Consider the following 115,343-nt stretch of genomic DNA (forward strand, 5'->3'; position numbering starts at 1 on the left):
GATATGCTTTTGCGTGAAATTCGACCCCATCTAATGAGGAGAGGAAGCCAAGACCTTCAGAGTCATTTGGATGTACAAATGCACTAAGCTGAGCAAGTGCTTCTACAATTAGCATATGAGGCATATGTTTTTGACTATCATTTATAAACCATTCATTATTTGTAATGTGTTTATATCCCGTAACGGATTCACCATGTTTTACATTTGTTACTTTATCAATCATTAAAAATGGATAACGATGAGGAAGAGTGTCTTTTATGTGCATATGAAAGTACCTCCAATAAATAATACCCCTGCTACGGTTAAGCAGGGGAGTTATCATTAATTTTTAACTAATTCATTTACTTTTTCAAGAGAAAAAATACCACTATTTCTAATGTTTTCAACAACTTGTTGTAACACATCTTTATCTTGAACGAGTGCAATACGTACAAAGCCTTCTCCGTGAGGTCCAAATGCATGACCTGGTGTAACAACGACATTCGCACGATCCATTAACGCATAAGCAAAATCTATAGAAGTCCAGCCTTTCGGAATTTCGGCCCAGACGAACATACTACCAGCTGGTTTATCAACATTCCAACCAAATGTTCGGAATCCATCAACTAAAGTATCTCTAAGTTCTTGATAAATACCGCGATTTTTCTCGCAAAACGAAGCGCCATTTCTTAGTGCAGCTGATGCTGCTTTTTGAATTGGTAAAAACACACCGTAATCTGTATTTGATTTAAATTGCGTAAGTGCACGAACAATTTCTTCATTACCAATCATATAACCAATACGGCTACCTGCTAAACTATAACTTTTTGACAAAGAGTTGATTTCTACGCCAACTTCTTTAGCCCCAGGTACAGAGAGGAAGCTAATTGGCTTATTACCATCAAAATAAAATTCAGCATAAGCAAAATCATGGACAACAATAATGTTATGCTTTTTCGCGAATGCGATTACTTCTTTAAAGAAATCTTCATGAGCCATTGCTGGAACTGGATTCCCTGGGAAGTTTAAAATCATCATCTTTGCTTTATCGGCAATTTCTTCAGGAATTAGTTCTAAGTTAGGTAAAAATTCATTCTCTTTCTTTAATGGCATGTAATAAGATGTTGCACCAGCCATTTGAATACCTGTTTCATAAGCTGTATATCCTGGATCAGGAACTAATATAATATCTTCCGGATTTGCATAAACCATAGGTAAATGAACGAGTCCGTCTTGTGAACCCATTAATAATAAAACTTCTTTATCGGCATTTAAAATAACGTTATGAGTGTTGTTATAATATTCAGTTACGGATTCGTGAAATTCTTGAATACCACTTAATGTGTATCCGTAGCTTTCTTTTTTACTTGCTGTATGTACCAGTTCTTCTCTTACGAAGTCAGCTGGTGGCATATCAGGATTCCCAATACTTAAATCAATCATTTTGTGACCTGCTGCAATTTTTTCTTTTTTATAAGCCCCTAATTCACTAAATATAGAAGATTGGAATGCTTTCATTCTAGTTGCTAACGTGTAAGTCATCAAAACCCCTCCTAAAAACAGTGTTTTCTTTCTGCGTTTTTAATTATTCTGAAAACACATGGTTACATTTTATCATTTTTTTATGAAAATTAAAACGATTGACAAATTTGGAGGGAGGATTAGTCTATTTTGAAAGGGCACTGTAAATAAGGTAGATCGGTTAGCTGAACTGTTTATTATATCTTTCTATGCGGTTTAGGATGTTTTATAGTTTTTATTAAGTATATCCCGCATATTTTGGATAAAAAAGAACACGAAAACGAGGCCTAATATACCACTAAGCCAATAGTATGAATTTCCTGTCGTGAATCTTTCATAAAATGTAAGTGCACTCCATAGGATTAGGATAATGGAACAGATTGTTGATACAATTAATGAACTTAAACTTCTCAAAAAAAGCACCTCACATTATAAATATTGTTATTATATAATATTACATTTAAATTTAAAGATTTAAAAGAGGGAAATGTTTTTAAGTAAGTTTTGTAAAACAGAAAAAACGCAGAAAATATTTTCTACGTTTTAAATGAAGTGTAATCATTTCTTCTTATATGTACATAATTTTTCAACTGCATAAAAGTATACGTTTAATTTTCCATCGACAATTTGTAAAGTTTGATCTGATGTAAATGAGTTACCATAATCAATGCGATACACATTAGAATCCTTTACAAAGGAACCTTTGTATAAATCTTCTTTTTTCTTCGTTGTTTGCATTTCCACTAAGTTTTGCACAATTTTTTCTTTCTTTTCTTCTTTTACAACTGTTTCAAATTTATAAGATGTAGGACAGAGACCGTTTTTGTTATCAATGACTTCCCAAGAACCGTATATGTCATTATTGCTACATCCGCTAAGTAGAACGATGAATATAGGAATAATCAATAAAATCTTTTTCATTTTGTGCTCCTTTCATTTCGTTTTCAATAAACGTGCGAATACGATAGGGATATTGTAATAAATAAAGTTTAAATTTTTATAAAGAATTATTTAATTTCACATAAAAATTGGGGAAAGGGGAGGTTTTTAAAATAAAAAGGCATGAATCTAACGTAATCCAGATTCATGCATAGTGTGCTATCTTATATTTTGTTTTTTGAGGATAAATGATGCGGAAAAAAGGATGACAATACCGTTTAAAATATACACGTTTATAATAGAAGAGGATAGGTTAATTGCTCCAAAACCAGCGTTATCGAATGTAGAAGTGAGTGCAGTTGTTGTCGAAAAAATAATAGGTGTTAGCAGTAAAAATATGAAGCCTGCCACAACTCTCCTTTTAAAGCTATGTTGAGATAGGGAAATTGCTAAAAAGTTTATGATGCTAAACATAACGAATATAACCAAAAGGATAATCAATAACTGGATGCCATTAGACATTCTGCGCCTCCTATATACCTCATTTATATATTATATTAGAAAGCAAAATGGTGTACTCCTTTAAATCATTTCAGTAAACGTAATAAATAAGATTATATATAACAAAGAAGCATGGATTAATCTAAATGATCCATGCTTCTTTTCTTAAGTTATAAATTTGCAGATTGCGAAGGTTGTTTTTCATATTGTTTCTGTTTAGAGAGCGATATGAAAATAATTAATAATGAAATAACACCGAAAATGAGTACCATATATTGCAGTCCAATCGTATCTAAGAAGAAACCCGTACCGAGTAAAACGATTTGGAACATAACTCTCTCAAACATATTACGGAATGAGAAGAGGCGGCCATGATAGCTTTTTTCCACTTTCGTTTGGAAAATTGTCGACATAATAGGGAAGAAGCAACCGACACTAAAACCAAACAAACCAAATGATGTAAGTGACATCCATTTTATATCGCTAAAGAACAAGGAAAGGTGTGCAAAAGCGGTACAAACTGCGAAGAAATATAATAATTTTTCAGGTTTGAAATGGTCAGATAAACGTTTAATAACGAAGGCACCTAACATAAATGCGACACCTTCAATTGTATATATAAATCCTTTAATCGTTGGATCATGTTGCATTTCACTAATGTTAATTACCATTAAATTAAATCCGGCTATAAATAATAGAGGGATAATACTTAATATAAGTGCTGTAAAAGCAATAGGAATTCCTTTTAAAATGCGAAAGACTTCCATAAAGCTATTATCTTTTGCAGCTTGTTTATTTGGTGTTGTTGATTTCTTATCCTCGAATTGTAGGAAGAAAGTTGAGAGGAATAATAAAGCGTACGCTGCCATTGAGAAGGCATACATATACTGTAAACTCATCACAACTAAAAGAATTCCACCTAGTGAAGTACCTGCAATACGAGCGATTGTACCTACATTCATATGTACACCGTTCATCTGTAACAACTCATGCTCACGTACGATAAGTGGGATTACAGATTGTAATGCAGGGAAATAAAATGCTGCCGAAATTTGAAGAGCAACCATAAATGCAATCATAAAGGCGATACTTTCAAATTGGATTGCGAAAAACATAAAGATAACACTAATAACACGACCGAATCCAGCATAAAGAAGAACTTTTTTCTTTTCATACTGATCAATGACACGACCTGCCATAGGGCCCACTAGAACACCTGCTAATAATCCGATAAATAATATAACTGATTTCATGAAATCAGAAGGGACATATTTTTGCATAAATTCAAGGTTGCCAAGAATACCAAGCCATAACCCTAGACCAGCAATAAACTCCCCAATTAACACAATCCAAACATTTTTATTACGCCACATAATGTAAAACCTCTCCGTCTTTTAAAATGAAAAACTCGTATATAAAACCTCCTTATTTTATGTGTAATTTATAACGAACTTTTTTAGAGTCAGAGTCTATATTACGTGTTTCATGAGTGGATTTCAATTTTTTTGATTTGTCGAAAAGATGATTTATTAGTTGATGAAATAAGCAATGAAAATGTAAAAGAAATGTGATGAAGTGTCTATTGAAAGTAAGGATAAATTTGAACAAAATAAAAAAGCAAGAACGTACATACTACGTCTCGCTTTTCTCAAGTACAAAATTAAATTTTAGATTGTTTAGCAGCATTTACGTTCTTGTCCAATAGCTAATGCGCTAAAAGATAGAGGACCAATAACTTCTGCACTTGCGCCACTAGTTAGGTTTTCTACAGTTAATGAATATTGGTGTGTTCCACTTCCAACGTTTTGATCTATAGCTTGAAATGTTTGAGCATAGAATTGTTCAGAATCTGTAGATTCAATACCTACTTATGTATTAAAAATTTCAATGTTATCACGGAAAATTCGGAATAAAATTTGTGAAATCTCAGTTATCCCTTCTACACCAACTGTAGCGATTAATTCTACTCGGTTATTATGAGAATCTCTACTTGAAATTCTCAATTTCAAATTTGCTAGAATTGCTTTATTTGGAGAAGCTGGGATTGCAAAAGTAGTTTCACCAGTTTTACTTATAGGTTGAGTAGCCTGGTAATCAATGATATGAGTCATACTCGTCACCTCCTTATATACTAAAATATGAAATTTACGATGAAATAGATTGGACAAATAATAGTATGTATTAAGAGAATGAGCACAATTGTTGAAAAGAGGGAGAACAAATGAAAGCATCAAGAAAATATCACAATTATGTGATATTTTTCTTGATGCTTTTTGTAGTTAAGCAGAATATTCTTCTTTACGCACTTCGAAAAACTCATTGCGACGTAAGTAATTATAAACTTTCTCGGAAACCTCTTCTTCTTCAGACATAAAGAAACGATGATCAAAAGCATAGAAAGATTGACCTTTAATTAATTTTACGTAATATATTTTACACGCCCCCTTTAGCATATTTGAATTTATATACTATTATGATGACCTATATGCTTGTTACTCATACTTCGAGTTTCAAAGGATAGAAGCTAAACAAATTGAAAAAGCTTACAAAACTGTAATGTTGTTGTCATGTTTTCCGATAGTTAAAAATAATCACTCTCTTTTATACTACAAATAAGTTACATAAAATAAGGGGGTAAAAAGATGGATGAAGTAATTGGAGAAGTAGTGGCAGGTATTTGTGAATTTGTAGTTGAAGTAACGGCAGATGCTATTGGGAATTTAGTTTCCGGAAATGATGAGGAAAAAGAGACATTATAATCGTTTGTAAAAGTATAAAGATGATCAAAATATAAAGGCTGATTTCTAAAAGGGAGTCAGCTTTTTTATTTTTTACATTATATTAATTTTATTTGAATATTCATTTGTTATTATGTTTGTGAAACTCATAAAGGAGGTGAATAAATAATGATGTCGAATTTAGGGTCTGATTTATCTGATTCTCGTTTGATTGTGGCGAATGTGGAGGAAAAGGAATATCACTTTATTGTTCGTGAACATCCAATTGTAGGGAAAATTATATCGCTATTGGAAAATGGAAAAGAATACGGTTTGATAGATAAACAAATCGCTAATAAAGATAAATTTATTAAATCGGAGCTTACTAAATTAGATTATTTTAATGTAGATGTTTTATTTCATACACCTGGATGGATATGGATTGGCATGGATCAATTTGGTTTACATGCTCGTGAGGCTACTTATAACGAAGTAGACGTTATTATAAAGTTGAAAGAGAATTTATATTATATAGATGTATATAAAAAAGTAAAAATGTAATAGATAGTAAGTGAGGTTAGGGGACAAGTTCCCGTAGCCTTTTTTGGTTTAATAATAAAAACGTAAAATCTATATTATGTTGATGATAGGGCAGCATGATAAGAAGTGAGCTGAAAAGAGGATTTGAAAATACATAAAGAGAATTTTAATTATTACATGAACTCTATATGTAAATAACAATAGAAAGAAGATGATAAAATGAGTAAAGAAGAGCTTGTGAAACAGCAGTTTGGTAATAATGCGGAAAAGTATGTGAAAAGTAAAATTCATGCTAAAGGACCGGATTTACAATATGTAGTTCAACAAGTTGAGTCTCGTCATAATAATCGTCTTCTTGACATTGCTACAGGCGGTGGGCATGTTGCGAATGTATTAGCTCCATTGTTTCAAGAAGTAGTCGCTTTAGACTTAACAGAAAAAATGTTAGAGAGTGCGAAAAATTTTATTATAAGTAATGGACATGAAAATGTATCTTTTGTCGCTGGAAACGCTGAAAGTTTACCATTTACAGATAGTTCTTTTGATACGATTACGTGCCGAATTGCAGCACATCATTTTATGAATCCATCTCAGTTTATATATGAAGTAAATCGTACGTTAGAAGATAATGGATTGTTTATTTTAATAGATAATGTTTCACCGGAAAATAATGAATTTGATACATTTTATAATTTTATAGAAAAAAAGAGGGATCCGAGTCATGAACGGGCGCTGAAAAAAACAGAATGGATTACCTTGTTAGAAAAAAACGGTTTGCAAATGCAGTCATGTCTTACTTTTGACAAGAAATTTGAATTTGACTGGTGGTGCGATATGATGAATGTACCTTTGCAGAAACGCGTGAAGTTAACAGAATGTATGGTGAAAACATCAGATGAAATGCAAGAATTCTTTAACATTGAATATGAAAATAATAAAATTATATCGTTTTATACTGAAATGGCACGGTTTGTATGTAAAAAAAGTGCGACATTAAAAAGATAAATTTCTTGCAGTCTTTTCAAAGTACGTTATACTTAGTACAGAGAAAATGAGAATTGAGGAAATGTAATAATGATTCGCGTACGTATTGAAGGAACTGAAGAAGAAATGCTTGAATTTATGGAGAACATGCCGGATATTCCTGGATTTGAAAAAACACATATGAGAGAACCGAGAAAAGGAAATAATCCAAAATACGATTCAAGTAAAAGTGTACTAGCATATTTATCTTATAAAAAGATTGAAGTCGCCAATAAATAGGCGGCTTTTTTAGTTTGCACCGTTTCACAGCCTTGTCTTTTTCACATAATAATAATAGTAGATTATGCTGAAGAGGGGTGAGGATAGTTAATAAGAAAATCATCTTTTTTGGAGACTTTGGTATTGACGATGCGGTGGCCTTAATTTATGCAAATAAAACATGTAAATTAGATATTATAGGTATTGTTGCTGAATATGGGAATGTATCGCGAGAAATTGTAACGGAAAATGTGTATTTTCTAGAAAGATACTATGCTACAGAAGTAAAAATCATTGAAGGTGCAGCAAGACCGATGACGGCTGAAGAGCCTTTGTTCTTTCCAGAAATTCATGGGGATCACGGTTTAGGACCAATTATTCCACCTGATATGAGGATTTGTAAACGGGAAAATTTTTGTGAATTAATTAAATTAATTGAACCTTGTCCAGAAGATATTATTATCGTAGCGACAGGACGATTAACAACATTGGCAACGTTATTTTTATTATATCCAAATGTAATGGATAAGGTATGTTCGTATTATGTTATGGGCGGTGCTTTTTTATTTCCTGGTAACGTTACTCCTGTATCAGAAGCTAATTTTTATGGAGATCCAATCGCCGCAAATATTGTGATGAAGTACGCAAAGAATGCGACTATTTATCCGTTAAATGTAACGCAAGGAGCCCTCATTACGCCTGAAATGGTGGATATTATTAATAAAGAAGGAACAGGGCAGGCGAAGCTAATTAAACCGATGATTGATTTTTATTATGAAAACTTTTATAAAAAAGAATACCCGGGTATTGCTGGAAGTCCGATTCACGATTTACTTCCGTTCATTTCTTTTATTAATGATGATATTTTTGAATATAAAAAATCTGCAGTTTGGATTAGTACGACAAATGACGTAACAAGAGGACAAAGTGTGGCAGACTTTAGAAAAATAGCTGAACCGACAACGTTTGATAATAGACCTATTCAAAAAATTGCAGTTGGTTTTAACTATTCAGCTTTTAAAGAAGAGTTTATGCGGACCATATTGAAGCCTGATTGTCCCTAATATATGAAATATGAAATGTATCAATCGCAAGTCAAAAACTGGTCGTTCATTATTTTGAAATAATCTAATAGTTGATCTGTATGAATAACTAATGAAAAATGTAACATAACTAATGGTAAGCAATTGTTTCTAATTATATTTGATTGGTAAAATATAAAGGAGGTTATCATATGATTTGGTCTTTAATCGTTGGTGGTTTATTAGGATGGTTCGCAAGCTTAATTACTGGAAAGGACGTACCAGGTGGCGTAATTGGTAATATTATTGCTGGTATTATCGGTTCTTGGATTGGTTCGAAATTACTTGGTAGTTTTGGTCCAGTCATTGGCGGATATGCAATTATTCCAGCTTTAATCGGTGCGATCGTTTTGATTTTCATCGTAAGCTTCTTATTACGAGCAATGCGAAAATGAATGTAAGGACTGTTTACATTTGTAAGCAGTCCTTTTTATATGTTATGCTAGTATTATACAATCAGGAGGTGTCAGCATTGAAAACATTTACAGTAAATTTCCATCAAGAAGATAATGCTAAAGCGACAACAGTACATAAATTAAGTGAAGAGGACTTCAACAAAGCAACAGAAAAAGGCACTCGTCATCTATTTGATTTAGATACAAACGTTGGATTCTTCGTATTCTTTGACGCAGAAGATGCAGAAGGAAATGATCAATACTTAATGTTACAATACGAAGGCGATCATGAAGAGCCAACTGCGTGCTACGGATTTGATTTAAAACTATACTATCAATTTTTAGCACTGTACTTAAATGATCTTGAGTTCCAAGGTGAAACAGATGAAGAAGAGGAAGAATATGGTCCAATTCATCATTTAGCTCACTTACTTTACCATATTGTAGAAGATGGTAAGTCAATCGAAGTGTAAAAATACATATGTAAAGCTGTCCTTTTTGGACAGCTTTTTTATATGACATAGATTTTGTGTACTATGAGCTAAATAAATCAATAATAGAAATTTACTTATTAAATAGCATTATTTATTACTTTCATGTTTCATTTGTAAAACATCTGTTATAATGACTTTAATTAAATTTATGGAGGCTAATTCTATGCTTGTAGATGTAAAAGCTTTTATTAAAGCTGTAGGTTTAACATGCATTTCATCATTAAGTGGAGATAATACATTTGCTAATAATTTTGAAACTGTAAAAAGCATTATTGTTACATCCTTTAAAAAGTTAAGATTCACCATTTAATTTCAGTTAAACCAGTAGGAGAAGAATAATCACTTCCTGCTGGTTTTTTTCTGTTTCAAGGAGCTGTTGTGGCAATATATTTTAAGTTAAAGATAGAGGATATAATTACCGAGAAGAGAAGGTGTATATAAGGAGATGAATACGATGATTAACAATATAATCCCAAGCTTTTTGAAACTTTTGGAGAGCGGTGATATAGGATTACATAACTTGAATAAATATTATGAAAGGCACACAGAAGTATTTAAAGAATACTTTACATTTCACTGTCCTAAGACGGAAGAACGTCTTTGTAGTGCGATTGAAAAGTATCCAGAAAAAATAGAAGATATACATATTGTTTCGGAAAATTTACCACGAATTATTCAAGAGATTAATGTGAACTATTACATTCAATTTGGCTTCGACGTAGAATTAACATTTTATATATTTGTTGGAGCTTTTGGCTCTAATGCATTTGTAGAAAGGGAAATCATTGGAGACATATTTTTTGCGGCAGAAAAATTATCTCCAGATTTAAATCACCTTCGTGTAATTGTCGCTCACGAAATAGGACATATATATCATCATGTTATGTTACAAAATGATGGAATGGACTGGGGGGAAGCCGAGTGGACCGATGCGACGGTTAATTTGTATCGTGAAGGTGTCGCGACATATTTATCAAAGCAAATTTTGAAAGGCTTAAATGAATCAGTGTATTACTCATATGACAATGAGGGTGAACGTTGGTTACAATATTGTATAGAAAATGAAGAACATATAAAGAAACGTTTTTTGGAAGATTATATAGAAGGATGGACGCTTGATAAAGAGAAAGAGTGGTTCCGATTATCTGACGGACAATATTTTGGATATAACCGACTTGGTTATTTTTTAGGAACAGCTTTTGTAGAATATGTTGTGCAAGCATTGGGTGAGAGTGAAGCATTTACTTTTTGGAACAAACACAATTTGAAAAGTAGTGTAATGGATTGGTTATCGAAATGAATAAGATTATTATAAGGGGCTGAAATGTATGAAATTGTATGTAAAGATAGCTATGTTATTTCTTACTTTTACATGCATATTTGCATTAGCAGCATGTAAAAGGACAGATGAAAAAAAGGAAACAAACCCAACAGCGGAAAATAGTAAAAGCGAACAGAATAATTCTGCAGAAGAGAAGAAAGAACCTAATGTAAAATCAAATAATGAAGAATCAACAAAACCAAAGACAGATTCAAGCACGAAAGACACAGTAATGAATCAAAAATCAATTAACCACGTTAAAGAATTATTTGAACTAGCGAAAGAAGGGAAAGTACCTAACGTTCCGTTCGCAGCACATACAGGAGATATTGAAGAAATAGAAAAAGCTTGGGGGAAAGCAGATAAAACGGAACAAGCAGGTAACGGGATGTACGCAACTTTTACAAATAAAAATGTTTCTTTCGGTTTTAATAAAGGATCACAAGTTTTTGATGTACGCTCCTATCATGCAGAGCTAAAATCAATTACATTACAAGAAATAGAGAAAGTATTAGGAAAACCAGCTTCAGTTAAAGTAAATGGGGAAGACAAAATATATGTATATAAAGTAAACAATCAGTTTGAGTTGAAATTCATTATTCCAAAATCGACAGGTAAGGTAAATCATATTTCGGTATTTTCGCCAGAAGATAGTATTAATAAAATGGCAGGGTAATAAAAAAGGATGTCACAAAAGTCTCGAGACTTTTGTGACATTCTTCTTTTTTGTAAAGAAAGCATCTTATAAAATATGATGAGTATGCTCTGAAACGTCTTTATTTATTTTATTACGTTCTATACTATGAATAAACAGTACTTGTATAATGCCTCCGGCTATTAAGAAACAAGCGCAAATATAAAATAGCATGCTACCGTTTAGTTTACTTAATAAAACCGCACCAAGTACAGGGCCGCACGTCCGAGCAATATCCCAATGTAACCCGTAAATTGAAAAATACAATCCACGTTTATCTGTAGGAGCGATTTCTGAAACGAATCGAAGTAAATGGTTTAAAGCAATACTTTCCCCAATGACTAAAAAGAGTAATGTGAAAAATAGTGACGAGATTGTTGCTGAAAACCCGTAGCCAATTGCAGCTATTGTAAAGCAGGTGTAAGAAATGAGTATAATTTTCGTCATGGAAAATCGTTCAGACCATTTTACAAGGAAAATTTGCAGAATGATTTCCATAATAGCTTTGCATGTTGAAATAAAGGCGAGCATGAATACGAAATCTGGAAATATTTCTTTGGCGAAAATGCGATAATTTGTCTCAGTTTGCGCATAAAAAAAGCTAATAGGAAGCGTAGTGATCATAAGTCCTAAAACGGCGTAATGTTTGCGTACAAATTGTTTTGGAGATGATAATTCAAGTTTTTGCTTTGGCGTTGTAAGTACTGGAGCAGTTTCTGGAAGCTGCGTCCAAACAACGACTGCATATATCATAAGTGTAATGCTTTGCATTATAAATAAATATTCAGGGTGCGTACGATAAAAGATAGCACCAATTATTGGACCAATTACGGAACCAATTGCAGCCATCGTATGCAAAAGAGCAAAAATTTCTGCTTGCTGTTTTTGTTTTGTTAAATCAGCAATTTGTGCACGTTGAGCGGGAATATATAAGGAACGGCCCACCCCATTTATGACGTATAACAATGCAAATATAAAAACAGATTGAGCAAAAATGAAGCTTCCGATTGCAACGCCTTGCAGTAGTAAACCGAGTAACATAATTTTCTTTCGCCCATATTTATCAGTTACTCCTCCAGCAATAAGTGTAAATACAATGTCTGAGAGCGGTTGTAGTCCAAAAATGAGCATAGTTAGTATTATATTACCGTTTAACATTTTATTTACGTAAATAATCATAATGAGAGCTAACATAGATTCAGTCGTTCGGGTTAATAATTCGCCGCACAGTCTAATAATAATGTGTTTATTATAACGTAGTATGAGATTGTTCAATATTAATTCCTCCTTTCTATATTGAAATGATAAGATGAAAGGAGAGGTGGAAAAAGGGTAGAAACAAAAGGGGTTATTTTTCACCTTTTAGGGGGAGTATGATGTTTATTTTAAATCAATATATTGAACTATGGTGTGCCTATGGTAAAGGTAGAAGAGAAGGAGAGCAATTAGAAGTAACAGTACAAATGATAGCAGAAACATTATTTTGTACGGAGCGTAATAGTAAATTAATTATAAAAAAATTAGAAGAGTTACATTGGATTACTTGGTTTCCAGGTCGCGGGAGAGGGAATCGTTCTAAATTAATCTTTCAAAAGCAACCAATTCCACTAATTTTAGAAAGAGGAAAAGAACTAACGAAAAAAGGAGATGTGAAAAGTGGAATCTCATTTGTAGAACGCTACAGCTCACAATTTCCATCAGTAAAGAAAGAGTATAAAGCTTGGGTAGATTCCATATTTGGTCATCAAATAGAAAGGACACCTGAAGGAAGAAAAGACGTACTTCGTTTGCAAGTACAGATGAACCTGGACATCGCCTTAGATCCAGTTTACGCAACAATGCGCTCAGAATGTCATATGGTTAAACATATTTTTGATACACTTGTATTTGTAAATGAGGAAACAAATTGTATAGAGCAAAGACTTGCTTTTCACTGGAAATATAATGATGCTGAAAAGATTTGGACATTTTATTTAAGAAAAAGCGTTTATCTTCATAATGGAAAACGACTTACTGCACATCATGTTATACAATCATTGAATCGATTTATGAAAGCAGAAAACAACCCACACGCATGGATGTTACAACATGTTGAAAGTGTCCGTGCAGTGGATGAATTTGTTGTTGAAATTCAATTACATACGGAAAATAGGATGTTTTTACATGTGCTAAGCGCAGAACAGTGTTCTATCGTACATGAAGATGAAACAGGAAGCTTCATTGGTACAGGTCCTTTTATATTACGTGAGAAGAATGCACAGTTATTTGTATTAGAAGTGCATGATTTATATTATCGTGAAAGACCTTTTCTTGACCGAATTGAATTAATGAATGTAGAGCAAAATGTAAATACGTATGATGTATTAGTAAAGGCGCAGTATAAAGATAAAGAAAATCCTAATAGAGAGTTGTCTCGGCTTGAATCGAACGTAACATATGTAACATGCAATCTTATAAAAGAAGGACCAATGCAAGATGAGTTGTTTCGAAGGGCGCTATATAAAATTATTCATGGCGATAAAATTGTTCAAGAGCTCGGCGGTGAACGTGGAGAAGTGGCAAAGAAATTAATATTAGCAAATGAAAGCATAGTAGAGATTGAAGAAGATATAGCTTGTTTAATGAAAAGGAGTACGTATCATAATGAAGTGTTACAACTCTACACATTTACAGGACGAGATCACGTTGAAGATGCACAATGGATACAAAAAGAGTGTGCGAAGTACGGGATTCGTGTAGAAACTAATTTTCTTGAAATAGAAGAGTTATTGGAAATAAGTACAATACAAAAGGCTGATATGATGCATGATAGTGCAACTATTAGTGAACGTATTGAAGATAGTCTGCTATATATGTTTCTTACAAAAAATAGCTTTATTCATGGGCAAAGCTGCATGAACTTTCATAAAACGTTGTCCCCGTATTTTAAACAAGAACGAGTAGAAAAAAGAGTTACATTATTACGCGATATTGAGAACACTTTGTTACGTCAAATTCATATTATTCCTTTATACCGCAACAAACAACAAGTAACTTCTCACGAAAAAGTACAAAATATAATGATTAATTCACAAGGGTGGATTGATTTTTATGAAATATGGTTTACATGTGATATATAAGGGTTTTTACGCATTTTATAGGATGCGTGAGAACTCTTTTTTTTTGTGAAATAGGGTTGTTTTACACATTGTTACGTTACTTGTGATAAAATTCTATTTACAGCGTAACAGTGTTATGTTACATTGTTATCAGGAAGGAGTGTTATACAGTTGAGTACAGATTTAATTTCAAAAAAAGATTTATTAGAACTAACCGGTATTTCATACGGACAGTTATATAGGTGGAAAAGAAAAAATTTAATACCGGAAGATTGGTTTGTACGGAAGTCAACATTCACGGGTCAAGAGACATTTTTTCCGAAAGAAAAGATATTAGAGCGTATTGATAAAATCCAAACGATGAAAGAAGATTTATCTCTTGATGAACTAGCGAATATGTTTTCACCGAGTGTAAGAGAAATCCTTTTAACAAAGGAAGACGTTTTACGTAAAGGGATTGCATCAGAGCCAGTATTACAATTCTTCATAGAACAAACGAATAAAACAACAGAGTTTCAATTTGTAGATATTCTTTATGTGCATATGTTAGAAGAATTACTACAATCGGGAGAGATTAGTTTAGAAGAAGGAAAAATGGTCCTGCAAGTTTTACGTGAAAATTATGAAGCGATTAAGCATAAAACTTGTGATTTAATCATCGTTCGAAAGTTAGGGATTTCTACATGTTTCTTAGTTTCAAACGTGGAGGATTTAATTTTTGAAAAAGGAACCAAAATTGTTTTACGCGAAGCAATTATGAAATATACCGAAGCATTAAAAACGAAACTGTTGTAGTGGAGGAGAAAGTATGCGTACAGATAATTTGATTATAAATGGTTACGGTTCATCGAATGGCGGCGAGTTTCATAAAGTGCAATTAAATGGAAAAGGGACTGTTACTGGAAATATTGAATGTGACCAGTTTGAATGTAACGGTTACGGTGCTGTTACTGGAAATTTGAAAAGTAGCAATGCAAGAATTAGTGGATCGGGTAAAGTCGATGGCACAGTTCATGCAGAAACGATGCGAATTGATGGGAAAGCAACAATTACGCAAGATGTGAAGGCAAACAGTTTAAAAATTGCAGGAAAAGGTACGATTGGTGGAAATGTCACTGGTGAAGAATTTAAAGTCAATGGTCAAGCAACGATTGATGGTAATTGCGAAGTGGATACTTTTTCTTCAGAAGGACAATTTACAATTGGCGGATTATTAAGCGCCGATGAAATAAATATTAATATTCACGGTACATGTCGAGCGAAAGAAATTGGTGGTCAAACGATTAAAGTGAAACATAGACTAAGTACTTTTAGTAGACTGTTTAAATCAGTATTTGGTATGCAGTTAGAGGCTGAATTATTAGAAGGTGACAATATTGATATTGATTATGCTCACATAAGAACGGTAAGAGGAAACAATGTGACAGTAGGAGCGAACTGTGAGATTGAACTCATTGAATATACGGGTGTTCTTACTGTCGATAAAAGCGCAAATGTAAAAGAAATTAAGCAGGTCTAATGGGAGGGGAAAAGTAATATGGAGCATCAACATAGTCTTACTGTCAATGGTTCTGGTAGTTCAGCAGGCGGGGATTATAACAAAGTGAAGATACGCGGCGAAGGAACAATTTCTAATGATATGAGTTGTAATGAATTTAAAACGTACGGAACGAGTGATGTACAAGGTAATATGAAAGTGAAAAATTATGTTGTGTACGGAGATAGTGAAGTACAAGGAAATGTAACTGCGGAATATGTAAAAATTTACGGAAATACACAAATGAATAGTGATGCTCATATTGAAAAAACGAAAGTAAGAGGTATGATAGAAATTAAAGGAAAGTTTACTGGTGATTTCGTAGATGTAAAAGGCGCTTTAAATGTGAAAGGAGATATCGAAGTGGAAGAACTATCACTAACTGGTGGTCTTGAAAGTGATGGATTACTTAATGCTGAAAATATTGAAATTTCACTTCGTTATGAAGGAAGCAAAGTGAGAGAAATCGGTGGTAAGAAGATTACCGTTCGTAAAAAAGCGAGATTCATTCCATTTACAAGTCACGCAGGAAGCCTCCAAACGACTATCATTGAAGGAGATGAAATTTATTTAGAGCATACGATTGCTGAAGTAGTAAGAGGAAACAACGTTACTATTGGTCCAGGATGTGAAATTAGTGTTGTAGAATATCATACTAGTTTTAACCAAAAAGGTAATGCAGTCGTAAAAGAACATAAACAAATATAAGTAGTACGAGGGAGAGCAAGATTATGGTTGAGAAGAATAATAAGCTCGGCTTTGTTGTGGCGGGCTTATTGCTAGGTATTTTAATGGCATCAATGGATAATACCATTGTCGTAACAGCAATGGGAACGATCGTTGGTGACTTGGGAGGCCTTGAAAACTTTGTATGGGTCGTTTCTGCCTATATGGTCGCAGAAATGGCAGGTATGCCGATATTTGGAAAACTATCAGATATGTATGGTAGAAAAAGATTCTTTATTTTCGGTTTAATTGTCTTTATGATTGGTTCGGCACTTTGTGGTACTGCTGAAAATATTACACAGTTAGGTATTTATCGTGCCATTCAAGGTATTGGCGGCGGGGCATTAGTACCGATCGCGTTTACTATTGTTTTTGATATTTTCCCTCCTGAAAAACGCGGGAAAATGGGTGGATTATTCGGAGCAGTATTTGGTTTATCAAGTATTTTTGGTCCGTTACTTGGTGCGTATATTACAGATTACATTAGCTGGCACTGGGTATTTTACATTAACTTACCGCTTGGCGTTTTAGCACTTATTTTTATTACATTCTTTTATAAAGAATCACGAGTTCATAGAAAACAAAAAATTGATTGGTTTGGCGCAATTACTTTAGTTGGTGCAGTAGTTTGTTTAATGTTTGCTTTAGAGCTTGGTGGACAAAAGTATGATTGGGATTCTAGCTTTATTTTAAGTTTATTTGGCGGATTCGCTATTTTAATTATTGCATTCATTTTTATTGAACGTAAAGTAGAAGAACCAATCATTTCATTTGAAATGTTTAAACAACGATTATTCGGAATGAGTACTATTATTGCATTATGTTACGGTGCTGCATTTATGTCAGCAACTGTTTACATACCGTTGTTCATTCAAGGTGTATACGGTGGTAGCGCAACAAACTCGGGATTATTACTTTTACCAATGATGTTAGGATCAGTCGTAACAGCGCAATTAGGTGGATTTTTAACGACGAAGCTTAGTTACCGAAACATTATGATTATTTCCGCGGTTATTATGCTGATTGGACTATTCTTATTAAGCACATTAACGCCAGAAACAAGTCGTATATTATTAACGGTTTATATGATTATCATTGGATTTGGAGTAGGTTTCTCATTCTCTGTACTAAGTATGGCAGCTATTCACAACTTCGGTATGGAACAGCGAGGATCTGCAACTTCAACGAGTAATTTCATTCGTTCATTAGGAATGACACTTGGTATTACAATCTTCGGAATGATCCAAAGAACAGGTTTCCAAGATCAATTAGAAGAAGCATTTAAAGGGATGAGCGGAGGAATGAATACAAATGCTTTAGGAGATTCAAGAGCTATTCTATCAGAATCGGCAAGATCTCAAATCCCGCCGCAAATATTAGATAAAATTATTGAAGCTCTTTCTAGTTCAATTGTTCAAACATTTATGTGGGCATTAGTACCAGCTGGTTTAGCATTCGTATTTATTTTCTTTATGGGAAATGAGCGCATGGTAATTAAGAAACAACAAACGAATAAAAAGAGCGAAACATCAAAAGCGTAATGAAAAAGCTCCTTTCCAATTGGAAGGGAGCTTTTTCGTATGTACGGATTTAGATTAGCCTTCGATAATTTCGTATTCTTCGTCTGCTAATAATAAAACTTGTGTTTTCTTACCTTTGTTTTGAACTTCGATTACATCGTATGCACCTAAGTCTCTTAGCTTGCTTTGAGAAGCGTTAACCATAACTTCCATAGAATCAATTAAGATATCTTCTTCAATGTATGATTCAGGCAATGCCATATCTTCTGTTTCTAATACACATGCATATAGATTTTGTAAGTTTTCAGCAGTTGGGTTTTGTTCCTCAACATCAATGATGTTTTTTACTGCTTCCATATTTTCTTCTTTTGCTTGGTATACTTTAATTTTAGCCATTGTTTTATTCTCCTTTATAACGTAATCGTAGAGGCTACACCTTATTATAACGTTTTTTTCATGAAAGATGAAATTGTTATATGTATTTATAGGAGAATTTATGTGCTATTCCTCATTATTAGCGTAATTTCATTATTAACGTGATGAATAAGTAACTATATTCTGGCGTTAAAGTTATATTGTCCAAGCTTTTCTCAGATTCCGCTCATATTATATGTATTAGATAAAACATATAGAGAAGGGATGGAGTGTAAGTGGGTTGTGAGCCGAAACGAAATCATCGATGTTGTCAAAAAAGCATATGTGAATTTTTACAAAGTCTAGAACCGTTTACGAAAGTGGAGAGTATCGTAATAGGTGGAAACAAAATTGTTGTATCTTATTTTCTTTCATTTAATGAGAGGGAAGGTATTGTATCATTCGTACAAGAGGACGATGAGGTTATCTTTGTAGATTGCTCTAGGATTGATGCAATTCAAATAGGAAAGGTTTGTAGTTGTAAAACGAAAGTTAAATTTATTGAAGTGGATTTTAGTCTTCTTGGAAATGTGTGTCCGCAATGTTTAACGGAGGGAAGTACACTCTTTTTCGACTTTCACAATCCAGAATTGAATGTATCACTACAAGCAAAAACAATTGATGCACCTAGTTGTACTGAGTTTATAGATGAGATGGGGAATGTCGTAAAACAAATTACTATAATAGGTGAAGCGATTGTTTCGAAAGATTTTGTTCAAGTGCCTGAACTATTAAACTTTCGATTAGTTTTATCTGATACGGCTGCGAATCCTGTAAAGTTTGGAATACTGTTCATTAATTTCCCAAATCTTACGTTTATTTTTCTTTTCGCATCGAGTGGATATCTCAACATCTCGAACTGTTTGAAAATCGAGAGTGGAGCTGGTAATACTGAGATAGAAGAGATGAAAAAGATGATATCGAATGACGATCATACGTACACATCAGTTGTTAAAGTGACTAAAGTATATAAAAACGGAGGAACAGAATCATTTGTTTATAAGAATGAGTTATAACATATATATTTAAATAAACCCTTAAACTAATGTTGAGGGTTTTACATAATAAAAGATTATAGATTGCGAATTATTATTAAGTATATTAACTGTAAACCTTTTTACAGGACAGTCATTTATTTATTATTAGATGTTATAATAATTTTATATTTATGAATAATTTATAATTATATGGATTTTAGTAGACGATTGCTTATATGTAGAATAAAAGGACTTATGAAAAAAGTAGAAGTACATTGATTCTAACGAAAGAAGGAATGTGAATGATATATGAAGCGAATATACATACGAGAGAAAAATTAGTTACTATGTTCGAAGATTTCAATAACGTTGTATTACTTTCTTATTTACAAGGACATATGGGTACTGCCTGGGTAAATGATCTTGAAAATCCAACAGTAGCGCAAGTTACCGTAGGGATCTTTACATTTTACGCTGGGGATTCGAATGTGAAAGAAACTGAAGAATTAGTACGTAACATTCCTGATAGAATGTTAGTAATCGTAAATAGTGAAGATTGGAAAAAACGCCTAGAAACATGTTATGAAAGAAAAATAGATAAGTTTTTACGCTATAAATTCAAACGTAATGCGGAAGTTTTTAATCGTTCAAAATTACAATCTTTTATATCAGCGCTTCCAAAAGGATATGAGTTACGAAGAATAGATGAACATATCGTAAATATCCCTACATTACATAAGGTTTCTGAAGATTTTACAAGTCAATTTCAATCAGTAGAAGATTATGTAAATCGAGGTATAGGGTATAGTATTTTGTATAAAGGGGAAGTTGTATGCGGTGCATCATCATACAGCATTTATGATGATGGCATAGAAATTGAAGTTGCGACTGATCTCAATCATAGAAGGAAAGGGTTGGCGACTATAGTTAGTGCAGCGTTAATCTTGGATTGTTTAGAAAAAGAGATATATCCAAACTGGGATGCAGCAAATACTACATCTGCTAAACTAGCTGAGAAGCTAGGGTATGTTTTTGATAAGGCGTATGATACATATTTTGTGGATAATAGATGAATTCGTCTTAAATAAAAAAGCAGCTAGCAAAAGCTAACTGCTCCCCTCCAAGGGAGAATGGAGAAATACAATCATGTTATTTACATTATTGACGGAACAGTCATTTTTAATCAAGCGACTATAAAAGTTTGGATAAAATATCTTTGATTAATCCTGAGGATCCAATCAGAAGCACTAATAGAAAAACGATCGAGAATATACTTTTTTTAGGTTTTTTAAATTCTAGGTAAATATTAATAATGGCACCAATTGCAACTACAATAAAGATAACGAGTCTTACTACATCTATCATGAATAACGCTCCTTTTTATCACTTAATTGTATTATATAGGAATTCACTTTATGGTTAGTTTGTTGGAATACGATTTAAGGTAATTTTAAACAAACTAATCTTTTATACGAAAGTGATATTGTGGTAAAAAGGAAACGTATGTAGTGATTGTATAACATGTAGAAGCTGATGGTGACCAAATAAAGTACGGTTATTGGCTGGTAGAAGTAATTTATATTTTTATATACGCCCTCTATAGGCGCACTTACAGCTTACATAATAAAACATGCTTATCATAATGATCTAAACACCAATTATATTTTTTTAGAATAATTGGATGAACCGCTTCTTTCGTAGTATCGACCTCCGTATAGCCATATTTTTTATAAAAGTCTTTTAATTCTTCAAAAGGAAGACAATATACATGCTGTACTTGTAATTTCTTCGCAGTTTCTACTAAAAATGAAACAAGTTCACCAGCTAATTGTAGTCCCCTAAATTGAGGGAGAATAAAAATCCCGCCCATTTCTAAAGTATCTTCATCTATTTTGACTAAACGACCAACACCTGCATACGAATTGTCGTATGTAATGATTGCCACGATATCGCGTTTTAAATCACTGGGTACAAATCCTATCGATTTATATTGATTATTAATCCATTCTAAATCATTAGATGTGGCTAGTTGAATACTCATTTGTATCACTCCTTTGAAAAATTCGATATATTTGTATTATACAGAATGTAAAGCGGTTAAATTTAGATGATTTTTATTTGCAGTTCAAGTTTTCAAGAATAGTGCATACAATATAAAGTCTTTTCCTTTCTTCATTTAAGTTTTACGTATATAATTTAAAAGTACTATTTATATTTTATATTTTTTATATTTATAACAGAATAGAGGTTTAAAAATGGGTGTTAAAATCATTACGGATAGTGCGGCGGATTTACCGGTAGAATTGCTGCAAGCATATGATATTGATTTAATTCCACTCCGTGTTTATGATGAAGCAGAAACAGAGTATTTAGATGGAGTTACATTAGAGTCAGTTACATTATTGCAAAACATGAGAGAAGGCGCTGTTTATAGAACGTCATTGCCTTCACTTGAAACTTTCCAAGAAAAATTTGTTTCTTATGCAAAAGAAGGTAATCCTTGTATATATTTAGCTTTTTCATCTGAACTATCTGGTACATATCAATCATCAGTTGTTATTAAAGAAGAAGTGAAAGAAACATATGCTGATTTAGATTTAGAAATTATTGATACGAAATGTGCCTCGCTTGGTCAAGGGCTTGTCGTATTAGAAGCTGCTAAAATGGCGAAAGACGGTGCATCAAAAGAAGATATTTTAAAACGTGTTGATTTTCTAATGAACCATATAGAACATATCTTCACAGTAGCTGACTTACAGTACTTAGTGAGAGGTGGGCGTTTAAGTAAAGTAGCTGGTTTTATCGGTGGTTTACTAAATATTAAACCAATCTTAAACGTAGAAGAAGGAAAGCTTGTACCACTTGAAAAGGTAAGAGGAAAAAAGAAAGTACTAAGCCGAATTGTAGATATTATGGAAGAGCGCGGAAAAGACCTTAAAGGTCAAACAATCGCTATGACACACGGCGACGACTTAGAAACAGCCGAAGCATTAAAAGCATTAATTACTGAAAGATTTGGCTGTGAAGTATTTATCGTAAATACAATTGGAGCAGCAATTGGAGCACATACAGGACCTGGTGCGTTAACATTGTTCTTCTTAAATGAGGTAGAGTAAAGGATTGATCTTTTGATCAATCCTTTTTTAATCTAATTTAATTGTTTTATGTGAATAAAATATATAATTATTTATTAACTTTCTCTTTAATAGGTAAGAAAGTAGATAGGAAAGTAATGATAACTAGTCCAAAGCTGATTCTTTCAGTTTGATCAATTACTAAGTCATTTTTCCACTGATAAAGGAAAGAAGCGATTATTAAAAGTAAAGCAGCGCCTCCAACATATCTTACTATTTTTCGTGCGGATTCTTCTTTAAATCTTACAATCATGTTTATCATCCTTTCGTTTTTATTGAATAATTCGACAAGCTAATTTCTAGGATTTGATATTAATAATTCATCTATTAAATTTATTTGGTATATAATAGATATTTTTTATGTATTAGGTAAATGTAATGAACTATAACTATCTAAATGAAGAATGATAGCTTACATGTAGTTAAATCCTTTTCATTAAGTTTATCGTAATTCAAGTATATGATTCTGTGTTTGTTAATAACAAGTAGTAAAATTACATGAAAAAAATGGACGAAAAATCTAAATTTTAACCATTAAATTTAACAAAGTATCTAGAAATAATCATAGTATGAATGTAAAATTAAAATGCATGATACATTTTTTTACATTTGTAAAGTTATGCATTTTCTTAGTATGAAAGATTAAGCAATACATAATGGCTTATTTAGTAAAAAGTATGAAATGGTTAAGCAGGGAGAGTAGAAAGATGGAAATAGGGGAACGTATTCGGCAAGTTCGTATGCATAAAGGATTGACACAGGGGGAGCTCGTATCAGAAATATGCTCAGTAACCTATTTAAGTAGAATTGAGAGTGGGAAAATCAAACCATCATCTTCTTTTATAACGAAGGTTTCTAAAAAGTTAGAAGTTAAGAGCGATTATCTTATAAATGGAAATTAAGAGGAGATAAAGTTTACTATTTTTAAAATATGTAATAAATATAAAAAAGATAAAAGTATTACAGAAGCTGACTTATCTTTGTTAGAATTATACGTTCGTGAAGTGGATTCAATGCATTTATTACTAAAGGTATATGGTGTACTTATATATTATTATGCCCGACAAAAAAACGTTTTACATGTAAAGTCGCTTATAGATCAAGCTTCGCAAATGATACCAAGTCAGGTCGAACTACAAGATCCAGAAGATTATATTTATTACTTAAAAGCCCGAGGTTTATATTTTTATAATAAACAAGACTACATTGCTGCGCATGATATTTATGTACAGGCAGAGAGTTTACTTGGTGTAGAAGAAACTGAACAACATGGTCATATATACTATAATTTATGTCATGTATATAAGGAGCTTTATAAAGATAAAAGTATTAGTCGTTTGTATGCCTTAAAAGCTTACAACGTATACAGAAAAAATGGTATGCAGAAAAACGTAATAAATACACTTTTAATGCTTGCAATATTGTATATTATGGATGAGTTATATGAAAAGGCACTTGAAATTTTACAGCAAGTAGAAAAAAGTTTGGCTATTAATGGTGATTCAAAGTATTTACCTATAATTTCATATGATTACGGGAAAATTTATCAAGGCTTGAAAGACTATACGAATGCCATTAAATACTACGAAAAAACTTTGGAATTAAGTGAATTTTTATCACAGAAAGATCAAAAAGTATATGCGTTACGAAACATGTTGGAGATTTACATAGAACTTAAAGATTGGAAAAATGTTAATAAAGTTATGAATGAAGCATTTCGTTTTTTATCGATTTATGATGTGCCAATTGCATTTGTCCAACTATATGGTTTGAAAGCTAAAGTATTCAAAATACGTGGGGATTATTATGAATATGAAAAAAATATGCAAAAAGCAATTGAAGTAGGAGTAGAAAAAAGCCAACAGCGTTTAGTTGCTGAATTCTCCTATGAATTAGGTAACTTTTATAATGAAAATCGCTCTTATAAATTATCTGCAAAGTATTTTAAAATATCAGCTGAAAATAAAATGGATTTATAATGCAGTTTAGCCAAAATTCTTATGAATTGTAAAGAGTTATCCAAAAGAGTAGTATATTCTATACTTTTTGGATAACCTTTTTTATTACTATTCTATAATTACTGTTTGATATGGCGGATTTTTCTTTTATTAGAAATTAATATTTTTTCCAGCAGCAATACCATTCATCTGTTTATGTTATATGTGTTTCAGTAGCATAGGAAAAGAATATAAATAAGAATGTGTTTATAGAAATCTAAATATTTAAAGATATTAATTTTTTTACATTTCATTTATAATTGTGAGGGGAGAAACATCTGTAACTATTTGTAAAAATAGGAGGCGGCTATAAAAATGCAAGAAATTGCTAGGTGGGATTTAGATCAATTGTATCCAATTGAGGATATTCTAACTCCAATATTGGAGTTGAAAGAACAATATTATGTGACAAAAGATGTAGAGATTCTTTCAAAACTTATACAAGCTATTGAAAAAGCAGAATACTATATGTATTGCCGATCGGCTGAAGAAAGTGTTACATCTGAACTTGCTATAGCGTTTACGACAGTAAAAGATTTGAAAAGAGAAGTGCAGCAAGTAATACAGCAAAGTGAAATGGAAACTTCCAATAATCTTAATACTAATTTAATAAAAGATGAACTTGATGCATGGGAAAATATGTACATACAATTAAGAAATAAGATAGAAATAGAGCACAATAATAAACAATTATCATTTGGTCACGCAAATAACATTGCACTGAATAGTGATAATGAAAAGGAAAGATTAGAAGTATTCGAGTTATTAACAAGTGCCTTACATAAGGAAAAAGAAATCTTCGCTACTGTCTTAAATCAAATAGGGAGATTACGCAATACAAAGAGTAATGAATTAGAAGAAAGAGAGATTTTAACGCAATCTCTACATGCGAATGGTATTTCTGAAACTGTATTATTACAAATGTGGAATGCGACAGAAGAAAATCTTGATACATTAGTAAGTGCTTTAAACGTGTGTAAGAAGGGGGAAGCTTTGATTACATGGCATGAACTTATGACCGTAAAGGAAAATAATGAGGTTCATATCCCTTTTTCAGTAGCAGTTCAAAACATATACGATGCGTTCGAAAATATAGATAAAGAATTAGCAGAATTTGCACGGAATGCAATAGAGAGTGGATGGGTGGATGCGGAACCGAGAGATAATAAACCACCTGGTGGATTTTGTGCTCCATTTTTCAGTGAAAAAGAATCACGAATCTCTATGCGTTATGACGGAAGTATCGATAGTGTAAGAGTACTTGCGCACGAACTAGGACATGCTTGGCATTTTTATAATATGAGTTTTGAGCAATCTACTTCTTTTTTAGATGATTATTTGCCAATGAGTACGGCTGAATCGGCGTCTATTTTCTTTGAAACGATACTGCTAAACTATCTAATTCAAACAACAGATAGTATAGATATGAAAAAATCATTGCTTAGTTGGAAAATAAGAAACTGTTTTAATTATGTAATGGCAATTCGGGCATCATTTGAATTTGAAAAGAATTTTTATGAAAAATGTAAAGAAGGTCCTTTAAGTGCTGATGAAATCGAGAGGTTATCTATAATAGCACAAGAAAAAGCATACGGGAATGCATTATTAGAATATCAGCCGTTTGTTTGGATGAAATATGTTCAGTTTTATATAGCAGATGTACCTTTTTATAATTATCCATATATATTTGGGTATTTAGCTAGTTTTAGTTTATTAGAAATAGCTAAAGAAAGTAAAAGTACTTTTCATTTAAAATACAAAGAGTTTTTACGAGAAACAGGAAAAGCTCCAGTGGAAGAGCTTATGAAAAAACATTTTGAAATAGATATAACAAGTTATGCATTTTGGGATAAAGCTTATAAACAAATTTCTAAAGATATTGCTGAATATTTGAGGCTTATTTAGAGTGAAAAAGGGGGCAACATACATGAACAGAATAGGAATTATCGGAGCAATGCAAATTGAAATAGACTTACTTTTAGAAAAACTAGCTATACAAGAGGAACAGACGATTGCGGGAATGCCCTTTTACATTGGCGAATTCATGGGAACAGAAGTAATTATTACACGTTCTGGTGTAGGGAAAGTAAATGCAGCCGCATGTACGCAAATATTAATTCATAAATTTCATGTAGATGCTATCATCAATACGGGTGTTGCTGGAGGGTTACACCCAGATGTAAAAGTTGGTGATATCGTTATTTCAACGAATGTTACCCATCATGATGTAAGTAAAACTCAAATGAAAAACTTATTCCCGTTCCAAGAAGAATTTGTCGCAAGTAAGGAATTAGTAGAGTTAGCACGTATTGCATGCGATAGTAGTAGTTTACATATGGAAGTTCATGAAGGAAGAATCGTCAGTGGTGAATGTTTTGTTGAAGATTCAAAACTAAAAGCGAAATTAATAGACGATTATGCACCACATTGTACAGAAATGGAAGGCGCAGCAATTGGACATGTTGCGCACATAAATGATATACCGTTTCTCGTTATACGATGTATTTCTGACAGTGCAGACGATGAAGCTCAAGTTTCCTATGATGATTTCGCAAGAACTGCCGCAAATTATTGTTCAGAAATTATCGTTGAGATGCTGAAAAAGATATCGAGTAATACTTATAGTTCAAAAGGAGAGAATGAAATGTTACAAGCATTAATTTTTGATATGGACGGAACGTTATTTCAAACAGATAAAATTTTAGAATTATCGCTAGATGATACTTTTGATTATTTGCGTTCATTACAATTATGGGATACGGTAACACCTATTGATAAATACCGTGAAATCATGGGTGTTCCGTTACCGAAGGTTTGGGAAGCTTTATTACCAGATCATTCTCTTGAAGTAAGAGAACAAACAGATGCATATTTTTTAGAAAGATTAATTGAAAATATTAAGAGTGGAAAGGGTGCATTATACCCATATGTAAAAGAAATCTTTACATATATAAAAGAAAATAATTGTTCAATATATATTGCTAGTAATGGTTTAACTGAATATTTACGAGAAATCGTATCTTATTATGATTTAGACCAATGGGTTACTGAAACATTTAGTATTGAACAAATAAACTCACTTAATAAAAGTGACTTAGTAAAAAATATTTTGAACAAATATGATATAAAAGAAGCAGCTGTAGTTGGAGACCGTTTATCTGATATACGTGCAGCGAAAGATAATGGCTTGATTGCGATTGGATGTAATTTTGATTTTGCACAAGAAGATGAACTTGCTCAGGCGGATATAGTAATAGATGATTTATTGGAGTTGAAGGGGATATTGCCTGAAGTAAAGAATAAGCATGTTACGAATTGAATAAAGTAACAATCATAAAAATGCTCAGAATAAATGATTCTTGAGCATTTTTATGTATTTTCAAATTAAGGGGGAAATCAATTGAAAGATATACATATTCAACAAATAGAAGATTTAATGATATATGAACACGATTATCTTGTCCAAGAAAGCAAAGAAGAAGGATTTCATTTCCTAATAAGACTTATAAGTGAATATGAAAATAAAATAAACACGTTTAATAAAACTGGTGAATGTTTATATGGTATTTTTCAAGGGGAAAAGTTAATTGGAATAGGAGGGTTAAATGAAGATCCATATACAGAAAACAATAAGATTGGTAGGGTAAGGAGATTTTATATTGCAAAAGAATACCGAAGGAAAGGAGTAGGGAGGTTACTGTTATTGCGAATTTTAAGCGATGCGAAAAAATATTTTAATATTGTTGTCTCACATACAGATACAAAACCGGGAGACAAATTTTATACTTCAAGTGGATTTGTGAAAGGGACAAAATATGTAGGAGCGAGTCATTATATGAACATATATAAAAGGATGTAGTGAATTTTTATTTATCTCTTATATCGGAACTTTTGTTCTGTTTTTAGGCGGATGGGTGGTATAATTTATATGAATCTACTATTAGAATGGGGAATTGGATAATGGGAGAAAATAAAATTATTAATGATTTCAATGAATATTCAATTTGGATAAATACATTGAAAGGTATGAAAGAGGAATTGTGGGTGGCACCAATATCAGAGGGGAAATGGACAGTTGGTGAGATCGTATCTCATATTATGAACTGGGATGACTATCTATTACGTGAGACATTATCATCAGTGCGAGAAGGACAGGGAATGGAGTTTCCTGATTTTGATACATATAATAAACTAGCATCTAATTATGCTAAATCAGGAATATCTAAGATGAGACTTCTTTAAGAAGCAAAAGCTAAAAGAGAGTTACTCGTAAAAGAACTTAGATTACTGCATGATGAAAAACTAAAGAAACCTTTAACAGCCAATGGAGTATCACACTGTCCTCATACTGGAACGCCGTATTCTCTTATTTATATTATTAAAGAATTTATAGAGCATGATAACCATCATAAAAGACAGATTATTCATTTTTTAAATGAAAATGCAGTTGCTAACTGATAAAGAAAGATCCCACAAATGATATTTATGGGATCTTTCTTACATTATAATTTAACATTCATTTCTTTCAATAACCCCTTCGGATCACCTTTCACATAATAAAAGTGCGGATTATTTTCATCATCGTAAAGCATAATATAAGGTTTTTGATTAAGTGGTAGAAGAATAAGTACTTCATCAATTGTTGTATGTAACCATTGATTTGTAATAGAAACTGGTTTAGATAATGGGATTTTTATCATGTGACCATCTTTTGGAACGACGTTTAAATTTTTGAACGGGCCAGTAATGGATTTAGCATATTGAACAGCTTCTTTTTGAATAGCTGGATCTAAAGATTGTTTTTGAACGACCATTTCTTTTTGACAATCAAATACTTCAATTTGTTGATTTGTATTTGCGAACACATTTGTTGATAATAAGAAACAAAGAAGAGTAATGACCCCGATTTTTTTAATCATAATACAACACCTCGTTTTTACTATACCCTGAAAAGGTTTAAATATTTTTCTGTCACATTGATGTAACAAAGAAGTTGTATAATACAATTGGTTTTTGTTTAAAAGTAATGGAGGATAATGCATGAGAGTATTAATCGCAGATGATGAACAAGATATGTTAAGGATTTTAAAAGCTTATTTTGAGAAAGAAGGCTTCGAAGTTTTATTAGCGAAAGATGGAGAGGAAGCACTTCAAATATTTTTTGATAAAAAAATTGATTTAGCTATTTTAGATTGGATGATGCCGAAACATAGTGGTATTACTGTCTGTCAAGAAATAAAAAAGAATTCAAGCGTAAAGGTATTAATGCTTACGGCGAAAAGTGAAAGTGAAGATGAATTAGCAGCGCTTCAAAGTGGAGCAGATGAATACGTAAAAAAACCATTTCATCCAGGCGTACTTATTACGCGAGCGAAAAAGCTAATACAGCATGATGATGTTATTCAAGTTCAAGATTTGAAAATAGATTTCACTAAAAATAAAGTTTATAAAAATGACAAAGAGTTAGATATTACAAAAACAGAGCTAGAATTAATAAAGTGTTTTTTAAATCACAAAGGCATGATTTTAACTCGTAAAAAATTGTTAGATATCGTATGGGGATTTGACTATTTTGGAGAAGAGCGAACTGTTGATACACATGTAAGAAGATTACGTAAAAAAGTTGGAGAAAATATTATAAAGACGCATCGTGGTTTAGGATATAGTTTGGAGGAACAGAGTGAATAAACTTGGAAAAAAGCTATTTCTCAGTATTTCTTTAACTGTTATTCTTATTTTTACAATCTCTTTATTATTAATTAACTATCTTTTACCGAAATATAATATTTACAAAACGCGAGAAAGCTTAGAAGGTATTACAGCACAAATTCAGTCTATACCGAGCGAACAACTGGATGAAGTCATTACTAGCATTGAAAATAAAAGAAATGTTACGATTGCGTATACAGCAATTAACAATTCGGAAGATCATATTAATGATGAGTTACGTATGCAACTTACAAGGAAAAGGGTTGCACTTAATAAACTTTGGATTACAAAAGAAGAAATAATGAAAGTAAAGAACGTCGGACAATCGAATAATATATATGATCAAGAGAAGATGAAATCTAGCTTTTTTGTGAAATACATTGCGAAAGACGATATGTTGATTTTGGTAGGGGTTTCGATCGCAAATTCTAATGAAGTCATAAAAACATTAAATACATTTTATTTGTACATTTTAGGCATTACGATTTTTCTCATTATCGTACTTGTATGGATACTTTCAACAACAATAACTAGACCATTAAAAGAATTAAGTGATGTGGCAGAAGATATTTCAAATTTGAAATTTGAACGAGCGAAAGTGAAAACAAATGATGAAATAGGAGAATTAGCAAATAGTATTAATGTCATGAGTGATAAACTACATGAGGCACATGAAGATTTAACAGATCGAAATGAACATTTAAAACGATTTATGGGTGATGTGACGCATGAATTAAAAACTCCAATCTCGTTAGTTAAAGCATATTCTATGGGAATAAAAGATGGTTTAGATGATGGCACATACATAGATACTATTATTAAACAAACGGATCACATTTCGAACTTAATTGAAGAGTTATTACGATTTTCTAAACTAGAGAGAGATGTTTTACAAAAAGAACAATTTTCTATCGTATCACTAGTCCAAAGTATATTAGATAAGCATAAGATTGAACTGGAATCGAAAGAAATTGATTTACATGTGAACTATAATGTGGGCGATGCAATTGTTTATGCAGATATAAATAAAATGAGAATGGTGTTTCAAAATTTAATATCTAATGCGATAAAATATACAGCAAATCAACATATAAAAATTACTTTAGAAGAACGAAATGACAGTGTATATTTTCAAATTCAAAATGGGATGAATGTAGAACATATAAAAGATATCGATAAAATTTGGGAACCTTTTTATGTATTAGAATCTTCTCGTAGTAAAGAACATTCCGGCACAGGACTAGGCCTAGCGATTGTGAAAAGTATTTTAGAAAGACATGGTTTTGATTATGGAGTCTCTACAATAGAGGGAGATATAAGATTTTATATGAATATGAAGAATGACTAATTCGAAACTATAAAAAGCATCGTCTATTATTAGGCGATGTTTTTTTTATGATAATATGAGAGCAGTAAATCAGAATATATAACCTCGAAATCTCGTTTGAAGGGTGTTCTACCAATTTTTCAAGTTATTGCATAAAATATAAACTGAATTTTCAGTAATTTTGTTGTATAGTAAAAAGGAGACATATATGGGGAGGAAAGATTATGGGGAAAAAGAAAATAGCAATTACATTATCAACAATCTTATCTTTATCAGTCACAACAGGAGTTTCTAGTATGACTGCGTATGCAGACAAGAAAGAAACAAACTACATAAATGAGAATGACGTGAAGTTAAATGGGAAAGTTGCAGAAGAGCTACAATCGAATACGAAGATCGAATTAGAAAATGGGATGACAAAGCCGGTTTACTCGCTTGATGAAGCAATTATCGAAAATCTATTTGTAGAGACGGAAGTTGATAGTGATCGAGATGGTAAAAAAGATCGAGTCTCAGTAAAAGTTATGCGGCCAAAAACAGATCCTAACGTGAAAGTGCCCGTTATATATGAAATGAGTCCATATCGATCTGGTTTAAAGGATGTTCCTGTATATAATGTAGATGAAGAATTGTATGCGTATGAAGGCAAACCGTATGGGGCTGTTAATCTTGGTTCATACGGCAATTATTATGTGCCAAGAGGCTATGCAGTGATTTTAGGTGAGAGTATTGGAACTGGAAAATCAGACGGATGTCCAACAACTGGAGATGAGCAAGAAATATTAGGGACAAAATCTGTTATTGATTGGGTGAATGGACGTGCGAAAGCATATACAGAAAATGGTGAGGAAGTTAAGGCTGATTGGTCAACAGGAAATGTAGGTATGACAGGAGTATCTTATAATGGTACGTTACCAAATGCTGTTGCGACGACTGGTGTTGAAGGGTTAAAAACAATTATTCCAATCGCAGCGATTAGTAGTTGGTATGATTATTATCGTGCAAACGGTGCAGTCATTGCGCCAGGTGGATACCAAGGAGAAGATACAGATAATATGGCAGAAGCAGTACTAACAAGAGAAAATCCTGAAGTTTGCGGACAAGTAATAAAAGAGCTAACAGCTGGACAGGACCGGAAAACTGGTAATTATAATGATTTTTGGGATAAGCGTAATTATGTAAAAGATGCTAAAAATGTAAAAGCAAGCGTATTTGTTGTTCATGGTTTAAATGATTGGAATGTTAAGACGAAGCAGTTCGCGCAATGGTGGGATGCACTTGGAGAGAATAATGTTCCTCGTAAAATGTGGTTACATCAAGGTGGACACGGTGGGACATCTACTAATGACTGGCAAAGAACACAAAATAAATGGCTCGATTATTGGTTGTATGGAATTGAAAATGGAATTATGAATGAACCAATGGTTGATGTACAACGTGAAAATAAAACGTGGGAAAAATTAAAAAACTGGCCGGATCCATCAGCTGTGCCGTCAAAAGTTCGGATGTATTTAAGTAACAAAGCAGTTAATTTACCATTAAGTATGGGCTCTGCAAATAAAGTTTTCTCATTCGTAGATGATGCAAAATTGAAATCAAATCAATTAATAACAAACCCAGAACTAGAAGTAGCAAATCGATTAGTGTATACAATGCCGGTATTACAAAAAGATATGAAAATAAGCGGGACACCAAAAATTTCAATTACAGGAAATATTGATCGTCCTGTATCAAATTTAACAGCATTACTTGTTGATTATGGCGGAGCAAAGCCTGAAATAGTGACGAGAGGTTGGATGGACCCACAAAACTTAAATAGTATAAAAGATTCAACAGCACTTAAACCAGGTAAAGATTATACATTCACATGGGACATGCAGCCAGATGATTATGTATTTAAAGCGGGGCATCAAGTAGGGGTTGTTTTACTCGCTAGTGACTATGATTATACAATTAGACCGAAAGCGGGAACGAAGCTTACAGTGAAATTAAGTGAAGTGACATTGCCAATTGTGAAATAAATAGTTACAGATAAAGAGCTTACTGCATAGTAAGCTCTTTACATTTTGAAATGGGGAGTTTAATGTGAATTTTTATTGGTAGATATAAAAATGCTTACAATAAATAAAAAAATTGCATTTATAATCAATAGACCACTAAAGATAAGCCCAGCAAAACCTCCAGCAAATCCATCTCCTACTTTTTCACCAATTACGTGCAAAGTGGCGAAGAAAACAATGGGGGAAGAAAGAATGAAAAGACCACTGGCTATTTTCCATATTTGTGGATATTTCTTTGCTATAAAGAAAATCAGAGTATTAAAAGAAATAAGAAGAAAAACAAATCCAATTAATGAATTCATCATATCCTCCTTTCACAGTATAAGTCTGAATTTTCATATGTTCATTTTGAATGGAATATTATACAATATAATTATATTTTATGGAAAGTGAGTGATATATTATGACAGTCAGCTCTTTCGAATTTTTATTAAAAATAAAGGTACAGGAAGATTAATTGACAGAAAATCTTCCGTACGTAAAAAACGGAGGAGAAAATAAATGTTTAGTTTTTATAGTACACTTTGCACGGAACTTTATGATTTCACTAAGCCTGTCGGTTATTCTTTAAATGGTGATATTGAGTATTATCAAGAACGTTTAAAAAATTGTAGTGGAAGAATTCTCGAAGCGGCAGTAGGATCAGGGCGTGTCATCATCCCACTTCTTGAAGCTGGTTTTACAGTAGATGGGATAGATTATTCACCTGAAATGCTAGAATCGTGCCGCATACGATGTAAAGAGAGAAGCTTACATCCTAATTTATATGAGGGAAGCTTACAACAATTTTCACTGCCACATAAATACGAGGCAATTATCATTCCTACTGGATCTTTTTGTTTAATTGAAAATCGTACGGATTCGATAAACGCATTGAAATGTTTTTATGAACATCTTAATTCAGGCGGGCGACTAATCGTAGATATTATGCTTCCGCATGACTGGAAGACTGGGGAAATTCATACATCGACTTTTTCTTTGCCGAACGGAGACGGTATTACATTAGAAAATAAATCAATTGAAATAGATTGGCTGAACCAAGTTACTCTATCCTATTTAAAATATGAAAAATGGAGTAAAGGACAGTTAGTACAAACAGAACTACAACGCTTCGCGCTGCGCTGGTATGGAATAGAAGAGTTTAAACTTCTGTTAGAAAGTATAGGTTTCTCTATTATTACTTGCTCCGCTGACTATGTTTATGAAAAAGAACCGTCAAATGCAAATCAAATGTTTACGTTTGAAGCTGTGCGAAACGAAAAATAAAGAACTATGTATGTAAACAAGGGAGTCGATATTATATCGACTCCCTTGTTTTAGTTGTGAGGTTATCATATATGCATTGTCCAAGCATTCTTCTACTAATTACATATACTATTTATGTTAAAGTCAGTCATTATTTTGAATAGGGCTGTTATTTTATTATAAATGATATTTTAGAGCAGTAGGGGGGATGAATTTGGAAAACGTAGAGCAAGGAAGAATTGAAAATCAAGTGTATTCAAATCGTGTAGTAAGATCTGAATTTGATGCAAATTGGGAAACATGTATATCAAAAAGTGGTTATGTAATTTATGTAGCAACAAGTAATAATGCTGAAGTAATAGTACTTCTTGCAGATGGTTCAAGTAAATTATTAATTTTTGAAAAAGGCGGTAAAGTAGTAGTAGGCGGCGGTGGAACAAGTCACTACAGTAAGCCACATATTGCAAGAAATATTTAAGGTAGTACATGCATTTGAGAAGTAGCTGGAAAACGGTTAGTCATTCATGTTTATAGCATGTATGACTAGCCGTTTTTATTTAAATCATTTTGGAAGGACTTGATTTGTTATAAATACTTTTAGGTGCCCAGAGAAATTAGGAGGGAATTGTACGGATAAGAGTTTGAGATATATTATAGGTTTTGAAAAAACCTATAAGCAATTTAAAAAAGCATTTCCTATTTCGGGAAATGCTTTTTCTATGTTATAGTATAATAGTGTTTTGAAATGATGTTATTTTAATATAACTCAAGTTTTGTTGTGTATTATTTTTATATTAAATTAGTCGTGTAAGTATTTTTTTATATAAGGAGTAATAATTAGAGAAATGAAAAATATAGACTTTATACTAGAAAGTGACGAAGCATTAAAACCGTCTGAACGATTAGTACTATTATTATTAGAGAAGCATAGAATGTTATATACGAACGATCTATTAGCATTATCTAATTTATCATATAAAACATTAACAGATTCATTAACGGCGCTCGTTTTAAAATCATATGTGTTAAAGGAAACAGGTAAGGGAAGAAGACAGAATTGTTATAGATTGGTATGATAAGACTGCTGATTTTAGAGAGTTTATAATAAGTTTTTTTCAAATGTAATGAGAAATATCGTTTTTGTTTTCAAATGAAAAACACTCTACAATGTGCGGTTTAATATTTAAATTTCATTTTTATTAATGATAATTTTATTGTTGTTAAAAATTGAAAAATAAAATAAATTTCATAAAAAAGAAATAAAAAAACAATCCGTTTTAAAAATGGATTGTTTTTTATTGGAATAATATTATTTGATATGTTGAGAGCCTGAATAATTATTCTACTTCGCTTGTATACTTTTCAGGTAATAATTCCATTACGTTACATTTTACAAGTTCACCATTATAAGAAAGTATAACATTCGTATTTTTTCCATAATCACTTATTAATTCTCGACACATACCACACGGAGCAACAACCCAACATTTTTCTGTATCTTCATGAGGGTGTGGGTGAGCAACTGCTACAATGGTGTCAAATTCATGATCGCCTTCTGAAATAGATTTTCCAATCGCCATAGCTTCACCACAGACTGTTATTCTTCCAACGTTCGCTTCAACATGCATTGCTGCATAAATGTTACCTGTTGTAGTTCTTACAGCTGAACCGATATGATGACGGCCATATTTATAGTTTTTTTCAATTACTTTTTCAGCAGCTGTTATTAAATCATAGTCTTCACTATTTAAAGGCATTACTTGTAACCTAATTTTTCCTCCGCATAAAACATGATAATTTTATTTTAACAGATAATTTTAATATTTAAAATAAAAGATGGGGATTGGTTAGATAATATTATTATGTAAACTTCTGTATTTACAGGAAAATAGCATAATCAATATAACATATAGAAGAGTATGCTTAAATATTTGAAAGATAGGAGATTATTATGGGAATTTTACAATCAATAGTACAAGCTGTTATAACTGGTAATAAGGAAGAAGTGGTGGAGTTTATAAAAACGAATCCAAGTGCTGTTAACGAATTTAGTGACGATGGCTGGACTCTCCTTCATTTAGCGGGTTATTTTGGACAAAAAGAAATAGCAAGTTTTCTTTTAGAAAGTGGCGCAGATATACATAATAGAGCAAAAAACGAAAATGAAAATACACCTTTGCAAGCTGCCATCGCGAATAAGCAAAGTGAACTTGTTACTTTCTTAATTGAAAAAGGATCGAATGTAAATGTTATACAAAGTGGTGGTTGGGCAGGGTTACATGAAGCGACATTATTAGGAAGTGAAGAAATAGTTATGCTACTTCTTGAAAATGGAGCTAATAAAGCGATTAAGAAAAATGATGGAAAAACAGCATATGATATTGCGTTAGAAAAAGGATATGATCACCTTTTACATCATTTAAAACCGGAAGTGAACGTATGATAAATAAATGGAGCGTAGGCATATTTTTATTTAATGATGTAGAAGTGTTAGATTTTGCAGGACCATTTGAAGTTTTTTCTGTAACCGAAGCGGATGAAGAAAAACCATTTACTGTTTATACAGTTAGCCAAAATGGAGAAATGATTACAGCACGAAACGGATTAAAGGTACAGCCGGATTATAGTATTGAAGATTTACCACCAGTTGATATTTTAATCATTCCAGGTGGTAAAGGCGTTAGGGAAAATGAAGTGAAAAATGAAACTATAATAAATTGGGTTCGACAGCAAATGAAAGAAGTAAAGCTAATGACTTCAGTTTGTACTGGAGCGCTATTACTCGCGAAAGCTGGTTTACTGGAAGGGTTACAAGCAACAACGCATTGGGCTAGTATTCAAACTTTCAAAAAAGACTTCCCGAATGTAGAAGTAATGGAGAATGTAAAATTTGTAGATAAAGGACACATTATAACATCGGCAGGTATTTCAGCTGGTATTAACATGTCATTTCATATTGTGAAAAATTTGTTAGGTGTGGAGGTTGCTGAGGAAACAGCCAAAAGTATGGAATATGATATAGATTTGTAAAATAAAAAGGCCCAATTTGGGCTTTTTTATTTAGCTAAGTTTCTTTACAGATGATATATGCTCAAAACCTTAGTTCTGAAACAGTAATTCCAGTTTTATTGAATATATGACAATTTAACTTTTTTCTCCTTGTAAGCATGTTATTACGAGGGGAAATTTCGTATGTAAAAAAACTCTTCTACAATAATAGAAAAAGAATAACAGGAACCACTATTTTATGGCAGCATACATAAAAAATTTTAATGTAAATATGGAAATGTCGTCGAATGCTATCTTTAATTGGTTAATTTGTGAGATATTTTTGTGAAGGAGCTTATTTTATAAGAATAGAATTACTGTTAGTAAGAGATCATGCCGATGGTAGTGAAAATATATGTGTTAGGGGGATTTCATAATGAGGAAACTCAAGCGAATAAATGTTCCTAATATACAAGAACAACTATCACAGTCTAATGAGAATCGAGCAGTTAATAAGAAAAAACTAAAGCGATTTATATTCATGTTTATATTTATTGCGGCGGCTACTTTGTACGTTCAATTTATTTTAACGAAACAACAAGAAATAATCGTAGAAAAAAAAGATACAATAACAAATCAAAAAAAGCAATTGGTTTCTTTAAAGAAAGATAAGACTTCTTTAAAGAATAACATAGAAAATTTAACAGATGATGAGGAAGAAATTTTAAAGTTTGCGAGAAAAGAATATCAATTTTCTAAGTCAAATGAAACTATATTTGTGTTGCCAAAGTAGTGTAATAGAACAGTTAGCGATTGCTAGCTGTTTTTTCATGTATGGATGGCATGGTACAAGAAACAATCACATATTGTAAAAATGTAGAGTTTGAACTGTTTTCATAATTATGGAATATATACCGAAATAAATGTTGTTAAAATTCTGTCAATTGTATTATAATACAAGGTAAGCGGATACATTTCTTGATCAACGTTGAGTTTATCGCTCATACGACTATTAAGAAAACCGTTATCCCGTATTAGAAAGGAAGATAGCTGTGTACGCTTCAAATACAATTTATGTCGTAGGGGATGCGAAAGCACCTCAAAATAATCCTATTACCGAAAAGTTCAAAAGTTATTTTGTAGCATTTGTACTTGTTAAGGAAACAGGGGAAATTGTAGATGCAGATTGCTCAGCGACAATTGCATTAACATCACAATTTGTTAAATATTTGTTTCTACATAAAAATATTAATGATCCACTATTGGTAACAGAAATAAAAAATAGATACTTTGGTTCGTCTCAAAAGGCACTCCTTGTAGCATTAAAAGATGCCCAGAAAAAATATAATCAAATCGCTGCTTTGTCTACCCATTCCTAGACAAAATCCAGCCGTAAGAATCTTCTTATGGCTGGATTTTTTTATTTCACATTAATTTCTTGCATGAAAGGTAAGTGAAAGAGGAGATTTATTGTTCCAAAAAATTAGGAATTAATGATCCACTTTGTCAGAGAACGAAAGGATGAACAATTTGAAAATTACTGATGTAAAAGTAAATCGTAGGCATGTAAATCTTCATACACCGTTTAAAACGGCGCTTCGTACTGTAACCGAAATAGAAAGTATAGATGTATATATTCATACAGATAAAGGAATTGTTGGCAAGGGGGCAGCAGCGGCAACACCCGTTATTACGGGTGATTTCGCTAACGGGATTGAAGCAGCAATTTTAGGACCGATGCGTTCCTGTTTAATTGGTCAAGATATCATTCAGTTTCAACAGTTACTACAGCACATTCAAATGAGTTGTATTGGAAACCCAAGTGCGAAAGCGGCAGTAGATATCGCTTTATATGATGTGTATTGTCAATATCAAAACGTTCCACTTTACGCATTATTAGGCGGGAAGAAAGAAATTCACACAGACATTACTGTGAGTGTAGATGAGCCTTTCGTTATGGCAAAAGAGGCAAAGAAACATGTAGAAAAAGGATTTCAAACTTTAAAAATTAAAGTGGGGAAATCTGCTCATTTAGATTTAGAACGTATTGAAGCGATTCGAAATAATGTACCAAAAAATACGACGTTACGATTAGATGCAAATCAAGGGTGGAATCCAAAAGAAGCGGTTACGATTATTAAAGAGATGGAAAATCGTAATTTAAATATCGAATTTATTGAACAACCTGTTCATGCGAAAGATTGGGATGGATTAAAGTACGTCAAAGACCATGTACAAACGCCCATTATGGCAGATGAAAGCATATTTTCAGCGAGTGATGCATTGAAAATTGTTCAAGGAGGATATGCAGACTTACTCAATATTAAATTAATGAAATGTGGTGGCATACGTGAAGCGTGGCGTATTGCCGATATCGCCGAAACAGCTGGGGTAAAATGCATGGTCGGAAGTATGATGGAATCCTCACTTTCTGTTAGTGCTGTAGCCCATTTTGCTGCAGCACATCCTAATATTCATTACTTCGATCTCGATGCACCACTTTGGTTAATGGAAGAACCAGAAGGAATGACGTATTCAGGGTCAAAGGTAAACCTTCAATCGACAGTGAATAGTAAATCTTAGGAGAAGAGATTAGTAAACTATCTTTTAAGGGGGATATGTATGAAAAGAGTAGGAACTGCGTTTTTAACAACTTTATTTATATTTTCATCGTTTACATCAGCACATGCCGAAGAGAAGAAGGATAGTAAAGCATTTATCGATGTATCTGCTGCAACACTATGGACTGCACCTGATTCGTTACGTCCAATTGATGTACCGAGCGCTACAAATCCAGTTGATTTGTGGAAGTGGACGAAATCGATGACGCTTGATGAGAAACTTTGGTTAACAAATGCAAATAAATTAGAAACGCAAGCGTTATTAGGTCAAGAAGTAACAGTTGTTGATAAAAAAGGGGACTGGGTGAAAGTGCTAGTCCATGGTCAGCCAACACCGCGAAATGAAGAAGGTTATCCAGGTTGGATGCCTGAAAAACAATTAACATATAATCAAGAATTTGCAGGTAAAACAAACGAACCTTTCGTTTTAGTAACGAAACCGACAGCTATTTTATATATAAACCCTGCTCAAAAACATAAATCGCTGGAAGTGAGCTATAATACGCGACTACCTCTACTTAGTGAAGATACAATTTCATACCGCGTGTTGTTACCTAATGGACAGAAGGCTTGGCTACGAAAAAATGATGGAACGGTTTATCGCTCTCAAAATGATATTCCAACTCCGTCGGCTGATGATTTAATAAACACAGGAAAAATATTTTTAGGATTACCGTATATATGGGCTGGTACAAGTGGTTTTGGATTTGATTGTTCTGGATTTACACATACAATTTATAAATCGCACGGTATTACTATTCCGCGAGATTCTGGTCCGCAATCGAGAAATGGAGTTGCGGTTGATAAAGAAAACTTACAAAAAGGAGATTTGATTTTCTTCGCACATGATCAAGGAAAAGGTAGTGTTCACCATGTTGCTATGTATATTGGTGATGGAAATATGATTCACTCACCGAGAGCTGAAAGATCGGTAGAGATTATACCGCTAAATACACCAGGATATATAGAAGAATACGCTGGTGCTCGTCGTTACTTACCTTAAAAATAGAGGGGGTTTTCAAATGAAAAAAGTTGTTCGTTACTCATTAGTTAGTACGCTATTAGTTTCTTCATTTTTAGTTGGCTGCGCAAAAGAAAAAACAACGACAAAGCCGAAAGATGAGAAGAAAATATTACAGTTACTAGAAACGGGTGAAATTCCGTCTTTAAATTCAGGGAAAGTAACCGATGCGGTATCGTTTAACGTTTTGAATAACGTAATGGAAGGATTATTCCGTTTATCGAAAAATGATGAACTGATTGAAGCTGGAGCACAAAAATATGAAGTGAGTCAAGATGGAAAAACTTATACATTCCACTTGCGTGATGCGAAATGGTCTAACGGAGATCCAGTAACAGCACAAGATTACGTATACGCTTGGAAGCAGCTTATTAATCCGGATACAGCTTCTCAATATGCATACATTGCGTACGATGTGAAAAATGCGGAGAAAATAAATAAGAAACAACTAGGGCTAGAGGAATTAGGAGTGAAAGCAAAGGATGATAAAACGTTCGTAGTAGAGTTAGAACATCCTGTACCGTATTTTACGAAACTACTTATTTTACCATCTTTCTATCCAATTAATGAAAAATATGCGAAAGAACAAGGTGATAAATACGGATTAGAAGCAAATAAAGCGGTATATAATGGGCCATTTACATTATCTGATTGGAAGCATGAAGCGAGTTTTACAATGAAGAAAAACGATAAGTATTGGGATAAAAAAGAAGTGAAGCTTGATGAAGTAAACTATCAAATCGTTAAAGAAATTTCAACCGCGGTAAATTTATATGAAACAGATAAAGTTGATAGAGCTGTCATTTCAACAGAATTCGTAGATAAATATAAAAATAATAAAGAACTAAAACAGTATACAGATCCGGTTATGTACTTCTTCCGATTCAATGAAAATGTACCGATTCTTAAAAATAAAAATGCAAGGCTCGCGCTAAGTACAGTGTTCGATAAGAAAGGGCTTGCGACTTCATTTTTAAATGATGGTTCAGTTGCTGCAAATTATTACGTGCCAAAAGGATTTTTAAAAGGTCCAGATAAAAAAGACTTTAGAAGCACGGCTGGTGAGTTTAATAAGACAGATGTAAAACAGGCGAAAGAATATTGGGAAAAGGCGAAGCAAGAGACAGGTACAAATGAAGTAACGCTTGAGTTATTAAACTATGACTTAGAAAACTTCAAAAAAGTAGGAGAATACATTAAAGAAGAGCTAGAGAAAAACTTACCAGGCCTAAAGGTAAATGTAAAATTACAACCACACACGCAAAAACTAGCGTTAGAGAAGAAGAAAGAATATGAAATGTCATTATCGCGCTGGTTACCCGATTATCCAGATCCAATGACTTACTTAGAAGTATTCCTTTCTGGAAGCAGTGTAAACAATACAGAGTATGCAAACCCAGAATATGATGCGTTAATTAAGAAGATTAAAACTGAATTAGGTAATGATGAGAAAGCTCGTTGGAAAGCAATGCAAGATGCGGAAAAAATGCTGCTAGATGATGCAGTAATAGCACCGGTATTCCAGCGCGGATTATCATACTTACAAAAACCATATGTGAAAGATTTGTATGTACATCAATTCGGTCCGGCAACAAGTTTAAAATGGGCAGATGTACAAAAATAAAAGTATGGAAAAACAGACTTCACATGTGTGATAGTCTGTTTTTCTTATTTCTATAGTATAGGGTATGATTTATCAGTCTATAAATAGGGGTTGGAGGGGAATTATGTTGATGATAGTGGACGTATCTTATTTTGAATTTAATTCATCATCTGATAAATTATAGACATTTTATATGTTTTTTCACTGCTTAAAAATAAAATTATTACATAAATTCCAGTGTGAAATTTATGTAGAATCTTGTATAATTAACGTGTTTCTATGGAAACATTTTCTTGTGCTATTTCTATAGGACTGAATAGAACAAGGAAAGAAATACATACATGTATATAATAGATAAATAGAATGGAACATGTATAGAGAAAAAGGAGAGAAATGATGGCGTGTCAAAAACAAGGGTTACAATTTAATAGCGATAGAAAGAGGAAGAGACGATGAAAATGAAGCATGCTTTTGGCCCGATAATTTTAGCGTGTGTGCTTTTTTTCATTATCATACTCATTCCATCAAAAAGTTTAGTATCACTTATTAGTGATAAGAAGGTAGAAGATGCGGCAACTTCCTTACAAAAAGAAAAATTACAAAGTGTTTTCTTACAGCAAAAAATGTTAGAGAATTCGCAGTATTTACCGATGTATGGTTCATCTGAATTTTTACGAATGGATGCATATCACCCATCTAATTACTTTAAAGTAAATCCGGCAGGTTTTACACCATATTTAATCGGGATTGGCGGTACGCAAAGTTTAGCTCATATATTAAATATGACGTCTACAATGGATGAGCTAGAAGGTAAAAAAGTAGTCTTTGTTTTATCCCCACAATGGTTTACAAAGACTGGGGTATCACAAGGGGATTTTACTAACAATTTCTCCAAACAACAAGCATATCATTTTATTTTTAATGATGAGATAAGTGTTGAAATGAAGAAGCAAATTGCGAAACGACTATTAGACTATAAAGTTGTTCAAAAAGATGATATATTAAAAAATTCATTAGAAGGTATTGTGTATAATGATACGAAACATAACATAAAAGCAGGTTTAGTCAAACCACTTGCTTATATGCATCGAAATATTTTAGCTCATAGAGATTTATTTAACTCTTTATTTAAGATTGAACCGATGAAAGAAAAAACAAATATGGGATTACGTTCAATTTCTTGGGTAGATGCACGTAAACATGCAGAGGAAGAAGGGAAAACGGAATCTACTACAAACACATTCGGAATTGAAAATCCGTATTACTATAAACATAATTTAAAGAAAAAATTAAAAGGTTTAAAAAACTTTAGAGCAAATGAATCGTATGAAGAATCACCAGAATATGATGACTTACAAATTGTTTTAAATATTTTTAAAGAGAAAAATGTCAAGCCACTCTTCATTTCTGTACCTGTAAACGGACCGTGGTATGATTACGCTGGTTTCCCTAAAGAACGCCGTGAAGTGTATTATAAAAAAGTTCGGGAACAAGTTGAAAAAGCAGGATACCCAGTAGTTGATTTCTCTGGCCATGAATATGATAAGTATTTCTTAAAAGATACAATTCATTTAGGTTGGAAAGGCTGGATTTATTTTGATGAAGCAGTGCAAAACTTTTATACTGAAAAATAAGAGTGGAGAAAAAGGAACGGCTATAAGCTGTTCCTTTTTTAGTATAGAGTATTTTGATGTGGGCAATTCGGAAAGGCATGTATATCTTGAATTTGTCTAAAATCATAATGCTTCATTGCGAACTGCGCTTGATAAAGATATTCATACACATATAATTGACCATCATGTGCTGAACATAATACACCAGAAGTTCCTTGGCCATTCATGAAGGAAATGCCGATAGGGCGTCCGATTAAGTATTGTATTTTTTGTTGCCAATGCATAGGGGAATCACTCCTTTTTGAGATAATATACGAAATCAATGAGTGAAAGGTTGCTTATCCGCATAATTATGGAGGTCTTTTATACAATTTCTAGAAAATATTAATATGAATGAATTATAAGCGCGAGAAAGGAATGAGTAATGAAGAAGGAAAATATTGTAGAAGAAAAGTTAAATTTAATAAAATGGTGTCAAACATTGAAGGGAGTATCGGATGATATATGGTTTCAACCATTTAAAAATGGCTCATGGGGAATTGCAGATGTGATTTCACATTTTATCGTTTGGGATGTATTTTTAATAAAGGATAGAATTCCATACTTTATAAGTGAACAATCTGTACCAAATGTTCCAATAGATGTTGAGGAAATGAATAAGGGAGCAATTAAGTATGCGAGATCTGGTATTTCAAAAGAAGAACTATTAAATCAATTTAGCGTTACTCGTAAACAGTTAGTGGATGAAATTGAGCGAGTTCCAACCAAATATTTTTATAATTTCTACCAATTTGGCACTAAAAAATTGAAATTAAATAATTACTTTTCATCACTCATTCAACATGACTTAAAGCACAAAGAAGAAATAATGCAATTTCTAATATATAATAAAAACCGCTAACATTCGTAATGAATGTATAGCGGTTTTTATTTATATTTTTACGCAAGATTTTTACGCTTTTTTGTCCATTTTTTAATGACGAAGTATAAAAGAATAAGTATGACGCCGCCAATTGCGAACGATTTCACATATGGTCCAGCAACATCGTTAATATTCTCCCAATTCTCACCTAGTTTTTCGCCTAAATAAATGAAAATAATAGACCAAGGGATGATTGCGAGTGCTGTTAATGTAGTGAAACGTAGGAATGACATTTTTGTAATACCAGCAGGAATTGAAATTGCATGGCGTACTACTGGGATAAAGCGTGCTGTAAAAATGACGCCAGTTCCGTAACGATTAAACCAATCTTCAGCTGCATCTATATGTTTTTTATGAATGAAAATATATTTACCGTAACGTTCTAATATAGGACGTCCACCGTATCGTCCAAGCCAATAAATAAAGATTTGGGCAATAACACCGCCAATTGTACCGAATATAACTGCGCCTATAAATGAGATACTACCATTGAATACTAAATAACCTGCATAAGCAAGGACGATTTCACTTGGAATAATCTCAATCATAAGTCCAAGCATAATGCCCCAATAACCTAACCCTTCAAAAAACGTTAATACTGAGTGAATAAAACTACTTACCATTGTTGCACCTTCTAGTTTATGTATTTTTGAATATATGCCCCTTTACTTAACGATATAAAAGGTTCACTATATGTAGATTATACCTTATTTATATAGGGGATTGCTATTTCAATTCTTTTATGTCCTTTATATGTATTATAGTAAAGCATATAAGTTCAATTTTCATGAAGAGATAATGAAAAGTTTATTAAAAATTTCTCATAAATAAATGATAATGTTATGGCTTTTAATTTACAAAGTGAGAAGAGTAATGTCTGCAAAATAAGAATCAAATTTATGGACTATTTTCTATTTGGGATAATGATATGATTCGATTGATAAAAGTAAAAGTATTTCAAAGGTTGGCTTATAGGTTCAAAAATATAAAAATAATTCAAGGAAAATAAAAACATAAATATTCTCTTATCACCTAGACAGGTACTTCACTTTCAAATAACGAATTATAATGTTAATAAAATTTTTATAGAAAATTAACATGATGAAGGTGAAAATATGAAAAAAGCATTATTAGAAAAGGCCTCATATCTACATAAAGAAGAAGTAGAACAATTAAATAAAGCTATATTAGTTTCCGAGAAAGCACATGAAGGACAATTCCGCGTTTCCGGTGATCCGTATATTACTCATCCATTTACAGTTACAGAAATTTTGTTAGATTGTAAGGCAGATAGTATAACTTTAGTTGCAGCATTACTACATGATGTGGTGGAGGATACAGATTATACAATTGACTATATACGTGATATATTCGGTAAAAAAGTTGCAGATATTGTAGAAGGATTAACTAAAATTGACAAAAAACAAATCCCTTATAAAGAAGAGTATGAAGCAATAAATTTAAAGAAGTTATTATTAGCTACGCAAGGAGATATACGAGTAGCTATTATAAAAGTGATAGATCGTCTACATAACATGAGAACTTTACAGGTGAAAGCTGTAAAGAAACAAGTTCCTTACGCAAATGAAACACTCAAAATTTTCGCTCCGATTTGTAAAAGACTAGGGCTATTACATATTCAAAACGAGTTAGAAGATTTAGGTTTTTATTATCTTAATCCTTCTAAATATAAGGGAATGAAAATTCTTTTACAAAATTATGTTAAGTTATTAGAGGGTTTGTCTCAAAATATCATGCAAGATATAAATAATTTTCTAAATCCATCTTTAATATTTGAAGTTAACTATGAAGTAAGCCCTATTTATACAGCGTATTCTCGTCTCCAAGATATTCAAGACATTACAGCAGTGTCAAAAATAATTATCACGGCCTCAAATAATTTAGACTGTTATAAAATATTAGGAGTTATACATCAACTACACCAACCAATTCCATATCAATTTGAAGATAATATAGCAATTGAAAGTGATGTATTAAACAGATACTTAAAGACTAAAGTGGTGATCAATAACCATGAAATAGTGATATGTATTGAAACAAAAATAAATCAGGAGATACGAGATAAAGGAGTATTTCATGTACTTACAAAAAGTATAACTGATAAGGAGATGCAAAATATAATCCATAAATTGATGGATCATTTTATTAAGACAAATGATCTAGTAACTCAAGATGCGATTGAATTTTATGATTTAGTATCATATGAACTATTCCAAGATAATATTGTTGCGTTTACTCCTAAGTTAGATTCCGTAAACTTACCGCAAGGTGCTACTGTAATTGATTTTGCTTTCGCATTAAACCCTGAGATTGCTAAGTATATGTCAGGTGCTAAAGTTAATGGTATAAATAAATCGATAATAACGAATGTTTCACATCTAGATATAGTTGAACTTTTGGTAACTGAAAACATTAGTAATGTGAGACAGGGTTGGTTAATTTTTGCTAATAGCTCAAAAGCTCAAATCGAAATTAATAAAGAGTTACAAAGATGAAGGAATTAAATTTATCGAGAAAACTTGTTCGAAAAATAATAGAATGAAATGATCATTTTTGAATTAATAATAGACGATTATGTTTTTTTATAATTAATACCTAGAGATACAAGCATCCACCTGTTCTAAATATATAACAGGTGGATGCTTGTTTTCATTATAAAAAAATAGAAGCATTTCTGCTCCTATTTTTTATGGCTTCACATCTAAGTTCTGTAAAAATAACGTTGCTGTTACGTAACGTTTTGCTAACATTTGTACATAAGCGGTATGTACAGATAATGTGGCAATAATAATCGCGTTACGAATCGCTTCACGTTGCTCGTTATTAATTTGATCGAACTTACTTGCGATTTTATCAGCTTTTTCTTTTACGATGTTTTCAATTGTATGAACTGTATCTGTTGCATTTAGTTGTAAGCAGTTCCCTTGATTGAGTTCTTCAAATAGAGAAGAGTATGCTCCATATAAATGAACAGGATTGATTAAGTCATCACTTCGATCGGCTGGGTCATTTACGATAAGGTGTAATAGCTTACGAATGGATTCAAAATCAAGTGCTGTTTTTAAATCTTCGACAATGAATAGTAAGGCAGCTTGTTCAATTGAATATTTTTTCCCTTTTTGAGGAGAGCCAATCATTTCTTTAATATCTCGTTTTACCCAGTTTTGCATGGCCGTTACTGAGAAACTTGTATTTTCAATTTGATTTCCAAGCGCAACTATTTCATTTAATGAAAAACCGACGTCTGTATCGTCAATTTTAATCAGTTTTTCAAAAATAGGTGAAAGTGCGGTAGTAATAAAAGCAGTTACGCTTTGTCCGCTTTCAATATCTTTTTTATGTGACTTTGCCCACGCTTCTTGTAAAATACCGAGAGGCTTTTTCGTATTCCATCCTCTTAATGATAGAAGAAGGGTAGCCATTTCGTTTCGTGTGAGATGAAATGTTTCCATCTTTTCACCTCCAAAAATAATAAAAAGTTCTTATGAACCTATAATATGTTTTGTTTCATTTAAAGTCAATTCTGTTTTGCTTAATTTTTCCTTTGTCACCAAACTGTCGTAAGTAAATAATGCTTGCATATTTCGACAAAAGTTCATATAATAAGTTCATAAGAACCTTTAAAATGTTTTTAAAAACAAATCTATCATTCTGAATTTACTAGAAAGGTAGATTTCACATATATCTATATAAAAGGAGAATGGATATAATATGTTGAAAAAACTTGTAGCAGTCATGACAGCATTCATGGTTATCTTTGGAGCTAGTAGCTTCATGTTTGTAGATCACGCAGCAGCGAAGAGTTACAAATCTGGTAAAAAATCATACACACCAAGTTCTGGTCAAAAGTCAAAAGTTGATTTGAACAAAAAAGATAGTAACGTGAATTCACAAAAAACAACAACAGATTCAAAAACAAAAGCAACAAACACAGCACCAAAAAGTAATAAAGGAAGCTTTATGAAAGGCTTATTACTAGGTGGTCTTGGTGGTTTACTAATGGGTAGCTTATTTGCAAATATGGGAGCTCTTGGTTCTGTATTAGCGTTTATGGTAAATATGTTAGTAATGGCTGGTATCGTAATGTTAGCAGTTCGTGCATTTAAATACTTCAAAGATCAACGTAAGAAAAAGGAAGATGAAGTAGCATGGAAACAATAAAAATTTCTGAACAAGAACTTATCAATGCACTTTGCGTATATATCGCTGAAAAAAGACAAGTCGGTCCAGAAGAAGTTTTAGTTGAACTAATGTATGACGATGACTACGGTTTCTCTGCTGAAGTAGAGGTAAATGGCCGCAAACAAATTTTAATTCAAGCGAACTTAATCGAAGCACTACGCTTATTGCTTGACAGAGAGTATAATGTCAATTCATTTGCAGCAAGATTACAACTTGAATTAGATGATGAAGAAGGCATTTACGCATTAGCGAAATTTAATAACTCAGAAGAGTAGAAAAAAGAGCTGTTGAGAGTAATCTCAGCAGCTCTTTTTAGTATGTGCATATGCCAGGGAATAATCACGCCAAATTTCATTCATTTTCCGTCTACCGACATCAATCATCGGGTTAAATTGAATGGCAGCTTGCTGTCGCACGGTATGTACATGTTGGATCGCTTGTTGCAAGTGTTTTTCAACCGAATGAGATTTTGTATTTGCTTGTTGTACAATTGAATATCCAGCAACAGTTCCTTGTGCCATTGCGATTTTCCCGCTTTCAATACCAGTTATATTACCGGCAACAAATAAACCGGGAAGAGGGGTTTCCATCGCTTCGGAATGAAGAGGAACATGCCCACCTAATTCCGGAATGTAACGGAAAGGACAACCAGCTACAGCAGCTAACTCAGCAAGAGGGTATAAGCCGCCGGCAATACAAACGAAGTCTGCCTCATATATTTGTTCCGATCCAGTTAAGATGTTTCCTTTCGTATCAATATTAGCAACGCGTACACCTTCAACTTGATCTGTACCGATAATTTCAAGAGCTGCTTTTCGAAGGTGAAGGGGTGTACCATTTATTTTCATACCGCTATTTGGATAGAAGTTTAATCCAGCTTGTTTCGCCCAATTATATTTCATCAATCGACTACCTATACGTAATAAAGGTGACGGGGCAAGGTGAGCAGCATGTAATAGAGAGTTTAAAACTTCTTCTGGTTCACCAGCTCTTTGACTTAATTCACTTTTTTCAGGAAGTACGATATGTTCCACTTTAATTCCCGCTAATTGTAATTCATTTAAAATAGCGAATGACAAAATGTTAGCACCAATAATTATTCCTTTTCGCCCAACTTGAACGCGATGTACATTTGTCATTACTTGGGCTGCCCCGATTGACATAACTCCTGGAAGTGTCCAACCAGGAAGGGGAATAGAGTACTCAGCAGCACCAGTAGCAAGTAGAACGAACGGTGCTTCTAACGTACCGATATTCGTATGTACGTACCAAGAACTTTCATCTTTATCTAAATTATAGACGGAAATACCACATCGAATATCAACTGAAAGTGATTTTGCTTCTTCGTGAAGGCGTTTTGACTCTTCTATACCATTCCACCATTCTCCAGTAGGTTCTTGATGTAATTGTCCGAGCAACCTTCCGCCAGGCTCCATAAATTCATCAATAACAAGTACATTTAGTCCAAAACGAGCACAAGAGATGGAGGCTGATAAACCTGCTGGTCCAGCTCCGATAATAATGACATCGTTCATCGCTTTTTCACCATCTCTCTGACGATATTGGGATGCTGTTTGCCGCTATTAACTACCATATTGTCTTCAACTACGGTTAAGCATGCTCGTACGTTCGTTTGATTGTTTACTGTGACGCGGCATTCAGAACAATGTCCAATATTACAGTAAATACCGCGTGGCGTCCCGCTATCTTCATGCACTCTTAAAGTTCTTATTCCGTTTGCAAGTAAAGCGGCCGCAATCGTTTCTTGTTCATATGCTTCATATTGTTGTCCGTTAAATTGGAAAGTGATGCGCTTACTACTATTTAAACTCCCTAAAATAGGATGATGTGTAATTCTATTCATTGATTTTCACCTACCGCTCCAAAGGTAACTGCTCGCACAGGTGGTTGATATTTTAATGGGATTTCATTAGTAGTTACGTCAGGGTTTGCACTTTCAATCATTCGATCTATCATCATTCTACATGTGCGGCCACCGCAAAATCCCATGCCAGCACGTGTTCTTAGTTTTAATTCTCTTGCCGAGCATTTATATTCAGCAATTGTCGATTGAAGTTGACCGTATGTAACTTCTTCACATCGACAAACAATTAAGTGATCTTTATTCGTCATATGAATTCCTCCTCTAGTTCGGTTTGCACAAATTATTATGCAAAAACTATGCCAACATAAAGGAGGAAATGGTTATTGTAACCCAAGTTTTTTTAAACGATTATATAAAGTAGCCCTCGTAACACCAAGCTGTTTCGCGCATTCTAATTTATTCCCATTCAAAATACGTAATGCTCTCTCGATTACTTTTTTCTCATGTTCATCCATCTCTTCTTGTAAAGAGAGGATTGTATGATTGTTGCTGAGTAATAGGGAATGAGTCGTATGATTGTCTAACGTTTCAGTTGTATGAAATGGTAAATATTCTTGTTTTATAATACCGTCAGTCGCAAATACGACAAGCCTTTCAACAACGTTACGAAGCTCGCGAATATTACCTGGCCAATTGTAATGAAGCAGTTCATGCATAATGCTTGAAGGTAAGTCACGAATTGGTCTGTTATAGTTGATTGAAAAATCGTTTAAGAAAGAATAGGTTAATTCAATTATATCCTCGCGTCTTTCGCGAAGCGGTGGAATATGCAAGCTAACAACATTTAGGCGGTAGTATAAATCTTCTCGGAACGTGCCTTTTCGCATTTCTTCTTGTAAATCACGATTTGTAGCAGCGATAATACGGAAGTCAATATTAATCTCTTTCTCTCCACCAACGCGGTAATATTTTCGTTCTTGTAGTACACGTAAAAGCTTCACTTGCATATCGAGCGGCATTTCTCCTATTTCATCAAGAAATAATGTACCGCCTTGTGCGAGCTCTATTTTCCCTTTTTTTCCTTTACTACTTGCACCAGAAAACGCCCCGCGTTCATACCCGAATAATTCACTTTCAAATAACGCTTCTGGAATGGCGCCGCAGTTAATTGAAATGAAAGGTGCCTTAGCTGCCTCGCTTGCTTCATGGATTGCTTTCGCGAATACTTCTTTTCCAACACCACTTTCTCCGAGTATTAAAACAGTTGATTTCACCGAGCAAACCTTTCTAGCTAATTGTATTGTTCTTTGTATAACAGGGCTCTTTCCATTCATTGCAAGGAAAGGATCTGATTCATCTTTATATTTTGCGACTTCTTGTTCTAATCGGTGCATTTCATGTGACATATTGAATAGTTTTTCGTTTAAAGCAACTTGATTTGTAACATCAGTTTCTGAAACGACAGCCCCTATAATTTCATCGTTACAATACACTGGGTTTGAATTTATTAATACGAACAAATCTGGGCGAGGCTGATGGAACTGAGCGATTATGCTTTTTCCGTCATGTAATGATTGCAAAATTTCCAAATCTTTATAGTCAAAAAATCGAGTGATAGGTTGTCCAATAATTTCATTATGATTGACTGAAAAAATCTTTTCAGCACCATCTGTCCAAGTACGAACATGTTCTTTCTCATCGATGACTGTAACGGAAGAATCAGTTGTTTGTATTACGGCGTTATAAAAAGATTGCAGTTCATTGTACGACTTAACAAGAAACGGAATGATTTGCTGAGTCGTTATACAGCATAGCGGCTCTTTATTTTCGTTCATTATGATAACGACTATTTCATTGGAAAACGCGTCAATTAAAGCGGTGAATGAGTCATCTTCATATATTACTGCGCAGTTATATTCTTCTGTAGTAGAAGGGCGGTAATAATACTTTTCGTGAACTTGCTGGGTATGTTGCAAGTTGTATGTATGATCAATTGATAAAGTTTTTAGAAATTCTTTTATTGTAGGAAATGAGAATGCCATATTGTCCTCCTGTTATGTATAAAAATTTTGACAGTGATAAAAAAATAATACACCTATTTACGATAAATTTAAAATATTTTTACAAATAAAAATATTATTTATAAAAAGTGTATATATGTACAGTTGGCACGTCAATTGCATAAAAGAAAGTGAGAGATGAAAAAGAAGGGAGGGGTGCTACGTGAGGCACTGTGACGTTTTAATAATAGGCGGTGGTATTATAGGCTGTTCTATCGCTTATTACACATCAAAATACGGAAGAGACGTAACAATCATTGAAAAAGGAGAATTTGTCAGTGGAACGTCTTCACGGTGTGACGGGAATATTTTGGCTATTGATAAAGACCCAGGATTTGATAGTCAAATGTCGTTAGTAAGTCAAAAATTGGTTACTGATTTAAGTGAAGAGTTAGAGCACTCATTTGAATATAGGGCGCCAGGAAGTATTCTCGTATGTGAGTCAGACGAAGAAATGGAAGCAGCGCAGCAATGGGTGAATCGTCAAAAAGAAGCCGGTTTACCGTTCCGAATGCTTGATAGGCAAGATATAAGAGAGGAATCGCCATTTTTTGCGGACGATTTATTAGGCGGATTAGAATGTGCAACGGATTCGACTGTAAATCCATATCTTCTTGCTTTTTCACTTCTTGCAGAATCGAAGAAGTTTGGTACGAAAGCTTTTAATCATACGGAAGTAAAAGAAATGAAAAGAGATATAGACGGTTCTTTTATTGTAGAAACGACTAACGGAACGTTTACTGCGAAGCAAGTGGTGAACGCAGCTGGTGTATGGGCTCCGAAACTCGGAGAAATGTTGGATGTAAATATCCCAATTGAACCGAGAAAAGGGCATATTATTGTAGCTTCAAGGCAACAACACGTTGGTTGCCGTAAAGTAATGGAATTTGGTTATTTAATTTCTAAATTTGGCGGAAAACGAAAAGTGGATGCTTTAACTGAGAAATATGGGGTAGCTCTTGTATTTGAGCCGACAGAAAGCCAAAATTTTTTAATTGGTAGTAGTAGAGAGTTTGTAGGTTTTCATACGAAGATAAACAACGAGGTTATTAAATGTATTGCAAACAGAGCAATTCGTTTTTATCCGAAAATGGCGGATATGATGGTGATTCGTTCATATGCTGGATTACGCCCGTGGACAGAAGATCATTTGCCAATCATTTCACGCGTGGAACATATCCCGAACTACTTTATAGCAGCGGGGCATGAAGGGGATGGCATTAGCCTTGCAGCGGTTACTGGAAAAGTAATTGAAGAGTTATTAAATGAAAAAGAAACAATCATTCCTATTGAACCACTTCGTTTGAGTCGTTTTACAGAAAGGGTGTTAAACGGATGAGGTCACAAAGAGTCTTTACGACGATTGATACACATACGGGCGGGAATCCAACGAGGACATTGATAAGCGGACTTCCAAAGTTAATTGGAGAGACGATGGCAGAGAAGATGTTACATATGAAAAAGGAGTATGACTGGATTCGCAAATTGTTAATGAATGAACCGCGTGGTCATGATGTAATGTCAGGTGCATTATTAACAGATCCATGTCATCCTGAAGCTGATATTGGTGTTATTTACATAGAGACAGGTGGATATTTACCGATGTGTGGTCACGATACAATTGGTGTATGTACAGCTTTAATTGAATCAGGTTTAATTCCGGTAGTTGAACCGATTACTTCGTTAAAGTTAGACACACCAGCTGGCTTAGTTGAAGTGGATATCTTTGTTCAAGATGGAAAAACGAAAGAAGTCTCCTTCTGTAACATACCAGCTTTTTTACTGAAACATATCACTGTACAAGTCGAAGGAATTGGAACTGTAGAGGCCGATATTGCGTATGGAGGGAATTTTTATGCCATTATCGATGCGAAATCAGTAGGTTTAGAGTTAGTACCAGAAAAAGCATCGACAATCATCGATAAGGCAATTCATATTAGAAATATCATAAATGAGAAATTTGAAATCGTTCATCCGGAGTATTCGTTTATTAGAGGATTAACTCATGTTGAATTTTATACAAGTCCTACCCATGAAAGTGCGCATGTAAAAAATACAGTTGTCGTTCCGCCAGGAGGAATTGATCGTTCTCCATGTGGTACAGGAACATCAGCGAAATTAGCGGTATTATACGCTAATCAAAAAATCGAGATTAATGAAGAGTTTATTCACGAGAGTATCGTTGGCTCTCTATTTAAAGGGTGCGTCATTAATACGACAAATGTTGAAAGCATTGAAGCTGTCGTAACAAAAATTACAGGTTCAGCTTGGCTTATGGGAATGCATAGATTTTTTTACAACGAAATGGATCCACTTAAAGAAGGCTTTTTGCTAATTCCGCCGATGGAACATGAAACGGAGGATGTAAAATGAACATTCAAAAAATGTATACAGCAGTAGACGTACATGTAAATGGTGAAGCATTTCGTGTAATAAAAGATGTACCATGCAAATACTACTACAGTTTAGAACATTTAAATGAGCAATTTTCAGGTGAATTAGTAGAAGAAATGAAGCTTTTATTAAATGAACCACGTGGTTTTATCGGTTTAAATGGATGTATCGTCGTTCCTTCCATTCATACGGAAGTCGATGCAGCTGTATTATTTTTTAATCACGAAGGTTCCATCCCTCTTCATTATGGAGGTATTGTCGCAGTCATTACGATGTTACTAGAAAGCGGTTATTTAAAAAAGAGAGATACGAATCAATACAAAATCGAAACGTTATCTGGCATATTTTCAGTCCATGCGTATGTAGAGAATGATGAAGTTGTATCTGTTTCATTTGAAAGTAAACTATGTTATATGATTGAGAAAAATTTGCAAATTGGTAATATAAGTTACTCTCTTATACAGGCAGATAAAGTATATGCAGTTGTAGAAAAGGAGGCATATTCACCAGAAATCAGTATTGAAAATATCTCTAAATTAAAAAAATGGGGTGAAGTTACACTTCAAGCTATACAAAAACAGTCATTAATAAAAAGACTTATTTTAGTAGAATCTATGCAAACAGAAAAGAACCATATAAAGTCGATTACATTTCATGAAGATAACTTTATCGTACGTTCGCCTGGTTTTGTTTCTACTATTGTATCTTATGTTCATACATTATTTAAAAATGATTATATAGCGGATAAACCTTTTAAAAATGAAAGTATTTTTAATAGCTTTATAACAGTGGAACAAGTGAAGAAAGAAGAATTAGGCTACATTTTTCGATTTGAAAGTAGAGGGTTTATTACAGGAATGCAGACGTTTCTATTAGACTCTACAGATCCGTTTCCGACAGGATTTTTATTAAAATAAAATAGAAAAGGGAGAGATAAATATGAAAAATATTAAAGGGGCATTTCCAGTATTAATCACACCGATGGATGAGTTGCAAGAAATTAATTGGAATGGTGTAAAACAAAACGTAAACTACTTTATTGAGCAAAAAGTAGCTGGGATTATTATTAATGGAAGTACAGGAGAGTTTGTTAGTTTATCAAAAGAAGAACGATTTAAAATGGTAGAAACAGTATTAAAAGAAGTAGATGGCCGTATTCCAGTTATTGTTGGAACTGCAGCAGAAACGACGAAAGAGACGATTGAATATACGAAACACGCAGAAGCGCATGGAGCAGATTGTGCATTAATTATAAACTCGTACTATTGTAAACCGAAAGAAGAGGAAATTTATTTTCACTTTAAAGAAATCTCAAACGCTGTAAATATACCAATTATGTTATACAATAACCCGTTTACATCTGGTGTTGATATGAGTACGGAGCTCATGCTACGTATTGGAAAAGAATGTGAAAATGTTACACATATTAAAGAATCAAGCGGGGATATTCGAAAAGCTAGAGATTTAGTAAGACAAGGCGAAGGTGCTTTTCAAGTCTTCTGTGGGTCTGAAGATTTAGTTATGGAATCTTATTTAGTTGGTGCAACGGGATGGGTTTCAGTGGCAGGAAATATTGTACCAGGACTTGTTACGAAAATGTATGAGCATTTCCAAAACGGTGAATTAGAAAAAGCTTGGGAAATAAACGATGCGATTTTACCACTTTGTGAGTTTCTTGAAGGATCAGGAAAATATGTACAAATCGTTAAACGCTCAATGGAATTACACGGGCAAGCTGGGGGACCTTCTCGTTATCCAAGACTCGGATTAACTGAAGAAGAAGATCAAAAACTTCAAACGATTATTTCAAAAATTGCAGCTCATGCAGCTGTTTAAATAAGGAGGAAATCATATATGTTAACCACAAACATTGAGCTGAGACCAAAAGTAAAAGCGTTTTTAAATGAAGAAATTAAAATGTTTATTAATGGTGAATTTGTTCCTTCCATTAGCGGGAAGACATTTGAGACATACAATCCAGCAACAGAAGATGTTTTAGCTGTCGTATGCGAAGCGCAAGAAGGGGATATTGATGTAGCAGTAAAAGCGGCGAGATCTGCATTTGAATCAGGACCTTGGGCAGAAATGACTACTGCTGAAAGAGCGCATCTTATTTATAAATTAGCAGACTTAATTGAAGAGCATGGAGAAGAATTAGCACAGTTAGAAGCATTAGATAACGGGAAACCATATCAAGTAGCACTGGATGATGATATTGCAGCGACTGTAGAAAATTATCGTTATTATGCGGGATGGGCTACAAAAATTATCGGGCAAACAATTCCGATTTCAAAAGATTACTTAAATTACACACGCCATGAACCTGTTGGGGTTGTAGGTCAAATTATACCTTGGAATTTTCCACTCGTTATGTCTTCTTGGAAAATGGGAGCAGCATTAGCAACAGGTTGTACAATCGTATTAAAACCAGCAGAACAAACGCCTTTATCGTTATTATATACAGCGAAACTCTTTAAAGAAGCAGGTTTTCCAAACGGTGTCGTAAACTTTGTGCCAGGTTTCGGCCCTGAAGCGGGAGCTGCAATCGTAAACCATCATGATATTGATAAGGTAGCCTTCACAGGTTCAACTGTTACAGGGAAATATATTATGCGTCAATCTGCAGAAACAATTACACATGTAACGTTAGAACTTGGTGGTAAATCTCCAAATATCATTTTAGAAGACGCTGATTTAGAAGAAGCGATTAACGGTGCATTCCAAGGCATTATGTATAATCATGGACAAAATTGTAGTGCTGGTTCTCGCGTGTTCGTTCACCGAAAACATTACGAAACAGTCGTAAATGAACTAGTAAAAATGGCGAATAACGTGAAACTTGGAGCAGGTATGGAGAAGGAAACGGAAATGGGTCCACTTGTATCTAAAAAGCAACAAGAGCGTGTGCTACATTACATTGAACAAGGAAAAGCAGAAGGCGCTACTGTTGCTGCTGGTGGTGAACAGGCATTTGAAAAAGGATATTTTGTACAGCCAACAGTATTCACAAATGTTACTGATGATATGACAATTGTAAAAGAAGAAATTTTTGGACCAGTTGTCGTTGTACTTCCATTTGATTCAACAGAAGAGGTCATCGAAAGAGCAAATCGCTCTTCATACGGACTTGCTGCAGGCGTATGGACACAAAATATTAAAACAGGACATCAAGTTGCCAATAAATTAAAGGCAGGAACAGTATGGATCAATGATTATAACTTAGAAAATGCAGCTGCACCATTTGGTGGCTTTAAACAATCTGGTATCGGACGTGAGTTAGGTTCATATGCGCTTGATAACTATACAGAAGTGAAAAGTGTTTGGGTAAATATAAAGTAATAGAGAATCTAACTGTTATTAAATAGAGGGATGAAATAATGAGAGATACGGACAACTGTAAGGTTTAATAATAGTTGTCCGTTTTCTTATATATAAAATAGTTTTCAAAAGAATGTTAAGGGGGATTTGGATGGAGCAATTAGTAGAGTGGTTAGTAGGGCAAGTATGGAGTATTGGGTTAGTTGTTTTCGCATTGGGGGCAGGTGTGTATTTTACAATTGCAACTCGTTTTCTACAAATTCGTTATTTTAAAGAAATGATTAAACTATTATTTGAAGGGAAGAGCTCGGAGACGGGAATTTCATCCTTTCAAGCATTTTGTTTAGCGTTATCTGGTAGGGTTGGAATAGGTAATATTGCAGGGGTCGCGACAGCTATCGCTTTTGGCGGACCTGGAGCTGTATTTTGGATGTGGGTAATGGCACTTTTAGGTGCAGCGAGTGCATTTGTTGAATCAACATTATCTCAAGTATATAAAAGTAAAGTCGGAAATGAATACCGTGGTGGTACACCATATTTCATTGAAAAAGGCCTGAAAATGAAATGGTTTGCAGTCATTGTAGCGGTCGTTGTAACACTTTCATATGGTGTTTTACTACCAGGTATTCAATCTAGTAGTATCGCAGTTGGTTTTGAAAACTCTAATGGCATTAGCAAATATATAACTGGTATACTGTTAGTCATATTATTAGCAGCGATCATTTTTGGCGGCGTAAAGAGAATTGCTGGCGTCTCGCAAATGCTTGTTCCATTTATGGCAGTAGGTTATGTAATTGTTACATGTATCGTATTACTTGCGAATGTAACAGAAATTCCAAGTATGTTCGCTTTAATTTTCTCTAGCGCTTTTGGTGTAAATGAAATGTTTGGCGGAATCGTCGGTGCAGCAATCGCATGGGGAGTAAAGCGAGCTGTATTTTCAAATGTTGCTGGCGTTGGAGAAGCGACGTATAGCTCCGCTGCCGCTGAAGTATCCCATCCTGCAAAACAAGGATTAGTTCAAGCATTTTCTGTATATATCGATACAATTGTTGTTTGTACAGCGACAGCTCTTATGATTTTAATAACAGGTATGTATAATGTTATACCTGAAGGGAAAAGCGCTATTGTAAAAAATATAGGGAATGTGGATGCAGGTCCGATCTATACACAACAAGCAGTTGAAACTGTTATAACAGGGTTTGGTCCATTATTCATTTCAATCGCAATCTTCTTCTTCGCATTTACAACATTACTCGCATATTACTATATCGCTGAAACGACACTTACTTATTTAGATCGCGATCTTAAACATAGATGGTTAAAACCAGTTTTAAAAATTGGATTTTTAATTATGGTTTACATCGGTAGCGTAGAATCAGCGTCTCTTTTATGGAATCTTGGAGATTTAGGAATTGGTAGTATGGCATGGTTAAATCTAATTGCGATTCTACTACTAAGTAAAATTGCATTAAAAGTGTTAAAAGATTATGAAGCACAGAAAAAAGAAGGAAAAGATCCCGTGTTTGATCCTAGAAATGTAGGAATTGAAGGATTAACATTTTGGGAAGAAAGAAGTAAAGAGATTGAAAGGAAAAACTATAAGGAACAATCAGTAGTGGATGATAGTCTGAAATTGTAGCTAAAATAAACTGAATATTCATTCTTTTAATGAGGTATATTGCCTTCTTTTCATCACATACTACAATAGGTACACATAATTTGAATGGGGGTAATAATAAGATGGAACACGAACAACATAGTTCAGTAAATGATGTTCTACATCATTATAAAGAAGGGATTGGTAGTTTTACAAACCAAATTCCTGAAATTGCTGAAACATATAATGCATTCACGCAAGCTTGTTTTCAAGAGGGTTCTTTAACAAAAAGAGAAAAACAACTTATTGCATTAGGAATTAGTCTAGCAACGCAAGACGAATATTGTACTATTTATCATACAAAAGGTTGTCTTGATCAAGGATGCTCAGATAAAGAAATTCTGGAAGCATGTGGTGTATCAGCAGCATTTGCTGGTGGAGCTGCAATGAGTCAAGCTGTAACTTTAGTGCAGGAATGTTTAACAGAACTGAAAAATCAAAATCATTGAATGTAAAAAAACGTTTTAAACTTTATGTTTAAAACGTTTTTTATGTGAAATTAAATTTGTACTCACTTTAATATTCTATGTCTTTATAAATTGATTTCTCTACATCAGAAAGAACTTTGTATATGCTCTTACCAATTATAGATTCTAATAATTTCATCTTAGCATTTCATTGTTCCTTCGTTTAAAATTGGTACAATGAAACAAAAGGGGGATTAGTAATGCAAAATGTAGAAATTGAAGAGATTAAGCAAATAGAAGAAGATGTGGAAGAGCTGTCTAAACTTTTGAAAACGGTTGTAGATGAGGGGGCATCAATTGGTTTTTTACCTCCGCTGGAACAAAAAGAATCAGCGAAGTATTGGGAAACTGTATTAGCACCAGAAGTGATCTTGTATGTTGCTAAAATAAATAATGAAGTGGCAGGGAGTATTCAATTACATTTAGTTACAAAGTCTAATGGGATTCATAGAGCCGAAATTTGTAAATTAATGACCCATCCAAACTTTAGACGTAATGGCATTGGACGTTTACTTATGCAAAAAGCAGAGGAGCGAGCAAAGCAAGAAAATAGGTCTCTTATAGTGTTAGATACGAGAGAAGGAGACCCTTCTAATAGATTGTATAAATCATTAGAGTATCAAGAAGTTGGAAAAATACCAGAATACGCAATTTCTCCGAGTGGTAATTTAGACGCGACAGTTATTTATTATAAAGTTTTATAGTTATCATGCTCAAAATAATAAATCCCGATTTTTAACACCGTCTATATTTCTCTAGCGGTGTTATTTGAATTTGTTTAATGTACTAATTGAATTTGAGAAAGTTTTTAGAGGGTTCATTTCGTTATGCTCCTCGACTTATAATGGATGTAGAGAAGATGACTAGCTGACTATAGTTATTTTCGCTTTATTATGGGAAAGGGGATGACGAGATGAAAACGAAAGATTTACAGAAGGTGAAAAAAGTTATATTAAGTGAACGGGATTGTTAACTTTCGGTTTTTCAGAAAAAGCTTCCGCTCATGGATATGTTGAATCACCAGCGAGCCGCTCTTATTTATGTAAGCAAGGGGTAAATGTAAATTGCGGTCCGATTCAATATGAACCGCAAAGTGTAGAAGGAATAGGTGGATTCCCTCTATTAGGACCTTCTGATGGACAAATCGCAGGAGCTGGCCATTTTCCTGCTTTAGACGTTCAAACAGTAGATAGGTGGAAGAAAGTTACGTTAAACGGCGGGACGAATACATTTAAGTGGAAACTAACCGCACCTCATAGTACGAAAGAATGGAAATATTATATTACGAAAAAAGATTGGAATCCAAATAAACCATTATCACGATCTGATTTAGATTTAGTACCATTCTATGTGAAAAATGACGGAGGAGCTAAACCAGGAACTTCCGTAACACATGAAGCAAATGTTCCTACTGATAGAAATGGATATCACCTTATTTTAGCTGTATGGGAAATTGCAGATACGGGGAATGCATTTTATCAAGTTATAGATGTTAACCTTGTAAATAACGGTTTGGCATCGAATTTCGCGCAAAATCATGTAGTGCAAGTTCCTACACTATTTTAAATAAAAAATATATTTTGATCATCTAATTCATTTTAGATGATCTTTTTTACGAAAAACGATGAAAAATATAGAAGAAAGTGCAATTATTTATAAAAAATTCGGCTTTAAATATTGTCATATTTGCTTCTTTAAGATATCCTTTTCATGAAGAGGTGGAAAACATGGAAAAAGTACTAGTTTTCGGGCATAAAAACCCAGATACAGATGCAATTTGTTCTGCAATTGCATATGCAGAATTGAAAAAAGAATTAGGAATGAATGCTGAGCCTGTACGTTTAGGCGAAATCAGCGGTGAAACTCAATTTGCGTTAGACTATTTTAAAGTAGAAGGACCGCGTTTTGTTGAGACAGTTGCAAGCGAAGTGGACAACGTTATTTTAGTTGACCATAACGAGCGTCAACAAAGTGCTAACGATATCGAATCTGTTCGTGTGTTAGAAGTTATTGACCATCACCGTATTGCTAACTTTGAAACAAGCGATCCTATTTACTACCGTTGTGAGCCAGTTGGTTGTACAGCTACAATCTTAAACAAAATGTACAAAGAAAACGGCGTTGCAATTCGTAAAGAAGTTGCAGGTTTAATGTTATCTGCAATCATTTCAGATTCTTTACTATTCAAATCTCCAACTTGCACAGAGCAAGATGTAGCGGCAGCTCGTGAATTAGCAGAAATCGCTGGTGTAGATGCTGATAGCTACGGTTTAGAAATGTTAAAAGCTGGTGCTGACTTAAGCGGAAAAACAATGGAGCAATTAATCTCTCTTGACGCTAAAGAATTCCAAATGGGTAATGCGAAAGTTGAAATCGCACAAGTAAACGCTGTTGATACAAACGACGTTCTTGTACACCAAGCGGAACTTGAAAAAGTTATCTCTGCAGTAGTAGAAGAAAAAGGTTTAGACCTATTCTTATTCGTTGTAACTGATATCTTAACTAACGATTCTGTCGGTCTTGCGATCGGTAAAGCAGCAAGCGTTGTTGAGAAAGCATACAACGTATCTCTAGAAAACAACACAGCTACTTTAAAAGGTGTTGTATCTCGTAAAAAACAAATCGTACCAGTATTAACTGAAGCATTCCAAGCTTAATATAATTGCGTATGGTTTAACAAAAAAAGGACAAGTAGTCAGATTGGCTACTTGTCCTTTTTTATCTCTAAAAAACAGAAAATTTAAAAATAGGAGGATTGTGTATGTTTAATGATTTAGAAAGTAAATTACAGTCACTTTTAGAGCGAAATATAACTTCTGTTTCAGAATTAGAGCGTTGGCTTTTAGAGGAATTGCGTATAACCGGTGAAATAGAAGAGGAGATAACTAGTAGTTTAATTGCTACGTATAGAGATACAAATGACAGAAATAACCGTAATTTACATATGTATAATCAAAATACAATTCAACCACTTTTAAAAAGATACAATGCAAAATTTGACCAGAAATTTAGAGAGTGTCCATTTTCAAATTTATTAGATGAGCAGGAATATGGATTTATGAAAAAAGCAAGAGTAGTAAAAAGTAAAATGTTTAATGAAAAGAACATTGCTCTTTCTATTAAAGAGCAAGAACTTATTACGAAATATAGAGAAATAACTTCTAACATATCTATTAATTGGAAAGGTGAGCAAAAGACGTATGCATACGTAAAAGCAAAGCTAGATAATCCTAATAGAGCTATTCGTGAAAAAGCTTGGTACGCTTTATGTGAAGCAAGAAGTGCAGTAAAAGTAGAAATAGATTGTATTATGAATGAACTCTTACAATTGCGGAATGAGATCGCTTTACATGCAGGATTTAATAATTATAGTGAATATGCTTTTAAACAAAAAAATAGAGATTATAGTATGGAAGAGTGTTATATGCTTCATGAATCTATAGAAAAGTATGTTGTACCAATATGGGAACAGTTAGGAAGTCTTTCTAAAAAGAATCTCGGTGTAAAAACGTATCGCCCTTGGGATCTTACGCCATGTAATTTACCAAAAGCTCCATTTCAAAATGCCATTGATTTATTGGATGGGGTGGAAGAAATGTTTCGGAAGACTGATTTATATTTTTATGAGAAATTTATTCATATAAGGAAAGCGGGATTCCTTGACGTAGAAGAACGTGAAAATAAAGCATCAGGAGCTGCTTGTTTTACCTTGCCTCATAGTAAAGAGGTTTTTGTGTATTCTAATTTTAGTCCATCATTTTATGCAATTAATGCACTCATACATGAAGTAGGGCATGCCTTTCATTTTTATAAACAATTTAACAATGATAGCAGTATGCAGGAAAGGTATCTTCGTGAAGAAGTGGCTGAGCTTTATTCCCTTAGCCTTGAGTTGCTAGTAATGGATAAGCTGAATATCTTTTATAAGCAAGAGGATGAATATAAAGAAGTGCAGTGCGTACAATTATATCGTGCCTTGTCTTTATTAATGTCGTCAATTGCAGGAGATGTATTTCAGCACTGGCTCTATACAAATCCAAACCATACACCAGAAGAACGTGATAAGAAATACGCTGAAATATGCAAAAGGTATCAATATTCATCAGTCGAAATTACAGGATTAGAGAATGAAATCGGTGCAAGCTGGTTAGAGTCATTTCACTATATTCAGTTTCCTTTTTATCAAATTGAATACGCCATTGCACAAATAGGAGCAATACAATTGTTTCAAATTTATCGGAAAGATCCAGAAAAAGCGATTGCTTTCTTTAAAGAGGGAGCGAGTACAGATTGGAATTTAACTATACAAGAAATATATAAAAAAACAGGTGTCACGTTTGATTTTTCGGAAGAAAGGATTGAAAGTACTGCAAGTGTTATTTTGGACCTGATTAGCGAATTAAAATAAGGATAGCATTAGCTATCCTTATAACTGTTTATTCGTAGATTTTTTCTTGTTTATATAAAATGTAATAATAGCCGCAATGATGAAAATAGGTATGGCATACGCTTGCCCAACAAACAATTTCCAGCCAATATGATTATAACCTTCAGATGCTGGAGCAATCATAGCGATTATGCAAACAATAATATAGAGTACTAGTGCAGGGATTATATTTTTCAATTGTTCACCTCCTTTTCATAAAATCATCACATGTATATTTATATAATACATTATAGTTTGAGAAAAGATATATGTTTTTCTAACATTTATGTAAATAAAAGGATTTGTTTTAAGTGGAATAGAATAGGTGTATGTAGAATGATATAGGGGTGTTACATATAATGAACAATATATTAAATCGAATAAAGAAAGATGTAAGTATAGAATTATTGAATACGCTATGGCCTGGTTTTAATAGGGCTGCATTTGCATTATATGATGATAAGCATGTGTATGTATTTCATCATCCATTATTTTTGAAACCTGATAATGAGTACACTGTTTTAAAGTGGGATGAACAATTTAAGGCTGATACATTTATCCTATTCAAAGACTATCCGACTGCCATCGTTAATATGAATAGATATAAAGATTATGAAAGTTTATCTGCGATTTTGGTGCATGAACTTTTTCATTGTCATCAATATTTGAATAAAGAAAGTAGATTTCCAAATGAATCTTTAGGATTTCAATATCCTATAACAGAAGAAAATATAGAATTGCGAAATAAAGAACGAATTTGTTTATATAATGCTGTGCACTGTAAGTCACAAGCTGTGAAAAATAATTATATTAAGCAATTTATCGAATTAAGAGAACAAAGAGCTCGTTTTATAAAAGAAGAGTTTATAACTTATGAGTGTATGGTTGAAAGTATAGAGGGGCCTGCTTGGTATGTTGAAATGAACGCTTACAATGCAGTATGCGAAAAGGATGAAAGCGAAACGTTACGAAAATATAGCGGATTTATTTTAGATGCATATGAAGCTAATTATAATATTAGGAAGAATTGCTATAGCTCAGGAATGCTTTTATGTTTATTATTAGATGAAGTCCTATCTGAATGGAAAAAGAGCTTCTTTAATAGTGATAAATCGTTATATGCTTTTTTAAAACAAAATATAAATGTGGATTTGAGTTTAAATAATGAAATTACAATAAGTAAAGAAACGAAGCAAATCCTTCATTTTGTTCAAGATGAAAGAGATAAGGATTTCAACCACTTTTATGAGGAGAAAGGGTATCATTTGTATATTATAGGCAATATAAAATTAAATTCGTTTAATCCAATGAATGTAAAGTTAAACGGAAATAAAGCATTACATAAAACATTTTTAAATGTAGGTATACATAATAAAACATATATGATAAATCAGCCTGTTTTAGCATCTTTTGAAGAGGATTTTAAAAATATGACAAAAGTTCATATTATAATGAATGAAAAGCCGATAGAAACAAATAATGGTTGGAACGTAGTGGGTATTGGTAATATAGAAGCTGAGTATGAAGAAGAAGGGAATTTTATATTTTTATATTTAAAAAGTTAAAAGTGAGGTAAGAAATAAAGATGAACAGGTTATGCATAATTCCATGCGGAAAAAAGAAAATTTGGGATAAGTATCCTGATTACGGACCGATGGAGGCAAAGGATGTATATATTAGCCCATTCGGAAAAGCATGTCAGGTGTATGCAACGATGTTTTTCGAGAATTGGGTTATATTATCAGCGAAGCATGGATTTTTAAGACCAAATGATATTGTACTAGAAAACTATGATCTTGCCTTTGATTCAAAGAGCGATGAAATTATTAGTATGGAACAATTAAAACAACAAATAATTGAAAAAGACTTGCTTCAGTTTGATGAAGTAGTTTTACTTGCAGGGAAGAAGCATAAAAAAGTAGTGACACAATTGTATCCAGAAGAAATTATTACGTATCCGTTAGAAGGGTGTAAAGGGATTGGGTATATGTTGCAGAGGTTGAAAGGGGCTGTAGGGGAAGGTAAGGAATTATAATAGAAAACTAATTCGTGTTTCTATAATATGAAATAAAATCGACTCTTTTTTAGAGTCGATTTTATTATTTAAAACTTAATTTGGTAATTAAATGGTTCAGGTTTTATATCGTAATTTTCACTTGAGCCTTCTAGTATTAGTTGCAATTCACCTTGCTCAATTGGGAGTTTAGGGAATGTTAAAACAGCATCACTAGTTACACCAGGCATCATACCTTGTGGAATTTTAGGGTATTTTGCTTCATGATTATCTTGGTATTCTAATTGTTGACCACCTACAATTAATTTAGAGTTAAAATCATAGAAATTAAATGCTGCAGTTGCATCATTTTTGGCTGTAAAATAAACTCGTGTTTCTTTATCAGCAATTTCAATTTTTTTAACAATCATTTTATAACCATTATGGTCTTGCTCTTGATTTACTTCAATTGTTTTTTTTGCTGGATCAAAAGCTGTTGCATAATCTGTTTTTTCGATACTTGTTGCAACAATAGTGGGGCCTTTTACTTTTCCACCAAATGCATTTTCACCTTCAAAGACGTCTTTTATTGTTCCCTTTACATGAATGTAATCTTCGCGTTTTACATCTAATTTAGGGTCTTTAAAAGCAATAATAGTGTTTTTGCTGTGCTCTTTATCAGCCCAAGCTTGAAGATATGTACCATCTTTATCACGTTCAGGCTCGACAAAGATTTGCGCATAGAAATCAACCTTTTTTCCTTTATACTCTTTAGGATTAGAGTGCATCTTTTCAAATTCTTCTTTTGATAATACCTGTGTCGATTCACTTGTCTCCTTAGTAGTTTTCTTTGATGTTGAATCTTTAGAGTCTGTATCTTTAGAGCATGCTCCCCCTAAAATAATAGCTCCACAAAGAACAGATAATAGAATTTTCTTCAAAATTTATCCTCCTACACATATAAAATATATTTTCGGTTTATAGTATAACAGATTACAAGTAATTATTTTACAAAAAACTTTTAAAAAAAGTTATTTTTAGTAATATTTACTATACTAAAGAGTCAAAACTAGACTAGCAAACAAGCATTTTTATACGTTTAAACATAGAATATGATGAATTCTATTTAGGAGGATGCATATTCATGGGGAATCATTGTAATTGCAGACGTTCATTTTGGGACGATTTAATGTTTGGAAGATGTAGATGTAGGGAGTGTCACGAATGTCGTTGCAAAGAGAAACCGAAGTGCGATTGTGAAGAGCGTTGCTGCAAGGAGAAGCCGAAATGTGATTGTGAAAAATGTCATTGTAAAGAGAAACCGAAATGCCATTGTAAACGTGAAGGGTATTAATAATAAAAAGAGTACGTTAAGTACTCTTTCATTTTATAAGGTTATATTCCATCTTCAACAGATTTTTTTACAATTTTCCATTTATCTTGTTTTTTAATCTTTATAGCTACATGAGTTCCAGTAGACTCCTTATAAAAAATATATCCATTGTTTGCGTTCACATATGTCAATGGTTCACCTATGCAATCTCGTGAACAAGATGTATTGATAATCTCAATTAAGGATAGTTCGTTCGGATCTGTCCTACTTGCATCTATAATCGTATCAAGGTCTGTTTTACGATAACCTTGTAAGTTTACTTGGAAATTTTGTTCGATTTCTCCTGTAATACTAGTATTCATTACTTCAACTGAATTTTTCTTTTCTTGAAGAAATCCGTTTTCATAAAGTAATTTTGTATAACCAACCCATGCGATTAAAACTAGCATGATAAACATACTACATATTTTAAGTGTTCGAAGGCGTTTACTAACTATTGTTTCTGAGTATTTCATTCCGTTTAATCCTCCAATGTTTTTAATTTAAAGTATGCTTGGATACATATATTTAGAAGAGGCTGATAGGTAACTAGTTCTGGATTCCAAAAAAGAAAGCATCCGAAGTTAGATGCTTTCTTTTTGCGTATTATTCACTATCTGTTCGTTACTTGTTTCATAAGCGGTCTTATTTCTTTAACGGGTGGTTTTTTATCATAAGCATCAACGTAAGAGAAATAGTAATTTAAGTTTCTGAGAAGGCCTTTCCCTATTTTGGCGCTTAAGAATGGAAATACTTGTCCAGTATAATCGTCGAGAGATTTACAGTAGTATTTTTCATCTAAATAAATACTGTATTTACATGTTAGTTCTACTAGTGAGTTCCCTTCATCATCAATTACTTCCTTAGAATCAATAATGTCTATTAATGCGAATTTTTCATTTAGATAAACTTTCTTTTTTTTCTCGTGTTTATTTGTGAGTATAAATACGAGACCAATGGCGTTAATCAAAAGATTTCCTCCTATAAAAAACGGATATTAATAAAATATATCGATATACGTTAAATGTAAAGAGGGGAGGTAAAATTTCATTCATAGAAAGTTTAATAAGCCGATTTGTGTTTTCAAATCGGCTTATTATTATTGAAATACTTGCGGGAATTGCTTTATGATTGCGTTTGTTATCATATCAGCCATTTCTAATGCTTCTTTTTCAATTTTATCGTATAGTTTTACGCTTGCTTCAAAATCTTTATTTAGGAAAGCAAGTGCTTCTGCTTTTGTTAAGGCTAAATGTTCATAAAACATTTTTCTAAATTCTTCTTTTTCTATATATGGGTTGATGCTAGTAAGAAACGCCACAATTTCATCTCCGTTAGCGTACCATTTCTTCTCTATAGCGGCAGCTGCATTTTGATCACCAGCTTTTGCGGCTTTAACAAGATCTGCTGCAATGACTAAGTGGTCTTTAATTAAAGCACTATATTTTTTTACAGCATCCTCACCATAGAATGGTTCAAGTGACAGTCCCATATGTGTTGCATTTTGAAGAAGTCGCCCGACTGTAACGTTTACGTCTGGTAAATTAAAGACAATGCTAATAATAGCTAATCTAGTCCAAGCAACGTGTTGTTCCCATAAAGAACGCATATAACCTTTTAAAAAGTTCTCGTTTTTACTAATTCGGTAATTACGTACAGATGTATCAAAGTGTACGTAAGGGTTATGATAGGGAGAATAATACGATTGCCAATAAGTATACATAAACAGTAACACTCCTTTGAACATGTATAACTCAAAGTATGATGGGAATTTATTTTTAGTTACGTGTCCTAGATTAATTTCAAAAATTGATATGGAAAAGATGAAGAATTTCATTGTGGTATATATAAATAAAATGAATATAAAAATAAATGAGGCTCTGCAAGGGAAGTTGCAGAGCTTCAAAAGGGTATTGCCGAGATGTCGGACTCGACTACGTAATACTATCATAAAATTCTTTTAAAAAAACCTGGTAAATGTGTCCAAATGCAAGTGGATCTTTAATAAAGTCAAAAAGATCCGCTTCCCGCAGCAGATCCCTTTAACTAGATAATGTTGATGAGCAAAAACTCATCTGGAGTACTTTTATAGTAACAAGTGAAAATGATTTTGTGTATTGAGAAAAAAGAATTGAATAATTAAATGTTTAGCTTTTATATTTTAGTTTTTGTGATTATCACCATTTGTTGTAAGTAGAGTATGGTTATAAAATGGAGAAAAGATTTACAAATACATCCAAAAATGTACTGGGATATATAATAATAAAAGACCTACTTTTGAAAGCGGGTCAACTTATGGGGTTTATCCAACTGAATATTTCATATGATATCAACTGTATTGTAGTAAGTCTATAAGGTTTATATTGAGAAAATTATTATGAATGATATATTTCACACACGTATTAACGTTTAAAAAGTTGAGAAAGAAAATGAAATAGCTTTTTATAAGAGAAAAATGGCTGGTACTTATAATACGATTCATATTTCCACGCATCATGATTTGAAAACTGAAGTTGGTTAGGTACTGTTTTCTCTTGGATAGAACTAATATCCTGCTGCTTCATATATTAACCTCCTGAATTCATATGTATAAGATTAGTAGTATTCAAGGAAGATTAATAAAATGTATATTTATTTTGTAATTCATTTTATATGTGCTTTATTTATGTTTTAATGGCTATTTATAAACATAAATAGCCATTAAAACACCGTTGCTAAACAATCTTTAAAACGTAGAGAAACGTAAAATAATGAAAAGCAAGCTGTTAGTCATGTATTCATCACTTTCAAGACGCTTAAGTGATGATATAATAGGAATAGATGAAAGATATAGAAAAGCAGGTGACTCTTTTTTGTTTACAAAAGCACAAGAACTTTTAGCGTCTTATTTCGGTTATTCGTCATTCCGAAGAGGACAAGATGAAACAATTAAAAATGTATTAGATGGGAAAGATACAGTTTGTATTATGCCTACGGGCGGTGGTAAGTCAATTTGTTATCAAATTCCCGCATTAGTATTCGAAGGAACGACATTAGTTATTTCACCTTTGATTTCACTTATGAAAGACCAAGTAGATACATTAGTACAAAACGGTATTTCAGCTACTTATATTAATAGTTCTATTTCTATTACAGAAGCAAATCAACGAATTCAATTAGCGAAACAAGGTCATTATAAGTTACTTTATGTGGCGCCTGAGCGTCTTGATTCAATGGAGTTTGTTGACCAACTTATCGATATGAAAATCCCGATGATTGCAATTGATGAGGCGCACTGTATTTCGCAGTGGGGACATGATTTCCGTCCAAGTTATTTACATATACATCGCATATTAGATTATCTTCCAGAAAAGCCACTCGTATTAGCATTAACTGCTACGGCAACACCACAAGTTCGTGAAGATATTTGCAACACGCTTGGAATTAATCAAGAAAATACGATTATGACAACGTTTGAGCGCGAGAACTTATCATTTTCTGTTATTAAAGGACAAGATCGTCATGCATATTTAGCGGATTATATTCGTCAAAATCAAAAAGAATCTGGGATTATATATGCAGCTACTAGAAAAGTAGTTGATCAATTGTATGAGGATTTAATGAAAGCGGGCGTTTCGGTATCAAAATACCATGCTGGTATGAGTGATACCGATCGAAATGAGCAGCAAGAACTCTTTTTACGTGATGAAGTGAGTGTAATGGTAGCGACATCTGCATTCGGGATGGGGATTGATAAATCGAATATACGTTACGTTATCCATTATCAACTGCCAAAAAACATGGAAAGTTATTACCAAGAAGCAGGACGTGCCGGACGTGACGGTTTAGATAGTGCATGTATATTGCTATATTCTTCTCAAGACGTGCAAGTACAGCGCTTTTTAATTGATCAATCGACTGGAGAATCTCGTTTTTCAAATGAACTTGAAAAGCTGCAAAATATGACTGACTACTGTCATACAGAACAATGTTTACAATCATTTATTTTGCAATACTTTGGAGAAGAGCCGAAAGAAGATTGTGGGCGCTGCGGTAATTGTACGGACGACCGCGAAAGTATCGATGTGACGAGAGAATCACAAATGGTTCTATCTTGTATGATTAGAACGAACCAACGATTCGGTAAACAAATGATTGCACAAGTGCTAACTGGATCTAAAAATAAGAAAGTTATTGAATTTAATTTTCATACTTTACCAACATACGGATTACTATCAAATCGTAGCGTAAAAGAAGTTAGTGAATTTATTGAGTTTTTAATTTCAGATGAGTTAATCGCAGTTGAACATGGTACGTATCCAACATTAAAAGTAACGGAAAAAGGGAAAGAAGTGTTACTTGGTAAAGTGAATGTTTTACGTAAAGAACGAGTAGAGACAAGACAAATTGTTCAAGATCATCCTTTATTTGAAGTACTTCGTGAAGTACGTAAAGAAATTGCGCAAGGAGAAGGTGTACCTCCATTCGTTATTTTCTCTGACCAAACGTTGAAAGATATGTGTGCAAAAATGCCGCAAAGTGACTCTGAACTTTTAACTGTAAAAGGGATTGGCGAACATAAACTTGTGAAGTATGGTTCTCACTTCTTACAAGCAGTTCAGCACTTTATAGAGGAAAACCCAAACTATGTTGAAACAGTTAAAACAGAAGTGGTGACAGAGCGGAAAAAATCAGGGAAAGCTTCAGCAAATTCTCATTTAGAAACGTATGAGATGTATAAACAAGCTATTGATCTAGATGAAATTGCAAAAGAACGTGGCTTATCAAGACAAACGGTTGAAAATCATTTAATTCGTTGTTTTGAAGATGGAATGGAAGTAGATTGGAACAGTTTTGTTCCTGCAGAATATGAATCACTGATTGAAACGGCCGTGCAGAATGCAGAAGGTGGTCTGAAATCGATTAAGGAACAACTCCCAAATGAAGTGAGTTACTTTATGATTCGTGCATATTTACAAATTAGAAAATAGAGACATATAAAGGAGATAGGGATATATGCATCACGTTTTCGTGTATGGCACGTTAAGAAAAGAGCAAACGAATGCTCATTTTATGCAAGGTGTAATATGCATCGCAGACGAAGCATGGACGTATGGGAAATTATTTGATACAAACGAAGGGTATCCGGCAATGATTTGTTCAAATAAAGATAAAGTATATGGAGAAGTTTACGAAGTAAATGATGATATTCTGCAAAAATTAGATGAACTGGAAGAATACACAGGTAATGCAGAGAGTGACCTATATGATCGAATCACTGAAACGATTTATTTAGGTGATAGAGAAATACGTGCATTTGTGTATGTTGCTCAAAATAAAGAAATGCTGAAGGAAGTTATCGTTTCTGGGGATTGGGTGGAGTATAAACAAGGAAAATAATGGAAATCATAGAGCAGATAGTGGGAGCGTCCATTATCTGCTTTTTGACTTGATACTTCCAAAATTCTGATTATTTCGTTAAAATGTAAATAATGGGAAATACATAATTTTTTTCATAGGTGTCAGAAATTTAGTTTCTCACCTGTAGAAGAAAAATCTATGGCAGAAGGAGAATAATAATGAACGAATTAGATGTGAGAGAATTTTACGAAAAACAATTCGAACTTTCGAATTACGATATCAATACAGAAAGTTGGTTAGAGCAAGTTGCTACAGAAGTTAAAGAACAAATTGGCTATCCATTTCAGTCGATGTTAGAACTAGGAGCAGGAAATGACGGATTTGCAAGGGCGATGTCAAAGTTACATGTAAAGATGACTACTGTTGAGCTTGTACCAGAGTTAGCTATGTTTGCAAAAGAGCATTCAACTAGTGATATTGTTATTCATTGCGCTGATTTTTATAAAATAAATTTTGAAGAAAAGTTTGATATTGTTAGTTATTTAGATGGATTTGGTGTAGGAATAGATGATGAACAATTGATTCTATTAAAACGGATTAAAAATTGGATGAAGGATGAAGGATGAAGGATGTGCACTTATTGATATTTATCAACCATTGTATTGGAAAAAGGTAAGTGGACAGGAAATGACATTAAGTGCAGCTATGCGAAAATATGAATATGATAGTATAAATGAAAGAATGTTAGATCATTGGTGGCATCCTAATAATCCAAATGATATAGTTACACAGTCTTTACGTTGTTATAAGGTAGATGAGATTAGCAATCTATGTGCTGAAGCTGGTTTAAGTATTGTAGGGATCTTTCCAGGAGGAGCATATGATTTTGAAAAACGGAAATATAAAGAGCAAGCATCTTTAAATGAATGTTTCTCATATCGTATAAAAATAAAAAAGAGTAGGGATTAATTCCTTACTCTTTTTTACTTTTATAGTGTGAATAATTGACTGTCTTTCGTATGTAATTATCTTTCTTTTTTTATCCTTATGGATCTTAGTACAATCCCGATGCCAAGAAATAAAACAGTGGCAACGACACCATTAATAGGATTTAACCAAAAATCACTACTATTTGTAAGAGTAATAATACCGGTTATAGTTATTAAAACAGTAGGTACGGCGTCTTCAAGTGCATGCATGAACACACATGGCCACACTGATTTTGTAAGTCTATATATTTCGACATACATAATAGACCAAGAAACCATAAGTATGCATCCTGATAAAAGCATATTTAACCTAGAAATAGATTCAAAATATTCATTTGGTAAAAAAACTAAATAATAAGCGGCATGCCAAAGAGCCCAAATTAAACCAGAAACTAAATAAATTAGCCAATCGTTTAACTTTAATTCAATAAGCTTTGGGGTTAAATAACCGCGCCAAGAGAACTCTTCGAAAATATTTTTAATAAAATTACCTATAATAGACATGAGTATGAGTGAACATAATGAGGACATCTCAAAGTTAGATATGTTAACGACTCCGAAAAATAGAGCTAAGCTTATAGTTATTAGTGTAACGAATGGATAAATAAGTATTGCTACGAAATACCATTTAAAGTTTCCTTTAAAATTTGGTTTGATACCAAAATTATGCCAATCTCGGCTAAGAATTCTAAGTAATATGCTGACGAAGAAAGGAAGTATAAGCCATAAGCCCATGCCTAAAGAATTTCCTTTAGGCTGATCTGTTAGAAGAGAATCAAGAAATACACCGATCCAACCACTTGCTAGCACAATTAACACAAAAATAATTAAATGTAACTTTACATGTTTTCTATTGGTTGTAGTCATTTCGAATAAACTCCTTTTTATTTTTGGTATTTACCTATTAACTCTTCTCATTATTTTATAAGTGAAAGGAGGAAATCGATAGAAAGATAGATGAGAGTTTAGTAAGTTAGTGTATATATCGTTATTATTAATAGAAAGTAATAGCTTTTGTACGCATTATTTTATTATATGTAAAGTGTTGTAATTTAGATGTTTTATATTCTTAGAATGTAAAAATAACGATAAGAGTTCAAAATTAGAAAGATGAAAAGTGAGTTTTTTCGGAAAATTTAAATTGAAACTATTGACTTTATGAATGGATTTTTAATACAATTGTATCTCGACTGAAAAATTAGAACGGACAGGAGGGAATCATCAAATGAACAACATTTTTGAAGAAGAGTTACAAAAAATGAAAGATACGTTAAGTACGATGGATGATCAATTAGAACAGCTCGAAAACATTCCGGTTTATTATGGAGAAGATTTTAAAGAACAAATTCTAGAAAGTATGAGAGAATCTAATAGACAAAACTTACGTATTGGAGTGCAAGAACCGTACTTTGGAAGATTAGATTTTCAGGAGGATGGCAAGGAAGATATTATGCCAATCTACATCGGTAAAGTAGGTGTTTCACATAAAGATACAATGAAACCAATTGTAATTGATTGGCGGGCACCTTGTCGCAAGTATGTTTTATTCATTTACCGGTGGGGAGGAATTAGCGTTTTATGAATCACCAGACGGATTAGTAGAAGGTGATGTGTATTTAAAACGAAACATCTCTATTCGAAAAAGAGAACTAGAACGTGTTGTTGATACATATGTAAAAGGAAATGAAGATGTTTCGCATGCCGATGATTTTCTTCTATATCGATTAGGTGAGAATAAAGATAATAAACTAAAGGATATTGTTTCGACAATACAATCGGAGCAAAATGATATTATTCGTGCGGAAAGAAACTTACCATTATTAATTCAAGGGGTTGCAGGGAGCGGAAAAACAACGATTGCTTTACATCGCCTTGCTTTTTTAATTTATGAATACCGTGAGCAATTAGAAGCTGAGAGAATGATTGTATTTGCTCCGAATAGTCTGTTTTTAGACTATATTTCGAGTGTGCTTCCGGAATTAGGTGTAGGGAATATTAGTCAAACAACATTTGCAGATTGGGCATTACGTACGTTAGATGATTCGGTGAAACTAAAACAAACAGAAGAAAAGTTGAAAGAAGCATTTTCTATTAATCGTGATGAAGAAAAGGTTATGCTCGGTAAATTGAAAGGCACGCTGGAATTTAAGTCCTTTATTGAAGAGAGAATGGTCCAATTTGAAAAAGAATTCGTACCAACAAGTGATTTTGAAGCATGGGACAAAGCTATTATTCCAGTAGAAGACATAAAAAAATGGATGCAAGTTGAATATAAACATTATCCATTAAAGAAAAGAAGAGAAAGATTAGTCGGCCGAATGAAGCGCTGGATTGAAATTGAACTGAAAAAGTATGGAGAAACAAACGAGAAGAAATTACTAAAAAAAGAAGCGACAAAGAGATTGAACACATATATGAAGTTTTGGCCGAAAATGAGCGCACTTTCACTATATAGCTCAATATTGAAAAGTAAAGAAATACTCGAAGTATTACCTGAAGAACTTGTGAAAGAAACTGAAAAGAATTGTCGTAAAAAAGAAGTGTATGTAGAAGATCTACCTGCTTTAATTTACATACATCACCGCATAACAGGTATTGAAATCGGACAGAAATTCCATCACGTCGTTATTGATGAAGCACAAGATTTCTCACCATTTCAAGTGTATGTATTAAAAGAAATTACACTAGGTAATTCTTTCACTATATTAGGTGATTTATCTCAAGCAATTTATGATTATCAAGGAATTGAAGATTGGGGTGCTTTTAAGGAAGTATTCCAAGAAACAGGTTATTATGAACTGACGAGAAGTTATCGCTCTACAAAAGAAATTATTGAATTTGCGAACGAGATTATTAAAAATGCAGAAATTCCAGTTGGGCTCGCAACACCAGTTTTTCGTAGTGGTGAAGATGTTAAAGTAATCCATACAGAAGATCAATTTAATGAGATTATGAAGACGTTAAAGCATCTACAAAATGAAGTTGTGAAAACAATTGCGGTAATAGGAAGAACAGACCATGAATGCCGCGATATATATGAGAAATTAACAAATGTAGGACTGGCTGTAAACGTCATAGAAGCAGATCAAAGTAAATATGAAGGTGGTATTTCAGTAGTACCTGTATACTTGGCGAAAGGGCTAGAATTTGATGCGGTTCTACTAATTGATGTTGATGAAGAACATTACAAAAATACAAAACACGATGCGAAGTTATTGTATGTCGGATGTACAAGATCACTCCATGATTTATGGATTTTCCATAGCGGAGAAGCATCGCCTTTAATAAAAGGATTAAAATAAATATGAAAAACAAGAGGGTTTTCTAGTAACAAAAAGAAGAACCTCTTGTTTTTCTATATAAAGACTTGGAGAGAAACTAACTATGATTACAAAGGTAATAACAAAAAGAAATTGGGAAATTGCAAAGATAAATGGAGAAATTAATGAAACTTCACTAAAAGAAGAGGGATTTATTCATTGTTCATTTTTAAAACAAGCTTTAGAAGTTGCTGAAAAACATTTTAGTCATGAAGAAGATGTTTTATTACTGACAATTGATCCATCCTTAATAAAAGCAGAAATAAAATATGAACTTGCTTCTAACGGTCAAGAATATCCGCATGTATATGGAGTAATTCATATTGAGGCAATTGTAAATGTTACCCCATTTATTAAAGAAAATGGAGAGTTTATATTACAAGAGGTACAAAATTAAGATTGTTATAAGCATTTAAATAGCCAGAAAAGCACAAATTATATAAGTTTGTGCTTTTTTATTATCTATTTTTTGTAAATACGTATTGTTTTTATCACATTAATACTGTACGATACATAGTATAAAACATATACTGTATGACATATAGTAATGAAAATGAGGTGAGTGAATGGATGCTTTATTAAATTCGTTAATTACTGAACTAAGAAGAGGTACATTAACATTAGCGGTTTTAAGCCAGTTAAGAACACCGCAGTATGGGTATTCACTTGTCCAATTATTGGAACAATCAGGGATTACAATCGATCAAAGTACGTTATATCCACTACTTCGCCGATTAGAAAAGCAGGAGCTAGTAACGAGTAGTTGGGATAAAACGGAGAGTAGACCTCGTAAGTATTACGTTTTAAGTGAATACGGATTAGAGATATTTTTGCAGCTGAAGAAAGAATGGATAAAGGATTCGAAAGAACTTTATAACTTATTAAAGGAGGAGGACAAAAATGAACTTGATTGATATGTATGTCGAGGAAGTAGCGAAGAGATTACCTGAAAAAAATCGTGAAGATATTACTCTTGAACTACGGTCAACAATCGAGGATATGTTACCTGATGATTATAATGAAGACGATGAAAAAAGAGTTCTTGAAAAATTGGGAAGTCCAGTTTCGTTGGCTAATGGATATTTGGATAGACCGATGCATTTAATTGGACCACGTTATTTTGATGTATATACGACATTATTAAAAATGATCATACCAATTGCAGCTGTTATCGCTCTCATTGCAATGGTTGCAGAAAATTTTGTTGGATATAATGGTGAGCAAGCGGTATTAAACGTTATTTTAAATGTGATAGGTAAAGGAATTGGGGAAATTATCGAAGTAGGCCTCCATGTGTTTTTCTGGTTGACACTTGTATTTGCAATTTTAGAAAGAACTGATAAAGACAAAGGTACCCAACCGTTGACGACAAGTTTAAAAAAATGGACGCCTGATGATTTAAAAAATACTTCGTATGTTCCAAAGAAAAAGTCGATCTCAAAGTTCGAAGTATTTGGCGGGTTAATGTGGACGGCAATATGGGCAACACTATATTTTTATGCAAATCATCTTGTAGGTGTATATCATGGTACAGAAAACGGACTGAAGTTTGTCGCGCCAACTTTTAATCAAGATGTGTTACTTCAGTATTGGCCAATCGTTGTAATTATAATTGTTTTTGAAATAGGTATATCTCTTTATAAGTTAGTACAGGGACAATGGACGAAAAAGTTGGCAATTGGGAATGCTTTTCTTCAAATAGCTGGAACAATAGTATTCATTGTAATTGTAGTAAATCCACATTTATTTAACGAAGGATTTATTACGTATGTGGCAAATGTGTTTACTACTTCTCCAGAGGAATTTAAAAAGTGGTTAATTGGTGGAGGTATTATCATTTACATTTTATCTGCTGTCTTAAATATATTTGATGGTTTCCGAAAAGCTCGTATTCGTATATAGGAGTGAAATTAGAGGAAAGGAAGAAAGTGATGATAAGGGAAGCAAGGAAACAAGATGTAACATACATGTTAGATATTTATAATGATGCTATATTGTATACAACGGCCGTATATACGTATAAACCTGTAACCCTTGAAAATAGAATAGACTGGTATGAACAAAAAAAGGCTGAAGGTTATCCAATTTTAGTATACGAATTAGATAATAAAGTAGTAGGGTTTGCGACATTCGGGCCATTTAGAGCTTGGCCTGCCTATAAATATTCAATTGAGCATTCTGTGTATGTTCATAAGGAATATAGAAAAAATGGGATAGGAACTTCTTTAATGAAAGCATTGATCACAGTTGCAAGAGATAGGGAATATATGATCTTAATTGCTGGAATTGATGCAGAAAATAAGAAAAGCATTGCCTTACATGAAAACTATGGATTTGTTCATGCGGGGACAATTAAGAAGGCTGGTTATAAGTTTAATAGGTGGTTAGATTTAGCTTTTTATCAATTGGAGCTTAATGGTCCTAAAAAGCCTACGGAAGAGTAAATGTTTGCATTATGCGAATTATGTATTTTAGAAAGGTAGCATGGAGAAATTTCATGCTATTTTTTTTATTGTATGTATAAATATCATTTAACAAAAAAAGGTTTTTAATATTCTATATTGAATTTTAAGAAGATGATAAAACAATATAAAAAGAAGTTTGAATATGTATATACAAAAAGGATAGTGAAGGCATGCTAGGGGTGAGAGATTGAAACGTAACTTAAAAACTTCAACAATCATTATATTGATTTTAACAATTATTGCTTTGGAAGTTGGAATTGCGATTTACGATCATAATTTGTCATTAAATACAATTTACTTTGCAGCAATCCTTATTTGTATTGTATTGCTTTTTGGCACACGTATTTCTGAAGAGAAGGAAAATATATCGAAAGAGAGACGAAGAAAAACAGCTCTTATATTTTGGCCATCTATTTTATTGTCTATCGCTTGCTTTGCCGTTATTAGTTATATAAGAACAGGTTATGTCTCTGTACCAGGGATCATTGGTTTTTCATGCTTTGTTACTTATGGTGGATTCGTGTTTATTAGTATTTTAAAAAGGAAAAGTAAAAATTAAAGGTAGCTTATTAAGTTGAAAGGAAGAAAGATATGAAACACATAGAAAATGGTACTCGCGCTGAAGGAGAATACATAAAAAATAAAGTAATTCAATATAACATGTCTATTTTAACAGATGAAGCAAAACAGCCGATGGAACAAGTGAGTTTCGTAGTGAAAGATGAGGATGGAAAAATATTTGGTGGGGTAACAGGAACGATGTATTTTTATCATCTTCATATAGATTTTTTATGGGTTGATGAAACAGTTCGTCATGATGGTTATGGTAGTCAACTGTTACATAAAATCGAAGACATTGCGAAGGACAAAGGTTGTAGATTAATATTATTAGATTCATTTAGTTTTCAAGCACCAGACTTTTATAAAAAGCATGGCTACCGAGAATACGGTGTTGTTGAAGATCATCCTAAAGGACATAGTCAACACTTTTTAGAGAAGAGGTTATAGGAAACGTATTCGTGCTCTAGAAGAAAAGTGGATATTAAAAGCATCACCAATAAGGTGATGCTTTTTTCTTTTGTTTATAGCAACTACTTAATCTGATGCAATTATGGAAACAAATAGTACGATTCGTAGAACTATGATTTTCTTTTTTATTTGAAATGAGTTACTGTCTTTGTAGAAGACACTTGTTGTATAGGTTTTTCTAACAATGCTGTTGAATTTTTTAGAGCAGAAGAGCAATAAGACGAGCTCTGAATATAATAATAAAAAAGGAGGTGTTAAGCGATGGGTTACATTGTAGATATTTCAAAATGGAACGGTAACATTAACTGGGATGTAGCCGCTCCACAACTAGATTTCGTAATCGCTAGGGTACAAGATGGATCAAATTATGTAGATCCTTTATATAAAAATTATGTCCAAGCAATGAAAAATAGAAATATTCCATTTGGTAACTATGCATTCTGCCGCTTTATTTCAATTGCTGATGCGAAGAAAGAAGCGCAAGACTTTTGGAATCGCGGTGATAAGAGTGCTACAGTTTGGGTGGCTGATGTAGAAGTGAAAACAATGGATGATATGAGAGCTGGTACACAAGCTTTTATCGACGAGTTACGCCGACTAGGTGCTAAGAAAATTGGCTTATATGTTGGGCATCATGTATATGAGCCTTTCGGTATGGCGAACGTAAAAAGTGATTTTCTATGGATTCCTAGGTATGGCGGCAATAAACCAGCATATCCTTGTGATATTTGGCAATACACTGAGACAGGTAATGTACCAGGTATCGGTAAATGTGATTTAAACCAATTGATAGGAAATAAGCCACTTTCTTGGTTTACTGAATCGTTACCAAAACAAGAAAACATACAAGCACAAGTTTCGAAACAAAATATCATTCAATCTGGAGCCTTTTCACCTCATGAAACTCCAGATGTTATGGGAGCATTAACTTCTTTAAAAATGACTGCTACCTTCATTTTACAATCGGATGGTTTAACGTATTTTGTTACTGAACCTACTAGCGATACGCAATTAAACGCTATGAAAGGCTGGCTTGATCGAAAAGGTTGGTGGTATGAAGTTAAATAATAAAAAATAATTAGTTACTATGTGTGCAAAAAAAGAGCCATCCTGTTGGAGGGCTCTTTTTTTGCTATTCAAATAGTTTATTCATTAAATTTTGGATTTCACGTCTTCTTTTATCTGTTTCGTCCTTATCAATTGTATACGTATCATCCTTGATTATAAGAACATCACCTTCTGTTGCAGTGGAAGGGAGTTTGGATTTAGGTACATCAATTGTTACGTTATTCATTTCAATAACTGCTAGTTCGCCTTCAAAGCGGTCAATAATACCTCTTTTCATAACTATCTCTCCGTTCTTACAGAAATGTTAGAACCATCACTATTAATAACTACAGTTCCGTTGGAATCAGTTCTATATACATTAACAGACATTGAATTTAACTTTGCTAAAGTTTCCTGTGTAGGATGGCCATAGCGGTTACCTGCACCTGCACTGATCACGGCAATACTTGGTTTCACTGCATCTAAAAATAGCTGAGAAGAAGATGTCTTACTTCCGTGATGACCTGGTTTTAATACATCTGATTTTAGGTTAGAACCATGTGTCGTAACCATATCTTTCTCACTTTTAGATTCAGCATCACCTGTGAATAAGAAGGATTTGCTACCGTGTGTTACTTTTAATACAGCACTCCACTCATTTAGATCGTTACCATATTCTTTAACGGGAGCTAAAAATTGTGAGTTTAAACCATTGATTGGTAAAGTAACTCCAGATTTTGCTTCTTTAATTGTTAATCCTTTGTTAGCTACTGCAGTTAGGAAGTCTTTAAACGTTTGTGTCGTATGACTTACTTTCGGGGCGTAAACGTTTTTTACATTCATAGAGTATAGGACTTCATCTAATCCGCCTACATGGTCAGCATCAGGATGCGTAGCGATCATATAATCAATAGTTTGGAATCCTAATCCTTTTAGATAATTCGCTACTACTTTACCTTTTCCGTTGTTACCAGCATCAATAAGGATAGTTTCTCCACTTGGAGATTTAATAAAAGTAGCATCACCTTGTCCGACATCAATATAATGAACCTCTAAGTTACCTTTAGGCTTAGGAAGAGCTGGACGGAAGTTTGGTTCTAATACACGAGCCAAAAATGCAGCGAATTGCTCACGAGTTACTTTTACACCTGGACCAAATGTACCATCAGGCAATCCAGTAGTGATATTATTTTGAGCTAAAATTTTGACATAATTGTAACCCCAATGATTAGATGGAACATCAGGGAAATTGACGTCTGCTCCTGTAGGCTTTAAATTAAAAGTTTTAACAAGAACTACTGCCATTTCTGCACGAGTTAATGAGCGGTCAGGAAAATAGTTTGTTTCACGTTGTACAATGTTATTATGTGCTAACTTATGTACAGAATCATAGTAATAGATACCTTTGGCTACATCGGAAAAAATATGATTATAGCTAGATGGTTTTTCTAATTTTAATGATAAATCTAGCATTAAGGCCATTTGTCCACGAGTTACATCTTCACTTGGTTTAAAAGTACCTTCTGGCGTACCTTTAATGATACCTTTATCCGATAAATAGTTAATTTCTTTAATTGCCCAATGATTAGATTGGACATCTGGGAAAGATTTAGCACTTGTAAGATTAGGGATGAATAACGATAAGATTATGACAAATGCTGTTAGTAATAAACTAAACTTTTTCAAAAGATCGCCTCACTTTATGTATTTTTTTACCTAATTAACTTTACCATTTTTTGCAAGGAATTCAAGTTTTAATAGTTAAATATTATTATAGAAATACTTTTGGTGTTATATTCATTGATTTTCTCTTATTCTGTATATTCGATATAGTTAATATGAAAGAATGAGAGTAACGATTGCAATTGTAAAATCGATATTATAAATTTATTTTATGAAGTTTTTTTGTAACAGGTTGGATTCTATAGTTTTATATTGAAAGAAGTAAAGTAAGACAAATTATATATAATGAGCAATTTGATGGGAGAAGGAAAATGCACACGTATAAATTGCAACATGAACAACCAATTTGCGTAGAAAAAATAAAAAAACTTTATGACTCTGTCGGTTGGTGGCCAGAAAGAAAAGAAATCGATATTCAAAAAATGTTAAAGTATAGTATAGCGATTGGGGTATGGGAAGAAAATGAATTAATCGGATTTGCTAGAGTTGTTTCTGATGGTGTCTTTCGAGCGTACATAGAAGATGTTGTCGTACATGAGAATGTAAGAAATAAAGGTATTGGAGAGAAGATGCTTACAATATTACTTCAAGAAATATCTCATGTTCATATTGTTAGTCTATTTTGCGGAGAGAAATTATTAAAGTTTTACGGTGAACAGCAATTTCAAGCGACAAAGCAAATTGTAATGCATCGTAATCAAATCGTGAAAGAATAAGAGGTGCCAATAAGAATGAATGCAATTAGAACATATTGTTTATCGAAAAGAAAAGCGACAGAAGATTCACCAGATGGTTGGAATGCAACATGTATGAGGCTTAATAATAAAATATTTGCGATTGTAAACCATGAAGAAGGAGAAAAAGCAGCGATTACATTAAAATGTGACCCAGAACTTGCACTAAGGTTAAGAGAAGACTTCCCAGAAACCATAATTCCTGGTTATCATATGAATAAAAAACATTGGAATACAGTGTATATACATAAAGGTGTAGAGCAAGAGCAAATTAATAAGATGATCGATTGGTCATATGATTTAGTTCTACAATCATTTTCAAAGAAAAAGCAGCAAGAGTTATTAGATTAGTATGTATAAGGGGTGGATGTATTGAAAGACACGATCAAAGGTACATATGATAAATTAGCGAGTACATATAAAGAAAATTTAGATGTGGCAAATCCATATAACAGTTATTACGAAAGACCAACGATGATGGAGATGATTCCAAAGAATTTAGAAGGGAAGAGTATACTAGATGCTGGATGTGCAGCTGGATGGTATACTTCTCAATTTATAGAAAGAGGAGCAAACGTTACTGCAATTGACGTAAGTTCTGAAATGGTAAAAGCTGCAAAGGAAAGTATGGGTAATAAAGCAACGTTTTTTTGTCATGACCTGCAAGAAGTATTACCATTTGAAGATAATACATTTGATGTTATTGTAAGTTCGTTAACACTTCATTACTTAGAAAATTGGGATAATGTATTTCAGGAGTTTCATCGAGTATTGAAGCCTGGTGGAGAATTTATATACTCCATTCATCATCCTTTTATGTATTTTACAAAGTTTACCAGTGAAAATTATTTTGAAAAACAATTATTAGTAGATACAAATCCAACATTGCAAGTTGTAGAAGAATTAGTTTCACGTGGGGAAGAGGTAATTTATTTTTCAATAGAATCTTTTAGAGAGCGCATTGAAAAGGCAGGTGCTACTGTACGAACAATTGACGAGCAAAAGTTTATAAAAGCTTTTCTTTCCGGTGGTCGAAATTATTTATTAGAAAGAATTAACGGCCTTTTGCATACAGTGGATGTTGTGATACCTAATGTTCTAGAGCAAATTGAAGGGGAACATTTTGATTATATTATTCACGATTCGATGTTTGGCTGTGGCCATATAATTGCTCAAATTCTAAAGCTTCCAGCAATAAATTCTTGTACATCTTTTGCACAGGATGAAAAAGCATTTGAACAAATGTTAGCCCACTTGTCTAAAAATATCCCAGTGGAAGATCAAGATAGGATACGTAATGATTTTGAAAGCTTAACTAAGGGAATTGCGGAAAAATACGGTGTTAAAATAAACTCGCCGTATGAAGTTTTCTGTAATCCAGCTCCACTTACTATTGTGTATACAATAAAGGAGTTCCAACCTTTTGGAGATATGTTTGATGAAACATTTACATTTGTAGGATCATCTATCTCTACACAAGTAAAAAATGAAGAGTTAGATTTTCCTGTAATTGAAGAAAAAAGCTTGATTTACATTTCGTTAGGTACTGTTTTTAATGAAGCGCTTGATTTTTATAAATTATGTTTGAAGGCGTTCAAGAATAGTAATCATACTATTGTGATGTCTATTGGTAATAAAACGAAAATAAGTGATTTAGGTGAAATTCCTAAAAACTTCATTGTGAAAAATTATGTACCACAAACAAAACTACTTACATATACAAAGTTATTTATTACACACGGCGGGATGAACAGTACACATGAAGGACTATATAACGGGATTCCGCTTATTGTAATTCCGCAAAGTGCAGATCAGCCAGTTATCGCAAAGCAAGTGGAGAATCTTGGAGCTGGGGTCAAGTTGTCAATGAATGAACTAACTGAAGAACAACTACGTGAAAGTGTAGAACTCATATTAAATAATCCTTCATTTAAAGAAGCTGCTTTGAATTTGAAGGAGTCTTTCCGAAAATCCGGTGGGTATAAACAAGCTGTTGATGAAATTTCTACATTTGTAGGTCAGTAATAAATAGAAAATTATACATGAGAAGAGTGTCTATATGAAATGATATAGACACTCTTCTTTTATATGAAGCGGAGAATTCGTTGTTTTGAAATGTTAAATATTCTGTTTTTAAAATTCGGACCATAGTTTTACGTGTTACTAATGCTTTCATCATTTCTGCACAACTTCTGCACATACTTTGATGATTTCTATGTCATGATATATTCATCAAGTGAAATATTTCACAAGAAATGAAATATATTTTCACTGCGGTGTATGCATAATGAACACATACATCGATACAAGATTGTCTCTTGTTATTCTTTTACATCGAAGCCCACATTACACTACAAAGTATAACAAGAAGGGGACAGGAACATGAATAATCGATTATTAAAACAACTACAAAACATGAAAATGAACAAAAAAAGTCTAGGAGCTGTTGCATTAACAGCCGGAATTATTGGCTCGACACTTATTCCTCAAAATGCATACGCGCACGGTTTTGTTGAAAATCCTGGCAGCCGATCTGCTTTATGTAGTCCAACTTATGGCGCACTAAATGTAAATTGCGGAAGTGTTATGTATGAACCGCAAAGCTTAGAAGCACCAAAAGGATTCCCGCAAGGTGGCCCAGTTGATGGACAAATCGCTTCTGCAGGCGGAAAATTTGGCGGTATTTTAGATCAGCAAACTGAAAATCGTTGGTTTAAAAATACAATCACAGGCGGAGAAAATAGTTTTACTTGGAAATATACAGCGCCTCACTTAACGAGTAAATGGCATTACTATATTACCAAAAAAGGATGGAACCCAAATAAATCACTTACAAGAGCAGATTTTGAACCAATTGGAACTGTCCAACATGATGGTTCTGCAGCCTCAAATCATTTAACTCACAAAGTTAATGTACCTACTGATAGAAGTGGATACCATGTGATTTTAGCAGTATGGGATGTAGCTGATACAGCAAATGCATTCTATAATGTTATTGATGTTAATCTTATCAATGATGTGAAACCAGATATAGAAGCTCCAAGTAGTCCAAATGGAATTCAGGCACAAAAAGTAACAGCGAATAGTATAGAACTAACATGGAACTCTTCTACGGATAATGTAGGGGTAAAAGGGTATCAAATCTTCCGTAACGGAGAGATGATTGACACAGTACCAGGCACTCATTTTATTGATAAAAAATTACAAGCGAGTACAGAGTATTCTTATATTGTAAAAGCGATCGACGCAGCTGGGAATGTATCGAAAGAAAGCCAATCGCTTACAGTAAAAACAACTGTCGAGACTCCTGATACAGAAGCACCAACACAACCAAAGGGATTACATAGTATGGGAACGACAGCGTCAAGTGTGGATCTAATGTGGAGTCCTTCTGACGATAATATTGGTGTAGACCATTATGATATTTATAGAGAAACAGAAGGATCAATGAAAAAGATTGCAACATCCAATGCGACTTCTTATATGGATAAAAATTTACTTCCTAATACTACTTATAAATATGTAGTGAAAGCTGTTGATGTAGCTGGAAATGAATCCGTACAGAGTGATATATTCGTAATTACCACAAAAACTGAAAGCGCTTCATATGAAGAGTGGGATGCAAAGAAAGCATATGAAAAGGGAGATAGAGTTCTACACGAAGGAAAAGTATATGAAGCAGTCCAGAGTTATCAAGGAAATGGGGATCCAAACTGGATTTATGCCTTATCATTATGGAAAACAGTGTAAGCTTTACCTAGATATGAACTAAGAGATGATGGGCTTTGATGCAAAAGGAAATATTGAGAATTTACTTTTCTATTAATAAATAAGGGTAGTATATGAATTCATATATTACCCTTTTTATTATGATAATACTTTCGTCATAAGAACGTGTGGAATGCCATCTTCCATAAATACATCTGAAGAAGTTTGATAACCTAGTTTTGTATAAAATCCTTCAGCTTGTGTTTGACCGTGTAGTTTTACTTTTGTTGCTTCTTTGTCACGAGCAATTTCTTCTAACGCCTTGATTATTACTTTTCCTAATCCGTATTTACGATAGTCTTTTAAAATACAAATGCGTTCTAATTTTCCGGCACCATCAACAAATCGTATACGACCTGTACCTACAGGAAGCTCGTTATAATAAACTAAAATATGTTTACATTCCTCACCGATTTCATCGAATGTATCGAATTCATCTTCAAGAGGGACATTTTGTTCTTTTACAAATACTTCTTTTCGAATATGAAAGGCAGTTTCTAAATCTGTAAGTTCTGTTATGAGTTTGGAGTGCAAATTATTCAGCCCTTTCTAGTGTGATGTGCTTTTGTTTTCATAGTATATCATAATACCACGCTATAAAGAAAAAATATAAAAAGCTGACAGTAAGAGTCAGCCTTCATTATAATTCCTTTATTCCATTTTTTGTTCCAATAATCGCCTTACTAGTCATATTAACAAACAATCCTGTTTCAACTACGCCTGTAATCATTTTTAATTGCGTGTGTATGTTGGAAGGATTCGTTATGTTATGAGGGAATACACAATCAATAATCATGTTATTGTTATCGGTAATAAACGCTTCATTGTTTTTTAGACGTAATGTTGTTTGACAACCTAAAGCTTGAATTTTGCTTTCCGTTTGTTTCCATGAAAAAGGTGTAATTTCAATTGGTAATGGGAAAGTGCCTAAATGCGTTACGAGTTTTGATTCATCAGCAATGATAATTAGTTCTTTAGAGGAGGAGGCAACGATTTTTTCACGAAGTAATGCGCCACCACCACCTTTTATAAGTTGTAAATTTGAATCAATTTCATCTGCACCATCGATTGTAAGATCGAGTATATTCATTTTATTTAAGGAGATTAATGGAATAGATAGTTGTTTAGCTAAATTTTCCGTTTCTTTTGACGTTGGTACAGCTTGAAATGATAATCCTTCTTTAACACGCTCACCTAATTTTTGTATCGTCCAATATACAGTAGAACCTGTACCAAGTCCAACTTTCATCCCATCTTTTACAAAGCTAGCAGCATATTCACCAGCGAGCTGTTTTAAATTTAGCATATTATTCTGCTGGACGCGGGCCTGCATCAAGACCAGAATTTTCTACTGTAAGTATAGGGCGAACGACAATATCTTTATGTACGTGCATTTGGCATGATAAACGTAAGTGATCTTCAATTCCCTTTTCCGTAATCGCATTTTTTTCATTAGAATTCGCTTCACAAAACTCACCTGCAATAATTTCTACTCTACAAGTTGTGCAGCGGGCTTTCCCACCGCAGCGATGAAGAATGTGTACCCCGTTATCTTCAATCGCTAATACTAACTTTGTGCCTTCTTTTACATCAAAAGTTCCCGCACCTTCAATTGTTAATTTTGGCAAATTTGTTCCTCCTCACGTAATATTGTACATAACATATTTATGACCGCGAATTATTAAACATAAACATAATTTTTTTATATGCCCCGTAACTTTTTTATTTGTTGAATCGTTAATTAAGTAAGCGCTGAAAAGGAGTGGTTATTTTGTGCACAAAAGTAACTCATATTTTTAAAAATCATATCGATATGAATCATTCAAATATAAATTTTTTAATTGAGCAATACGGAGAATTGAAAAGGTACTGTACATTTTTAACAAAAAACAAATGGGACGGCGAAGACCTTGCCCAAGAAACAGTTTGTAAAGTTCTTCAAAAATATAGTAATAAAGATATTTGTATGACACTTGTATATAAAATAGCTAGAAATCGCTGGATAGATCAGATGAAATCAAAATCAGTTCATGAAAAAATAAAGGGACAAATTACTTTTGAAGAACCACAAGAGAACATTGCAGATTTGCATGAAATGGTAGGGAAAGTATTAGCGTCACTCAATGTGCAACAGTCCACAATTTTATTATTAAAGGATGTTTTTCAATATAGTATCGCTGATATTGCTAAAGTATGTTCCGTAACAGAAGGTGCAGTAAAAGCTTCTTTATTTCGGAGTAGAAATAGGCTGAAAACTGTAAGTGAAGAAGGGATTGAGATTGTAGAATTCACAGATGATATTGAAGTTGTAGTAACGTCTATTCGTGAGGAAAAACCGGAATTGTTAACAAAGCTTCTTCCGACAATAGATTTTACTAAGTTACCATCTAAACAGCCAGTCTTATTATTTAATGCAAAAAAACCTTCTTCCTACAGTTGTATGCTTTGCGCGGCATAACAATTATTGGAGGGATTCAAAATGAATGCAATTCCATATGTAGTAGAACAAACGAAATTAGGAGAACGTTCTTATGATATATATTCAAGGTTATTAAAAGACCGCATTATTATTATCGGTTCAGAAATAAATGACCAAGTAGCAAGTAGTGTCGTAGCTCAATTATTATTTTTAGAAGCGGAAGATGCCGAGAAAGATATATTTTTATACATTAACAGCCCAGGCGGCTCAACGACAGCAGGTTTTGCCATATTAGATACGATGAATCTCATTAAACCAGATGTACAAACGCTATGCATGGGATTTGCAGCATCATTTGGTGCATTGTTATTATTATCAGGTGCAAAAGGAAAACGGTTTGCACTCCCTAATAGTGAAATTATGATTCATCAGCCACTTGGTGGTGCGCAAGGTCAGGCAACAGAAATTGAAATAACAGCGAAAAGAATACTAAAGTTAAAGCGTGATATTAATAAAATGATTGCAGAAAAAACAGGGCAATCAATTGAAAGAGTAGCACATGATACAGAAAGAGATTATTTTATGACTGCAGAAGAAGCGAAAGAATATGGGATTGTAGATGATGTTGTTACGAAAAAATAAGATAAAACAGGCTAGAGGATATGCTAACCCTCTAGCCTGTTTTGTTAATCTTTTACCCATTCATCAACTAGCGCTTGATTCTTTTCAATCCATTTTCGCGCCGCTTCTTCAGGGTCTTTCGTTTTATTTAACATGACCATTAATGTACCAAGCTGTTCATCGTTCATTTTCCATTTGTCAAAGTATTTTATGATATCCGGATGATCTTTTTCGAAACCTTTACGAACAGAGTAATAAATGTCATCTTTTTCACCATATACTTTCTTAGGGTCTTTTAAATATTTTAAGTCAAATTCCGAAAAGCCCCAATGCGGATTCCAAAGCGTAACAGCGATTGGTTTCTTTTTCGTATATGCTTTCTTTAGTTCACTCATCATCGCAGCTTCAGAAGATTGGACAAGTTTTAATTTAATATCATATTCCTTCATTGCTTTGTTCGTTAAATTCATAAGACTACTACCGGGTTCGATGCCGACAATTTTGTTATCTAGCTCATCTTTATGTGCATTTAAATCCTCAATACTATTAATGTTTTTCATATAAGAAGGGACGACGAGGCCAAGTCCAGTACCTTCATACCATTTGGATTTTAAGACTATATCATCTTTATAACGAGCATTTAACGGTTTATCCGTAACGGGTAGCCACACTTCTAAATTAGCATCAACATCACCGCGAGCAACGCCAGTCCAAATTGCCGCTTTTTCTAAATACATGAGTTCAACTTTGTAACCTTTTTGTTCTAATAAAACTTTCCACATGTTTGCCGTTGCAATGTTTTCTTTCCAACTTGTTACACCAAGTTTAATTTTTCCTTTCGAATTTGCATTTGTTGCATTACATGAAGAGAAAATCATAGTAATAAATAATGCAAGGCATATAAGCCATATTTTCTTTCTCATTGAAACCCTCCTAAGAAACGTTTGCCTTTTTAAATAAATGTATAAGTAAGCATTCTTATTATGAACGGAAACGAGAATTTTAAAGAAATCTTATGAATGTCATTTTTATGTAATATTTCTTTGCAAAATCGCAACACTATGTGAATAGATGGGTAGAAAAGGAGTAGTGACATGGATAATACAAAGGTGCGTGTTGAAAACGTAACAAAAGTATTTGGGAAACACCCGCAAAAAGCGCTTACTTTATTAAAAGAAGGAAAAAGCAAATCGGAAATTTTGAAAGAGACAGGAATGAACGTTGGTGTAAAAAAGGCAACGTTTGAAGTATATACGGGAGAAATTTTTGTAATTATGGGGTTGTCTGGTAGCGGGAAATCTACGTTAGTTCGAATGTTAAACCAATTAATTAGACCAACAGCGGGGCATATATACATAGATGGTGAAGATATCGCAACGATGGGGAAAGAAGAGTTGCGAAGAGTAAGAAGAACGAAGATGAGCATGGTATTTCAAAAGTTCGCTTTATTTCCGCATCGTACAGTGATACAAAATGTTGCGTACGGGTTAGAAATTCAAGGAGTTCCAGTAGAGGAACGAGAGCATAAAGCATTAGAATCGCTACAGCTAGTAGGACTCGATCATCATAAAGATAATTATCCAAGTCAACTTAGTGGCGGTATGCAGCAGCGCGTTGGAATCGCAAGGGCATTAACAAATAATCCAGATGTATTGTTAATGGATGAGTCATTTAGTGCATTAGATCCACTTATTCGAAAAGAAATGCAAGATGAATTGTTAGAACTGCAAGATAAAATGGAGAAGACAATTATATTTATTACGCATGATTTAGATGAAGCGCTTCGAATTGGAGATCGGATTGCATTAATGAAAGATGGAGAGATTGTTCAAATTGGAACACCGGAAGAAATTATGATGAGTCCTGCCAATGAATTTGTCGAGAAGTTCGTGGCGGACGTGAATTTAGGAAAAGTCATTACGGCGGAATCTATTTTAAAACGACCAGAGACATTATTGATTGATCGTGGACCACGTGTAGCACTTCAAATTATGAGGAACGCTGGTGTATCAACTGTATATGTTGTTAACAAAAAATATGAATTTTTAGGTATATTAACTGCGGACGATGCGAGTAAAGCCGTTCAAAAACAGTGGCCAATTGCTGATTTATTACTGAACGATATCCCGCATGTGTATGTAGATACTTTACTTGAGGAAACATATGCAAAAATGGCGGAGATGAAATATCCGTTACCCGTAATTGATGAGAAGAAAAGACTAAGAGGAATTATTAAACGTGAAAGTGTCATTCAAGCTCTTGCAGGTAATATTGAGGAAGAGGTGAAAGACGATGAGTAGTATACCACGTATTCCATTAGGGGAATGGGTTGATTCATTTGTTGCCAGTTTATACGAGCACTTTGAAGGCTTATTCCGAGGGTTCTCTTATATTATCGGCGGATTCGTTGATTTACTCACTAATTTTTTAACAATAATACCAGCTATATTGATGATTATTATCCTTTGTTTCCTCATTTGGTACACAACGAGAAAAGTATCTTTAGTTATTTTTACACTCATCGGATTATTATTTATTTTGAATATTAACTACTGGGCACAAACGATGCAAACATTAGCGCTCGTACTCACATCTGTTATTATTTCAATCATTGTCGGGATTCCAATTGGTATTTTAGCATCTCAAAATGAACGTTTTTCAAAATTTTTAAAACCGACATTAGATTTTATGCAAACAATGCCGGCGTTCGTATATCTTATTCCTGCGATTACATTTTTCGGAGTAGGTGTAGTGCCTGGGATTATTGCATCCGTAATCTTTGCAATGCCGCCGACAATTCGATTTACTGACTTAGGAATTAGACAAGTTCCAGAAGATTTAATAGAAGCAGCGAATGCGTTTGGCTCTACCGCATCACAAAAATTGTTTAAAGTACAATTACCACTCGCAACTGGAACGATCATGGCAGGTGTGAATCAAAGCATTATGCTTTCTTTATCTATGGTAGTAACAGCATCTCTTGTAGGAGCACCAGGTCTTGGGGTTGATGTATACCGCTCTGTAACACAAGTAAATATCGGTATGGGATTTGAAGCTGGACTAGCTATTGTTGTCATTGCAATTATATTAGACCGCATTACACAAGGATTTCATCAAAAAAGAAGATAAACAAAAAACACACTTTATTATACAAAGTGTGTTTTTTGTTTGAAAAGATTACATACGAACGATAACAGAACCGCCAGCCGGTGCACAAACTTGGTTTTGTTGCTGTTCCATTGATTTAATTAAATGATTATTTTCTTCGATTAATGAGATTAATTTCGCTAATTGGCTTTCAAGACTTGCGATACGCTGCATCATATATTGCGAATCATGATGCAATGTATTCCTTACGGGATGGGGGGAATACACATATTGTTGATTTAAATTTGGATTCCAATGAGGATGCATGTAAATCGTTCCTCCTTCAATAAATTACGAAGCTTTCTTATAGTAAATGCCTATGTATAATTAATGGTTACTTGAAATTTTTTGTTATAAAAGGAGTATGTACAAAAAATAGGAAATATTATATGTGAAGTTAAAATGAATTTTTTGGGAATATTCAATTGAGATAGTTAATATATTAATACATTAAAGTAAATGTATGTTGTTTAGGGAGAAACGATGGGAGGCGATGCAATTTTGACTAAAAATAAAAAAAGAAATGATGCCTTGGCGATAGGTGTTGCTATAGGGGTTGTAATTGGTGTGTTTCAAGGGGGCTTTACTAGTAATTTAGTAATTGGAATTGTGATAGGGATCGTAATTGGCTTTGCATTTTTGAAGAAATAATGAGTTTGTAAATTTATTTAAAAAACCTTTTCGTTAAAAGAATGAATTTTCGGAATACAAATCCTATTTTTCCTTTTTTTATGATATTATAAATAAAAAGGCTGGTGATGGATATGTCAACAAACAATCAAGTAGAGCAAAACTGCTTTATTTGCGAAAAACATATAGGAAACGTTACAGTTCCAGGTGGAGCTATTTTCGAAGATGAACTCGTTTACGTTGGACATGTCCACTGGGATAGGGAAGAAACATACCTTGGTTATGTAATGATAGATATAAAAAGACATGTACCTGGCCTTGCCGAACTAACAGATGAAGAAGCGAAAGCGTTCGGACTTATAACAAGTAGAGTAAGTAAAGCGCTAAAAGAAAGTGAAGGTGCAGAACATATTTACACTTTTGTTTCAGGGAATGGTGTACCACATATGCATATGCACATCATACCGCGTTATCCAAATACACCCAAAGAGTTTTGGTCACCAACGGAAGTAGCGAAATGGACTGGTGCGCCATATGGTGACGCAGAGAAAATCAAAAAACTATGCGAAAGAATACGAAAGTATATGGTGAGTGAAAATGCATACAAGAAATAATAGACAATATTCATGGATTGGAAATAAGAAGATGTGTTTAGACGAAGTTTCAGTAAAACAATATGGTGATATCGTACTCGGTACATATGGCGGGAATATAAATGCCGGAGCAAAAAAGAACGGAGATGGCGCGTTAGTTTGGTCAAATGGTGATTGGGAATTTGCAGCTATTTTAGATGGACATAATAGCGCGGAAAGTGTTGATTTAGTAGTAAATACAATCCAAAAAGAATTTGAAAATATAAAAGTAATGATGAATGAATCGATTGATACAGTATTTCGATCTGTTGAAAATCATATACTTACAATTTTTCAGTCCTCTTCATTTAAAGAAAAGTGCCAAAAAATTAAAGGTGAAACAGCTTGCTTAATATGTGTAAGAAAAGAAAATTATATATGGTGGTTATCTATTGGCGATTGCCTCATTTATGTATTTCATGAAGAATTACATAAGTTAGGACAATATGCATTAAATCAGCGTCATTTTTATGAATGGATTGGAAATGTAAACACATTTCATTTACCAGTTCCTTGCTATTCAACAGGAATTCGTGAATTACGTACTGGAAAGAATCGAATTGTAATGGTTACAGATGGAGTATTAGAATGCGGCAAACGTCATTATGAAACACCATTGAATCTATATAATGATATGAATAGAAATAATATAGAACTTGACGAAAGTGTTCATTATGTATTAGAACATGTTCATCATCAATTCGGACGAGATAGTGCGACAATTATTAGTTGGGACGTTGAAAACAAAGAGAATGCTACATATCCAAGTGATCAGCCGGATAAAAGGTGAAGGAGGAGACATCACTGTTTTTAGTTAAAGTAATTCTATTAGTATTATGGATCATATTTGTAGTTATTTTGGAAAAAGTAGTGAGAAAAAAATTAAATATACCGAAACAAACTGACTGGAATAGTAAATATGTAAACAACTCTCATAAATGGGGTACTAGGGTTCTTATCATTTCTTATATAATTGTTACAATGATATGTGCCACTTTAAATCCCATTTATATTAGTAATTTACCCATATTATTTTTAATAACTTTATACTGCTTTCAATCATATATGGAGTGGAAATATGATAAAGAATCGAGGGAATATGTCATTTCTTTAGGAACAGTTCCATTATTAATAATTACAGGAATTATGTTTAATTTCTTCTTTTATAGCTATTGGATTTAATCATATGTGGAATGAATGGAGAGGCAAAATGAAAAATCCTAAATTACGTGCTGAAGTAATGATTGTAAATGAAGATCGTTCTAAAGTACTTGTACAATGTGATTTAAGCGAAACATTTTATCGTTTTCCAGGCGGCTCTATTCAATTTGGTGAAACAGCAACAGAAGCAATAATGCGAGAATTAATGGAAGAATACGATTTGAAGCTCGATGTTCAAGAGTTAGCCGTTGTAAATGAGCATATTTTTGAGTGGAAAAACGAAAAAGGACATCACTGTACATTGCTACATTGGGGAACTGTTCAAGAGAGAATTACAAATGAAATAAGACATAAAGATATTATATTAATCTGGAAAAGTCTAGACGAATTAAAGGAGAAACGAACGTATCCTGAAGGGATTGTAAGTTATTTAGAGGAGAATAACCGAAATATAGTCCACTTTATTTCTAAAAATAAAATAAAGTAATAGGAGGGGGAACAACAATGAGTACCTCTACAATTTTGATGCTTATTATTGGACTGGGTATTGGTGGATATTTCTTAGAACAGTTTTTAAGAAGAAAATTGAATATGGAGATAAGGGGCTTCTTTGGATATAAGCATGTGAATAGTTTACATGTAAAATTAGAAATAGGGCTTATTATTATTTATATAATAGGTAGTTGTTATTATATGTTTAAATTTGAAAACTCTAAAATGGCTTATGTCATGTTCACTTATTTAGGGATATCATGTACTTTAAGAGCATGGATGGAATGGAAGTATGATAGAGAATCAAAAGAATATATACTTTCGATAACGGGAATGGTTGCATTTATATTGATGATCTCAATACTAGTTTATTTCGTTCCACCTGCTGCATAATAAGGTGATTATTGATGGTACAAATAGTGAAATAACTAATAAATAAGAAACCATTTACTACTAAATGGTTTCTTATTTAAATTCATCATTTAGCCCACTTTAATGGGCAGTAAGACCCCCACCTCAAAATTCAGCGAAAGCAAAGAAGTTAGGTGGGGGATCAACTGCCCCTAAAAGTCCGATTGGTGAGGGCTGATAACCAGTGGGGGATGAAGAAAACCCCCACTGGTTAAAGTTTCACTTTATTTTGGCTAATATGGATGTAACGAAATTTGTTTTATCCTCTGCATATCGATGTTTATCATTAGGATTAGCTTGTGAAAGTAGAATCTTTAACTGTTCATACTGTATACGAGAAGTTTTATTTTCTATTAAGTAATCTCTGAATTGTAATTGTTCTATTAAATATGTATTTCCTTGTTCATACATATGAATTTGAGGAGTTCTTGGCTCTCCTTTATTAAAGTAGTATCGTTCAGGTAGTACATCTTTTCTGTATTTATAGTTTAGTAATTCTAATTTTTTAATACATGTTAAACCGTCCTTATAATCTTTTAGTTCGATTGCTATATCAATAATTGGCTTTGCACTTAGATGTGGAATAGAGGTACTACCAATATGGTGTATTGCTAAAATATGTTTGCTAATTTGTTCTTCAATGAGTCGTTTCTCTTTCATAAACTCAATTTGCCATTCTTCAGTCCATGGAACTAAAAACACTTTTCCAAACGGTAAACCTAACATTTGATGCGCACCTCTTTCAAAAAGTTAATTACATTTTTTTGAAGCTTCTCAAAACAAGGTATTCCCACAATCGCCATGGAAGAATCTTCTTCGCAAAGATCATAAATTTTACACCTTTGCCAATCGGATATCGTAAATTCGCACGCTTAGATTCAGCAATTTCTACAATTTTATTAGCAACATCTATCGGATTTCCAAACGTATCACTGCCGCTATTAATATGTTTTTGTATTTTATCCATATATTCTTTGTAAGGAGAAGATGTATCAGATTGGTTTGTAGCTAGTTGTTTACCTACTTCCCAAATATTTGTGTTATAAGAACCTGGTTCTATTAAAGCAACATCTATTCCGAACGGTTGTACTTCTAAACGAAGGGATTCACTCCATCCTTCTAATGCATATTTTGAAGAAACATAAGGGGATAGACCAGGGAATCCAACTTGACCACTAATGCTGCTTATATTAATGATTTTCCCACTTTTTTGTTCTCTCATATAAGGTAAAACAAGCTGAGTGATTGAAATAGCTCCAAAAAGGTTCGTTTCAAATTGTTTACGGTATTCCTCTACTGGAATTTCTTCTACAAAGCCCCCATTTGCGTATCCTGCATTATTAATGAGAAGGTCTACTCTGCTTATTTCTTGTAAAAACAATTGAAAGTTATGTATAGAGTTTTGATCGGTTACATCTAATTGCTGAATTTTTATGTTTTGTTGTAAGTTGAGTTTAGTAGCTTGAGATATTAAATCTTTTTGTTTATTAATGTTTCGCATTGTGGCGATAACTAAATAGTCTTTTTTCGCAAGCTCAAGTGTTGTTAAAAGTCCGAATCCACTTGAAGCCCCAGTAATAACAGCGATTTTTTTATTCATTTTTTGCTCGCTTTCTTTTTCTTTTATCATAACGAATTGTATAGCGAATAGCTATTTATTGTATAAAGACATTTGTTATAATTGAAAAATATTATCAATTAATTAATGGTTTATTTATAAAAGGAGTGTGGATTTCATGAGGACTAACGGTTTTCATGATATTTTTCATAAATATTTTCATGAATTACAAATGGAAGATGAGAGACATATGTATTTACCAAATATATTAGGTAAAGGAGAAGTACGAAGGTGGACGTCGTTTTCTGGAATGGAAATTGTGTTATCAAACTTTCAATTCCATAATAATCACCATATTCAGTTTGCATCGGATGCAGCAATGGTGGAACTTAATTTTTGTTTGCAAGGTTTTGCGGAGGTACAAGTAGGTCATTCTTCGTATGAATTAAAGACTGGAAATAGCTATTTATATTTTATTAATGATTTTGAAGTGTTATTTGAATATGAAAAAGAGAAGCCTCTTTATTCATTAGCTATTGGAATCCCTGTACCATTATTTAATCATTTTATGTTGGATTATGCTGATGAAGGAATGCTTAATTTTCACGCTATATTAGGTAATAACCCATTTAAAAAGTTGCAAAGTCCAATTGACTCTCTATCAGCTAATATTATTTCAAAAATGATAGATTTTCCACATCAAGATCGTATATATCAACTAGAAATGGAAAGTAAAGTGCTTGAATTACTCTCCATCCATTTTGGTAAGTTTTTGTTAAAGAATCGTAATGAAATAAAAAGAAGAGTTTTATCAAAAAGTGATATAAATAAAATAAAACGTGCTGAAGAAATATTAATGCAGCGGATGGAATTACCACCATCATTATTAGAACTAGCTAAGTTAGTAGGGTTAAATGATTATAAATTAAAACTGGGATTTAAAGAGTTATTTGGTACATCTGCATTTGCATATTTAAGAGAACAGCGAATGGAACGGGCAATGTTTTTATTACGTTCTGGAACTAGTAATGTAACTGAAACGGCAATCACTGTTGGGTACAAAAATATAAGTCATTTTTCAGAGTCATTTAAAAAGAAATATGGAATAAAACCTTCTGAAATTTTACGTATATATTAAAAATCCGCTATACCGTAAACTCCTCCGTTATTTGGTAGTTGTATTTTGTAGTGGTCAGTATAATTACAATCAACATCCAATTGTAAATAACTATTTATGGAGGAATTTAAATGAATGAACGGAATGAACATCACTTTTGGGTATTTGTATTAATAGGAATGTTCCTTATTATAACAACAACCGGTTTTGCACGTATGGCATATGGAATTATATTGCCATTTATGCAAGAGGGGCTTCACTTATCTACAGCTCAATCAGGTATGTTAGGAACTATACTTTTTTTAGGCTATTTATTAACTGTAGGAACATCTGGAATATTTACTATCCGTTTTGGCGCAAAATTAGTTTTATTAATAGGAAGTTGGCTTGTTGTTGTAAGCTTATTGGGATTAGCCCTTTGTTTATTCACTTTGGCTAGTCGCTATTTGTATGCTATGTGCTGGAGCTGGTAGTGCTTTAGTTTATACACCACTCATGTCAATAACGGTAGGATGGTTTCCGGACAAAAGAGGAACTGTTATGGGGCTGTTATTAAGCGGTGCTGGAATAGGTATGTTATTTAGTGGGATAATTGTTCCTTATGTAGTACGTACATTTCCTGAGTACAGTTGGCGTGGTGTATGGTTTTTGTTTTGGGTTATTACATGTATCGTAGTATGTATCGCTTCAATTATTTTGAAAAATCCTGATGTAACCGAAGATGAGGAAAAAGGGAATCATAAATCGTTTTTATGGAAAACAAAAGAACTATATGTTATTGCATGGATGTATTTTATTGTGGGAATTGTTTACTTAATTCCGAATTTATATCAAACTAGTTTTATGATTGATAGTGGTATTTCGGCAGCAATGTCAGGAACCATTTATGCAATTGCCGGTATGTTTTCAATAGTAGGAGCTCCTATCTGGGGATTGATTTCAGATAAGTTTGGCATAAAGAAAACGTTATGTATTGCACTTTTATTAGCAGTAATAGGTGATGTGATGCCAATCCTTTTTGACAACATAATGGGTTTTATTGTATCGGCAATAATTTGGGGTTCTAGCCTCGGTGGTATTCTTTTATTAATACAAGTTGCAGCATCAAAGCAAGTATCCCAAAAGTACGTATCAATGGCAATTAGTTTTATATCTGTTTTTTATGCAGTTGGTCAAATGATTGGACCAGGACTTGCAGGCTGGATTATTGGAACAAGTGGTTATACAGCTGCTTATGGATTAGGTGCGTTCGGTTTCTTTATATGTATATGTATGGGATTGCGTTTAAAAAGAGGAAATCTTACAAACTCAGCGTATTTAGAGAAGTGAGTATTGTCATGAAATGAATCTTTTTAAAGGGAGGACGTAAAGTGGTACATGTGAAAGATGTATTAGCAGATCAATTATTAGCGAATGCGAATGATCCTAGTTGGTATATGCCATTTTCAGATGCAGTGAAAGATCTATCTGAGAGAGAATCTTTCTGGAAACCGAATGAAGAGAGTAATAGTATAGCTGAGATTGTACAACATTTATTGTATTGGAACTCAACGTGGCAAACTAGGTATAAAGAATCGAATGTGAATGCCGTGCCTGCTATTGGTGATAATAACAAAAGTTTTATGCTTTCAGATAATCAATCATTCGATGAGTTAAGAGAAAAACTACTAGAGAAACTGTTACAATGGCAAAAGCTTATAAATGAAGAGAAGGTTGAAAGCGATGTAGTTGGATTTCCCGTAAATGCGAAGTGGTGGGAAGTGCTTAGTAATGTAACGACTCATAATGCTTATCATATTGGTCAAATTATTTACATCCGAAAATTACAGAAAAGTTTTGATAATGAATAAGATCGTAATTCTCAAATTAGGTGAACAAAAGTGGACAAAACGAGACATAAGTCTCATTTTGTCCACTTTTTTATTTTGAAAGGAAAGAGAAAAGCCATGAAATCAATGATTAGAATTTGGCACAGTACTTGCAATATAAAAGATGAACAAGAAAATAGGAGGGCTGGACATGTTAAAAACAACTGAAAGTAAAGGGAATGAAATTACGAAAGAACAAGCTCGTTGGATGTATGAAAAAATGTTAGAAATTCGTAAGTTTGAAGATAAGGTACATGAATTATTCGCGCAAGGCGTTCTGCCAGGTTTCGTTCATTTATACGCAGGTGAAGAAGCGGTAGCAGTTGGTGTATGTGCCCACTTAACAGATGGTGACAGTATTACAAGTACGCATAGAGGACATGGACATTGTATCGCAAAAGGCTGTGATTTAAACGGGATGATGGCTGAACTTTTTGGGAAAGCGACAGGGTTATGTAAAGGTAAAGGCGGTTCCATGCATATTGCCGATTTAAATAAAGGAATGCTTGGTGCGAACGGGATTGTAGGCGGAGGTTTTCCACTTGCTTGTGGCTCAGCATTAACAGCTAAATATAAAGGAACGAAAGATGTAAGTGTTTGTTTCTTCGGTGACGGAGCAAATAATGAAGGGACATTCCATGAAGGGGTTAACTTAGCAGCAATTTGGAAGTTACCAGTTATTTTTATCGCAGAAAATAACGGTTACGGTGAGGCGACAACATTTGAATATGCTTCAAGCTGTAATTCCATTGCAGATCGCGCGAAAGCTTACAATATTCCAGGTGTTCAAGTAGATGGAAAAGATTTACTTGCGGTGTATAAAGCAGCGGAAGAAGCGGTGGAACGCGCACGTAATGGCGGTGGTCCAACAATCATTGAATGTATGACATATCGGAATTACGGTCATTTCGAAGGTGAAGCGCAAACATATAAAACTTCAGAAGAAAGAGAAGAACATTTAAATGAAAAAGATGCGATTGTGAACTTCCGTAAGCATTTAATTCATGAAGCTTTATTAACTGAATCTGAACTTGTTGATATGGAAAAGGCAGTAGATGAGGCAGTACAAAAATCAATTGAATTTAGTGAAAATAGTCCATATCCAGAGGATGAAGAATTATTAAAAGATGTATACGTTTCTTACAAATAAGAGGAGGGTGAAAAATAATGACTAGAACAGTTAGTATGTCAACTGCAATCAATGAAGCGATGAAAATATCAATGCGTCGTGATGAAAATGTAATTTTAATCGGAGAAGATGTTGCAGGCGGTGCACAAGTGGATCACTTGCAAGATGATGAAGCATGGGGCGGTGTACTCGGTGTTACGAAAGGGCTTGTACAGGAATTTGGCCGGAATCGTATTTTAGATACTCCAATTTCTGAAGCTGGTTATATAGGAGCAGCAATGGCAGCTGCGGCAACAGGTTTACGTCCAATTGCTGAATTAATGTTTAATGATTTTATCGGAAGTTGTCTTGATCAAGTATTAAACCAAGGTGCAAAATTCCGCTATATGTTCGGTGGTAAAGCGAAAGTGCCAGTTACAGTACGTACGATGCATGGTGCTGGTTTTAGCGCAGCAGCACAGCATTCGCAAAGTTTATACGCGTTATTTACGAGCATTCCAGGTATAAAAGTTGTTGTTCCTTCCACTCCATATGACGCAAAAGGCTTATTATTAGCGGCAATTGAAGATGATGATCCAGTAATCTTCTTTGAAGATAAAACACTTTACAATATGAAAGGCGAAGTACCAGAAGGGTACTATACAATTCCTTTAGGGAAAGCAGATATTAAACGTGAAGGTTCTGATGTAACAATCGTCGCAATTGGAAAACAAGTTCATACAGCACTTGCAGCTGCTGAGCAATTATCGAAAAAAGGACTTGAAGTAGAAGTAATCGATCCACGTTCTTTATCACCGCTTGATGAAGATACAATTTTAGCATCAGTTGAAAAAACGAATCGCTTAATTGTTATTGACGAAGCAAATCCAAGATGTAGTATCGCAACAGATATTGCGGCAATTGTAGCAGATAAAGGATTCGATTTGTTAGATGCACCTATTAAACGAATTACAGCACCACATACACCAGTTCCGTTCTCACCACCACTTGAAAAGTTATATTTACCAACGCCGGAGAAAGTAATTGAAATTGTATCTGAAATGATCGGAGACCAATCTTTATTACATGTGTAATGAAACGATGAGAAGGGAGAGAGAAACATGGCTGTAGAAGTTGTAATGCCGAAGTTAGGTATGGCGATGAAAGAAGGTATTATTACGAGCTGGAATATTAAAGCGGGTGATCATGTAGCAAAAGGTGAACTAATTGCTAGTATTAACTCGGAAAAAATCGAAACTGAAATAGAGGCACCGGCTGATGGAACTGTTCTTGATATAGCTGTAAGTGAAGATGAGGGAGTTCCACCCGGCACTGTAATCTGCTACATCGGTAAGCAGAATGAAAAAGTAGAAGTTCATGAAAGTACACATGTTGTAGAAGAAAAAATACCTAATTTAGAATCTAAAAATGTACAACATCCAGAACCATATGCGAAAGAAGTAGCAAAGCAAAGAATTAAAATTTCACCTGTAGCGAAGAAAATTGCAAAGTCTGAAAATCTGGATATAAAGGTATTGGTTGGTACAGGTCCTGGCGGAAGAATTACAAAGGTAGATGTGTTAAAGGCGCTTGAAGAAAGAGTACTGACTCCAGAAGTACTTGAACAAGAAGAAAGTAAAGTCATTCCTGTTACTGGTATGCGTAAAGCAATCGCAAACCGTATGCATGCAAGTTTACAAAATAGTGCGCAATTAACATTAACGATGAAAGTAGATGTGACAGATTTAGTGGCTTTACATAAAGACATAGCGGAAGCTGTACAAAAACGATACGATAACAAACTAACCATTACGGATTTTGTTTCTCGTGCTGTAGTATTAGCGCTTGGGGAGCATAAAGAAATGAACAGCGCATATATAGATGACTCAATTCATCAATTTGAACATGTTCATTTAGGCATGGCAGTCGCGTTAGAAAAAGGATTAGTTGTCCCAGCTATTCGCTTTGCAAATAATCTATCTGTAGTAGAGTTATCTAAAGAGATTAAGAATGCGGCTCAAAAAGCACGAGCAGGCAGTTTAAGTAGTGATGATATGCAAGGGACAACATTTACAATTAGTAATTTAGGTAGCTTCGGTATTGAATATTTTACGCCGGTATTAAATACACCTGAAACTGGTATTTTAGGTGTAGGTGCAATTGAACATGTTCCTGTATATAAAGGGAAGAAATTAAGAAAAGGAAGTATGTTACCTTTAAGTTTAACATTTGATCATCGTGTATTAGATGGTGCACCAGCAGCTGCATTTTTACGCACAATTAAACGTTATTTAGAAGAACCTGTAACAATTCTTTTATAAAGAGAAGATGAGAGAATGAGTAAATTAGTTGTTATTGGGGGCGGTCCCGCTGGCTATGTAGCAGCAATTACCGCGGCTCAAAATGGGAAAGATGTAACTCTTATTGATGAAGCGGATCTTGGCGGGACTTGTTTAAATGCTGGTTGTATGCCAACGAAATCATTGTTAGAAAGTGCAGAACTGCATGACATTGTGAGAAAAGCGAATCATTATGGAATTACACTTAACAATGGAAGTATATCAATTGATTGGAAGCAAATACAGGCGAGGAAATCACAAATCGTAATGCAGCTCGTGCAAGGAATTCAATATTTAATGAAGAAAAATAAAATACAAGTTATACAAGGTAAAGCGAGATTTGAAACGGATCACCGAGTGAGAGTTACACATGGTGATAAAGAAACCATAGTAGATGGAGAACAGTTTATTATAGCGGCAGGTTCAGAACCAACTGAATTACCTTTTGCTCCATTTGATGGGAAGTGGATTTTAAATAGTAGCCATGCAATGTCCCTAGAAAATATACCGAAATCATTACTAATCGTTGGCGGTGGTGTAATAGGGTGCGAGTTTGCAAGTATTTATAGTCGTCTTGGAACAAAAGTTACGATTGTTGAAATGGCACCGCAATTATTACCTGGTGAAGATGAAGATATCGCACATATTTTAAGAGAGAAACTAGAAAATGATGGTGTAGAAATATTTACAGAAGCAGCTTTAAAAGGATTAAATAATTATTAAGAAGCAAGCTTCATTTGAATATGAAGGAAATATCCAAGAAGCCAATCCGGAATATGTACTTGTTTCTGTCGGCCGAAAACCACGTGTACAAGGATTAGATTTAGAAAAAGCAGGCATTCGATTTTCAAATAAAAGGATTGCTGTGAATGAACATATGCAAACAAATGTATCACATATTTACGCAGCAGGTGATGTGATTGGTGGAATCCAACTTGCTCACGTTGCCTTCCATGAAGGAACGACAGCAGCATTGCACGCGAGTGGAGAAGATGTGAAAGTTAACTATCATGCAGTACCTCGATGTATATACACATCCCCAGAAATCGCAAGTGTAGGTTTAAATGAAAAAGATGCAAGAGAGCAGTACGGTGACATACAAATTGGTGAATTTCCTTTTACAGCGAACGGAAAAGCGCTTATTATTGGAGAACAAACGGGGAAAGTAAAAGTTATTGTGGAACCTAAATATCAAGAAATTATAGGGATTTCAATTATCGGTCCTCGTGCAACCGAACTGATCGGACAAGGAACCGTAATGCTTCATACAGAAGTTACCGCTGATATAATGAGAGATTATATTGCAGCGCATCCAACTTTATCTGAAGCGATTCATGAAGCATTATTGCAAGCAATAGGACATGCTGTACATGCTTAAATGAAAATATAATAAACCACTATTCTCTAAATGAATAAGAGAATAGTGGTTTGAATTTTCACAGAAAAAATTGAATATCCTATTATTTTTTTACGTCAATCGCTGAAGTAATATCGTTCCAATCAGCAGCTAAATTAGCAGTTTTACCGTACCAATCAGCATGTTTAAATACAACACCTTTTCCATATCCTTGTGTAGAAGTATGCTCCCAAAGCGTCGTTGAATAACTTGCAGAAGGCGATGCTGTACTTACAGAAGAAATTCTGTCATTCCAGCTAGAAGGCAAGTTTTTAAAACCGCTGCTCCAGTAAATATATTGGCCACCTTTATCTTTATGTTCATAAAAATCAGTACTACCAGCACCGCTACCTAAAGGATTAATTTTATTTTTAAGTGCTTTTTTATCCTTTTCAATATAAGCATCTAATGTTTCACGGCTAGTAAAACCATAAGCTAGCCAATCTCCATTTTCATTTTGCTCTGGTAATACCATTGTAATTTGGATGTTTTTCTTATCCTGATCACTTAATTTTGCAAATGAATTAACATTCTGTTCATCCACTTTTAAATAGTCAAATGACTTAATTGTGTTACTTTTTTCTTCAGCACTTACTGCACCTAATCCTCCAGTTAATGCAAATCCCGCTACTAGTGTACCTGCTACTAATTTCTTCAACATATAACCATCCCTTTTTGTTTAGATTTTTGTACAGGTGAATCTTTGTACTATTAAAATGTATTCCAATTGAGAACTATTGTAAATATTCTGAAGTTTTAGAAATAAAAGGCGGAATATTTACAGTTTTGCATTTTTTCTTTAGAAAAAATAGTTATTGGAATGATATAATAAATAGATATATCGCTTTTGTTGGATGTTAAAATGTTTTAGGAGGGAAGCTATTGAAGTATTTCAATAAAGATTGGTATAAAGAAATGCAAGTATTTGGATTTTTAATTTTCCCAGAAACAGTAGAAGAATGGGAAGAGATGTTGCGAGAGAGCGAAAAAGTAGGAATGGATTATAAGCAAAGTTTAAGAGAAGACGTGGAAGAAAAGAAAGAAGATTTATTAAAGTTTCTCCCTAAGTCATTACATCCATACATTCATGACAATACCATTAATTCAGAATACCCATCAAAACAATTAAAGAAACTTATGCTTGAGTGGACAGTAGATTATGAGAAAAGAATGAATGATTTAGAACAAGCCTGTATAGATACTTATAATAGTATAAAAGAAAAGCTCTCGCAGAATGTCGTTCAACTACATGATTACTCACTACATGACAGTGTAGTCAAATCAGTAGAGAAAAAATCAAAAGATACGCTAATTATTACTTTAGATTGCAGTGGTACTTTCAGTGAATTTGATAGACTGCAAGTAACTTTTACAGGTGTAACGAAATGTTCAATTTCGGAAGATTTTGAAGGTGCTTGGTGGTTATGTCATGAAATAGATCTTACTAATGAAGGGTTCGAATTGGGTGTTTTATTTGATTGCCCATTTGAAGAAGTGACAATTTGTGCAAAAGACGTATTGCTTGAGTTAGGTAACTAGTAAACTTTATCACTTTACAAACAAAAAAACAGTCTTATAAGACTGTTTTTTATTTAGATGCTAAATTATCAAGTTTCCAATAAGTATCTGTTAACGGGGCAGCTTTGCTATCTATGTATAAATACATGGTATTTAAATCTTTTGGAGAAGCTTTCATGTTAAATGCAATGTCGGTAGTTAAAGAAAACTCAGAAGGAACCTTTTTAGCATTTTCATTTTGTATAACTTCACCTTCGTATTTTTCACCCGTTTTTTCATCTTTTATGAAATATTTTATTTCTGAAAGATCTATCGTTTGTCCGTCAGTACGAGCATTATTTATAGTAACGCGAGCTGTGAGACGCCACTCTTTGTCTATTTTTTCGAATTTTGCATTTTCAACAGTTGCTCTATAGTATTCATTTTTATATATTTCCCCATAGTGCATTGCATCCTTTTCAAGAGCGCTCTTTTCTTGTTTTGGTGTAGTATTTCCATTACATCCTGCCATTAGTCCTGTTAATAATAATGCTGTACAAGTTACTTTAATTATAGATTTCATAATAATTCCTTTCTGTGTTAAAAAGTAAAGCATAGGAATAATTTTACATCAATAGGAAGGGAAATGGAAGTATATTTATGTAATATACAGATATACATTTATTTAATTTTCAAGTTAATGGGATAGAAGGTGGGAGTAAACGGTATAAAACTGAATAAATAAGAATTGAAAATATTGTAATACAGAAAAAGCATGCATATAATTAAAATAAAGATGAAATTTCAGAATCTTCAATGACGGTGTGGTTACATGTTTACTGAAGAGCGTAGAGAGAAAATTTTAGAGTTACTTAAGAAAGAGGGAAGAGTAATCGCTAAGGATCTTGCGGAAAGTTTCGATATGTCTATTGATTCGATAAGAAGAGATTTATCTATTATGGAGAAGGACGGCCTATTAAAAAGAACGCACGGAGGTGCAGTTGAACTTATGCGAGTGAGAAACTTAGCTACTGAACCATCGAAACGTTATCGTGATAGTTCAATAGAGGAAGATGCGATTGCGAAAGTTGCTGCATCCTACATACAAGAAGGCGATTCCGTTTTTATTGGCGGGGCTTCTATTCATTATGCGATGTTAAAATATTTACCTGAAATGTCATTTACAGTGATTACGAATTCTTTAGAAATTGCTAGTAAGTTACGGGATTATAAGAATGTAGATACGTACTTAATTGGTGGAAAGGTGAAACCATCAGGAAATATGACAGATACACTTGCCTCAGAATTGATAAGTAGATTCTCTATTGATCTGTATTTCTCTACAGGCGGTGGCATTTCATTGAATGGTATAAGTACTGCTACGCCGGAAGTTGCTTATTTTGGAAAAACAGTAAGTAAAATTGCTAGAAAAAACATTTGTTTAGCTCCTCATACAAAACTAGGAATAGACTGCTTTATAAAAGGAGAGTCAATAATAGAAATTGACCTTATCATAACAGATGAAGAGGCTAGTAAAGAAACAATTCAACAATTTGAGAAACAAGGTAAAGAAATTGTAATAGCGTCAATACACCTCATTTAAAAGGAGTTTAAGATGATTATAAAAAGACAAGAGTTTCATATAAATGGATTAACTTATACAATTCGTTCAGCGGCTGAAACGGATGCGGAGCAGTTATCAGAAATTAGAGTTCAGATCGATGGCGAAACTGAAAATATGGATAGAGAAGCTGGAGAGGGATTTATAGATAAGAAAGGGTTTCAAAAAATAATAAAAACAGATTGTGAAGAGATAAAGAATCTGTTTTTAGTTGCAGAAGTGCACAACCGAATCGTAGGATTTTCAAGATGTGAAGGTTCTAATTTGAAAAGATTAACCCATAAAGTAGAGTTTGGTGTTTGTATTTTAAAAGAGTTTTGGGGATATGGAATGGGTAAAAGTCTATTGCAACAATCTATTCATTGGGCTGATGAAAATGAAGTGAAAAAGATATCATTACAAGCGTTAGAGACAAATGAAAAAGCCATTCAACTTTATAAGAAATTAGGTTTTGAAGTAGAAGGTATTTTGAAAAATGATAAAAGACTGTCGGATGGGAAGTATTATAATACGGTAGTAATGGGAAGGTGTATTTGAGGCTGTTCATAAAAGAGGTGGAAATGTATGTTTTATAGAAGAAAGTACTATATAGTAAAGAATGAATTTATAGAAATATTTAATGAGCATTTTACTAATACGAACTTACCTAATCAATTAAAGCATGGTTCCAGGCTAATAGGACGCTGGATGAAAGATAACAATGATGGTACAACTGAAATATTCGCCATATGGGAATATGATAGTTATGACGAGTATAAAGAGATAGAATCGAAAATTAGAAGCGACGAGAAGCATGTTAAAAGAATACATGATTGGTATGAAAAACATGGCGGAAGAGAATATGTTTTAGTAGATTTAAAAAATGAAGAGTTAGTATGTACTGTAAAGTGATAGAGGAGTGAGGAATGATGAAAATTAAAACAAAATTATATTTTAGTTTAGCATCTACCATTTTATTTGCAATAGCAGTCATAATTTTCTTTATAAATGATACTCCACAAAAGTGGTTTTGGTTATGTATTTTTTTTGCGTCCATTATACAAAATATAGTTCTATTAAAAAAGAATAAAGAAGCGCATTAAGATATTCAAATTATTAACATTTTTGTGTCGTCTTTCTAGTTTTATTGAAAACGCTTTTATTCAGTTTTATAATATAACTATGTTTTTATAGATCTCCAAAACAATGAATAGGGAGATGATACAATGTTAGCTTCACCGTTTTACATACATACATGGAAAAAGTTTGTTGATGAAGGTGTTCTTGATTCGAACCGTATAAACAAAAGGATTTCAGAGTCATGGTATCGATGTAAACAAGCAAATGTGAATCCTCATATAAATAAAGGTCAGAAAATTTTGTCTTCTAATGTTTTTCAGGATCAAAAGAAAAAGAGTGAAATCTTCCTTGATATAGCAATACCTCAAATAAAAAATATGAGAAAAACCATTGATGAACTGCAAATGATGGCATTATTAATAGATCCAGATGGTTACGTTCTATCATTAAGTGGCAATCAGCAAACGTTGAAACGAGCGAAACATATTAATTTCATTGAAGGTGTGAAATGGACGGAAGCCGCTGTTGGTACAAATGCGATAGGAACCGCGTTACAGATTGAAGAGGCTATTATGATAAGTGGTACAGAGCATTATTCTGTCGCATCTCATAGCTGGAGTTGTGCGGCCGCTCCCATTCATAATGATGATGGGAAATTAATTGGAGTTCTAGATTTCTCCTGTCCAATTGAATTTTCACACCCATATATGCTTGGAATGGTAACCTCGATTGCACATGCGATTGAACGTGAATGTAGTATTCGAGTGCATCAAAATGAACTGCATTTAATCCATCGTTTTTTAGATGTAATTGACAGTGATGAACAAGTTGTCATTTGTAATCATCGTGATGTTATCGTTTCTGCGAGCAAGAGTGTTCGGGAACGAGTTTCTAATTGGTCACGAATGAAACTTGAAGATTTAATGCAAAATGGGTTGAAATCTAAATTAGAAGTACCAGTATATAGTAATGATAGAATGATCGGGAAATGTATGTAAAGGAAAATAAACAAGGAAATGTATTTTCAACTTCCCCGTTTATAGCCGGAATTACTTTCCCTGGAGTTATTGGGACAAGCAATGCATTTCAACATACTTTAGAAGAAATTAAGCTTGTATCTCCAACTGATGCTAGTGTATATGTTTGTGGTGAAACAGGTGTAGGGAAAGAATATGTAGCGAGGTCGATTCATGAAAATAGCCCAAGAAAAAATGGTCCTTTTATAGCTGTTAACTGCGGTTCATTGCCGAAAGAATTAATGGAAAGTGAATTATTCGGTTATGCTGAAGGCGCGTTTACAGGTGCGCGGCGCCAAGGATATAAAGGGAAATTCGAACAAGCAGACGGAGGGACAATATTTTTAGATGAAATTGGTGAAGTACCGCCAGAGATGCAAGTAGCATTATTGCGTGTTTTACAAGAACGAACAGTAACCCCAATCGGTAGTTCAAAAGAGGTACCGTTAAATATTCGTATTATTACTGCGACACATAAAGATTTACTGAGATTAGTAGAAGAAGGGAAATTCCGTCAAGATTTATATTATCGTTTACATGTGTATCCGCTATATGTTCCATCGTTAATAGAAAGAAAAGAGGATATTCCGTACTTCATACAACATTTTTGCGAACGAAAGAATTGGAATGTTGTATTCCCAAAAAGTATTTGTAATCAATTTTCACAACATGTATGGCCCGGAAATATTCGAGAATTATTAAATGTATTAGAACGCATTTACATTTTGTCGCAAGGACGGGAAATATGCGAAAAACAAATCTCTTTTTTATTACAAACAATGATGGGAAATCAACATCAACTTGCATTGCAAGCAGAAAATAAAATAGAGCATACATTAAATTTTCGTGAAAAAATACAGCGTGATAGTATGATTGAAGCGCTAGAAAAGACGAATGGAAATGTTTCGTTAGCTGCCAAACTTTTAGATGTACCTCGAAGTACATTTTATAAACGAATGCAAAAATATAAGTTATAAAGTAGATTTTTGTAATCTGCTTTTTTCTTTGTGGGCTCATGTTCTGTCGGAATGTGCGCTTACCGGGGAAATAATAGAATAGTTAGAAATTAATTTCCGGAAGGGGAACTTATGTGAAGTATATTGAAATTGGTATTGGGAATACGTGGTTCGTTCGAACAGAAACCGAAAATAAAGATGGAACTGAATTTGAAGAACGAGGAATTATAAAACCTATTTATTTTGAGTCTTTATATGTACGAATGTGGTTTCGGAAAACGTGTTTAATTTTTGATACGAAAGAAGGGTTTAAAAAGGTTAAGAA

General features: G+C 33.4%; 121 protein-coding genes and 10 pseudogenes (2 of these 131 cut by a window edge). 91 read left to right on the forward strand and 40 right to left on the reverse strand.

Annotated elements, in window-relative coordinates:
* The 7 genes and pseudogenes from PDL00_RS17450 to PDL00_RS17485 all read right to left on the reverse strand — a co-directional run.
* Positions 1 to 265, reverse strand: the 5' portion of a protein-coding gene (locus PDL00_RS17450; RefSeq protein ID WP_242256860.1) for a 3-hydroxyacyl-ACP dehydratase FabZ family protein. 134 nt of this gene lie to the left of the window's left edge; 265 of the gene's 399 nt are visible here — the first part of the coding sequence; it begins with the start codon at positions 263 to 265; its stop codon lies off the left edge, out of view.
* 56 nt (positions 266 to 321) lie between these two features.
* Positions 322 to 1,521, reverse strand: a complete 1,200-nt coding sequence (locus tag PDL00_RS17455; protein WP_270730436.1) for an LL-diaminopimelate aminotransferase — start codon at positions 1,519 to 1,521, stop codon at positions 322 to 324.
* A gap of 537 nt (positions 1,522 to 2,058) precedes the next feature.
* Positions 2,059 to 2,421, reverse strand: coding sequence for a hypothetical protein (locus tag PDL00_RS17465; RefSeq protein WP_242256846.1), 363 nt, complete (start codon positions 2,419 to 2,421; stop codon positions 2,059 to 2,061).
* Between the two features lie 177 nt (positions 2,422 to 2,598).
* On the reverse strand, positions 2,599 to 2,901 hold the full coding sequence (locus PDL00_RS17470) for a hypothetical protein (RefSeq protein WP_270730437.1): 303 nt from the start codon (positions 2,899 to 2,901) through the stop codon (positions 2,599 to 2,601).
* Positions 2,902 to 3,050: 149 nt separating this feature from the next.
* Positions 3,051 to 4,253: an MFS transporter gene (locus PDL00_RS17475; RefSeq protein ID WP_242256841.1), complete on the reverse strand. Its 1,203-nt coding sequence runs from the start codon at positions 4,251 to 4,253 to the stop codon at positions 3,051 to 3,053.
* Between the two features lie 303 nt (positions 4,254 to 4,556).
* Positions 4,557 to 4,991: pseudogene (gene exsC / locus PDL00_RS17480) on the reverse strand (exosporium protein ExsC).
* A 168-nt stretch (positions 4,992 to 5,159) separates the two neighbouring features.
* Positions 5,160 to 5,312, reverse strand: coding sequence for a YqbF domain-containing protein (locus PDL00_RS17485; protein ID WP_242256869.1), 153 nt, complete (start codon positions 5,310 to 5,312; stop codon positions 5,160 to 5,162).
* 477 nt (positions 5,313 to 5,789) lie between these two features.
* Between PDL00_RS17485 and PDL00_RS17490 the strand changes: the two genes are divergently transcribed.
* The 9 genes from PDL00_RS17490 (at position 5,790) to PDL00_RS17530 (ending at position 11,347) form a co-directional block, all read left to right on the forward strand.
* Positions 5,790 to 6,158 (forward strand): hypothetical protein, encoded by a 369-nt coding sequence (locus tag PDL00_RS17490; RefSeq protein WP_242256868.1) that lies wholly within the window; start codon positions 5,790 to 5,792, stop codon positions 6,156 to 6,158.
* A 198-nt stretch (positions 6,159 to 6,356) separates the two neighbouring features.
* The gene (locus PDL00_RS17495; RefSeq protein WP_270730440.1) at positions 6,357 to 7,142 is read left to right on the forward strand and encodes a class I SAM-dependent methyltransferase; all 786 of its coding nucleotides are present in this window, start codon (positions 6,357 to 6,359) and stop codon (positions 7,140 to 7,142) included.
* Between the two features lie 69 nt (positions 7,143 to 7,211).
* Entirely contained in the window at positions 7,212 to 7,400 is a 189-nt protein-coding gene (locus PDL00_RS17500; protein ID WP_097820362.1) for a DUF3970 family protein, read from the forward strand.
* Between the two features lie 77 nt (positions 7,401 to 7,477).
* Positions 7,478 to 8,443, forward strand: coding sequence for a nucleoside hydrolase (locus PDL00_RS17505; RefSeq protein WP_242256838.1), 966 nt, complete (start codon positions 7,478 to 7,480; stop codon positions 8,441 to 8,443).
* A 170-nt stretch (positions 8,444 to 8,613) separates the two neighbouring features.
* A complete protein-coding gene (locus PDL00_RS17510; RefSeq protein ID WP_137053678.1) occupies positions 8,614 to 8,856 on the forward strand; it encodes a GlsB/YeaQ/YmgE family stress response membrane protein in 243 nt (80 codons plus the stop codon).
* Between the two features lie 77 nt (positions 8,857 to 8,933).
* Positions 8,934 to 9,329, forward strand: a complete 396-nt coding sequence (locus PDL00_RS17515; protein ID WP_000847587.1) for a hypothetical protein — start codon at positions 8,934 to 8,936, stop codon at positions 9,327 to 9,329.
* Positions 9,330 to 9,513: 184 nt separating this feature from the next.
* Complete coding sequence (locus PDL00_RS17520; protein WP_270730445.1) at positions 9,514 to 9,660, forward strand: chorismate mutase; 147 nt, start codon at positions 9,514 to 9,516, stop codon at positions 9,658 to 9,660.
* A 144-nt stretch (positions 9,661 to 9,804) separates the two neighbouring features.
* Complete coding sequence (locus PDL00_RS17525; protein WP_270730447.1) at positions 9,805 to 10,650, forward strand: aminopeptidase; 846 nt, start codon at positions 9,805 to 9,807, stop codon at positions 10,648 to 10,650.
* Positions 10,651 to 10,678: 28 nt separating this feature from the next.
* The gene (locus PDL00_RS17530) at positions 10,679 to 11,347 is read left to right on the forward strand and encodes a YjgB family protein (protein WP_242256832.1); all 669 of its coding nucleotides are present in this window, start codon (positions 10,679 to 10,681) and stop codon (positions 11,345 to 11,347) included.
* Positions 11,348 to 11,413: 66 nt separating this feature from the next.
* On the opposite strand, the gene PDL00_RS17535 is transcribed toward PDL00_RS17530, so the two are convergent.
* Complete coding sequence (locus PDL00_RS17535) at positions 11,414 to 12,640, reverse strand: MDR family MFS transporter (protein WP_242256830.1); 1,227 nt, start codon at positions 12,638 to 12,640, stop codon at positions 11,414 to 11,416.
* A gap of 101 nt (positions 12,641 to 12,741) precedes the next feature.
* On the opposite strand from PDL00_RS17535, the gene PDL00_RS17540 reads away from it, so the two are divergent.
* The 5 genes from PDL00_RS17540 to PDL00_RS17560 all read left to right on the forward strand — a co-directional run bounded on the left by PDL00_RS17540 (position 12,742) and on the right by PDL00_RS17560 (position 18,267).
* Entirely contained in the window at positions 12,742 to 14,484 is a 1,743-nt protein-coding gene (locus PDL00_RS17540) for an SgrR family transcriptional regulator (RefSeq protein WP_270730449.1), read from the forward strand.
* Positions 14,485 to 14,634: 150 nt separating this feature from the next.
* Positions 14,635 to 15,258 carry a YhbD family protein gene (locus PDL00_RS17545; RefSeq protein WP_270730451.1) on the forward strand — a complete coding sequence of 208 codons (624 nt, stop codon included), beginning with the start codon at positions 14,635 to 14,637 and terminating at the stop codon, positions 15,256 to 15,258.
* A 13-nt stretch (positions 15,259 to 15,271) separates the two neighbouring features.
* Entirely contained in the window at positions 15,272 to 15,982 is a 711-nt protein-coding gene (locus PDL00_RS17550) for a bactofilin family protein (protein WP_242256824.1), read from the forward strand.
* 18 nt (positions 15,983 to 16,000) lie between these two features.
* Complete coding sequence (locus PDL00_RS17555; RefSeq protein ID WP_270730453.1) at positions 16,001 to 16,708, forward strand: cytoplasmic protein; 708 nt, start codon at positions 16,001 to 16,003, stop codon at positions 16,706 to 16,708.
* A 23-nt stretch (positions 16,709 to 16,731) separates the two neighbouring features.
* On the forward strand, positions 16,732 to 18,267 hold the full coding sequence (locus PDL00_RS17560; RefSeq protein ID WP_242252731.1) for an MDR family MFS transporter: 1,536 nt from the start codon (positions 16,732 to 16,734) through the stop codon (positions 18,265 to 18,267).
* Positions 18,268 to 18,321: 54 nt separating this feature from the next.
* On the opposite strand, the gene PDL00_RS17565 is transcribed toward PDL00_RS17560, so the two are convergent.
* Positions 18,322 to 18,642, reverse strand: a complete 321-nt coding sequence (locus PDL00_RS17565; RefSeq protein WP_001062734.1) for a hypothetical protein — start codon at positions 18,640 to 18,642, stop codon at positions 18,322 to 18,324.
* A 254-nt stretch (positions 18,643 to 18,896) separates the two neighbouring features.
* Between PDL00_RS17565 and PDL00_RS17570 the strand changes: the two genes are divergently transcribed.
* Positions 18,897 to 19,676 (forward strand): BC_2878 family exosporium-associated protein, encoded by a 780-nt coding sequence (locus tag PDL00_RS17570; RefSeq protein ID WP_270730457.1) that lies wholly within the window; start codon positions 18,897 to 18,899, stop codon positions 19,674 to 19,676.
* Between the two features lie 263 nt (positions 19,677 to 19,939).
* Positions 19,940 to 20,710, forward strand: a complete 771-nt coding sequence (locus tag PDL00_RS17575) for a GNAT family N-acetyltransferase (RefSeq protein ID WP_270730458.1) — start codon at positions 19,940 to 19,942, stop codon at positions 20,708 to 20,710.
* Between the two features lie 536 nt (positions 20,711 to 21,246).
* Here the strand turns inward: PDL00_RS17575 and PDL00_RS17580 are convergent.
* A complete protein-coding gene (locus tag PDL00_RS17580; protein ID WP_270730460.1) occupies positions 21,247 to 21,678 on the reverse strand; it encodes a GNAT family N-acetyltransferase in 432 nt (143 codons plus the stop codon).
* A gap of 214 nt (positions 21,679 to 21,892) precedes the next feature.
* On the opposite strand from PDL00_RS17580, the gene PDL00_RS17585 reads away from it, so the two are divergent.
* The gene (locus tag PDL00_RS17585) at positions 21,893 to 22,753 is read left to right on the forward strand and encodes a DegV family protein (protein WP_088082017.1); all 861 of its coding nucleotides are present in this window, start codon (positions 21,893 to 21,895) and stop codon (positions 22,751 to 22,753) included.
* A gap of 67 nt (positions 22,754 to 22,820) precedes the next feature.
* Here PDL00_RS17585 and PDL00_RS17590 read toward each other — a convergent pair whose 3' ends face one another.
* Entirely contained in the window at positions 22,821 to 23,024 is a 204-nt protein-coding gene (locus PDL00_RS17590; protein WP_215586438.1) for a hypothetical protein, read from the reverse strand.
* 454 nt (positions 23,025 to 23,478) lie between these two features.
* On the opposite strand from PDL00_RS17590, the pseudogene PDL00_RS17595 reads away from it, so the two are divergent.
* From PDL00_RS17595 to PDL00_RS17615, 5 genes and pseudogenes are all read left to right on the forward strand, one after another.
* Positions 23,479 to 24,750: pseudogene (locus PDL00_RS17595) on the forward strand (helix-turn-helix domain-containing protein).
* Between the two features lie 333 nt (positions 24,751 to 25,083).
* Positions 25,084 to 26,673: a M3 family metallopeptidase gene (locus tag PDL00_RS17600; protein ID WP_270730464.1), complete on the forward strand. Its 1,590-nt coding sequence runs from the start codon at positions 25,084 to 25,086 to the stop codon at positions 26,671 to 26,673.
* Positions 26,674 to 26,695: 22 nt separating this feature from the next.
* Positions 26,696 to 28,087 carry a 5'-methylthioadenosine/adenosylhomocysteine nucleosidase gene (locus tag PDL00_RS17605; protein WP_270730465.1) on the forward strand — a complete coding sequence of 464 codons (1,392 nt, stop codon included), beginning with the start codon at positions 26,696 to 26,698 and terminating at the stop codon, positions 28,085 to 28,087.
* A gap of 81 nt (positions 28,088 to 28,168) precedes the next feature.
* The gene (locus PDL00_RS17610) at positions 28,169 to 28,627 is read left to right on the forward strand and encodes a GNAT family N-acetyltransferase (RefSeq protein WP_270730466.1); all 459 of its coding nucleotides are present in this window, start codon (positions 28,169 to 28,171) and stop codon (positions 28,625 to 28,627) included.
* A gap of 101 nt (positions 28,628 to 28,728) precedes the next feature.
* Positions 28,729 to 29,226, forward strand: a pseudogene (locus tag PDL00_RS17615) (DinB family protein).
* Between the two features lie 44 nt (positions 29,227 to 29,270).
* On the opposite strand, the gene PDL00_RS17620 reads toward PDL00_RS17615, so the two are convergent.
* Positions 29,271 to 29,687, reverse strand: a complete 417-nt coding sequence (locus tag PDL00_RS17620; RefSeq protein WP_088096686.1) for a hypothetical protein — start codon at positions 29,685 to 29,687, stop codon at positions 29,271 to 29,273.
* 121 nt (positions 29,688 to 29,808) lie between these two features.
* On the opposite strand from PDL00_RS17620, the gene PDL00_RS17625 reads away from it, so the two are divergent.
* The 3 genes from PDL00_RS17625 to PDL00_RS17635 all read left to right on the forward strand — a co-directional run bounded on the left by PDL00_RS17625 (position 29,809) and on the right by PDL00_RS17635 (position 33,825).
* On the forward strand, positions 29,809 to 30,456 hold the full coding sequence (locus PDL00_RS17625) for a response regulator transcription factor (protein ID WP_270730467.1): 648 nt from the start codon (positions 29,809 to 29,811) through the stop codon (positions 30,454 to 30,456).
* Positions 30,449 to 31,825, forward strand: a complete 1,377-nt coding sequence (locus PDL00_RS17630; protein WP_270730468.1) for a sensor histidine kinase — start codon at positions 30,449 to 30,451, stop codon at positions 31,823 to 31,825. Before PDL00_RS17625 ends, PDL00_RS17630 begins: the two co-directional genes overlap by 8 nt.
* Positions 31,826 to 32,028: 203 nt before the next feature.
* Positions 32,029 to 33,825, forward strand: a complete 1,797-nt coding sequence (locus tag PDL00_RS17635; protein WP_270730469.1) for a Xaa-Pro dipeptidyl-peptidase — start codon at positions 32,029 to 32,031, stop codon at positions 33,823 to 33,825.
* A gap of 59 nt (positions 33,826 to 33,884) precedes the next feature.
* Here the strand turns inward: PDL00_RS17635 and PDL00_RS17640 are convergent, their stop codons facing one another.
* Complete coding sequence (locus PDL00_RS17640; RefSeq protein ID WP_270730470.1) at positions 33,885 to 34,169, reverse strand: hypothetical protein; 285 nt, start codon at positions 34,167 to 34,169, stop codon at positions 33,885 to 33,887.
* A 196-nt stretch (positions 34,170 to 34,365) separates the two neighbouring features.
* Here PDL00_RS17640 and PDL00_RS17645 point away from each other — a divergent pair, with 196 nt between their 5' ends.
* The 3 genes from PDL00_RS17645 to PDL00_RS17655 all read left to right on the forward strand — a co-directional run bounded on the left by PDL00_RS17645 (position 34,366) and on the right by PDL00_RS17655 (position 36,185).
* On the forward strand, positions 34,366 to 35,130 hold the full coding sequence (locus PDL00_RS17645; protein ID WP_242252682.1) for a class I SAM-dependent methyltransferase: 765 nt from the start codon (positions 34,366 to 34,368) through the stop codon (positions 35,128 to 35,130).
* 193 nt (positions 35,131 to 35,323) lie between these two features.
* Positions 35,324 to 35,587: a hypothetical protein gene (locus PDL00_RS17650; protein WP_098342043.1), complete on the forward strand. Its 264-nt coding sequence runs from the start codon at positions 35,324 to 35,326 to the stop codon at positions 35,585 to 35,587.
* 367 nt (positions 35,588 to 35,954) lie between these two features.
* Positions 35,955 to 36,185, forward strand: a complete 231-nt coding sequence (locus tag PDL00_RS17655) for a hypothetical protein (RefSeq protein ID WP_000789031.1) — start codon at positions 35,955 to 35,957, stop codon at positions 36,183 to 36,185.
* A gap of 261 nt (positions 36,186 to 36,446) precedes the next feature.
* Here PDL00_RS17655 and PDL00_RS17660 read toward each other — a convergent pair whose 3' ends face one another.
* Positions 36,447 to 36,866, reverse strand: a complete 420-nt coding sequence (locus PDL00_RS17660) for a cytidine deaminase (RefSeq protein ID WP_270730471.1) — start codon at positions 36,864 to 36,866, stop codon at positions 36,447 to 36,449.
* 194 nt (positions 36,867 to 37,060) lie between these two features.
* On the opposite strand from PDL00_RS17660, the gene PDL00_RS17665 reads away from it, so the two are divergent.
* The 8 genes from PDL00_RS17665 to dltD all read left to right on the forward strand — a co-directional run bounded on the left by PDL00_RS17665 (position 37,061) and on the right by dltD (position 44,976).
* Positions 37,061 to 37,552, forward strand: a complete 492-nt coding sequence (locus tag PDL00_RS17665; protein ID WP_270730472.1) for an ankyrin repeat domain-containing protein — start codon at positions 37,061 to 37,063, stop codon at positions 37,550 to 37,552.
* A complete protein-coding gene (locus PDL00_RS17670) occupies positions 37,549 to 38,139 on the forward strand; it encodes a DJ-1/PfpI family protein (RefSeq protein WP_242252679.1) in 591 nt (196 codons plus the stop codon). Before PDL00_RS17665 ends, PDL00_RS17670 begins: the two co-directional genes overlap by 4 nt.
* A 394-nt stretch (positions 38,140 to 38,533) precedes the next feature.
* Complete coding sequence (locus PDL00_RS17675; RefSeq protein ID WP_088029971.1) at positions 38,534 to 38,890, forward strand: FtsB family cell division protein; 357 nt, start codon at positions 38,534 to 38,536, stop codon at positions 38,888 to 38,890.
* A 259-nt stretch (positions 38,891 to 39,149) separates the two neighbouring features.
* Positions 39,150 to 39,476: a DUF3870 domain-containing protein gene (locus PDL00_RS17680; RefSeq protein WP_046954146.1), complete on the forward strand. Its 327-nt coding sequence runs from the start codon at positions 39,150 to 39,152 to the stop codon at positions 39,474 to 39,476.
* 142 nt (positions 39,477 to 39,618) lie between these two features.
* Positions 39,619 to 40,680: a dipeptide epimerase gene (locus PDL00_RS17685; RefSeq protein ID WP_270730473.1), complete on the forward strand. Its 1,062-nt coding sequence runs from the start codon at positions 39,619 to 39,621 to the stop codon at positions 40,678 to 40,680.
* Between the two features lie 39 nt (positions 40,681 to 40,719).
* Entirely contained in the window at positions 40,720 to 41,721 is a 1,002-nt protein-coding gene (locus tag PDL00_RS17690; protein ID WP_270730474.1) for a C40 family peptidase, read from the forward strand.
* A gap of 19 nt (positions 41,722 to 41,740) precedes the next feature.
* Positions 41,741 to 43,363, forward strand: a complete 1,623-nt coding sequence (locus PDL00_RS17695) for a peptide ABC transporter substrate-binding protein (protein WP_270730475.1) — start codon at positions 41,741 to 41,743, stop codon at positions 43,361 to 43,363.
* A gap of 431 nt (positions 43,364 to 43,794) precedes the next feature.
* Entirely contained in the window at positions 43,795 to 44,976 is a 1,182-nt protein-coding gene (gene dltD, locus PDL00_RS17700; protein ID WP_270730476.1) for a D-alanyl-lipoteichoic acid biosynthesis protein DltD, read from the forward strand.
* A 38-nt stretch (positions 44,977 to 45,014) separates the two neighbouring features.
* Here dltD and PDL00_RS17705 read toward each other — a convergent pair whose 3' ends face one another.
* The gene (locus tag PDL00_RS17705) at positions 45,015 to 45,239 is read right to left on the reverse strand and encodes a hypothetical protein (RefSeq protein WP_061679707.1); all 225 of its coding nucleotides are present in this window, start codon (positions 45,237 to 45,239) and stop codon (positions 45,015 to 45,017) included.
* Positions 45,240 to 45,379: 140 nt separating this feature from the next.
* Between PDL00_RS17705 and PDL00_RS17710 the strand changes: the two genes are divergently transcribed.
* Positions 45,380 to 45,856, forward strand: coding sequence for a DinB family protein (locus tag PDL00_RS17710; RefSeq protein WP_063259934.1), 477 nt, complete (start codon positions 45,380 to 45,382; stop codon positions 45,854 to 45,856).
* A gap of 38 nt (positions 45,857 to 45,894) precedes the next feature.
* On the opposite strand, the gene PDL00_RS17715 is transcribed toward PDL00_RS17710, so the two are convergent.
* Positions 45,895 to 46,500 (reverse strand): DedA family protein, encoded by a 606-nt coding sequence (locus tag PDL00_RS17715; protein WP_063259933.1) that lies wholly within the window; start codon positions 46,498 to 46,500, stop codon positions 45,895 to 45,897.
* Between the two features lie 492 nt (positions 46,501 to 46,992).
* Here PDL00_RS17715 and PDL00_RS17720 point away from each other — a divergent pair, with 492 nt between their 5' ends.
* Positions 46,993 to 48,393: an HD domain-containing protein gene (locus tag PDL00_RS17720; RefSeq protein ID WP_270730477.1), complete on the forward strand. Its 1,401-nt coding sequence runs from the start codon at positions 46,993 to 46,995 to the stop codon at positions 48,391 to 48,393.
* Positions 48,394 to 48,585: 192 nt separating this feature from the next.
* Here PDL00_RS17720 and PDL00_RS17725 read toward each other — a convergent pair whose 3' ends face one another.
* A complete protein-coding gene (locus tag PDL00_RS17725) occupies positions 48,586 to 49,350 on the reverse strand; it encodes a DUF1836 domain-containing protein (protein ID WP_270730478.1) in 765 nt (254 codons plus the stop codon).
* Between the two features lie 259 nt (positions 49,351 to 49,609).
* Here PDL00_RS17725 and PDL00_RS17730 point away from each other — a divergent pair, with 259 nt between their 5' ends.
* Positions 49,610 to 50,059, forward strand: a complete 450-nt coding sequence (locus tag PDL00_RS17730; RefSeq protein WP_000914486.1) for a hypothetical protein — start codon at positions 49,610 to 49,612, stop codon at positions 50,057 to 50,059.
* Entirely contained in the window at positions 50,047 to 50,355 is a 309-nt protein-coding gene (locus tag PDL00_RS17735; RefSeq protein WP_061679711.1) for a YxcD family protein, read from the forward strand. The genes PDL00_RS17730 and PDL00_RS17735 overlap by 13 nt, the downstream gene beginning before the upstream one ends.
* A gap of 24 nt (positions 50,356 to 50,379) precedes the next feature.
* Here PDL00_RS17735 and PDL00_RS17740 read toward each other — a convergent pair whose 3' ends face one another.
* The 4 genes from PDL00_RS17740 to PDL00_RS17755 all read right to left on the reverse strand — a co-directional run bounded on the left by PDL00_RS17740 (position 50,380) and on the right by PDL00_RS17755 (position 53,947).
* Positions 50,380 to 51,615, reverse strand: coding sequence for an NAD(P)/FAD-dependent oxidoreductase (locus PDL00_RS17740; protein ID WP_270730479.1), 1,236 nt, complete (start codon positions 51,613 to 51,615; stop codon positions 50,380 to 50,382).
* Positions 51,612 to 51,944, reverse strand: a complete 333-nt coding sequence (locus PDL00_RS17745; protein WP_270730480.1) for a (2Fe-2S)-binding protein — start codon at positions 51,942 to 51,944, stop codon at positions 51,612 to 51,614. Before PDL00_RS17745 ends, PDL00_RS17740 begins: the two co-directional genes overlap by 4 nt.
* Positions 51,941 to 52,213 carry a (2Fe-2S)-binding protein gene (locus tag PDL00_RS17750; RefSeq protein ID WP_048525929.1) on the reverse strand — a complete coding sequence of 91 codons (273 nt, stop codon included), beginning with the start codon at positions 52,211 to 52,213 and terminating at the stop codon, positions 51,941 to 51,943. Before PDL00_RS17750 ends, PDL00_RS17745 begins: the two co-directional genes overlap by 4 nt.
* A gap of 72 nt (positions 52,214 to 52,285) precedes the next feature.
* On the reverse strand, positions 52,286 to 53,947 hold the full coding sequence (locus PDL00_RS17755) for a sigma-54 interaction domain-containing protein (RefSeq protein ID WP_097818092.1): 1,662 nt from the start codon (positions 53,945 to 53,947) through the stop codon (positions 52,286 to 52,288).
* 181 nt (positions 53,948 to 54,128) lie between these two features.
* Between PDL00_RS17755 and PDL00_RS17760 the strand changes: the two genes are divergently transcribed.
* The 7 genes from PDL00_RS17760 (at position 54,129) to PDL00_RS17790 (ending at position 61,786) form a co-directional block, all read left to right on the forward strand.
* Positions 54,129 to 55,304, forward strand: coding sequence for an NAD(P)/FAD-dependent oxidoreductase (locus tag PDL00_RS17760; protein ID WP_242252649.1), 1,176 nt, complete (start codon positions 54,129 to 54,131; stop codon positions 55,302 to 55,304).
* The gene (locus PDL00_RS17765) at positions 55,301 to 56,338 is read left to right on the forward strand and encodes a proline racemase family protein (protein WP_270730481.1); all 1,038 of its coding nucleotides are present in this window, start codon (positions 55,301 to 55,303) and stop codon (positions 56,336 to 56,338) included. Before PDL00_RS17760 ends, PDL00_RS17765 begins: the two co-directional genes overlap by 4 nt.
* A complete protein-coding gene (locus PDL00_RS17770) occupies positions 56,335 to 57,276 on the forward strand; it encodes a proline racemase family protein (RefSeq protein WP_270730482.1) in 942 nt (313 codons plus the stop codon). Before PDL00_RS17765 ends, PDL00_RS17770 begins: the two co-directional genes overlap by 4 nt.
* A 22-nt stretch (positions 57,277 to 57,298) precedes the next feature.
* Complete coding sequence (gene dapA, locus PDL00_RS17775; RefSeq protein WP_073515329.1) at positions 57,299 to 58,195, forward strand: 4-hydroxy-tetrahydrodipicolinate synthase; 897 nt, start codon at positions 57,299 to 57,301, stop codon at positions 58,193 to 58,195.
* 18 nt (positions 58,196 to 58,213) lie between these two features.
* The gene (locus tag PDL00_RS17780; RefSeq protein WP_270730483.1) at positions 58,214 to 59,698 is read left to right on the forward strand and encodes an aldehyde dehydrogenase family protein; all 1,485 of its coding nucleotides are present in this window, start codon (positions 58,214 to 58,216) and stop codon (positions 59,696 to 59,698) included.
* Between the two features lie 130 nt (positions 59,699 to 59,828).
* Positions 59,829 to 61,319 carry an alanine/glycine:cation symporter family protein gene (locus PDL00_RS17785; protein ID WP_270730484.1) on the forward strand — a complete coding sequence of 497 codons (1,491 nt, stop codon included), beginning with the start codon at positions 59,829 to 59,831 and terminating at the stop codon, positions 61,317 to 61,319.
* Positions 61,320 to 61,348: 29 nt separating this feature from the next.
* Positions 61,349 to 61,786, forward strand: a complete 438-nt coding sequence (locus PDL00_RS17790; protein WP_242252637.1) for a carboxymuconolactone decarboxylase — start codon at positions 61,349 to 61,351, stop codon at positions 61,784 to 61,786.
* Positions 61,787 to 61,853: 67 nt separating this feature from the next.
* Here PDL00_RS17790 and PDL00_RS17795 read toward each other — a convergent pair.
* A pseudogene (locus PDL00_RS17795) lies at positions 61,854 to 61,934 on the reverse strand (HD domain-containing protein); the annotation flags it as partial.
* Between the two features lie 70 nt (positions 61,935 to 62,004).
* Between PDL00_RS17795 and PDL00_RS17800 the strand changes: the two are divergent.
* From PDL00_RS17800 to PDL00_RS17815, 4 genes and pseudogenes are all read left to right on the forward strand, one after another.
* On the forward strand, positions 62,005 to 62,508 hold the full coding sequence (locus PDL00_RS17800; protein ID WP_242252635.1) for a GNAT family N-acetyltransferase: 504 nt from the start codon (positions 62,005 to 62,007) through the stop codon (positions 62,506 to 62,508).
* Positions 62,509 to 62,717: 209 nt separating this feature from the next.
* Positions 62,718 to 63,370: pseudogene (locus tag PDL00_RS17805) on the forward strand (lytic polysaccharide monooxygenase).
* A gap of 161 nt (positions 63,371 to 63,531) precedes the next feature.
* Positions 63,532 to 64,461: a manganese-dependent inorganic pyrophosphatase gene (gene ppaC / locus PDL00_RS17810; RefSeq protein WP_242252625.1), complete on the forward strand. Its 930-nt coding sequence runs from the start codon at positions 63,532 to 63,534 to the stop codon at positions 64,459 to 64,461.
* Between the two features lie 104 nt (positions 64,462 to 64,565).
* Positions 64,566 to 66,212 (forward strand): M3 family oligoendopeptidase, encoded by a 1,647-nt coding sequence (locus tag PDL00_RS17815; protein ID WP_270730485.1) that lies wholly within the window; start codon positions 64,566 to 64,568, stop codon positions 66,210 to 66,212.
* Between the two features lie 18 nt (positions 66,213 to 66,230).
* Here PDL00_RS17815 and PDL00_RS17820 read toward each other — a convergent pair whose 3' ends face one another.
* Positions 66,231 to 66,428, reverse strand: a complete 198-nt coding sequence (locus PDL00_RS17820; RefSeq protein ID WP_046954126.1) for a DUF4017 family protein — start codon at positions 66,426 to 66,428, stop codon at positions 66,231 to 66,233.
* A gap of 161 nt (positions 66,429 to 66,589) precedes the next feature.
* Here PDL00_RS17820 and PDL00_RS17825 point away from each other — a divergent pair, with 161 nt between their 5' ends.
* Positions 66,590 to 67,795 carry a peptide ABC transporter permease gene (locus tag PDL00_RS17825; protein WP_270730486.1) on the forward strand — a complete coding sequence of 402 codons (1,206 nt, stop codon included), beginning with the start codon at positions 66,590 to 66,592 and terminating at the stop codon, positions 67,793 to 67,795.
* A 20-nt stretch (positions 67,796 to 67,815) separates the two neighbouring features.
* On the forward strand, positions 67,816 to 68,265 hold the full coding sequence (locus PDL00_RS17830; RefSeq protein WP_242252610.1) for a DUF6884 domain-containing protein: 450 nt from the start codon (positions 67,816 to 67,818) through the stop codon (positions 68,263 to 68,265).
* A 68-nt stretch (positions 68,266 to 68,333) separates the two neighbouring features.
* Here the strand turns inward: PDL00_RS17830 and PDL00_RS17835 are convergent, their stop codons facing one another.
* The 5 genes from PDL00_RS17835 to PDL00_RS17860 all read right to left on the reverse strand — a co-directional run bounded on the left by PDL00_RS17835 (position 68,334) and on the right by PDL00_RS17860 (position 72,159).
* A complete protein-coding gene (locus tag PDL00_RS17835) occupies positions 68,334 to 69,164 on the reverse strand; it encodes a DUF4352 domain-containing protein (protein ID WP_270730487.1) in 831 nt (276 codons plus the stop codon).
* A gap of 454 nt (positions 69,165 to 69,618) precedes the next feature.
* Positions 69,619 to 70,071, reverse strand: coding sequence for a hypothetical protein (locus PDL00_RS17845; RefSeq protein ID WP_242252607.1), 453 nt, complete (start codon positions 70,069 to 70,071; stop codon positions 69,619 to 69,621).
* Positions 70,072 to 70,208: 137 nt separating this feature from the next.
* Positions 70,209 to 70,565 carry a hypothetical protein gene (locus tag PDL00_RS17850; RefSeq protein ID WP_000606238.1) on the reverse strand — a complete coding sequence of 119 codons (357 nt, stop codon included), beginning with the start codon at positions 70,563 to 70,565 and terminating at the stop codon, positions 70,209 to 70,211.
* Between the two features lie 129 nt (positions 70,566 to 70,694).
* Entirely contained in the window at positions 70,695 to 71,318 is a 624-nt protein-coding gene (locus PDL00_RS17855) for an acetylglutamate kinase (RefSeq protein WP_270730488.1), read from the reverse strand.
* Positions 71,319 to 71,997: 679 nt separating this feature from the next.
* Positions 71,998 to 72,159 carry a hypothetical protein gene (locus PDL00_RS17860; RefSeq protein WP_270730489.1) on the reverse strand — a complete coding sequence of 54 codons (162 nt, stop codon included), beginning with the start codon at positions 72,157 to 72,159 and terminating at the stop codon, positions 71,998 to 72,000.
* Positions 72,160 to 72,447: 288 nt separating this feature from the next.
* Here PDL00_RS17860 and recQ point away from each other — a divergent pair, with 288 nt between their 5' ends.
* From recQ to PDL00_RS17875, 3 genes and pseudogenes are all read left to right on the forward strand, one after another.
* Positions 72,448 to 74,565, forward strand: coding sequence for a DNA helicase RecQ (recQ, locus tag PDL00_RS17865; protein WP_270730542.1), 2,118 nt, complete (start codon positions 72,448 to 72,450; stop codon positions 74,563 to 74,565).
* Positions 74,566 to 74,590: 25 nt separating this feature from the next.
* A complete protein-coding gene (locus PDL00_RS17870) occupies positions 74,591 to 74,974 on the forward strand; it encodes a gamma-glutamylcyclotransferase family protein (protein WP_270730490.1) in 384 nt (127 codons plus the stop codon).
* Between the two features lie 179 nt (positions 74,975 to 75,153).
* A pseudogene (locus PDL00_RS17875) lies at positions 75,154 to 75,904 on the forward strand (methyltransferase domain-containing protein).
* A 56-nt stretch (positions 75,905 to 75,960) separates the two neighbouring features.
* Here PDL00_RS17875 and PDL00_RS17880 read toward each other — a convergent pair.
* Positions 75,961 to 76,791, reverse strand: coding sequence for a CPBP family glutamic-type intramembrane protease (locus PDL00_RS17880; protein WP_242252580.1), 831 nt, complete (start codon positions 76,789 to 76,791; stop codon positions 75,961 to 75,963).
* A gap of 358 nt (positions 76,792 to 77,149) precedes the next feature.
* Here PDL00_RS17880 and PDL00_RS17885 point away from each other — a divergent pair.
* The 8 genes and pseudogenes from PDL00_RS17885 (at position 77,150) to PDL00_RS17920 (ending at position 83,806) form a co-directional block, all read left to right on the forward strand.
* Positions 77,150 to 79,226 (forward strand): annotated as a pseudogene (locus tag PDL00_RS17885) (HelD family protein).
* 82 nt (positions 79,227 to 79,308) lie between these two features.
* Entirely contained in the window at positions 79,309 to 79,641 is a 333-nt protein-coding gene (locus PDL00_RS17890; protein ID WP_242239696.1) for a DUF952 domain-containing protein, read from the forward strand.
* Between the two features lie 169 nt (positions 79,642 to 79,810).
* Complete coding sequence (locus tag PDL00_RS17895; protein ID WP_060486712.1) at positions 79,811 to 80,158, forward strand: PadR family transcriptional regulator; 348 nt, start codon at positions 79,811 to 79,813, stop codon at positions 80,156 to 80,158.
* Positions 80,145 to 81,146, forward strand: coding sequence for an HAAS signaling domain-containing protein (locus PDL00_RS17900; protein ID WP_242252565.1), 1,002 nt, complete (start codon positions 80,145 to 80,147; stop codon positions 81,144 to 81,146). Before PDL00_RS17895 ends, PDL00_RS17900 begins: the two co-directional genes overlap by 14 nt.
* Before the next feature lie 29 nt (positions 81,147 to 81,175).
* On the forward strand, positions 81,176 to 81,688 hold the full coding sequence (locus PDL00_RS17905; protein WP_242252563.1) for a GNAT family N-acetyltransferase: 513 nt from the start codon (positions 81,176 to 81,178) through the stop codon (positions 81,686 to 81,688).
* 208 nt (positions 81,689 to 81,896) lie between these two features.
* A complete protein-coding gene (locus PDL00_RS17910) occupies positions 81,897 to 82,268 on the forward strand; it encodes a hypothetical protein (RefSeq protein WP_242252560.1) in 372 nt (123 codons plus the stop codon).
* A gap of 32 nt (positions 82,269 to 82,300) precedes the next feature.
* Entirely contained in the window at positions 82,301 to 82,717 is a 417-nt protein-coding gene (locus tag PDL00_RS17915; protein WP_242252558.1) for a GNAT family N-acetyltransferase, read from the forward strand.
* 282 nt (positions 82,718 to 82,999) lie between these two features.
* On the forward strand, positions 83,000 to 83,806 hold the full coding sequence (locus PDL00_RS17920; protein WP_242252556.1) for a GH25 family lysozyme: 807 nt from the start codon (positions 83,000 to 83,002) through the stop codon (positions 83,804 to 83,806).
* A gap of 64 nt (positions 83,807 to 83,870) precedes the next feature.
* Here the strand turns inward: PDL00_RS17920 and PDL00_RS17925 are convergent, their stop codons facing one another.
* Both PDL00_RS17925 and PDL00_RS17930 read right to left on the reverse strand, forming a co-directional pair.
* Positions 83,871 to 84,083, reverse strand: coding sequence for a DUF3006 domain-containing protein (locus tag PDL00_RS17925; RefSeq protein WP_242252554.1), 213 nt, complete (start codon positions 84,081 to 84,083; stop codon positions 83,871 to 83,873).
* 2 nt (positions 84,084 to 84,085) lie between these two features.
* Entirely contained in the window at positions 84,086 to 85,471 is a 1,386-nt protein-coding gene (locus PDL00_RS17930) for an S-layer homology domain-containing protein (protein WP_270730491.1), read from the reverse strand.
* Positions 85,472 to 85,779: 308 nt separating this feature from the next.
* Between PDL00_RS17930 and PDL00_RS17935 the strand changes: the two genes are divergently transcribed.
* The 4 genes from PDL00_RS17935 (at position 85,780) to PDL00_RS17950 (ending at position 89,952) form a co-directional block, all read left to right on the forward strand.
* Positions 85,780 to 86,184: a GNAT family N-acetyltransferase gene (locus tag PDL00_RS17935; protein ID WP_242252550.1), complete on the forward strand. Its 405-nt coding sequence runs from the start codon at positions 85,780 to 85,782 to the stop codon at positions 86,182 to 86,184.
* Between the two features lie 15 nt (positions 86,185 to 86,199).
* The gene (locus PDL00_RS17940) at positions 86,200 to 86,553 is read left to right on the forward strand and encodes an MmcQ/YjbR family DNA-binding protein (RefSeq protein WP_242252539.1); all 354 of its coding nucleotides are present in this window, start codon (positions 86,200 to 86,202) and stop codon (positions 86,551 to 86,553) included.
* Positions 86,554 to 86,637: 84 nt separating this feature from the next.
* Entirely contained in the window at positions 86,638 to 88,227 is a 1,590-nt protein-coding gene (locus PDL00_RS17945) for a macrolide family glycosyltransferase (RefSeq protein ID WP_442868340.1), read from the forward strand.
* 357 nt (positions 88,228 to 88,584) lie between these two features.
* On the forward strand, positions 88,585 to 89,952 hold the full coding sequence (locus PDL00_RS17950; protein ID WP_242252524.1) for a lytic polysaccharide monooxygenase: 1,368 nt from the start codon (positions 88,585 to 88,587) through the stop codon (positions 89,950 to 89,952).
* A gap of 117 nt (positions 89,953 to 90,069) precedes the next feature.
* Here PDL00_RS17950 and PDL00_RS17955 read toward each other — a convergent pair whose 3' ends face one another.
* From PDL00_RS17955 to PDL00_RS17965, 3 genes are all read right to left on the reverse strand, one after another.
* Positions 90,070 to 90,504 (reverse strand): GNAT family N-acetyltransferase, encoded by a 435-nt coding sequence (locus tag PDL00_RS17955; protein WP_242252517.1) that lies wholly within the window; start codon positions 90,502 to 90,504, stop codon positions 90,070 to 90,072.
* A gap of 106 nt (positions 90,505 to 90,610) precedes the next feature.
* Positions 90,611 to 91,276: a ribose 5-phosphate isomerase A gene (gene rpiA / locus PDL00_RS17960; RefSeq protein WP_242252507.1), complete on the reverse strand. Its 666-nt coding sequence runs from the start codon at positions 91,274 to 91,276 to the stop codon at positions 90,611 to 90,613.
* A gap of 1 nt (position 91,277) precedes the next feature.
* Positions 91,278 to 91,598, reverse strand: coding sequence for a 2Fe-2S iron-sulfur cluster-binding protein (locus tag PDL00_RS17965; protein WP_063263086.1), 321 nt, complete (start codon positions 91,596 to 91,598; stop codon positions 91,278 to 91,280).
* Positions 91,599 to 91,741: 143 nt separating this feature from the next.
* Between PDL00_RS17965 and PDL00_RS17970 the strand changes: the two genes are divergently transcribed.
* Both PDL00_RS17970 and clpP read left to right on the forward strand, forming a co-directional pair.
* Complete coding sequence (locus PDL00_RS17970; RefSeq protein WP_242252505.1) at positions 91,742 to 92,428, forward strand: RNA polymerase subunit sigma-70; 687 nt, start codon at positions 91,742 to 91,744, stop codon at positions 92,426 to 92,428.
* Between the two features lie 21 nt (positions 92,429 to 92,449).
* A complete protein-coding gene (clpP, locus tag PDL00_RS17975) occupies positions 92,450 to 93,031 on the forward strand; it encodes an ATP-dependent Clp endopeptidase proteolytic subunit ClpP (RefSeq protein ID WP_071723406.1) in 582 nt (193 codons plus the stop codon).
* A gap of 44 nt (positions 93,032 to 93,075) precedes the next feature.
* Here the strand turns inward: clpP and PDL00_RS17980 are convergent, their stop codons facing one another.
* Positions 93,076 to 93,933 (reverse strand): glycine betaine ABC transporter substrate-binding protein, encoded by an 858-nt coding sequence (locus tag PDL00_RS17980; protein WP_242252503.1) that lies wholly within the window; start codon positions 93,931 to 93,933, stop codon positions 93,076 to 93,078.
* 171 nt (positions 93,934 to 94,104) lie between these two features.
* Here PDL00_RS17980 and PDL00_RS17985 point away from each other — a divergent pair, with 171 nt between their 5' ends.
* Positions 94,105 to 95,310, forward strand: a complete 1,206-nt coding sequence (locus PDL00_RS17985) for a quaternary amine ABC transporter ATP-binding protein (RefSeq protein WP_270730493.1) — start codon at positions 94,105 to 94,107, stop codon at positions 95,308 to 95,310.
* Positions 95,303 to 96,139, forward strand: a complete 837-nt coding sequence (locus PDL00_RS17990; protein ID WP_073515292.1) for an ABC transporter permease — start codon at positions 95,303 to 95,305, stop codon at positions 96,137 to 96,139. Before PDL00_RS17985 ends, PDL00_RS17990 begins: the two co-directional genes overlap by 8 nt.
* 48 nt (positions 96,140 to 96,187) lie before the next feature.
* Here the strand turns inward: PDL00_RS17990 and PDL00_RS17995 are convergent, their stop codons facing one another.
* Positions 96,188 to 96,424, reverse strand: coding sequence for a hypothetical protein (locus PDL00_RS17995; RefSeq protein WP_242252497.1), 237 nt, complete (start codon positions 96,422 to 96,424; stop codon positions 96,188 to 96,190).
* Positions 96,425 to 96,640: 216 nt separating this feature from the next.
* Between PDL00_RS17995 and PDL00_RS18000 the strand changes: the two genes are divergently transcribed.
* The 6 genes from PDL00_RS18000 to PDL00_RS18025 all read left to right on the forward strand — a co-directional run bounded on the left by PDL00_RS18000 (position 96,641) and on the right by PDL00_RS18025 (position 99,465).
* On the forward strand, positions 96,641 to 96,808 hold the full coding sequence (locus PDL00_RS18000; RefSeq protein ID WP_242252495.1) for a septum formation initiator: 168 nt from the start codon (positions 96,641 to 96,643) through the stop codon (positions 96,806 to 96,808).
* A 113-nt stretch (positions 96,809 to 96,921) separates the two neighbouring features.
* Positions 96,922 to 97,401 carry an HIT family protein gene (locus tag PDL00_RS18005; RefSeq protein ID WP_270730494.1) on the forward strand — a complete coding sequence of 160 codons (480 nt, stop codon included), beginning with the start codon at positions 96,922 to 96,924 and terminating at the stop codon, positions 97,399 to 97,401.
* Positions 97,385 to 98,209 (forward strand): PP2C family serine/threonine-protein phosphatase, encoded by an 825-nt coding sequence (locus tag PDL00_RS18010; protein ID WP_270730495.1) that lies wholly within the window; start codon positions 97,385 to 97,387, stop codon positions 98,207 to 98,209. Before PDL00_RS18005 ends, PDL00_RS18010 begins: the two co-directional genes overlap by 17 nt.
* A 68-nt stretch (positions 98,210 to 98,277) precedes the next feature.
* Positions 98,278 to 98,601: a DUF4181 domain-containing protein gene (locus PDL00_RS18015; RefSeq protein ID WP_270730543.1), complete on the forward strand. Its 324-nt coding sequence runs from the start codon at positions 98,278 to 98,280 to the stop codon at positions 98,599 to 98,601.
* A 28-nt stretch (positions 98,602 to 98,629) separates the two neighbouring features.
* On the forward strand, positions 98,630 to 99,067 hold the full coding sequence (locus tag PDL00_RS18020; protein ID WP_242252486.1) for an NUDIX domain-containing protein: 438 nt from the start codon (positions 98,630 to 98,632) through the stop codon (positions 99,065 to 99,067).
* Between the two features lie 17 nt (positions 99,068 to 99,084).
* Complete coding sequence (locus PDL00_RS18025) at positions 99,085 to 99,465, forward strand: DUF4181 domain-containing protein (RefSeq protein ID WP_242252484.1); 381 nt, start codon at positions 99,085 to 99,087, stop codon at positions 99,463 to 99,465.
* A gap of 237 nt (positions 99,466 to 99,702) precedes the next feature.
* Here the strand turns inward: PDL00_RS18025 and PDL00_RS18030 are convergent, their stop codons facing one another.
* Together PDL00_RS18030 and PDL00_RS18035 are read right to left on the reverse strand one after the other, a co-directional pair.
* A complete protein-coding gene (locus PDL00_RS18030; protein ID WP_270730496.1) occupies positions 99,703 to 100,209 on the reverse strand; it encodes a GrpB family protein in 507 nt (168 codons plus the stop codon).
* A 28-nt stretch (positions 100,210 to 100,237) separates the two neighbouring features.
* Positions 100,238 to 101,083: an oxidoreductase gene (locus PDL00_RS18035; protein ID WP_242252479.1), complete on the reverse strand. Its 846-nt coding sequence runs from the start codon at positions 101,081 to 101,083 to the stop codon at positions 100,238 to 100,240.
* A 136-nt stretch (positions 101,084 to 101,219) separates the two neighbouring features.
* Between PDL00_RS18035 and PDL00_RS18040 the strand changes: the two genes are divergently transcribed.
* From PDL00_RS18040 to lpdA, 7 genes and pseudogenes are all read left to right on the forward strand, one after another.
* A complete protein-coding gene (locus PDL00_RS18040; RefSeq protein ID WP_270730497.1) occupies positions 101,220 to 102,179 on the forward strand; it encodes a helix-turn-helix transcriptional regulator in 960 nt (319 codons plus the stop codon).
* A 110-nt stretch (positions 102,180 to 102,289) separates the two neighbouring features.
* A pseudogene (locus PDL00_RS18045) lies at positions 102,290 to 103,487 on the forward strand (MFS transporter).
* 41 nt (positions 103,488 to 103,528) lie between these two features.
* On the forward strand, positions 103,529 to 104,008 hold the full coding sequence (locus PDL00_RS18050) for a DinB family protein (protein ID WP_270730498.1): 480 nt from the start codon (positions 103,529 to 103,531) through the stop codon (positions 104,006 to 104,008).
* Positions 104,009 to 104,177: 169 nt separating this feature from the next.
* Positions 104,178 to 105,176 carry an acetoin:2,6-dichlorophenolindophenol oxidoreductase subunit alpha gene (acoA, locus tag PDL00_RS18055; RefSeq protein WP_242252473.1) on the forward strand — a complete coding sequence of 333 codons (999 nt, stop codon included), beginning with the start codon at positions 104,178 to 104,180 and terminating at the stop codon, positions 105,174 to 105,176.
* A 17-nt stretch (positions 105,177 to 105,193) separates the two neighbouring features.
* Complete coding sequence (acoB, locus tag PDL00_RS18060; protein ID WP_270730499.1) at positions 105,194 to 106,228, forward strand: acetoin:2,6-dichlorophenolindophenol oxidoreductase subunit beta; 1,035 nt, start codon at positions 105,194 to 105,196, stop codon at positions 106,226 to 106,228.
* Positions 106,229 to 106,255: 27 nt separating this feature from the next.
* Positions 106,256 to 107,455 carry a dihydrolipoamide acetyltransferase family protein gene (locus PDL00_RS18065; RefSeq protein ID WP_270730500.1) on the forward strand — a complete coding sequence of 400 codons (1,200 nt, stop codon included), beginning with the start codon at positions 106,256 to 106,258 and terminating at the stop codon, positions 107,453 to 107,455.
* 15 nt (positions 107,456 to 107,470) lie between these two features.
* Positions 107,471 to 108,851: pseudogene (lpdA, locus tag PDL00_RS18070) on the forward strand (dihydrolipoyl dehydrogenase).
* An 82-nt stretch (positions 108,852 to 108,933) separates the two neighbouring features.
* Here lpdA and PDL00_RS18075 read toward each other — a convergent pair.
* The gene (locus PDL00_RS18075; protein WP_061679771.1) at positions 108,934 to 109,530 is read right to left on the reverse strand and encodes a hypothetical protein; all 597 of its coding nucleotides are present in this window, start codon (positions 109,528 to 109,530) and stop codon (positions 108,934 to 108,936) included.
* Positions 109,531 to 109,751: 221 nt separating this feature from the next.
* On the opposite strand from PDL00_RS18075, the gene PDL00_RS18080 reads away from it, so the two are divergent.
* The gene (locus PDL00_RS18080) at positions 109,752 to 110,408 is read left to right on the forward strand and encodes a DUF4085 family protein (RefSeq protein WP_270730501.1); all 657 of its coding nucleotides are present in this window, start codon (positions 109,752 to 109,754) and stop codon (positions 110,406 to 110,408) included.
* A gap of 49 nt (positions 110,409 to 110,457) precedes the next feature.
* On the opposite strand, the gene PDL00_RS18085 is transcribed toward PDL00_RS18080, so the two are convergent.
* A complete protein-coding gene (locus tag PDL00_RS18085; RefSeq protein ID WP_270730502.1) occupies positions 110,458 to 110,949 on the reverse strand; it encodes a hypothetical protein in 492 nt (163 codons plus the stop codon).
* 249 nt (positions 110,950 to 111,198) lie between these two features.
* Between PDL00_RS18085 and PDL00_RS18090 the strand changes: the two genes are divergently transcribed.
* From PDL00_RS18090 to PDL00_RS18110, 5 genes and pseudogenes are all read left to right on the forward strand, one after another.
* The gene (locus PDL00_RS18090; protein WP_270730503.1) at positions 111,199 to 111,969 is read left to right on the forward strand and encodes a DeoR/GlpR family DNA-binding transcription regulator; all 771 of its coding nucleotides are present in this window, start codon (positions 111,199 to 111,201) and stop codon (positions 111,967 to 111,969) included.
* A gap of 12 nt (positions 111,970 to 111,981) precedes the next feature.
* Entirely contained in the window at positions 111,982 to 112,524 is a 543-nt protein-coding gene (locus PDL00_RS18095) for a GNAT family N-acetyltransferase (RefSeq protein WP_132132390.1), read from the forward strand.
* 27 nt (positions 112,525 to 112,551) lie between these two features.
* Entirely contained in the window at positions 112,552 to 112,878 is a 327-nt protein-coding gene (locus PDL00_RS18100) for an NIPSNAP family protein (RefSeq protein WP_270730504.1), read from the forward strand.
* A 314-nt stretch (positions 112,879 to 113,192) separates the two neighbouring features.
* Positions 113,193 to 115,039, forward strand: a pseudogene (locus PDL00_RS18105) (sigma-54-dependent Fis family transcriptional regulator).
* A 113-nt stretch (positions 115,040 to 115,152) separates the two neighbouring features.
* A protein-coding gene (locus PDL00_RS18110) for a DUF3977 family protein (protein WP_060631115.1) crosses the window boundary here: on the forward strand, positions 115,153 to 115,343 show its 5' portion. It continues 67 nt past the right edge of the window; 191 of the gene's 258 nt are visible here — the first part of the coding sequence; its start codon is at positions 115,153 to 115,155; the stop codon falls past the right edge of the window.

Origin of the sequence: Bacillus cereus group sp. TH152-1LC, assembly GCF_027710505.1 — a bacterium.
Classification (GTDB): Bacteria; Bacillota; Bacilli; order Bacillales; family Bacillaceae_G; genus Bacillus_A; species Bacillus_A mobilis.

Excerpts from the sequence above, each read along its gene's own strand:
- PDL00_RS17565 (WP_001062734.1), bottom strand. The coding sequence starts at position 18,642 with ATGGCTAAAATTAAAGTATACCAAGCAAAAGAAGAAAATATGGAAGCA.
- PDL00_RS17745 (WP_270730480.1), bottom strand. The coding sequence starts at position 51,944 with ATGAATAGAATTACACATCATCCTATTTTAGGGAGTTTAAATAGTAGT.
- PDL00_RS18075 (WP_061679771.1), bottom strand. The coding sequence starts at position 109,530 with ATGTTGAAGAAATTAGTAGCAGGTACACTAGTAGCGGGATTTGCATTA.
- PDL00_RS17525 (WP_270730447.1), top strand. The coding sequence starts at position 9,805 with ATGATTAACAATATAATCCCAAGCTTTTTGAAACTTTTGGAGAGCGGT.
- PDL00_RS17750 (WP_048525929.1), bottom strand. The coding sequence starts at position 52,213 with ATGACGAATAAAGATCACTTAATTGTTTGTCGATGTGAAGAAGTTACA.
- PDL00_RS17475 (WP_242256841.1), bottom strand. The coding sequence starts at position 4,253 with ATGTGGCGTAATAAAAATGTTTGGATTGTGTTAATTGGGGAGTTTATT.
- PDL00_RS17985 (WP_270730493.1), top strand. The coding sequence starts at position 94,105 with ATGGATAATACAAAGGTGCGTGTTGAAAACGTAACAAAAGTATTTGGG.
- PDL00_RS17730 (WP_000914486.1), top strand. The coding sequence starts at position 49,610 with ATGTTGAAAAAACTTGTAGCAGTCATGACAGCATTCATGGTTATCTTT.
- PDL00_RS17735 (WP_061679711.1), top strand. The coding sequence starts at position 50,047 with ATGGAAACAATAAAAATTTCTGAACAAGAACTTATCAATGCACTTTGC.
- PDL00_RS17860 (WP_270730489.1), bottom strand. The coding sequence starts at position 72,159 with ATGAAGCAGCAGGATATTAGTTCTATCCAAGAGAAAACAGTACCTAAC.
- PDL00_RS17590 (WP_215586438.1), bottom strand. The coding sequence starts at position 23,024 with ATGATTGTAAGATTTAAAGAAGAATCCGCACGAAAAATAGTAAGATAT.
- PDL00_RS17625 (WP_270730467.1), top strand. The coding sequence starts at position 29,809 with ATGAGAGTATTAATCGCAGATGATGAACAAGATATGTTAAGGATTTTA.
- acoB (WP_270730499.1), top strand. The coding sequence starts at position 105,194 with ATGACTAGAACAGTTAGTATGTCAACTGCAATCAATGAAGCGATGAAA.
- PDL00_RS17720 (WP_270730477.1), top strand. The coding sequence starts at position 46,993 with ATGAAAAAAGCATTATTAGAAAAGGCCTCATATCTACATAAAGAAGAA.
- PDL00_RS17635 (WP_270730469.1), top strand. The coding sequence starts at position 32,029 with ATGGGGAAAAAGAAAATAGCAATTACATTATCAACAATCTTATCTTTA.
- PDL00_RS17755 (WP_097818092.1), bottom strand. The coding sequence starts at position 53,947 with ATGGCATTCTCATTTCCTACAATAAAAGAATTTCTAAAAACTTTATCA.
- PDL00_RS17685 (WP_270730473.1), top strand. The coding sequence starts at position 39,619 with ATGAACAATTTGAAAATTACTGATGTAAAAGTAAATCGTAGGCATGTA.
- PDL00_RS17585 (WP_088082017.1), top strand. The coding sequence starts at position 21,893 with ATGGGTGTTAAAATCATTACGGATAGTGCGGCGGATTTACCGGTAGAA.
- PDL00_RS17830 (WP_242252610.1), top strand. The coding sequence starts at position 67,816 with ATGAACAGGTTATGCATAATTCCATGCGGAAAAAAGAAAATTTGGGAT.
- dltD (WP_270730476.1), top strand. The coding sequence starts at position 43,795 with ATGAAAATGAAGCATGCTTTTGGCCCGATAATTTTAGCGTGTGTGCTT.
- PDL00_RS17915 (WP_242252558.1), top strand. The coding sequence starts at position 82,301 with ATGAAACACATAGAAAATGGTACTCGCGCTGAAGGAGAATACATAAAA.
- PDL00_RS17890 (WP_242239696.1), top strand. The coding sequence starts at position 79,309 with ATGATTACAAAGGTAATAACAAAAAGAAATTGGGAAATTGCAAAGATA.
- PDL00_RS17645 (WP_242252682.1), top strand. The coding sequence starts at position 34,366 with ATGTTTAGTTTTTATAGTACACTTTGCACGGAACTTTATGATTTCACT.
- clpP (WP_071723406.1), top strand. The coding sequence starts at position 92,450 with ATGAATGCAATTCCATATGTAGTAGAACAAACGAAATTAGGAGAACGT.
- PDL00_RS17770 (WP_270730482.1), top strand. The coding sequence starts at position 56,335 with ATGAACATTCAAAAAATGTATACAGCAGTAGACGTACATGTAAATGGT.
- PDL00_RS17510 (WP_137053678.1), top strand. The coding sequence starts at position 8,614 with ATGATTTGGTCTTTAATCGTTGGTGGTTTATTAGGATGGTTCGCAAGC.
- PDL00_RS17600 (WP_270730464.1), top strand. The coding sequence starts at position 25,084 with ATGCAAGAAATTGCTAGGTGGGATTTAGATCAATTGTATCCAATTGAG.
- PDL00_RS18035 (WP_242252479.1), bottom strand. The coding sequence starts at position 101,083 with ATGAATAAAAAAATCGCTGTTATTACTGGGGCTTCAAGTGGATTCGGA.
- ppaC (WP_242252625.1), top strand. The coding sequence starts at position 63,532 with ATGGAAAAAGTACTAGTTTTCGGGCATAAAAACCCAGATACAGATGCA.
- PDL00_RS17715 (WP_063259933.1), bottom strand. The coding sequence starts at position 46,500 with ATGGTAAGTAGTTTTATTCACTCAGTATTAACGTTTTTTGAAGGGTTA.
- PDL00_RS17950 (WP_242252524.1), top strand. The coding sequence starts at position 88,585 with ATGAATAATCGATTATTAAAACAACTACAAAACATGAAAATGAACAAA.
- acoA (WP_242252473.1), top strand. The coding sequence starts at position 104,178 with ATGTTAAAAACAACTGAAAGTAAAGGGAATGAAATTACGAAAGAACAA.
- PDL00_RS18095 (WP_132132390.1), top strand. The coding sequence starts at position 111,982 with ATGATTATAAAAAGACAAGAGTTTCATATAAATGGATTAACTTATACA.
- PDL00_RS17640 (WP_270730470.1), bottom strand. The coding sequence starts at position 34,169 with ATGATGAATTCATTAATTGGATTTGTTTTTCTTCTTATTTCTTTTAAT.
- PDL00_RS17790 (WP_242252637.1), top strand. The coding sequence starts at position 61,349 with ATGAGGTATATTGCCTTCTTTTCATCACATACTACAATAGGTACACAT.
- PDL00_RS18010 (WP_270730495.1), top strand. The coding sequence starts at position 97,385 with ATGCATACAAGAAATAATAGACAATATTCATGGATTGGAAATAAGAAG.
- PDL00_RS17780 (WP_270730483.1), top strand. The coding sequence starts at position 58,214 with ATGTTAACCACAAACATTGAGCTGAGACCAAAAGTAAAAGCGTTTTTA.
- PDL00_RS17845 (WP_242252607.1), bottom strand. The coding sequence starts at position 70,071 with ATGAAATACTCAGAAACAATAGTTAGTAAACGCCTTCGAACACTTAAA.
- PDL00_RS18025 (WP_242252484.1), top strand. The coding sequence starts at position 99,085 with ATGAGTACCTCTACAATTTTGATGCTTATTATTGGACTGGGTATTGGT.
- dapA (WP_073515329.1), top strand. The coding sequence starts at position 57,299 with ATGAAAAATATTAAAGGGGCATTTCCAGTATTAATCACACCGATGGAT.
- PDL00_RS18100 (WP_270730504.1), top strand. The coding sequence starts at position 112,552 with ATGTTTTATAGAAGAAAGTACTATATAGTAAAGAATGAATTTATAGAA.
- PDL00_RS17550 (WP_242256824.1), top strand. The coding sequence starts at position 15,272 with ATGCGTACAGATAATTTGATTATAAATGGTTACGGTTCATCGAATGGC.
- PDL00_RS17455 (WP_270730436.1), bottom strand. The coding sequence starts at position 1,521 with ATGACTTACACGTTAGCAACTAGAATGAAAGCATTCCAATCTTCTATA.
- PDL00_RS17815 (WP_270730485.1), top strand. The coding sequence starts at position 64,566 with ATGTTTAATGATTTAGAAAGTAAATTACAGTCACTTTTAGAGCGAAAT.
- PDL00_RS18085 (WP_270730502.1), bottom strand. The coding sequence starts at position 110,949 with ATGAAATCTATAATTAAAGTAACTTGTACAGCATTATTATTAACAGGA.
- PDL00_RS17725 (WP_270730478.1), bottom strand. The coding sequence starts at position 49,350 with ATGGAAACATTTCATCTCACACGAAACGAAATGGCTACCCTTCTTCTA.
- PDL00_RS18005 (WP_270730494.1), top strand. The coding sequence starts at position 96,922 with ATGTCAACAAACAATCAAGTAGAGCAAAACTGCTTTATTTGCGAAAAA.
- PDL00_RS17900 (WP_242252565.1), top strand. The coding sequence starts at position 80,145 with ATGAACTTGATTGATATGTATGTCGAGGAAGTAGCGAAGAGATTACCT.
- PDL00_RS18030 (WP_270730496.1), bottom strand. The coding sequence starts at position 100,209 with ATGTTAGGTTTACCGTTTGGAAAAGTGTTTTTAGTTCCATGGACTGAA.
- PDL00_RS17575 (WP_270730458.1), top strand. The coding sequence starts at position 19,940 with ATGATATATGAAGCGAATATACATACGAGAGAAAAATTAGTTACTATG.
- PDL00_RS17660 (WP_270730471.1), bottom strand. The coding sequence starts at position 36,866 with ATGCCTTTAAATAGTGAAGACTATGATTTAATAACAGCTGCTGAAAAA.
- PDL00_RS17555 (WP_270730453.1), top strand. The coding sequence starts at position 16,001 with ATGGAGCATCAACATAGTCTTACTGTCAATGGTTCTGGTAGTTCAGCA.
- PDL00_RS17895 (WP_060486712.1), top strand. The coding sequence starts at position 79,811 with ATGGATGCTTTATTAAATTCGTTAATTACTGAACTAAGAAGAGGTACA.
- PDL00_RS17880 (WP_242252580.1), bottom strand. The coding sequence starts at position 76,791 with ATGACTACAACCAATAGAAAACATGTAAAGTTACATTTAATTATTTTT.
- PDL00_RS17705 (WP_061679707.1), bottom strand. The coding sequence starts at position 45,239 with ATGCATTGGCAACAAAAAATACAATACTTAATCGGACGCCCTATCGGC.
- PDL00_RS17470 (WP_270730437.1), bottom strand. The coding sequence starts at position 2,901 with ATGTCTAATGGCATCCAGTTATTGATTATCCTTTTGGTTATATTCGTT.
- PDL00_RS17520 (WP_270730445.1), top strand. The coding sequence starts at position 9,514 with ATGCTTGTAGATGTAAAAGCTTTTATTAAAGCTGTAGGTTTAACATGC.
- PDL00_RS17980 (WP_242252503.1), bottom strand. The coding sequence starts at position 93,933 with ATGAGAAAGAAAATATGGCTTATATGCCTTGCATTATTTATTACTATG.
- PDL00_RS18000 (WP_242252495.1), top strand. The coding sequence starts at position 96,641 with ATGGGAGGCGATGCAATTTTGACTAAAAATAAAAAAAGAAATGATGCC.
- PDL00_RS17665 (WP_270730472.1), top strand. The coding sequence starts at position 37,061 with ATGGGAATTTTACAATCAATAGTACAAGCTGTTATAACTGGTAATAAG.
- PDL00_RS17560 (WP_242252731.1), top strand. The coding sequence starts at position 16,732 with ATGGTTGAGAAGAATAATAAGCTCGGCTTTGTTGTGGCGGGCTTATTG.
- PDL00_RS17465 (WP_242256846.1), bottom strand. The coding sequence starts at position 2,421 with ATGAAAAAGATTTTATTGATTATTCCTATATTCATCGTTCTACTTAGC.
- PDL00_RS17655 (WP_000789031.1), top strand. The coding sequence starts at position 35,955 with ATGAAAAATATAGACTTTATACTAGAAAGTGACGAAGCATTAAAACCG.
- PDL00_RS17580 (WP_270730460.1), bottom strand. The coding sequence starts at position 21,678 with ATGAGTATTCAACTAGCCACATCTAATGATTTAGAATGGATTAATAAT.
- PDL00_RS17710 (WP_063259934.1), top strand. The coding sequence starts at position 45,380 with ATGAAGAAGGAAAATATTGTAGAAGAAAAGTTAAATTTAATAAAATGG.
- PDL00_RS17605 (WP_270730465.1), top strand. The coding sequence starts at position 26,696 with ATGAACAGAATAGGAATTATCGGAGCAATGCAAATTGAAATAGACTTA.
- PDL00_RS17940 (WP_242252539.1), top strand. The coding sequence starts at position 86,200 with ATGAATGCAATTAGAACATATTGTTTATCGAAAAGAAAAGCGACAGAA.
- PDL00_RS17670 (WP_242252679.1), top strand. The coding sequence starts at position 37,549 with ATGATAAATAAATGGAGCGTAGGCATATTTTTATTTAATGATGTAGAA.
- PDL00_RS17825 (WP_270730486.1), top strand. The coding sequence starts at position 66,590 with ATGAACAATATATTAAATCGAATAAAGAAAGATGTAAGTATAGAATTA.
- PDL00_RS17740 (WP_270730479.1), bottom strand. The coding sequence starts at position 51,615 with ATGAACGATGTCATTATTATCGGAGCTGGACCAGCAGGTTTATCAGCC.
- PDL00_RS17990 (WP_073515292.1), top strand. The coding sequence starts at position 95,303 with ATGAGTAGTATACCACGTATTCCATTAGGGGAATGGGTTGATTCATTT.
- PDL00_RS17870 (WP_270730490.1), top strand. The coding sequence starts at position 74,591 with ATGCATCACGTTTTCGTGTATGGCACGTTAAGAAAAGAGCAAACGAAT.
- PDL00_RS17490 (WP_242256868.1), top strand. The coding sequence starts at position 5,790 with ATGTCGAATTTAGGGTCTGATTTATCTGATTCTCGTTTGATTGTGGCG.
- PDL00_RS17785 (WP_270730484.1), top strand. The coding sequence starts at position 59,829 with ATGGAGCAATTAGTAGAGTGGTTAGTAGGGCAAGTATGGAGTATTGGG.
- PDL00_RS17800 (WP_242252635.1), top strand. The coding sequence starts at position 62,005 with ATGCAAAATGTAGAAATTGAAGAGATTAAGCAAATAGAAGAAGATGTG.
- PDL00_RS17495 (WP_270730440.1), top strand. The coding sequence starts at position 6,357 with ATGAGTAAAGAAGAGCTTGTGAAACAGCAGTTTGGTAATAATGCGGAA.
- PDL00_RS17765 (WP_270730481.1), top strand. The coding sequence starts at position 55,301 with ATGAGGTCACAAAGAGTCTTTACGACGATTGATACACATACGGGCGGG.
- PDL00_RS17695 (WP_270730475.1), top strand. The coding sequence starts at position 41,741 with ATGAAAAAAGTTGTTCGTTACTCATTAGTTAGTACGCTATTAGTTTCT.
- PDL00_RS17540 (WP_270730449.1), top strand. The coding sequence starts at position 12,742 with ATGTTTATTTTAAATCAATATATTGAACTATGGTGTGCCTATGGTAAA.
- PDL00_RS18040 (WP_270730497.1), top strand. The coding sequence starts at position 101,220 with ATGAGGACTAACGGTTTTCATGATATTTTTCATAAATATTTTCATGAA.
- PDL00_RS18065 (WP_270730500.1), top strand. The coding sequence starts at position 106,256 with ATGGCTGTAGAAGTTGTAATGCCGAAGTTAGGTATGGCGATGAAAGAA.
- PDL00_RS17620 (WP_088096686.1), bottom strand. The coding sequence starts at position 29,687 with ATGATTAAAAAAATCGGGGTCATTACTCTTCTTTGTTTCTTATTATCA.
- PDL00_RS17675 (WP_088029971.1), top strand. The coding sequence starts at position 38,534 with ATGAGGAAACTCAAGCGAATAAATGTTCCTAATATACAAGAACAACTA.
- PDL00_RS17920 (WP_242252556.1), top strand. The coding sequence starts at position 83,000 with ATGGGTTACATTGTAGATATTTCAAAATGGAACGGTAACATTAACTGG.
- PDL00_RS17530 (WP_242256832.1), top strand. The coding sequence starts at position 10,679 with ATGAAATTGTATGTAAAGATAGCTATGTTATTTCTTACTTTTACATGC.
- PDL00_RS17905 (WP_242252563.1), top strand. The coding sequence starts at position 81,176 with ATGATAAGGGAAGCAAGGAAACAAGATGTAACATACATGTTAGATATT.
- PDL00_RS17690 (WP_270730474.1), top strand. The coding sequence starts at position 40,720 with ATGAAAAGAGTAGGAACTGCGTTTTTAACAACTTTATTTATATTTTCA.
- PDL00_RS18020 (WP_242252486.1), top strand. The coding sequence starts at position 98,630 with ATGAAAAATCCTAAATTACGTGCTGAAGTAATGATTGTAAATGAAGAT.
- rpiA (WP_242252507.1), bottom strand. The coding sequence starts at position 91,276 with ATGCTAAATTTAAAACAGCTCGCTGGTGAATATGCTGCTAGCTTTGTA.
- PDL00_RS17855 (WP_270730488.1), bottom strand. The coding sequence starts at position 71,318 with ATGTATACTTATTGGCAATCGTATTATTCTCCCTATCATAACCCTTAC.
- PDL00_RS18090 (WP_270730503.1), top strand. The coding sequence starts at position 111,199 with ATGTTTACTGAAGAGCGTAGAGAGAAAATTTTAGAGTTACTTAAGAAA.
- PDL00_RS17500 (WP_097820362.1), top strand. The coding sequence starts at position 7,212 with ATGATTCGCGTACGTATTGAAGGAACTGAAGAAGAAATGCTTGAATTT.
- PDL00_RS17995 (WP_242252497.1), bottom strand. The coding sequence starts at position 96,424 with ATGCATCCTCATTGGAATCCAAATTTAAATCAACAATATGTGTATTCC.
- PDL00_RS17935 (WP_242252550.1), top strand. The coding sequence starts at position 85,780 with ATGCACACGTATAAATTGCAACATGAACAACCAATTTGCGTAGAAAAA.
- PDL00_RS17925 (WP_242252554.1), bottom strand. The coding sequence starts at position 84,083 with ATGAAAAGAGGTATTATTGACCGCTTTGAAGGCGAACTAGCAGTTATT.